The organism is Actinoplanes sp. NPDC021490 (assembly GCF_055562135.1).
In genome coordinates this window covers 115344-226380 of sequence record NZ_JBVHFW010000009.1, presented here as the reverse complement: position 1 = coordinate 226380, position 111037 = coordinate 115344, and the positions used below count along the sequence as shown (strand labels likewise).

The window sequence follows — 111037 nt, the reverse complement described above, 5'->3', positions numbered from 1 at the left end:
TACGGGTGCGGTCGAAGACCTCGCGGAAGGGTGCGGGCAGCTCGAAGCGGGAGACCAGGTGGGCGACGTAGGCGGCCAGCAGCGTCGCCGTCAGCAGGGCGACCGGCGGGAGGACCGCATCGCCCAGGCTGGTCAGCCCGGTGAGTCCGGCGATCGCGGCCGCCATCGTGGACAGGAATGCCGCGGCGACGGCGAGGAGAAGCCGGCGTTTCGCCCGGGCGCCGGCGCGCGCGAGCCAGGGCGTCAAGGCGTAGTGAAGAGCCAGCGCGGTCAGGGCGACCAGCAGCGCGACGGCCAACGGTCCGAAGGCGACCCGCGCGCTGCCGACGACGTAGCCCGTACGGGTAATGCCGGCGCTGGTCAGGTCGACGCCGAAGTGGGCGAAGAACTCCTGGTAGCGGACGTAGCCGAAGTAGTAGAGTGCCCCGGTCACGACGGTGACCGGGGCCAGCACCTGGAATCCGAGCTCGGCGATCCGGGCGACCGCCGGGCCTTCGCCCTCAGGTGGCATCGGGGGCCGGGGTCTCGACCGGCTCCGTCGCGGGGGAGCCGTCCACTTCCGGTTTCGGCGACTCGGTGGGGCTGGGCGAGGGGGTTTCGGGCGGCTGGGCATCGGTGATCTCGTCGATGACCGGATCCGGCGCGGGCAGCCGCAGACGGACATCGCTCTCGGAATCGGAGTCGTCGACCAGCACGACCTCGTCGGCGGACCTACTGAGGATCATGCAGTAGTCGAAATCGCCGCATGTCTCCTCGTCCGGGGCGACCGATTCCGCGGGCGGAGCGTCCTGGGGAAAGCCCTCGTGGCATTTGTCGTCGGGGGTGATCTCCTGGGCCTGGGAGCAGGTTTCCAGGATCCGGTCCCGCTGCTTCTTGGTCAGGCCGACCCGTACGGTGTCTTTGATCTCGGGCTGCTGGTCGCCACCCATCGGCGGCGCCACGACCGGCCCGGCCCCGGTGGTGCCCGGCGCCGGATCGTCCGGGCCGCATCCGGCTGTCGGCGCGGCCAGAACCAGCGCCGCCATCAGCAGTATCGATGCACGTCGCACGCCGTCCTCCTGGTCATCGGGGTGGCCTTCACGAGCCGGCTTTGATCCCTTCGCACAGCGCGTAGGCAGCCTCGGCGCGGATCGCCTCGCCGGACGACTCGGCCTGGTCGAGGTCGTTGAGGAGGCCGTAGACCGCGGCCGGGCGGACGCCGGCGTAGCCGCCGCCCTGCAGGATCAGGCTTTCGACGTCGTCGGCCGTGAGGGCCGAATAGGCGTCGTGGAGGTAGCAGGCGACCTCGATCGTCTTGCGCGTGTGGGAGCCGGCCAGCTCGCGCATCTCCTGAACCCGGGCCGCGCGTTCCGCCGCCTGCCCGGCCACCTCACCGCCCTCGCGGACCGGCGCCGGCGCCGGGACGTGGACGCGGGGCGGTGGAACGTCGACAGGTGGTGGCTTATGGCAACCCGCCAGGAGCAGGGTCACGGCGGTCGCGAGAACCAGGACACGGGTGGCGGGCGAGACAGTCATGCTTTCAGCATCGGATCGTTCGCGGCCGCCGTCGCCGGTGCTGCCGCCAACCCGACCCCGTACGCGGTGGCAGATCTAGGACGACACCCGCGGATACGATGCGGGTGTGGTGATTCTGCTCGTTCCCCAGGATGTGCTCCGGCCGCGCCGGGTCGATGAGCACTTCGCGGCCGAGGCGGCGGCCGCCCGCACCGTCGGGCTGGTCGACCACGACGCGCTGATGGCCGGGGAGGCCGACCGCGCCGTGGCCCGGGTGCGGGCGGACGGTGAGCCGGCGGTCTATCGCGGGTGGATGCTCAGCGCCGCCGCTTACGACGGGTTCGCCGAGGCGCTGACCCGCCGGGGGATCACGTTGCGGACCGGCGCCGATCAGTATCGGCGCGGGCATGAGCTGCCGGGCTGGTACGCGGCGCTCGCGCCGTTCACCCCCGAGTCGGCGTGGACGGCCGGCGACGATCGGGACGCCTTCGAGCAGGCGTGCGCGGCGCTGGGAACCGGGGCCGCGGTGCTGCGCGACTACACCAAGTCGATGAAGCACCACTGGGACGAGGCCGCCTTCATTCCCGAGCTCGGTGACCCCGACGCCGCCTGGAAGGTCGCCCGGCGGATGCGGGAACTACGCGACGACGACTTCGCCGGTGGCTTCGTGCTGCGGCGCTTCGAGCATTTCGACGGCGCCGAGGCCCGTACGTGGTGGGTCGGCGGAACCTGCCGGATGGTCACCGCCCACCCGGACACCCCGGATCGGCTGCCCCCAGTCGAGATGCCGCCGGGGCTGGCGGACGCCGTGGCCGGGCTGGGCCTGCCGTTCGTCACCGTCGACCTGGCCCGGCGCACGGACGGGGTGTGGCGGGTGATCGAGCTCGGCGACGGGCAGGTCAGCGACCGGCCCGCCACCACGCCGGCCGCGGATTTCGTGACGACGATTGCCGGTTCGCCGGGGACGCGCCCTACCCTGTCCGGATGAGTCTTCTCCAGGACGTGGCGGAACGTGACGGCTGGCGCTGCTGGGTGTGCGACGAGCCGGTGGACGCCGGCATGTCGGTGAACGACCCGCGGGGCCCGAGCGTGGACAGCCGCACCGCCGACAAGAAGGCCAAACTCGCCGAGCGGCTCGCGCACCGGTCCTGCAACACCCGCAAGGGCGCGGTGAAGGTGGTCATCGCCTGGCCCGACCGCCTGCACGTGGTGGAGCCGGCGCCGCTGATCGCCGTCGCCGACCGGCTCGAACGCAAGGGCGGCCGCGAACTCGTCGGCCGGTGCCCGAGCCGGAAGGACGCCCAGGAGGCGGCCGACTGGCTGGTCGACCGGTTCTCCCGGCTGGCGCCCGGCCTGCCGGTCACCGCAAGCGTCGAACCGGGCGGCGGCCAGTTCCTCGTCGCCCTGGCCGCCGGCCGCCGCCGCTGACTATGCGGTGAGCTCAGGGACCGCCTAGCCTCCTGCCCGCACCCGCCCGGGGACGCTCACGACCGGTTCGAGGGGCACGTCGTCGAGCTGCCGGCGCAGTTTCTCGCCTTCGACGTCGACGTCGGGCAGGAGCCGGTCCAGCCATGAGGGTAGCCACCAGGCGGCCTGGCCGAGCAGGGTCATCACGGCCGGCACGATGGTCATCCGGACGACGAACGCGTCGAAGAGCACGGCCGCGGAGAGCGCGAAGCCGATCGATTTGATGAGCGCGTCGGGGGCGATGATGAATCCGGCGAAGACGCTGATCATGATCAGCGCGGCGGCCGTTACCACTCGTGCGCCGTGGCCGAAGCCGGTGATCACGGCCTCGCGGGGTGCGGCGCCGTGTACGTGGTCCTCGCGCATCCGGGTTACCAGGAAGACCTGATAGTCCATGGCCAGGCCGAACACGATGCCGATCACGACGATGGGCAGGGAGCTGACGATCGGCCCGGTCTGCTCGATCCCGAGCAGGGCGGCGCCCCAGCCCCATTGGAAGAGTGCCACCAGGGCGCCGAAGGTGGCGGCGAGGCTGAGCAGGAAGCCCAGGGTGGCCTTGATCGGCACCAGCACCGACCGGAAGACCAACATGAGCAGCAGGAACGCCAGACCCACGACCACTGCCAGGTAGGGCAGGAGGGCGTCGGCGAGTTTGGTCGAGATGTCGATGTTGATGGCGGTCAGGCCGACGACGCCGATGCCCGCGCCGGTGATGGTGCCGTCGAGGCTGCGGATGGCTTGTACGAGGTCTTTGGTCGCGGTGTCGCCGGGTCCGCTGGTGGGAATGACGGTGAGCAGGGCGGTGTCCCCGGCGGGGTTGACGGCGGTGGTGGCGGCCGTGGTGACGCCGGGCAGGGCGGTGATTTGCTGTACGACCTGTCCGGCGGTGCTCTTCGCGGCGCCGGCCGGGGTGTCGACCACGACGGTGAGTGGGCCGTTGAAACCGGCGCCGAAGCCGGTGGCCAGCAGATCGTAGGCCTTGCGCTGGGTGGTGCCGGTTGCGGCGTTTCCGTCGTCCGGCATGCCCAGTCGCAGGTCCAGGGCCGGGATCGCGACGATGCCGAGGGCGGCCACGGCGATCAGCAGTGCGGCGACCGGCCGGCGGGCGATCGCGCGGGCCCAGCGGGTGCCGAAGGTGTCGCGGGTGCGCTCGGTGCGGGCGCGTTTGCCGAGGATCCGGCGTCCGGCGAAGCCGAGCATGGCGGGCAGCAGGGTCAGCGCGATGACCACGGCGATGGCCACGGTGAACGCGGCGGCCAGGCCCATCTGGGTCAGGGACGGCACGCCGACCACGGAGAGCGCGGCCAGCGCGATCACGACGGTCAGCCCGGCGAACACGACCGCTGAGCCGGCGGTGCCGACCGCCCGGCCGGCAGATTCCTCGGGTTCGTGGCCGTCAGCGAGTTCGTACCGGTAGCGGGAGACGATGAACAGGGCGTAGTCGATCGAGACGGCGAGGCCGAGCATCAGAGCGAGGATCGGCGTGGTCGAGGACAGGTCGATGAAACCGGTAGCGGCGGTGATCAGGCTGATGCCGATACCGATGCCGAACAGCGCGGTCAGCAGCGGCAGGCCGGCGGCCACCAGCGAACCGAACGTGATCACCAGAACCACGGCGGCCACCGCGACACCGATCACCTCGCCCAGGCCCTGCTCGGCCTGCGGCTGCAGCACGTCTCCGCCGACCTCGACGTTCAGGCCCTTGGCCCGGGCCCGCTCGGCGATGCCGAGGAGCGCGTCGCGGTCGCCGTCGGTCAGCTCCGGGGCGGCCACGCGGTAGGTCGCCTGGGCGAAGCCGACAGTCCCGGCCTGGTTCACGGCGCCGGACCGGAACGGGTCGTTCACCGAGGCGACCTGCGGTGCCTGCCGCAATTCGGCGATGACCTTCTCGACGGCCGCCTTCGTGGCCGGGCTGGTGAGCTGCTGCCCGGCCGGCGCGGCGAACACCACCCGGGCGGTGGCGCCGTCGGCGGAGGCCTGCGGGAACCGTTCTTCCAGCAGGTCGATCACCTGCTGGGAGGGCGTGCCGGGAATCCGGAACTCGTCAGACGTCGAACCGGACAGTGTCGCGGCGCCGGTCACCGTGGCCGCGAGGATTGCCAGCCACAACCCGACGACCGGCCATCGCCGGCGGAACGCCAACCTGCCGAGCCGGTACAGAAACGATGCCATTTCGGGTCTCCTCCGGAGAATCCTGTGTTGCGAAGAACTGGCCGATCGTGCAGTAAGTTGCTGCACGATCGTAAAGCACAGTACTGCACGATCGTGCAGTCGTGTCTTGACGGACGTGCGGTAGTTGACTGCACGATCGGCCAGCTAAGCTGCTCCCAGACAGGGATCAGTCAGGAGTGCGCATGGTTGTGACAGCAGTCCGGTCGGCCGATAGCCGGCAGCGGTTCGTCGACGCCGCGATCCGCCTCTTCGCGCGGCACAGCTTCGCCGGCACGTCGCTGCAGATGATCGCCGACGAGGTGGGGGTCACGAAGTCGGCCGTGCACCACCATTTCCACACCCGCGAAGAACTGCTCACCGCGGTGGTCGAGCCGCTGGCCGGGGAGTTGCGGGCGGCCATCGTGGCGGCCGAGACGCCACGGACCCGGCGGACCCGCGCGGAGCGCATGCTCGCCGGCTTCATCGACGTCGTGATCCGCAACCGCGTCCTGGTCCCCGTGCTGGCCGGCGATCCCGGGGCGATCGAGATCCTGCGCTCGCACGCCGACTGGAACGACCTGGGCGAGCGTCTGCTCAAGCTGCTCGCCGACGTCGATCCCGGCCCCGGCGGCTGGATCAAGGCCGATCTCACCGTCTCCGGGATCGCCTGCGGGAGGGGCATGCGAGCGCTCGAACTCGACGACGACCTGCTGCGTGATCACCTGCTCGGAGCCGGGCGGCGCATCCTCGGCCTCCGCGCCCCGCGCTGCCTCCGCTGACCCGGCGGAAAGTCACCGGCGGCCGGAACAGGACTCACCACGATGCTCGGCAGGTTCGGACGATCGGGTGATCGAGGGCACGAAACGTCGAACTACAAGCCTGTTCTTCGATCAACGACCTTGCCCCTGAGCTGGGCAAACAGCATGGTGGAGGTAAGGCCCGGCCGGTGGCAGCAATGCGGCCGAACTGGATAGCCATCCGCACCCACCGCCGGGTCAGCACCTACAGACTGTAGGTTCGAGAAATGGCATCGGCGCTCGGCCCCTCGTTTCTCGAACCGGAACGGCTGATCTCGACGTTCGGGCTGATCGGCATCCTGGTCCTCGTGTTCGCCGAGTCCGGCCTGCTCGTCGGCTTCTTCCTGCCCGGGGACTCACTGCTGTTCACGGCCGGGCTGCTGGTCGCCGGCGGCACCTATCTGCATCAGCCGCTCTGGCTACTGTGCCTGCTGGTCTCGATCGCCGCGGTGGCCGGCGACCAGTTCGGCTACGTCTTCGGCCGCCGGTTCGGGCCCGCGCTGTTCCGGCGGCCCGACTCGCGGCTGTTCAAGCAGGAGAACCTGACCCGGGCCCGGGAGTTCTTCGCCCGGTACGGCGCCCGGTCGATCGTGCTCGCCCGTTTCGTGCCCATCGTGCGCGCGTTCACCCCGATCATCGCCGGGGCGAGCCACATGCGGTACCGCACGTTCCTCGTCTACAACGTGGCCGGCGGCTCCCTGTGGGCCTGCGGCGTGACGATCCTCGGCTATTTCCTGGGCCAGATTGCGTTCGTGAAGTCCAACATCGAGTTCATCCTCATCGGGATCGTTGCCGTCTCGGTCGTTCCGATCGGCATCGAACTGCTGCGCGCCCGTCGTCGCGCCCGCGCCGCACGCCCGGAGGCCGACGCCGCACGCCCGGAGGCCGACGCCGCACGCCCGGAGGCCGGCGCCGCACGCCCGGAGCCCGGACCGGGACGCTCACGGTCCTGACGGCCGCCGCGCCTCGATGCCGGCCAGCAGTTCGCGCAGCGTCTCGGCGTCCGACTCGTCGAGGGCCGCGGTGAAATGCCGCAGGACCGTGTGGCGATCCGGCTGCCCGGACAGCGCGGCCCGCATCTGCGTCGCGGCGGCGGTGGCGGCGTCCTCGGCCGGCCAGTACGCGTGCCCGCGACCGGCGCGCCGCCGCCGCGCGGTTCCCTTCGCGTGCAGCCGGATCAGGATCGTCTGCACCGTGTTGTAGGCCAGATCGCCGCCGAGCGCCGCCTGCACCTCGGTTGCGCTCCTCGGCCCGTCGGCGGCCCGGAGCACCCCCATGACCGCGGCCTCGAGACTGCCGGGCGCCCGCCGTCCGTCCTTCGTCGTCACCGTCGCCGACCTCCCGCGCCAGGATAGACACGGCGGCCGGCCCGGGACCAAAAAGGCCAGAACGACCATCGCGACCGCAAGAGTGACGCAGGCCACTAGCGGCGGCAGCATCGGCGCAACACCTGCCGTGCCGATGCTGAGGGGGCCGCCCGTGCGGACCAGACAGAGCCGAATCCTCGCCGCGACCGCGGTCGCCGTTCTGGTCACCGCGAGCGCCGCCGGCTGTCAGAAGGACACCGCGGGCGGTGGCACCGCGAGCGGCGCGAACGAGTATCCGACCAAGACGCTGCAGCTGATGGTGCCGGCCGCGCCCGGCGGGGGCTGGGATCTGACCGCCCGCACCATGCAGAAGACGATGACCGACGACAAGCTGCTCGACAAGCCGGTCGAGGTCTACAACGTCACCGGCGCGGCCGGCACGATCGGGCTGGCCCAGCTCGTGTCGAAGAACCGCGGCGACGCGCACCACCTGATGGTGATGGGCCTGGTCATGGTGGGCGGCGTGGTCGCCAACAAGTCGCCGGTCAAGCTCGACCAGATCACCCCGATCGCCACGCTGACCGCCGAGCAGGAAGTCGTGGTCGTCCCGGCCGGGTCCAAGTACACGACGCTCAAGCAGCTCATGGACGACGCCAAGGCCAAGCCGGCCTCGATCAACTGGGGTGGCGGCTCGGCCGGCGGCACCGATCAGATCCTGGTCGGCCTGCTGGCCAAGGCGGCCGGGGCCGACCCCAAGGCGATGAAGTACGTCGCCTACTCCGGCGGCGGCGAGGCCAAGGCGGCGCTGCTGGCCGGGGACCTGACCGCGGCGGTGTCGGGGCAGAGCGAGTTCAAGGATCTGGTGTCGGCGGGCAAGGTGCGGGCGCTGGCCGTCTCGGGGGCCACCGGGGTCGACGTCGGCGCGGGCCAACCGGCGCCGACCATCAAGGAGCAGGGCCTCGACGTCGAGCTGATGAACTGGCGCGGGATCGTGGCGCCGCCCGGCATCAGCGACGCCGACAAGGCCGCGGTTACCGCCTTCGTCGACAAGCTGCACGGCTCACCCGGCTGGACGGCCGCGATGAAGGCGCAGGGCTGGGAGGACTTCTACAAGAGTGGCGACGCGGCGGCGGCCTACTTCACTGCCGAGAACGAGCGCATCACCAGCGTCCTGACCGACATCGGGCTGGGCTAGATGTCGGCAGGGTCCGAGCCGGTGCGGCAGGCTTCCCAGGGCCGCCGCACCGGCGTGGTGCTCGCCGCAGTCCTGCTCGTGGTCGGAGTTCTGCTGCTCTGGTCGGCGGCGACGGCCGAAGGCGACTTCGGGCTGCGGGGGCCGCGGCTCGCCCCGGTCGTGGTGACCGCGGCCTGGGTGGTGGCGGCCGCCTGCTATCTGGTCCTGCAGCTGCGGGGGGAGAAGCCCGAGGAGCCGGACGAGGAGGAGCAGGAGCAGCCGCGGCCCGGGTGGCTCGCCCCGCTCGGTGTGCTGGCCGCCCTGGCCGGATTCGCCATTGCTCTGGAATACGCCGGATTCGTGGTGTCGGCCGCGCTGTTCACCGTTGTGACGGCACGGGTCCTGGGCAGCCGCAGCCTGCTGCGTGACGTCATCGTCGCCATCGTCCTGCCGATCGCGATCTACCTGGCCTTCACCCGGCTGCTCGACATCTTCCTGCCGGCGGGGGTGTTTCCGCTGTGAACGTCTTCGGCGACCTGCTCTCCGGCTTCGGCACGGTCCTCACGCCGGAATACCTGCTGTTCGCGGCGATCGGCGTCACCCTGGGCACGTTCGTCGGGGTGCTGCCCGGCATCGGCCCCGCCCTCACCATCGCGCTGCTGCTGCCGGTCACCTTCAGCCTGGACGACCCGATCGGCACGTTCATCATGTTCGCCGGCATCTACTACGGCGCCATGTACGGCGGATCCACCACCTCGATCCTGCTCAACACGCCGGGGGAGTCGGCGTCGGTGGCCACGGCCATCGAGGGCTATCAGATGGCCCGCCGGGGCCGGGCCAAGGCGGCGCTGGCCACGGCGGCGATCGGGTCCTTCGTGGCCGGCACGATCTCGACCCTGCTGCTCAGCGTGTTCGCGCAGCCGGTGGCCAAGCTGGCGACAACGTTCCGGGCCGCCGACTACTTCGCGCTGGCGTTGCTGGCCATGGTGGCCGTCACGGCGTTGGTCGGGCGTTCCCTCGTACGGGGCCTGCTGTCCCTGATCTTCGGTTTGTTCCTCGGTCTGGTCGGCATCGACGGGCTCACCGGGCAGGCGCGGTTCACCTTCGGCACGATGGAGCTGCTCGAGGGCATCGACGTCGTGGTCGTGATCGTCGGGCTGTTCGCGATCGGCGAGACGCTGTTCGTGGCCAGCCGGATGGGCAGCCTGCCCGAGCACGTGACCCCGCTGGAACCCGGTTCGAGCGGCCGGGGCTGGCTGACCCGCGAGGACTGGCGGCGGTCGTGGGGGCCGTGGCTGCGCGGCACGGCGGTCGGCTTCCCGTTCGGGGCGCTGCCGTCCGGGGGCGCCGACGTTCCCACGTTCCTTTCCTACACGTACGAGAAACGCCGCTCGAAGAACCGCGAACAGTTCGGCCAGGGCGCGATCGAGGGGGTCGCCGGACCCGAGGCGGCCAACAACGCGGCGTTCTCCGGCGTGCTGGTGCCCCTGCTGACCCTCGGCATCCCGACCTCGGCGACGGCCGCGGTGATGCTGGCCGCGTTCCAGATCTTCAACCTGCAGCCCGGCCCGCAGCTGTTCGAACGGTCGCCCGAGCTGGTCTGGGCGCTGATCGCCTCGCTCTACGTCGGCAACGTGCTGCTGCTCGCGCTGAACCTGCCGCTGATCCGGCTCTGGGTCAAGGTCCTGCAGATTCCCCGGCCCATCCTGTACGCGGGCATCCTGGTCTTCGCCACCCTCGGCGTCTACGCCTCGACCGGCAGCGTCAACCAGGTCTTCATCGCGTACGGGATCGGGGTGATCGGCTTCGGCATGCGCCACTTCGACTTCCCGATCGCGCCGGTGATCCTGGGCCTGATCCTCGGACCGATGATGGAGTTGCAGTTCCGCCGGGCGCTGCTGGTCTCCAACGGCGACCTGTCCGTCTTCGTCGCCCGCCCGCTCACCGCCATCCTGCTCGCGCTGGTCGTGGTGGCGGTGCTCGTTCCCTACCTGCCGCGGATCGTCGCGCGGCTGCGCGGGCGGCCCGCCGACAGCAAACGGCTGACCTTCGCGGAGGAGGATTGAGCTCAGGTGACGCCCAGCCGGTTGAGGACCCGGGCCACCCGCCGGCTCTCGTCCTCGATGAACCGGCGGAAGTCGTCACCGGACAGGTACGCCCCCGTCCACCCGAACCGGTCGCGGGCCGCGGCCCAGTCCGCCGAGGCCTCCACCTCGGCGAACATCGACCGGATCCCTTCGGCGGCGGACGCCGGCAGCCCGGGCGGGGCGACCAGCCCACGCCAGTTGCCGACGACGACGTCGAAGCCGGCCGAGCGTACGGTCGGCACCGCCACCCGGCCGACCGTACGCTCGCTGGTCACCGCCAGCGCCCGCAGCTGACCCGACTCGATCTGGTCGGTGTACTCGCTCAGGCCCGACATCGCGAACGCCACCTCGCGGCTGAGGATCGCGGCGAGCAGGTCGCCGCCGCCGTCGTGCCGGGTGTAGGCCACGCGGGCCGGGGACAGACCGGCCGCCTCGGCGAACAGCATGGCGGCGAGATGGTCGGGGCCGCCCACCGCCGAGCCGCCGCCCACCCGCAGGCCCGGATCGGCGCGCCAGGCCTCGACCAGTTCGTCCAGGGACCCGTACGGGGAATCGCGGGTCACCACGACGATCGCCGGCTCCTGCAGCAGGCGGCACACCGGCGTGGTCGCGGCCAGCACGGGCGGGCGGCCGGAGGCGAGCTCGGCCCCGACCAGGCCGAGGCCCATCAGCATCACCAGGTGGCCGTTGCCGTGCTCGTAGTCCAGGCGGCGCAGCCCGACCACGCCGCTCGCGCCGGGCAGGTTGAACACCTCGACGCCGCGCTCCACCCCCGACGACTCGAGCGCGCGGGCCAGCACCCGGGCCGTGATGTCGTAGCCGCTGCCCGGCGGATTGGGGACCATCAGGCGCAGGTTCCCGCCGGATCGCGCGCAGCCACCGAGGGCGCCGGCCAGCGCCGCCCCCAGCACGGTTCGCCGCCGCATGCCCGGCCCCCTTGCGTTTACGCTCTGGAAACACTTCGCTGTGGACGATCCCACAAAGGAGGACCCCGTGCGGCATCGATTGTCGTTCGCCGGTCAGCTGCTGCTCCTGCAACTCGCGATCGTCCTGCTGGTCGTGGGCGCGGTCGCCGCGGTGTCGATCGCCGAGGCCGACGCCTCGTTCCGGCGCGTCGAGGGGGAGCGGCTGCGGTCGGTCGGCGAGAACACCGCGATCAACCGGACCGTACGGCTGGGGCTGGACAACCCGCTCGGCCGCGAGGCGCTGGAGACGGTGGCCGAGAGCGCCCGGGCCGTCTCCGGAGCCTCGTACGTGGTGGTGGCCGACGCCGCCGGAATCGTCGTGACCGGACCCGACGCCGGCCGGCCCGCACCGATGGGTGACAGCACCGGCCTGACCGGACGGTCGTGGGTCGGCGTGATCACCGACGGCGGCCGGTCGCTGGCCGCGCACGTGCCGGTGCTCGACGAGCGCACCGGCGCGTTCATCGGGCTGATCATTGTCGGGCGCACCTATCCGACGGCGGCCGAGCAGTTCGGCACGGCGGTCACCAACCTGCTGACGTACCTGGTGCTGGGCATCGCCCTGGGCGTTGGAGGTTCGCTGCTGCTGGCCCGCCGGGTCAAACGCCAGACCCTCGGCCTGGAACCGCGCGAGATCGCCGGGCTGGTCGAGCACCGCGAGGCGATGCTGCACGGCATCAAGGAGGGCGTGATCGGCACCGACCCGGCGCACCGCGTGACGCTGGCCAACGACGAGGCGATCCGGCTGCTCGGCATGCCGTCCGACCTGGTCGGCCGTTCGCTCGAGGACCAGCGGCTGGAACCGGCCCTGCTCGACGTGCTGACCGGGCGGTCCGAGGGCGTCGACCAGGTGGTGCTCAGCGACGACCGGGTGGTCGTGCTCAACCGGCAGCCGGTGGTCATGCGCGACCGCACGGTCGGCTCGGTGACCACGCTGCGCGACCGCACCGAGCTGACCGCGCTGCGGCGCGAACTCGACGTCAGCCGGCACACCACCGACACGCTGCGGGCGCAGGCCCACGAGTTCGTGAACCGGCTGCACACCATCGCCGGGCTGGTCGAGCTGGGCGAGCACGACGAGGTGGTCCGCTACATCACCAGCACCAGCGAGCTGCACGAGAGCCTCGACCGCGAGGTGACCGAGGTCATCCGGGACACCGCCCTGGCCGCGCTGCTGATCGCCAAGGCCAGCCTGGCCGGCGAGCAGGGCGTGACGCTGTCGATCGGCGAGGGCACCGACCTGCCCCCGGTCGGCGACCGGCTCTCGGCCGACCTGGTCACGGTGGTCGGCAACCTGGTCGACAACGCCTTCGACGCGCTGGAACCCGGCGGCGCCATCGCGGTGACCGTACGCGAGGACGGCGGCGAGGTGGTGGTCACGGTGACCGACAGCGGGCCCGGCGTCGCCCCCGAGCTGGCCGAACGGGTCTTCCAGCAGGGCTACAGCACCAAGGACGAGAAGCAGGGCCACCACGGGCTCGGCCTCGCCATGATCCGGCTGATCTGCGGGCGCCGCGGCGGGAGCGTACGGGTGTCGGGGTCGACTTTCACGGCCCGGCTGGGGCTCTCGTGATCCGGGTGCTGGTGGTCGACGACGACTTCATGGTGGCCCGCATCCACCGCGGCTACGTCGACCGGGTCGCCGGTTACACCACGGTCGGCGCCGTCCACACCGGCGCCGAGGCGCTGACCCAGGTGGCTTCCCTACGGCCGGATCTGGTGCTGCTCGACATCTATCTGCCCGACCTGAGCGGGCTCGAGGTGCTCAAACGGCTGCGCGCGGGCGGCGACGGCCCCGACGTGCTGGCGGTGACCGCGGCCCGCGACGTGCAGACCGTCCGGACCGCCCTGCACGGCGGGGTCGTGCACTACCTGCTGAAACCGTTCACCTTCGACGTGCTGCGCGACCGGCTGGAACGCTACGCGGCCGCGTACGGGCGGCTGGCCGACACGACCGCCGTGGACCAGGCCGACGTCGACGACCTGTTCGTGGCCCTGCGCACCACGGCCGCGCCGCTGCCCAAGGGCCTGACCGCCGACACGTCGGTGCTGATCGCCGACGCCATGCGGGCCACCGAGGGCGACCTGTCCGCGGCTGAGTGCGCCGAACGCATCGGCCTCTCCCGGGTCAGCACGCGCCGCTACCTGGAACACTTCGTCGCGGCCGGAAAGGCCGAGGTCCGCCTGCGCTACGGCTCCGCGGGCCGCCCGCAGCGGCGCTACCGCTGGATCGGCTGATCAGCTCGGACATCAGAAGTCGGCGACGGCCCTGGCGGTCGGCGGCGGCGGGCCGATGTCCCCGACCGGGATGGTGGCGGACGGCTCGGTGGTCAGGCGGGCCGAGCTCATGCGGTCGAGGCGGAACCACCGGATCGACTCGCGGCTGCGGCAGTGTCCCACCAGAAACCACTGCCCGGCCGTACGGGCGAGGACCACCGGGTCGACGTGCCGGACGGTCGCCCGGCCGCGCCCGTCGCGGTAGTCCACCACGAGGACGCATTGCTCCTGCAACGATCGCTCGACGGTGCGGCGGATCCGGGTGCCGGCCGGTGGATCGGTGTGGTCGATCCAGACCCGGTCGTTCACCCCGGTGGCGCGTTTGCGGGCCGGCGCGTCCATCACGCTCAGGGCCTTGACGAGCGCCGCGCGCGCATAGTCGTCGAAGGGCTGCCCCCGGTGGGCGGCCACGGCGGCGGCCAGCCCCGAGATCTCGGCGTCGGTGAAGTTGACCGGCGGCAGCGTGGCCGCCTTGTCGACGACGTAGCCCCCGCCCGGCCCGGGCCGCGCCCACACCGGGAAGCCGCCGTGCTGCAGGGCCGAGATGTCGCGCTTGATGGTCCGGGTGCTGACCTCGAAGATCTCGGCCAGGCGCTCGGCGGTGCGCCCCGCCGGCCCGGCCCGGCGCAGCTCTTCCCTCAGCGCGTACAGCCGGTCGGTGCGGTTCATCGGTAAATAGTGACATGCTGGTGACATTGCCGTCCGAGACGGTGTCACCATGAGCACCCACCAAGCGATCCTGTTCCTCAGCGGTGCCGGCCTTCCAGCCTGGATCTGGGACGACGTCCGGCAAGACCTGGACGGCTCGCGGGTCGCGGCCCGCCCGGCTCACCTGGCCGGGGCAGGGTTGAGCGACTACGCGGAGGCCGCCCTCGCCTCCGCGCCCAGTGGCCGGTTCGCGATCGTCGCGCACTCGGCCGGCGGTGTCATCGGCGCCGAGGCCGCCCGGCTTGCCCCCGGCCGCGTCAGCGCGTTCCTGGCCGTGTCGGCCGTGATCCCCGCACCCGGCCGGTCGTTCCTGTCCGCGATGCCGGCCCCGAACCGCTGGGTGCTGCGCGCGGTGATGCGGCTGGCCGGAACCCGGCCTCCCGACGCGGCGTTGCGACGCGGTCTCGCGTACGGCCTCGGCCCCGAGGTCACCGATCGGCTCATCGCCGGCTTCGTCCCCGAGTCGCCCGGCCTCTACCACGGCCGGACCGGCCTTCATCCGTTCCGCGGCCCCCGCGGCTACGTCTTCACCGACCGCGACCGCGAGCTGCCCCTCGCCGTGCAACGCCGGTCGGCCCACCACCTCGGCGGCGACCGGCAGCACCTCGGCACCGGCCATCTGCCCATGCTCGAGGACCCGAAGGCCCTGTCGCACGCGATCACCCAGTTCCTCGACGCCTAAAGCACGCCGAGAGCGTACGGGTGTGTCCGGCCCGCTCGGCTACTCCAGGAAGCCGGTTGTGGTCACGAAGAAGTAGGCGCCGGCCGAGAAGGCCAGGAACACCAGGCCCACGACGACTCCCAGGAGGCCGCCGTTGCCGCTGTGGCCGACGGCCATGGCGTGCTTCGGGTCGGCCGGGTCGTAGACGATCTCCATCGGCACGTCGGTCAGGTAGGACTCGTAGCTGGAGGAGCCGTCGAGGGCCGTACGGATCTCGCTGCCCTCCCGGGTGTGGAAGCGCACCACGGGCCGGAACGTGTCGCGGCCCTCGCTCTGCGCCACCCGCTGGTTGTCCTCGACGACCGCGGTGATCCGCTGCCCGTCCCGGCTCAGCCGCTGGACCCGCTGCCGCCGGCGCAGGCCCAGCACGATCGCGAGCAGCCCGGCGATCGCCGGGACGCCGACCACGAAAGCGATCACGGCGTACTCGAAGCCCATCGATCCCATGCGCGGAACAGTAGGGGAACCGTTCCACCGTGACCCGGCCGCTGCGCTACGGCTCCGCGGCCGCCCGGAGCGACGCTACCGCTGGATCGGCTGATCAGCCCGAGCCGCGGTGGAGGTCACCGGGCCGGCCACGCTCGGCTCCGGCTCATTTGCATCGTCCCGCCGGGGAGATCCCGGTCGGTATGAAGGTCAGTTCCAGGCCGTCCTTGGAGCGGCGAACCGTACGCGACGTGCCCGGCAGGTAGTAGGCGGCCCAATCGCCTTTCTCGCCGAGATAGAGCGCATAGAAGACCGCATTCTTGTCGTCCCGGATGCATACCGGGTCGGCGTGCACGTCGAAGGTGAGGGTGCGCGCGGTGGCCGGGATGGGATTGCCGGCGATGACCTGTCCGGCCAGCCGCGCCATCCGCAGGTTGGCGAACTGCACGACCGCGTTGTACGAGAACGCCAGCATCGCGATCCACAACAACACGATCGCGCGCCGGCGGGCCGGGGTGCCGGCGTGGCGGTGCAGCAGGCTCGTGACGCAGGCGGTTACCACGACCCCCGCGGTCACGGCGAGGGTCGTGGGGATAAAGGGTCTGCTCAGCAGGATCGGCGCCCTGGTCAGGCCAAGCAGAATCGGGCCCACGGCCGCCACGACGGCGACGCTGATCCACAGCGTGATCACCGGCGTGGTGCGCGGGAGAAACCACGACAGGGCCGCATTGATCAACGCGAACACGGCGGCCAGCACGGACAGGAACAGCGCCAGGGCGACCGCAGCGTGCGCGATGATCCGGCGCTGGTCGATGCCGACGTCGCCGGGGGAGATGCCGAACGCCCGGTAGAACGCGTCGTACCCGAGCGCGACCAGGCTGTAGACAAGGCCGCCGACGACGCCGAACACGACCGCCACGTTGGTGAGAAAGACCTGCAGGGTCGGGCTGAGGCCGGATGGACCCGCCGCGTCCGAGTCGCCTGACATGCCGTCATTGTTCCCCGTACGGGGGTGCATCGTGACGCTGCGTCGGGCATCGGACGGACCGGCCGGCTCAGTTCGTAGAGTGAGGCGATGGGAATCGACTTCGCCCCATCGGAGAGATCGCGTCTAGGGATCGAGTGGGAGATCGCCTGTGTCGACCGGCGCAGCGGCGAACTGGCCCCCGCGGCGCCCGAACTGCTGGGGCGGCTGGGCGCCCCCGAGGGCTTTCCGCACGTGACCGGGGAGTTGCTGACCAACACGATCGAGATCGTCAGCGCGCCGCACCACCGGGTGCGCCACGCCGTGGACGACCTGACCCGGCTGGTCGAGCGGGTGTCCGCGTACGCGGAACCGATGGGTATTGATCTCGTCTCGTCGGGCACGCACCCGTTCAGCCAGTGGTTCCAGCAGCAGGTGACGCCGGGCCGCCCGCGCTACGACACGCTGATCGACCGCACCCGGTGGTGGGGCCGGCAGATGATGATCTGGGGAGTGCACGTGCACGTCGCGGTGGAGGACCGCCGCAAGGTGCTGCCGATCATCGACGGGTTGCTCACCTATCTGCCGCACTTCCAGGCGCTGAGCGCGTCGAGCCCGTTCTGGGCCGGGGAGAACACCGGGTACGCGTCCAACCGGGCCCTGATGTTCCAGCAGCTGCCGACGGCCGGGTTGCCGCCGCAGTTCACCGAGTGGTCGCAGTACGAGGCGATGGCCGCCGACCTGCTGCACACCGGCGTCATCGAGCAGCTCAACGAGTTGCGCTGGGACATCCGGCCGTCGCCCCGGTGGGGCACGATCGAGGTGCGGACGTTCGACGGCATCTCCACCGCCGGGGAGATCAGCGCCATCGCCGCCCTGACCCAGTGCCTGGTCGAGCACTTCTCCCGCGAACTCGACGCCGGCCGCGGCGTGCCGGCCATGCAGCCCTGGTTCGTCCGCGAGAACAAGTGGCGGGCGGCCCGCTACGGCATGGAAGCGATCATCATCCAGAACGCGGCCGGTGACGAACAGCTCGTGACCAAGGATCTCGAACAGCTGCTGCCGGCCCTGGCGCCGATCGCCGAGTCGCTGGGTTGCGCGACCGAGATCGAGAAGATCCGCGACATCATCGCGGGCGGCGCGAGCTACCAGCGGCAACTGCGGGTGGCCGCGGCCAACGACGGCAGCCTCAAGGCGGTGGTGTCGTCCCTGGTCCGCGAGCTGCGCGAGGGACGGCCGCTCTGAGAGTCTTCGATTGGTTGTGCTATTCCTAGTTCGGCTATAGGGTTTGTGGGTAGGACAAGCCTGGGGAGGGCTTCATGACCGAACATGCTCTGCCGCTGGCCACCAACCAGGACCTGGATCCGATCCGCCTGCGCAAGGCCTTCGGCATCTTTCCCAGCGGCGTGGTCGCGGTGGCCGCCCAGGTCGACGGCGTGCTGGCCGGCCTGGCCGCCAGCTCCTTCACCTCGGTCAGCCTCGACCCGCCGCTGGTGTCGTTCTCGATCGCCAACACCTCCAAGACCTGGCCCGACCTGCGCCGCGCGTCGCACCTGGGCATCACGATCCTGGCCGACCGGCACGGCGGGCTGGCCCGGCAGCTCGCGGGCCCGGTCGCCACCCGCTTCGACGGCGTCGAGGTGCAGCTCAGCCCGGACGGCGCGGTGACCCTGCCGGACGGTCTGGCCCAGTTCGACACCACCATCTATCGCGAGGTCGAGGCGGGCGACCACACGATCGTCCTGCTGCAGCTGCACGCCGTGCAGCACGCCGACCACTCGCTGCCGCTGGTCTTCCACCGGAGCGCCTTCGGGCTGCACGCCCGCGTGGACGGTTAGGCCGCTCGGACGGCAGGAAACACGGCTCCCGGAGTGAGCCGTCCGGGTGAGGTCATCCGGCACGACTTCTCTCTATGCTTGCCGTCTGTCGTCCACCGGAGGAATGTCTGTGCGGCGCGAGTCACCGATGACCTTCCGAGGGGCCCTGGCAATTCTGGGCAAGATCGATCGGCCGATCATCGACAAGCTTGACGTCCTGCTGGGCGGCGCGATTCTCGCCGCCGGTGCGGGCGCGGGTCTGGCGGCCATCGGGGGTGTGGCGCTCGCGCCGGCGGCTCTGCTCACTCTGATCTGGGGTTGGGTGGATCAGAAGAACGAAGCGATCGGCATCCTGCGCAAGATCGATTCCGGTCTACCGGACAAGATCGCGAAGACGGCGGGACTGGAGCGTCGTGAGCTCATCGTGGCGGCTCACACGATCATCGTGGTGGCCGCGTATTTCGAGGCACTCGAGGAGTACCTGGGCAAGGAGGTCATGTCCGGCCTTACTCTGACCGCGGAGGACCGCGCCTGGCTCGTGACCAGGTCCACCGCCGACGATCTGGCCGTACGCCTCTACCGCGCGGAAGTGCCCACACCGTCCGCGTCGTGTGGTTTCGAGGAAAATGTTGCGCAGGTCGCCGAGTGGATCGACCGGTTGTCCGCCCGGACCCTGGACTTCTTCGAGGGCCTGAGTGCCTGGGCGCCGGTGCGCCGGTCCCTCGAGCCGGCCGCGCAGGCTGCCGTCGAACGCTACCGGTCCCGCTTTCTGGAGCTGGCTGCCGCAGTCCCGGAGTTTCTGATCTGGGCGAGCCTTGGCGAGCACGCCGCCACGCGGGCCGAGATGGCTCGCATCGCCACGACCTCAGGGGCGGTGAACCAGACCTCGTTCGAGCGCATCGAGACGCTGCTCCGACGCATCTCCACTTCGGTCAGCGGGGATTCGGTTCTCGCCGTCGAGAGAGCGAACCGTGGACGGCTGTTCGACCCCGTCGTGTCCCCGGGCCTCGAGCGATCCGCTCCCACCGTCTGTTTCCCCACGGTGGAGGGGCAGTTCGTCTCCCCGGACTACCGCGTGGTCAAGTACACCAGCAAGGCCCGGCCGGCCGACGACCAATGGTGGACGTCGTTCCCCGCCGAAAGCGATCTTCCGATCAGGCTGGCCGCTCATCTGCTTTCCGAAGGGTCGACCGACGGTCCGTTGCTCTTGCTGGGGCATCCCGGCGCGGGCAAGTCGATGCTGACCAAGATTCTGGCCGCCCATCCGCCTTCGGCTGATTTTGTTACGGTCCGTGTGCCGCTGCGCGCGGTCGATGCGCGAGCCCCCATTCTCGACCAGATCGAGGAGGGCCTGCATGCAGCCACCAACGGGCGCGTCAGATGGTCCGAGTTGGCCGACGAGACCTCGCATCGCATGCGCATCGTCCTGCTGGACGGATTGGACGAGTTGCTCCAAGCATCGGAACTGGACCGTAGTGGATATCTGCGGGAGGTGAGCCGGTTCCAGAAGATCGAGGCAGAACAGGATCGGCCGGTTGCGGTCGTGATCACGTCGCGAACGGTGGTCGCGGACCGTCTCGACATCCCGGTCGGGACCACTCTGATCAAGCTCGAGCCCTTCGACTCGCGACAGATCGAAGAGTGGCTGTCGAAGTGGAACTCCGCGAACGAAGGGTCGGCCGAGTCGGACAACTTCCGGCCCATGACCGTGGCCATGGCGGCGGCCCAACCGCATCTGACCCAGCAGCCACTCCTGCTGATGATGCTCGCCCTCTATGTCGCCGACCCGGCGTCGCCGGGCCTGGACCGGCATCTGCCTATCACGACCCTCTATGCCCGGCTGTTCCGCGCCTTCGCCGGTCGCGAGGTCGCGCGGCTGCTCTCCGGAAGTCACGGCACGGACGAACAGGACGGCGCGGCGGCCGCATCGATCGACCGGCTCGGTCTGGCCGCCTTGGCGATGTTCAATCGGGGCAGGCAGTACGTCTCCGAGGCCGAGCTCGGAACGGATCTCGCCGTACTCGGTGGCGTGGCGACTGCGGACGTCCGGCGGGCCGGGCAGCGGCTGCTCGCCGAGTTCTTCTTCGTCCATGTGTCCGAGGCGACGCTGAGCTGGGACGACCGTCCGAAGGCCACGGTCCGGTCGTACGAGTTCCTGCACGCCACCTTCGCCGAGTATCTGGTCGCCCGGAAGATGGTCGATGTGCTGCGGGAGATGCTGGCCGAACCGGACGACGATCTCTTCTTCGCGCTGTTCAGCCACCAGGCACTGGCCGTCCAACGGCCGTACTTCCAGTTCGCCGCGGAAATCTTCCGCACCCTGTCCGCGGACGACCAGCGCGGCATCCTCCACGTTCTGGACGGTCTCATCGCTGGTTACCGTGCCCGCTCGGGCCGTGGCCGCTACGCGGCCTACGCCCCGCTGCCGGTCGACCACCTGCGCTCGATGGCCGCCTATTCGGCCAACCTGGTGCTGCTCCGGGCGGCCTTCGAGGCGTCTGGCGGCCTTGTGCCACTGAGCTCGATCCTGCCGGGCGCCTCGAAGTCGCAGTGGGCCGCGATGGTGACGCTGTGGCGATCGGGTCTCGACAAGGACTCCTGGCTCGCCATGCTGGGGGTTCTGGAGCTCGACTGGTCGGCGGCCGGGGTGCGTCTGGCGGGGAACGGCAGTTCGCTGAGCCTGGACGGCAAGATTCCCGAGTACGACTATCTGCGCATGATTGGTGACCGGAGGCCCGCGGCGCGCCTCCGGATGGGTGCGTCGATCATCGACGGCGCGGAGGGCCTGCACGACGATAGGGACTGGTTCACGTCGATGCAGAGCTGGATGATCCCCGCGACGCTCGGCGAGCAGCGAGAATGGGTCGTCCGTCAACCTCCGGAACGTACGCCGGTCCGGACCCTTGCTGCCTTCGCGGATTCCGCCGCCCTCCTCCTGCGCGCGCAGGCCGGCCGGGCGCCGATCGAGCCTCTTGCGGCATTCGTTCAGCTCACGTTGCGGGTGGGAGAGCGGGCGCCCAACGATCCCTACGCATTGGCGATTGTTGTCTGCCGCCGACCGGAACTCTTGGACCTTGTGCCCGGGCTGATGGACCCGCACCACTATCGCGGGGCGAACGCCATGCCGCTCATGATGCGCACGGTTTCCCTTCAGGGTCCGGCCTGGCGTGAGCTCTACGACGCCGTCGTCCGGCAGGCCGGGAACGCGGCTTTGGTCGAAGAGCTGCGGCCGGAGACCATGTTGCTGGTCGACATGTTGTTACAGGCGGCGAGTCTCCGCTGAGGCTCAGGCGCGTTTGACGGCGACCGTCACGCGGCGGGCGGTGGCGAAGATGGCGCCGGCCCAGCCGTCGGCGTCGCGGAAGGACAGGCTGGTCGTGCCGCCGGTGGCCTGGTCGGCGACGATCGTGAAGGGGCCCTGCGGCAGCTGGCGGCGATAGAAGGACAGCACGGCCTCGGGGTCGGGCGAGGTCAGCGTGAACGAGGCGCCGGACTCGCGGTCGGCCAGATCGGTCACGCGGCTTCCGGGTGGCAGCGGAAAGGCCGCGGGCACATTGCGCACGGCGGTGTCCGTGCGGACGACCGGGCGGACCTGGCGGGCGGCGGCGGCCCGGACCGCGGCCGCGGTGGCCGGGGCGGGCTCGCTGCGCCGGGCCTCGGTGGCCGGGGCGGCGCACGCGCCGAGACCGGGGACGGCCATGAGGGTGGCCAGGACGGTGACGATCCGCCGCGCAATCATGTCGGCCATTCTCCGCCATTCGGTCAAGCCGTGGGGCCGGACGTCTGTGTCAGTCACCACGTCTCCGTCGTCCGGGCTTCATTTTCCGTTTCCCGCCCGTAACGTTGGACGCTGCCCCGGGCGGCCTGCGACCGTGCGACTGGCCGTTGGAACCTAGTGGTAGGGATGTGCACGCCCGGTGACCGTAACGACGAACGATCTGCGTCTAATCGACCTTCCCGCGATCGACGTCGAGCCGGAGTCGCCGGCGCTGTTCCGCTCCTGCTCGGCCCCGGTGCGCCGCACCCTGGTCGACGTCCTGGACGCGACCGCGCAGGCCCAGCCGGGCGCCCGCGCGCTCGACGCCGGCGGCACCGCGCTGACCTATCGTGAGCTGGCCGACCAGGTCGACAAGGTGCGCGCCGAGCTGGCCGGGCACGGCATCGGCGTGGGCGACCGGGTCGGCGTCCGGGTCTCCTCGGGCACGGCCGAGCTCTATCTGGCCATTCTCGGGGTGCTCGCGGCCGGCGCCGCCTACGTGCCGGTCGACGCGGACGATCCCGCCGAACGAGCGGAGCTGGTCTTCGCCGAGGCCGACGTGTGCGCCGTCGTCGGGGACAACCTCCAGATCACCTTGCGCCGTACGCCCGGGGGCCGCCCCGGCCGTCCGGGCCCGGACGACGACGCCTGGATCATCTTCACCTCCGGCTCCACCGGCACCCCGAAGGGCGTGGCCGTCCCGCACGGCGCCGCGGCCGCCTTCGTCGACGCCGAGGCGCAGCTGTTCCTGGCCGACGACGACGCCGAGCCGGTCGGCCCGCACGACCGTGTCCTGGCCGGCCTGTCCGTCGCCTTCGACGCCTCCTGCGAGGAGATGTGGCTGGCCTGGCGGCACGGCGCCTGCCTGGTGCCCGCGGCCCGCTCGCTGGTCCGCAGCGGTGTCGACCTGGGCCCGTGGCTGGCCGAGCAGCGCATCACGGTCGTCTCCACCGTGCCCACGCTGGCCGCGCTCTGGCCGGTCGAGGCGCTCGACGACGTCCGCCTGCTGATCTTCGGCGGCGAGGCCTGCCCGCCCGAGCTGGCCGAGCGGCTGGCCGTCGAGGGCCGCGAGGTCTGGAACACGTACGGCCCGACCGAGGCCACCGTGGTCGCCTGCGCGGCCCGGATGACCGGCGAGGGTCCCGTACGCATCGGCCTGCCCCTGGCCGGCTGGGAACTCGCGGTGGTCGACGAGTCCGGCATGCCGGTGGCCATGGGCGGGACCGGTGAGCTGGTCATCGGCGGGGTCGGCCTGGCCCGCTACCTCGACCCGGTCAAGGACGCCGAGAAGTTCGCCCCGCTGCCCGCCCTGAACTGGGAGCGGGCCTACCGCAGCGGCGACATCGTGCGCGCCGAGCCGGCGGGCCTGCTGTTCCTGGGCCGCGGCGACGAGCAGGTCAAGCTGGGCGGCCGCCGGATCGAGCTGGGCGAGGTCGACGCCGCCCTGCAGGCGCTGCCCGGGGTGGCCGGCGCGGCCGCCGCGGTCAAGCGCACGGCGGCCGGCAACCAGCTGCTGGTCGGCTATCTGGTGCCGCGCGACGCCGATTTCGACACCGCGGCCGCCGCCGAGCGGATCCGCGAGCAGCTGCCGGCCGCCCTGGTCCCGCTGCTGGCCGTGATCGACGATCTGCCCACCCGCACGTCGGGCAAGGTCGACCGGGCCGCGCTGCCCTGGCCCCTGGCCACCGGGGGCGACGGGTCGGCCGAGCTGGGCGCGACCGAGTCGTGGCTGGCCGAGGGCTGGGAGGAGATCCTCGGCGTACGCCCGTCCGAGCCCGGCGCCGACTTCTTCTCCAGCGGCGGCAGCAGCCTCAACGCGGCGCAGCTGGTGGCCTGGATCCGGCGCACGCACCCGCAGGTGTCGGTGGCCGACGTCTACCAGCATCCCCGGCTCGCGCAGATGGCCGCCGTGCTCGACGCGCTCGACACCACCGCGCGGGTCCGCCGCGAGGTGCGGCCCACGCCGCGGCGCACCGGCCTGTTCCAGGCGCTGCTCGTGCTGCCGATGTTCGCCCTGGTCGGGCTGCGCTGGCTGACGATCCTGGCCGCGCTGGGCAACCTGCTTCCGGCGTCGTGGGCGCCCGAGGTCTCCTGGTGGTGGATCGGCGCGGCCTGGGTGCTGCTGTTCAGCCCGCCCGGCCGCATCGCCATGGCCGCCGGCGGCGCCCGTCTGCTGCTGCGCGGCGTACGCCCCGGCAAGTACCCGCGCGGCGGCGGCGTCCACGTGCGGCTCTGGGCGGCCGAGCGGCTGGCCGAGCTGACCGGCGCGACCGGCGTCGCCGGCGCGGGCTGGATGATCACGTACGCCAAGGCGCTGGGCGCGCAGATCGGCCCGGACGTCGACCTGCACTCCGCCCCGCCGGTGACCGGCCTGCTCAAGCTGGGCCGCGGCGCCGCCATCGAGCCCGAGGCCGACCTGTCCGGCTACTGGGTCGACGGCGACATCGTGCGCGTCGGCAAGGTCCGCGTCGGTGCGGGCGGCCGGGTCGGCTCGCGCAGCACGCTCATGCCCGGCGCCCGGGTCGGCAAGGGCGCGCAGATCGACGCCGGCTCGACCGTGACCGGCGCCGTCCCGGCCGGCAAGCGCTGGGCCGGCTCGCCCGCGGCCCCGACCACCGGCAAGGACGCGGCCTGGCCGGCCCAGCGGCCGGCCCACCGATCCCGGCTGTGGGTCGCCGCCTACAGTGTGACCGCCCAGCTGCTCGGCCTGCTGCCGGTCGTGGCCGTCCTGCCCGCCCTGGCCCTGCTGATCGGCCGGTCCACGCTCGCGGACGCGCTGCTGGTCGTGCCGGTGGCGGCCGTCGCCTACTTCGTCACGTACGCGCTGCTGGTCCTGGCGGGGGTGCGGCTGCTCAGCATCGGCCTGCGGGCGGGCTTCCACCCCGTACGGGGAAGGGTGGCCTGGCAGGTGTGGACGACCGAGCGCCTGATGGGGATGGCCCGCACCGCCCTGTTCCCGATGTACGCGAGCCTGTTCACGCCGGTCTGGCTGCGGCTGCTCGGTGCCCGGATCGGCCGCAACGCCGAGGTGTCGACCGTGCTCGCGCTGCCGAAGATGACGACCGTCGAGGACGGCGCGTTCCTGGCCGACGACACGATGGTCGCCACGTACGAGCTGAGCCACGGCTGGCTGCGTGTCGGCCCGGTCCGCATCGGCAAGCAGGCGTTCCTCGGCAACTCGGGGATGGCCGCGCCCGGTCGTTCGGTGCCCAAGCGCGGTCTGGTCGGCGTGCTCTCGTCGGCGCCGCGCAAGGCCAAGAAGGGCTCGTCCTGGCTCGGTGCGCCGCCGATGCCGTTGCGCCGCACGGTCGAGTCCGCCGACACCAGCCGGACCTACAATCCGCCCGTACGCCTGAAGCTGGCCCGCGCCGCCATCGAGCTGTGCCGCATCGTTCCGGTCATGCTGGCCGGCGCCCTGGCCGTGCTGGTGCTCGCCGCGCTGGCGTTGATCTGGTACGAGGCCGGAGCCTGGGCCGCCGCGCTCGCCGCCGGTCCCGTCGTGTTCGCGGCCACCATCGCCGCCGCGCTCACCGCCGCGGCCGCCAAATGGCTGCTCGTCGGCCGGTTCCAGGTCACCGACCACGCCCTGTGGACGTCGTTCGTCTGGCGCAACGAGCTCGCCGACACGTTCGTCGAGGTCCTGGCCGCGCCGTGGCTGTTCCGCTTCGCCACCGGCACCCCGCTGCTCAACCTGTGGCTGCGCACCCTCGGGGCCAAGATCGGCCGGGGCGCCTGGCTCGAGACCTTCTGGCTGCCCGAGTACGACCTCGTGCGGCTCGGCCCCGGCGCCACTGTCAACCGGGGGTGCGTCGTGCAGACCCACCTGTTCCATGATCGGATCATGAGCATGGACGAGGTCACTCTGGGCGCGGGCGCCACTCTGGGCCCGCATGGCATCGTGCTGCCTGGCGCGAGCATCGGGGCGCGGACCACCGTGGGACCGGGCTCGCTGGTCACCCGGGGCGACGCCGTGCCCGCCGACAGCAGATGGCTGGGCAACCCGATCGCGAACTGGGCATGACCCCACCGGGCGCCGACCACTCGACCGATTCGTACCTTCCCAGGAACGGAAACGGCGGGTACCGGGTGCTCCACTACGACCTGAATCTGGACTGCCGGATCGTCTCCAACCGGCTGGCCGGTAAGGCGACGATCACGGCGCAGGCCATGCAGTCGCTGTCCCGGTTCAGCCTCGACCTGGGCCCGTTGCGGGTCGAGGATGTGCGCGTCGAGGGCCGGCGGGTCGCCTTCACCCATCGCGCCGGCAAGCTGCGGGTCAAGCCGGAAAAGGCCATCGGCTACGGCGCCACTTTCAAGATCGAGGTCCGGTACGCCGGGAAGCCCGTGCCCGTCTCCGGCCGGTGGGGCGACCTCGGCTGGGACGAGCTGACCGACGGCGTGCTGGTGGCCAGCCAGCCCAACGGGTCGCCGTCGTGGTTTCCGTGCAACGACCGGCTCGAGAAGGCCACCTTCCTGGTCAGCCTCACGACCGCGACGCCGTATACCGTGCTGGTCACCGGCGATCTGGTCTCACGGCGGCGCGGGGCCGGCACCACCACGTGGGTCTACGAGCGCACCGAACCGACCGCGCCCTACCTGATGAGCGTGCAGATCGGCCGGTACGAGCTGGTCGAGCTGGCGGCGGGCGCGGTCAGCCAGAAGGCCGCGATCCCACCCAGCCTGCGAACCCTGTTTAGGCACGACTTCGGCCGGCACGGCGAGATCATGGCGACCTTCGAGCGGCTGTTCGGGCCCTACCCGTTCCGCGAGTACGCCGTGGTGGTGGCCGACGACGACCTCGACGACCCGATCGAGGCGCAGGGCATGGCCGTGTTCGGCCGCAACCACGTCGACGGGCGGCGCACCCACGAGCGGCTGGTCGCCCACGAGCTCGCCCACCAGTGGTTCGGCAACAGCCTCACGGTCGCCGACTGGCGCCACATCTGGCTCAACGAGGGCTTCGCCACGTACGCGGAATGGCTCTGGTCGGCCGCCTCCGGGGGTGCGTCGGCCGACAGCCATGCGACCCGCTGGCACATCTGGCTGTCGAGCCGGCCGCAGGACATCGCCGTCGCGAATCCCGGGGTGGCCCGCATGTTCGACCCGCTGGTCTACAAGCGGGGCGCGGTGGCGCTGCACGCCCTGCGGACCCGGCTCGGCGACGGCACGTTCTTCCCGATGCTGCGTTCGTGGGTGGGGGAGAACCGGCACGGGATGGTGACGACCGAGAAGTTCCGGCAGCACGCCGAACGGTTCGCCACCGGGTCGTTGAGCGAGCTGTTCACCGACTGGCTCGACCGGCCGGCGCTGCCTCCGTTGCCCGCCCGCTAAGGCGTGTTTCATTACTGGGGTACGCCTGCGGCGAGGTCCAGATTTCGTCTGCGTGTGGCCCGCGGAAGGCAGGCTACCGGTGTTGTAACCGGCCTTTCGCGGGACGCGCGCAGACGAAATCTGGGCCCCGGCGCAGGCCTGGTCCAGTTATGAAACACGCCTTAGTCGCTGACCCTCCCGGCGGTCAGCTCACGGTGCTCGCCAGCTGGTCGGTGACCGTTCCCCAGCCGTCGGCGAAGCCCAGCTCCTCGTGCCGTTTGCGGGCGGCCGGATCCCCATGGCGTACGAGAACGCGGTAGTCGGTGCCGTCCGGGTGCTCGCCGAACGTGATCTCGGCGGTCATCGCCACCGGCTGCGGGTCCGCGGGCCGCCAGCCGCTGTCGATCGCGTTGGTGAACACGAGGCGTTGCTGATCCTCGACGACCACGAAGATCGCGTCCAGGTGCGGCTGAAAGTCGTGGCCGTCGTCGCTCATCCGGGTCACCAGCCCGCCGCCGGCCCGCGCCTCCAGGCGGTCGACGCGGCACACGGCCGGGGCCGGGATCCACCACTGCGCGAACTTGGCCGGGTCGGTCCAGGCTTGCCAGACCTTGGCCCGCGGGGCCCGGATGACGCGCTGCAGGGTCAGGTCGAGGTCGGGGTTCATGGTTCCTCCGTGACGAATCGTTCGAGGCGGTCGGTGCGCTGCTGCCAGATCGTGTGCTGCTCGGCCAGCCAGTCCTCGACCACGGCCAGGCGCTCACGGTTGAGCACGCAGGTGCGGACGCGGCCCGCCTTGGTGGTGCGGATCAGGCCCGCCGACTCGAGCGTGCGGACGTGCTTCATGAACGAGGGCAGGGTCATCGGGAAGGCGCCGGCCAGCTCGCCCACGCTGGCCGGACCCCGGCCGAGCCGCCGCACGACGCCGCGCCGGGTCGGATCGGCCAGGGCGACGAACACGGTGTCGATCTGCTCGGAATACTGTGCCACACGGCTAAGTATTGGCCGCCACGATAGTTAGCGCAAGGGCTAAGCGTTTAATGCGTTGCCGCCCGCCGCCGGGTTCCCTACCGTAGGGATCACCACTTACCCGGGAGGCAGAGATGTTGCGGCAGGCCACGATTGATCAGCAGCGACAGACGTCGCGCGGTCGGGCGGCCCAGCGTCGAATCAGTCGCTCGGGGCGGGAACGGTGGCGGAGCTAGTCTCACGCCAGCCACCTCTCGCCGCCGCCCCCGACATCGGTCCGGCGGCTTTTTTGTGCTCGTTTTGTGCTCGTTTTTGTGCTCGTTTTTTGTCCTCGTAGCTCAGCGGATAGAGCGTCGGATTACGGATCCGAGGGCCGGGAGTTCGAATCTCTCCGAGGACGCGGGTAGCGCCGCGGTAGCCCAACCGGAAGAGGCAGCCGTCTCAAACGCGGCGTAGTGCGGGTTCGAATCCCGCCCGCGGTACCCACCCTTGCGGGCTGGTGCAACTGGCAGCACGTCCGGCTCTGAACCGGGAGGTTGGAGGTTCGAATCCTCCGCCCGCAGCTTGGTAAGGAAATGCCCCGTTGGCTCAATGGAAGAGCGCCCGCCTGTCGAGCGGGAGGCCGCCGGTTCGATCCCGGCACGGGGCGCGCGTGGAGAGCTGGCCGAGTCCGGTTGAAGGCGGCGGATTGCTGATCCGCAGCAGGGGCGCACACCCTTGCCGGGGTTCGAATCCCTCGCTCTCCGCTCACGTCGTCGTAGCTCAGCAGGTCAGAGCGTCGCCCTGATAAGGCGGAGGCCGGTGGTTCGAGCCCACCCGGCGACACGCACGTCCCGGAGGAGCCGGCCTGGCTGCGGGAGCGCCGCTGGAATCGGCGCAGGCCCCCGAAAGGGGGGCCTCGTGGGTTCGAATCCCACCTCCTCCGCCGCCGCCACCTCTTCCTTCGCCACCTTCTCTGCCGCTGAGCCCGGACGGGTGACGGCAGCTCATCGGGCTGCCGCCGGACTCCGGGGTCCGTACGGTCCGGGAATGATCAATCCGGGGACCGAGCCGGTCGAGAACGCCCGTGAGGATCTCGCCGCAGCCAATCTGGAGGCCTTTCTCGCCGCGGTGCGCCGGCGGGCTTCGGAGATGGACGGCGTGCCGATCCGGCAGCGCGTGGCCGAGCTGGCCGGTGACCCCGTACGCGATCCCCGGGCCGACCGCGACGGACGCTTCGGGTGGGATCTGCCGCTGTCCGACGGCCGGGCGGTGCGGCTGCTCATGCCCGGAACCGACCTTGCGCTGCTCCGGGACGACATCACCTCGCAGGCGCCGTGTCTCTATGTCAACGGCAACGCCTGGTGGTGGAACGGCGCCGTCGATTCCGTGGCCGGCGAGGGCCTCGAGCTGCGTAGCGCGAACTGAGCCGAGGCTTGATCGGCATAGCATGTCGGCGTGGGATCGGACTGGATCTGGGAACTGCAAGTGCCGATGGCTGGGGAGCCGGCCCTTCGTGAGTTGTTCGCGCTGGCCGCCGAACGGGACCTCCGCCCGCAACGCCCGGACGGGCTGATCAACCTGTTCAGCAACCCGGACGCGGACCTCCGCACCGTCACGGACCCGGAGGTCGCCATCGCCGCCCTCGCCACGGGGGAGGAACACGGCCAGTTCTGGACCAACGGCGACGTCGACGTCTTCCTCAGCCTGCAGGACGGCACGCTCGTCTGGGCGCTGGACGCCGTCTTCAGCTACCGCGATCCGGTGCCCGAAGCCGACCGCTTCCGCGAGTTGCACGCACGCCTGACCAGTCTGTGGCTCGCGGCCGCCGAGCGTCTCCACGCCGACATCGGCCGGGTGTGCGACGAATGGTCCAGCGAACAGGCGTGGCAGGCCGGCATCGACGCCGCCGCCGAGGACACCGGTGGCTGGCCGGCCGAACTGGGCTGGTGGACCTATCTCGGTCCCGGCCGCAATGCCGCCGAACCACCGCTGGCCGAGGTGGCCGCCCGGGCGCGCCGCCTGCCGGCCGGTGGCCGGCTGCTCACGCTGCTCGACGACCCCGCCGCCGTCGGCCCGGTTCGCTACGCGGACCTCCACACCAGGTGGGCCGGGGCCACCGGCCACTGACTCACGCCGGCCCGGACAGGCGGTCGGCGAAACTGTCCGTGCTGCTGATCAGGTGATGGGTGATGCCGGGCTCGAGCGACGAGTGTCCCGCGTCCGCGACCATGTGCAGGGTGGCTTCGGGCCAGCGGCGCGCCAGGTCGTAGGCGGTCACCGCCGGGCAGCACAGGTCGTAGCGGCCCTGAACGATCGTGGCGGGCAGATGCCGGATCCGGTCCACACCGTCCAGAAGCTGGGTTTCCGACTCGAAGAAACCACCGTTCATGACGTAGTGGGCCAGGATCTGGGCGGCGGGCAGCACGGTGTCGTCGGCGGTCAGGGTGGCGATCAACCCGGGGTCGGGCGTCAAGGACGAGTTCACCGCTTCCCAGCGCATCCACGAATCGGCGCACCGCCGGGCGACGTCACCGTCGTCTCCGGTGAGCCGGCGGTAATAGGCCGCGAGGATGTCGTCGCGCTCGGCCACGGGGATCGGTGCGATGAACCGTTCCCATTCCTCGGGTTGCAGGTTGTGCAGGCCGTTCTCATAGATCCAGTCACGCTCACTGCGACGGACCAGATAGATGCCGCGCAGAATCAAGCCGGTCACCCGCAAGGGATGGGCCTGGGCATAGGCGAGGCCGAGCGTCGATCCCCACGAGCCGCCGAACACCAGCCAGGCCTCCACGCCCAGCCGATCGCGGATGATTTCCAGGTCGTCCACGAGATGCCAGGTGGTGTTGTCGCGCAGTTCCCCGCGCGGGGTGCTGCGGCCGGCTCCCCTCTGCTCGGGCAGGATGATCCGATACCGGTCGGGGTCGAAGAAGCGCCGCATGACCGGGGTCAGCCCGCTCCCGGGGCCGCCGTGCACGAAGAGCACCGGAATGCCGGCGGGATTTCCGGCCTCCTCCACATAGAGCCGGTGGCCGCCGTCCACGTCGATGCGGTGAGTCGCATAGGGCTCGATCTCCGGATACAGCTTCCGCGGAGGCTTCGGGGCAGTGATCACCGGTCGACTGTAACGACCGGGCACGAGCTGGACCGGCGTCGTTATCTTGGGCTGGTGCGAACAGTGGAGGTCACCGCGCCGGGCGGGGAGCGGTGGGGCGTACGGGTGGTGTGGGAGCCGCGCTGGCGGGTGATGGCCCGGCGCTTCGGCGGGTGGAAGGCCAAGCGCCGCGACGTCGGCCCCGGTGACGTGCTGGGCGGCGGAGCCGACGTGAGCTCCCAGCTCGGCAGCAGCGGCGGTGGCAGCAGCATCGGCGACGAGCTCGCGATCCTCGCTGTCGTGCTGTTCGCGCTGGTGGCGGTCGGCGTGCTGTTCTGGTGGGTGCTGCTCCCGCTGCTGCTGATCATCCTGGACGGCCTGATCGTGCTGGCCCTGCTGGTCGCCTCGGTGGTGGCCCGCGTGCTGTTCCGCCGGCCGTGGATCGTGCGGGCGACCTCCACCACCGGCGAAACCACCGAGGCCGAGGTGATCGGCTGGCGGGCCGCCCTGCGCCACCGCGACGCGATGGCCGAATCTCTGAAGCATGGCCTGAGCCCCGTGCCTTGCGCCTGACGCCGTTCCGCATCGGGGCCTCGGCCTGGTCGATGACCCGGCGGCGTGCTGCTGCTCCAGGCTGGTGTCGTGCTCTTCAGAACCGACCGGCGACAGTCGTGGCGGTCACGACCGGTGGCGACCGAGCCACACCGTCGCGAAGTCGACCAGTTCGCGTTGCGGCATCAGACGGGCTTCGGCGTTGCCGACCGTACCGAGACGCACGGCTCCTCGTGCTTCGTAGTCGGAGCCGATCGCCGCGAAGTCCGACGCGTCGGCCTCCGGCGCCGTCCACGTGACCCAGCGGCTGCCCCCCGAGGACTCCCGGACGGCGGCGCCATAGCCGGACATCACTGGTCGCGGCTGACGGCACTCGGCCAGATGCAATGAGGTGTTGCGGTCGTGCCCGCAGCCCAGCAGCAAGACGTGGCCGCGCGCGCGATAGACGGCCCCGAGCGGGGAGCGGTCACCCAATCCGTCCTCGAGCGGATGATCGCCGGTGACGGATGCGGCCCCGGCGCCCAGCGCGGCGAACGACACATGCGGATGAGAGCTGCGCATCGCGCCCGGCCAGGTGCGTACGAGCTCGGGCAGCGCACCCATCCACCGGCTGGGCGTGCGGGCCGGATCGAAGCCGGGGCTCTGCTCGCGGAGCACCGGCCACCACGCCGGCGGAACGGGCGGGTTGCTCCAGTCCGCCGGGTCCGAGTTCGACGGCGTGTGGGTCGGCACCACCAGGGTGCCGGCCGGAGTGAGCACATCGAGCAGCGCCTGGACGACGGCTTGCACGCCACCGGCAACCGAACCAACGGCCCGCATCGAGGAATGCACCAGAACCGTGTCACCGGCGGACAGACCAAGCCCTCGGAGATCCCCGGCCAGGGAGCCGGCAGTGTGCGGAAGCGCCTGCGTCACCACATCATTGTGCGGGCGGCAGCCCGATCGTCAACGCATCCCGCTTGTCGCCTATCGGCTGCGTCCCGGTCCGGTTGTCCAGGCTTCCGCCGGCCTCGGATGGGGCAAGGTCGGGCGTGCGGCCCGGCTCTGTCGATTCGGCCGCTCACTGGCGAGGAGGAAGGCTCTGAGAAAACTCCCGGCGCCCGGTGAGTTGGGGCGCCTTCACGGATCCGTACGGGGGAAGGGGGTTTGCCTTGACTCTGGAAGTTAGTGGATCGCTGCGCCGGGAGGTTGTGGCGCACTGTTATCGGATGCTGGGGTCGGCGGCCGACGCCGAGGATGCCGCGCAGGAGACGCTGCTGCGGGCGTGGCGTGGGTTCGACCGGTTCGAGGGGCGTTCGTCGGTGCGGACGTGGCTGCATCAGATTGCCACCAACGTCTGCTTGCGGGCGATGGAACGACGGGTTCTGCCGGCCGCGCTCGGCGACCCGGAGACGAACTGGGAACGCCCGGCCCGGGCGGCCGAGGCGGGCACCCGCTGGGTCGGGCCGTTGCCGGTCGACCCGGCCGACGAGGCGGCGACCCGGCAGCAGGTGCGGCTGGCCTTCGTGGCCGCGCTGCAGCACCTCCCGGCCAAGCAGCGTGCCGTGCTGTTGCTGCGCGACGTGGCCGACCTGCCCGCTGACGAGACGGGGGCCGCGCTCGGCATGACGACGGTCGCGGTCAACGGCGCCCTGCTGCGGGCCCGCAAGCGCATCGCCCGGGAGGCGCCCGATCCGGAGACGATGATCGAGCCGGACAGCGGGGAGACGCGGGCCCGGCTGCACCGGTACGTCGAGGCGTTCGAGCGGGCCGACGTCGGGGCGCTGCAGGCGGTGCTGCGCGAGGACGTCACGCTGGAGATGCCGCCGCACGCCAGCTGGTTCGCCGGCCGTGAATCGGTGCTCGGCTTCCTCGGCGCCCACGTGCTGCGCGAGCCGGGGCGGTTCACGGTGCGGTCCGTGTCACCGAGAGCCAACGGGCAACCCACGCTGGCCCTGTACGCCGGCGAGCAGCCCCACGCGCTGCAGGTGCTGGAGTTTGACACCGGTGGCATCCGGCGGATCCACATCTTTCTGCAGCCCTCGCTGTTCACGATGTTCGGGCAGCCGGTGAGTCCGGGCGCCGGGCCGGATCTCCCTAGCTGACAACCGATGCTGGGGAGGAACGATGAACGGCAAATCAGTGGTAGTGGTGGGCGGCAGCCGCGGGCTCGGGCTGGGCGTGGTGCGGGCCGCACGCGATGCGGGAGCCGAGGTCCGGACGGTGTCGCGCGGTCCGTCCGATGTCAACGGTGTCATCAGCGAGCAGGGCGACGCCGCCGACGAGGCCTTCGCCGAGAAAATCCTCAGCGACGCGAGCCCCGACCTGCTCGTCATCACGGCCGGGGCCGTTCCGCCGATGCACCCGCTGACCGGGCACACCTGGGAGTCATTCTCGGCCAACTGGCACGCCGACGTGCGGATCGCCTTCAGCTGGCTGCGGGCGGCGCTCCTCGTGCCGATGCGCCGTGACACCCGTGTCATCGTGTTCGGCAGTGCCGCCGAACTCCACGGATCCCCGCTCAGCGGCGGCTACGCGGGCGCGAAGGCCACCGTGCGGCTGATGACCCGGTACGCGGCGGCCGAGGCCAAGGACCTGGGCATCACGATGACGACCGTGCTGCCCGTGGTCACGCCCGGCACCACCATCGGCGAGACCGCGATTGCCGCGTACGGGCCCCGCCCGGGCCCGACGCCGGAGTTCATCGGCGCCGGGATCATCGGGCTGGCGCTGGAGGACGCCGTCGGTGACGCCTATGTGGTCGACGCCGAGGGGCTACGGCCGCTGGTCCGCTGACCGCTCCCGGCGAAACACCGTCAGCACCGCCGGCCCCACCGGCTCGGCCAGCGTGAACCGGAACTCGGCAGCCGCCCGGGCGGCGGGTTGCCGGTCGCCCGCCGCGGCAACGGGCTTCGGGTCGCCAGCCGTGGCGGGTGGCCGGTCGCTGGTCCCGGAACCGGGTTGCCGGTCGCCCGCTCCGGCAACGGGCTTCGGGTCGCCAGCCGTGGCGGGTGGCCGGTCGCTGGTCCCGGAACCGGGTTGCCGGTCCTCCGCCCCGGCAGCGGAGTTCCGGTCGGCCGCCGTGGCGGGTTGCCGGCCGGCCGCTCCGGTGGCGGTCTGCCGGTCGCCCACCGCGGCCTCGAACAGTCGGTCGCCCACCGCGGCCTCGAACAGCCGGTCGCCCGCGCCGTCCACGATGGGGAACGTGAGCACCCGGTACTCGTCGACCAGATCGGCCGCGGCCAGCGCGTGCACCAGGCTCGTGCTTCCGATCACCACCACGTCCCGGGGCTCCGCGGCCGCCCACGCCAGGGGATCGCCGTCGATGGCGGCCGAGTTCTCCCACAGCGACGCGTCGATTCCCGTACGGGTGGCCACCCGCTTGGGCACGGTGTTCATCAGCTTGGCGTAGTCGCTGTCGCGGCTGGGCCACAGCCGGGCGAACTGCTCCCACGTCCGCCGCCCGTACAGCTGAACGCCGTTCTCCATTCGCGCGCCGAGCCGGAACTTGTCGTCGGCCACCGGACCGTGGCGTTGCGGATCGGACACCACGCCGTCGAGCGTGGCGAACTGGATGACGATGATGTCGCCCATGGTGGGCTCCTCTCTGTTCGTTCACCCCCACTTACCGGCGTCCGCGGCGAAACTCATCGGCTGAAGGCGTGCTTCATAACTGGACCTCGCCGCAGGCCGGCCCCAGTTATGAACACGCCTTAAGCTCGCCGACATGGAAGCGTGGCACCAGCTCTACCGGGCCGACGTGCTCGCCCACTGCTATCGCCTGCTCGGGTCGGTCGAGGAGGCCGAGGACCTGACCCAGGAGACGTTCCTGCGGGCGTGGCGGGCGGCCGACCGCTACGACCCGGAGCGCGCGTCGGTGCGCACGTGGCTGCACCGCATCGCGACCAACGTCTGCCTGACCGCGCTCGAGGGCCGCGCCCGGCGGCCGCTGCCGAGCGGTCTGGGCGGCGAAGGCGATCCGCACGCCCCGCTGACGCCGAGCCTCGACATCCCTTGGCTGCAGCCGTTCCCGGATTCCCGTCTGGGTGATCCGGCCGAGGCCGTCGAACAGCGCGCGAGCCTGCGGCTGGCCTTCGTCGCCGCCCTGCAACTGCTGCCCGCCCGGCAGCGGGCCGCCCTGGTGCTGCGCGAGGTGCTGCAACTGCCGGCGGCCGAGGTGGCCTCGATCCTGGAGACGACCGTCGTCTCGGTGAACAGCAGCCTGCAGCGGGCCCGGAGCACGTTGCGGGCAAGCGGTCCGGCGTTGTCCTCGCTGCGTGAGCCGGACGACCCGCAGGAGCGGGCTGTCGTCGAGCGCTATCTGAAGGCGTTCGAGGCGGCCGACGTGCCCGGGCTGACCCGGCTGCTGGCCGAGGACGTCGTGCTGGAGATGCCGCCGGTCGCGCTGTGGCTGTCCGGAAAGGATCATTACCGGGCATTCCTGGAGCGGGTGTTCGCGATGCGAGGCACCGGCTGGCGGATGCGCACGGTGGCCGCCAACGGAACGACGGCCCTGGCCGCCTACGTCCCCGACGCGCACTCGCTCCAGATCTTCGACGTCTCCGGCGGCCTGATCAAGCGTTGTGTGACGTTCGTCGACCCGTCCCTGTTCGAGCTGTTCGGGTTGCCCGCGCGGGCCGGATGATCGAATTCGCGGCGGCGCGGGCCGGGTGATCAAGGTTCGCGGCGGCGCGGGCCGGGCGATCACTATGGGCGGCGCAGGCCGTCGAGGAGCAGGGTGACGGCGCCCTCCGCGTCGGCCCGGGCGTCCGGCTGGTCGTAGGCCGCGCAGATGCCCTGCACGACCATCATGACGGCGCCGACACCCACGTCGTCGCGGAGGGTGCCGTCCTCGACGCCCGCGGCCAGGAGCCCGGCTATGGCCCCGCTCAGTTCGCGGCCGCCGTCGGCCAGGGCGTCCGAGCGCGTCACCATCAGGGTGGCGAGGGTGCGGGCCAGGCCCTGCTGGGTGTGCAGATGGTCCACGAAGCCGCGCAGGAAGACGGCCAGCGCCTCCGCGGCGGGCCGGGTGGCCCGCAACTCGCGGGCGCGGGCGCAGATCTCCGTGAGCTCTTCCCGATAGACCGCCTCGGCCAGCGCCTCGCGGGTGGGGAAATGCCGGTAGAGCGTGCCCGTGCCCACCCCGGCCAGCTTGGCGAAGTCGTCGAAACGCAGGTCGAAGCAGCCGCCGGCGAACAGTTCCCGGGCCTTGGCCAGCAGGGCCTCACGGTTGCGCCGGGCGTCGGCGCGCAGCGGCTTGGCGGTGGTCAACGGACGCCTCCTTTGACAAACGGAAACTGTCTCCATATCTTGAAAGTGGAGACAATCTCCGATTCTAGGCGACCGGTCACGAGGTGCGGTATGAAGATCTTGATGTTCGGCCGGGGCGTCATTGCCGTGGCGTACGGGTGGGCCTTGGAGCGGGCGGGGCACGAGGTCGAGTTCTACGTCCGTCCCGGCCGGGCCGCGGCGTACGGGCCGATCAAGCTGGAGCTGCTCGACGCGCGGCGCCGGATGCGGGGGCAGCGCGTCACCGGGACGTGGCCGGTGCGGTACCGCGAATCGCTGGAGCCGGATCACGACTTCGACCTGATCGTGGTCAGCGTGCAGCACTACGGCTTCGACGAGGTCATGTCGTTCCTGGCGCCACGCGTGCACAAGGCGACGGTGCTCGTCTTCAACAACCTGTGGGTCGAGCCGCTGGAGGCGGTCGGCGCCCTGCCCGCCGACCAGGTGGCCTGGGGTTTCCCCGGCGCCGGTGGTGGCTTCGGCGACGACGGCGTGCTGCGGGCCGCCCTGCTGCCCATGGTCTTCTTCGGCACCCTGGGCCGGCCGCCGACCGAGCGCGAGCAGGCCGTGCGCGAGGTCTTCACCCGGGCCGGGTTCCGGATCCGCGAGAACGCCGACTTCCGGGGCTGGCTGTTCCTGCACTTCATCCAGAACGCGGGCCTGCACACGCAGAGCCTGAAACTGGGCTCGCTCGGCGCGCTGGCCCGCAGTCCCGGCGACGTCCGGGAGGCGATTCTGGCCACCCGCGAGCTGCTGCCCCTGGCCGAGGCCCGCGGCGTCGACCTGAGCCGGCATCGCGGCGAGCTGCTGCCGTTCACCGCGCCGGCCCGGCTGACCGCGCCCGTGCTGGCCCGGCTCTTCCGTCACTTCCCGCCGATGCGGACGGTGATGGAGGCGCACGCCAACCCCGAGGAGCTGCGGGCGGTCTGCCGCGACACCCTGGCCGAGGCGCGCCGGCTGGGCGTGCCGGTGCCGCGGCTGGAGGCGGCCGAGCCGTTCTTCGCCGTCGAGAAGACCGCCTGAGGGCTCGGCGCCGGTCTCACTTCGTGGAGTGGGCCCGGCGCCGGCGCAGGAAGTCGATCAGCACGACACCGGCCGCGCACAACACCGCCGCGCCGACCCAGCGCGAGGTGACCACGAACGGGATCAGCAGGGCGCAGGTCGCGAAAGCCACTACCATTCCCGGCGTACGGGGGGAGAGGCCTCGCGGCACGTCCCGGACGAGCTCGGCGAACGGGTCGGGATCCGCGCCGGTGGCCACGATGCCGTTCGCGACGTCCCGCACTCCCGGGACGCCGCGGGCGATCTCCGCGGCCGCTTGACGCACGCCCGGCCGGTCCGTCCAGCCGGCCAGGATCACCACCCCGGCCTGGACCTCGACGTCAAGAGCCGTTTCCCCCGTACGCCCGTCGGCCCGCAGACGCCGCTCGACCTCGGCCCGCAGCCGCCCGCCGGGGTCGTCGCGCCCGACGTTGCCGAAATCGGGCATCGGCCACATGGTCATGGTGCCGCCCTCGTTTTCCGACGGTTCGATGTCGCGGCCACTCTGGCGCACCGATTTTGCGACGACGCCCCGGAAATATGACAGTTTCGGCTCAGATCATCCGGGCCAGCCATCGGGTCCGTGTGGTGCGGGCGGCCACCGACAGTTCCGCGGCCGGGAAGAGCGCGTCGAAGCCGTGGAAGCCACCGGACCACACGTGCAGCTCGGCCCGTCCGCCCGCGGCCCAGATCCGGGCGGCGTAGCCGGCGTCCTCGTCGCGGAACACCTCGTCCGAGCCGGCGTCGATGTAGGCCGGGGGCAGCCCGGACAGGTCGGCGGCGAGGGCGGGGGAGACGTACGGGGAGATGTCGCCCTCGAGGCCGCCCAGCAGGCAACGCCAGCCGAACTCGTTCATCTCGCGGGTCCACACGCCGGGCTCGCCGGTGAACTGGCGGCTCGACGCCGTGCTGTTGCGATGGTCGAGCATCGGGCCGATCAGCACCTGGGCGGCGATCGAGGGGGTGCCGCGATCGCGGGCCAGCAGCGTGACCCCGGCGGCCAGGCCACCGCCCGCGCTGGCGCCGGCCACGACGATGCGGTCCGGGTCGATGCCCAGCTCGGCCGCGTTCTTCGCGGTCCAGATCAGTCCGGCGTAGCAGTCCTCGACCGGCGTGGCGCCCCGGGCCTCGGGGGCCAGCCGGTAGTCGACCGAGACCACGACCGCGCCGAACTCGGCCAGCCAGTCCAGCGGGATGTCGATCTGCGAGAACCGGTTGCCCATGATCATGCCGCCGCCGTGGATCCAGTAGACGCACGGCGCGCCGGAGGGGAGCGGGCCCGCCGGGCGCACGACGGTCAGCGGGATCTCGGCGCCGTCGGGTGCGGGGACGGTCACCTCGCGCCGCGCGGTCGTGCTGCCGGTGATCGGCGGCGGGGCGGCGTACGGGCGGATCTGCTCGAGGGTGTCGGCGCCGAGCCGGGGCATCGGCGGCATGCCGGCGAGCAGCGTGCGGAGTTCGGGGTCCAGCATCAGAACGCCGCCTTTCCGCCGACCGGCACCTCGTCGGTGTACTGCGAGTCGCCCTCGAGCAGCGGCTGCAGCCCGGCCACCAGGGCCTGCGCCGGCTCGGTGGCGAAGAACGCGGCGTGCGCCTCCGCAGTGGTCCAGCCCTCGGTGATGTGCACGACGTCGGGGTTCCCGGCCGAGCGTCCAACGAGGAACACCACGCAGTCGGGGTGGGTGAGCGAGGGCGCGTCCAGCAGCAGCCCCACCACCTTGTCGCCCAGGCCGGCCCGGGCGGTCATCGTGGCGTGAAAGCCATGCATCTGATTCTCCCATCCGTTGTTTCGGTGCTGGAACCAGCGTCGCAGGATGAGCAGCTCAAACGTTATGGTGATCCTCGCCGCCTCTTGCACGATTCTGCCGGGCCTAGGATTCGCCGGGGAATCGACCGGGGCCTGGCCGACCGCCACCTCGACGCGGGAGAGTGACGCTCGCGTCCTGAGGGGCGGAAAGCGGTCCCCGGGCGTTCCGACCCGAAGATCATCAAAATAGTCTGCTCATGAGTTCGACCCGCCCGTGCCGCCGCAGCCACGGTGGACGGCCGGCGGCTGCCGCACCCGACCAGAAGGGCAACTCATGACCGAGCTCGAGGACCTCACCCGGGCGGTGATCGGCAACATGGTCCCCGGCGGGAGCATGTTCGGCCGCACGGCCGCCCGCATCATCGAGCTCACTCTCGAGCCGCTGTCCGCCGCCGAGCCCGCCGTGGTGCGGGCCGAGCTGACCCGGGTGTGCGACTGGGCCAACCGGACCAAGCCGACGATGGCCACCGTCCGCAACGCCGTGGCCCTCGCCCTGGACACCGCGGCCGCCACCGACGGGTCGTCCCGCTCGATCGTGACGGCCGTGTCCGCCGCCATGCGCGCCTTCGTCACCCGTTCGGAACGGGCGGTCGAGGCGCTGGCCGACGGCATCACCGAGATCGTGAAGCCCGGCGCCCGGGTGCTCGCCCACTCCAACTCGGCCTCGCTGAGCAGCGTCCTGCGCCGGGTCGTGGCCACCGTCCCCGACGTGTCGATCAGCGTGACCGAGTCCCGCCCGTACCGCGAGTCGCGCCGCCTGATCGAGGGCATCGCCGGGTCGGGCGTACCGGTGACGTTGTTCTCCGACGCCTCGATGGCGATCGCGGTGGGCCGGTCGGACGTCGTGCTGGTCGGGGCGGACGCGGTCTTCGCCGACGGCACGCTGGTCAACAAGACCGGGACGATGCCGCTGGCCCTGTCCTGCCGGCACCACGGCGTGCCGCTCTTCGGCGTCACCGAGCTGGCCAAGGTCTTCGACGGCGACGCGTCCGAGGTCGGCATGGAGGTGCGGCCCGGCGCGGAGCTCAGCGACGGCTGGGAGCTGGCCGAGAGCGGCCGGGTCGAGGTCTGGAACCAGTTCTTCGAGCCCGTCCCGCCCGAGCTGATCGCCTCGTATCTCACTGAATCGGGCCTGGTAGCGCCGGACGGAATGCTGGCGGCCTACCGCCACAGCCTGAACTGAGCGGCCTCTTCAGCTCGCGTTCAGGGTCGAGGGAGGAAGATGCACCGATGCGGGTTCTTGTCGTGGATGACGAACAGCGGCTGGCCCGGTCGTTGCGGCTCGGGCTCGAGGCCGAGGGTTTCGCCGTCGACGTGGCCCACAACGGCGTCGACGGGTTGTGGCTGGCCCGCGAGAACACGTACGACGCGATCGTGCTCGACCTCATGCTGCCCGGCCTCAACGGCTACCAGGTCTGCGCGACCCTGCGCCGCGAAGAGGACTGGACGCCGATCCTCATGCTCACGGCCAAGGACGGCGAGTGGGATCAGATCGAGGGGCTCGATACCGGCGCCGACGACTACCTGACCAAGCCGTGCTCGTTCCCCGTGCTGGTGGCCCGGCTGCGCGCGGTGAGCCGGCGCGGCGCGCGTGAACGCCCGACCGAGCTGGTCGTCGGTGACCTGCGGCTCGACCCGGCGGCGCGGCGGGTCTGGCGTGACGGCGCCGAGGTGGAGCTGACCGCCCGCGAGTTCTCGATGCTGTTCTTCCTGGCCCGGCACCCGGGTGACGTCGTCTCCAAGCGGCAGATCCTGGACGGGGTGTGGGACGGCGACTTCGAGGGCGACCCCAACATCGTCGAGGTCTACATCGGGCACCTGCGCAACAAGATCGGCCGCACGGCCATCCAGACGTTGCGCGGCGCGGGCTACCGGCTGGCGAGCGGCGGTGGCTGACGTCCGGCTGCGCACGACCGCGGCGGCCGTGCTCGTCGTGGCGGCTGCGCTGATCGTGGGCGCGGTCGCTCTGGTCGTGCTGATGCGCGGATCGCTGCGCGACGGGCTGGAGGCCACCGCCGAGCAACGGGCCTCCGCCCTGCTGAGCCAGGCCCGCAGCGGCACGCTGCCGGCGCCGGAGGCGGGCGACGACCCGGAGGACCTCGACGACCTGATCTGGCAGGTGACCGCCCCCGGCGGCGAGGTCGTCCGGTCCGCGGTGGCGTTGCCCACCACGGCCATCGGCGAGGTGACCCTGGCCGGCGGCGACGATCCCTATCTGGTGGCCACCGATGAGGATGGCGGCTATCGGGTGTCGGTCGCCGTCTCGCTGGAGGACGTCGACGAGTCGACGTCGGCGCTGATGACCCCGCTGCTGGTCGGGGTGCCGCTGCTCGTCCTGCTGGTCGGCGGCGTGACCTGGGTGGTGGCCTCGCGGGCGCTGGCCCCGGTCGAGCGCATCCGCCGCGAGGTCGAGGCGATCACCGGCGACCGGCTCGACCGGCGGGTGCCCGAGCCGGCGTCCCGCGACGAGATCGGCCGGCTGGCCCGCACGATGAACCGGATGCTGGGCCGGCTGCAGGACTCCCGCGACCGCCAGCGCGCGTTCGTGGCCGACGCCTCGCACGAGCTGCGCTCCCCGGTGGCCAGCATCCGCCAGGTGGCCGAGGTCGCTCAGGCCCACCCGGCCGCCCTGCCCGACGGCGAACTGGCCGGCACGGTGCTCGAGGAATCGGCCCGCCTGCAGCGTCTGGTCGACCAGTTGCTGCTGCTCACCCGGGCCGACGACGGCGGGGCGCGGCGCGCCGACCACGACGTCGACCTCGATGACCTGGTCCTTTCCGAGGCACGACGAGTTTCCCGTACGGGCGTGAAGGTCGACACCAGCGGCGTCGGCGCGGGCCGGATCCGGGGCGACGAGGCCGCCCTCGCCCAGGTGATCCGCAACCTGGCCGACAACGCCGCCCGGCACGCCAAGGGGGCGGTGGCGGTCGGTGTCCGCGAGATCTCCGGTGCGGTCGAGCTCACGGTCGACGACGACGGGCCCGGGATCCCGGCCGGCCAGCGTGACCGGGTCTTCGACCGGTTCGTGCGTCTCGACGAGGCCCGTGCGCGCGACGACGGTGGCAGCGGGCTGGGGCTGGCCATCGTCAAGGAGATCGTGACCGCGCACGGGGGAACCGTCGCCGTCACGCCCTCGGTGCTGGGCGGCGCCTGTTTCACCGTACGGTTTCAGGCTGGGTTCAGGGACGGTCCCGCACAGTAGGCGAGTACCTGATCCCCGAGCTCGAAAGGCACCAACTCATGAACACCGCCAAGCTCCGCAGCAAGCGCGTCATCGTCACCACGGCCGCCGTGGCCGCCCTGGCCGTGGGCGGCGGCGTCTGGGCCACCGCAGCGAACGCCGACTCCGAGGTGAGCAACGGCGACCGGGACCGGGTCGGCAACGCCGCCGTCCAGGCCGTCGGGGGCGGCACCGTGCTCGACGTCGAGAGCAGCGACGACCCGGGTGAGGCGTACGAGGTCGAGGTCCGCAAGACCGACGGCACCGAGGTCGACGTGGTGCTCGACAAGGACCTGAAGGTTCTGAACCAGCAGGCCGACACCCCGGACAGCGACACGCCGGACGCCGCCGTGACCGACGCCCAGCGGGCCTCGGCCGAGAAGGCCGCCCTGGACGCGGTCGGCGGCGGCACGGTCCTGGACGTCGAGGCGAGCGACGGCCAGGCGGCCGGCTACGAGGTCGAGGTCCGCGACTCCGGCAACAAGGAGTGGGACGTCGAGCTCGACTCGGCCTTCAAGGTGCTGACCAAGAACGAGGACAACTGAGTCAGGCGAACACCCGGGCGGCGAAGCGCCGGCCGATCAGGTGGTGGGTGGCCGCGTCCGGATGCAGCCCGTCCGGCAGCGGCCGCTCCGCGTGGTCGGCCTCGCCGTACAGGTCCAGCCCGTTCAGGTAGGACAGGTGCGGGTCGGTCCGGGACCGTTCGGCGACGATGCGGGCCAGCTCGTCCCGGATGACCGTGAGCGTGAGCTTGCCCGCGGCCCGCTCGGCCGGATCGCCGGTGGCCACGAAGCCGAGCCGGCCCTCGCGCAGGGCGGCCATGTCGAAGGCGCCGGGGCCGGGCGTGTCCTCGTGGATCGGGCAGTAGATCGGCGAGACGACGACCAGCGGTGTCTCCGGGTGGCCCTCGCGGATGGTGTCGAGGAAGCCGTGCACGGCTGGGCCGAACGCCCGCAGCCGCATCAGGTCGGCGTTGACGATGTTGATGCCGAGCTTGACGCTGATGAGGTCGGCCGGGAGGTCGCGCATCGTGCGGGCGGTGAAGGGGTCGAGCAGGGCGCTGCCGCCGAGGCCCAGGTTGGTCAGCTCGGCCCCGCCTTGCGCGGCGGCGATGGCGGGCCACGTGGTGCTCGGGCCGGCCGCGTCCGAACCGTGGCTGATCGAGCTGCCGTGATGCAGCCACTGCGGTCGCCCGGAGGGCGCGGCGGGTTCGATCGGCGCGTCGGTGCGCAGCTCGATCAGCTCGGTCCTCTCGTTGTGGGGCAGCCAGATCTCGACGGTCTTCGGCTCGTCCGGCAGGCCGGCGAAGATGGCCCGGCCGGGCTCGCCGGGAACGGCCGTGGTGGCCCCGGTGGCCAGATCGATCGTCACGGTGGTGCCGCCCCCGACGGTCTGCTGCCCGCTCAGGACCCCGTCGGCGTACAGGTCGTAGACGCCCTGCGGCCGGGGCGGCGCGCCGCGGTAGACCAGCTTGGTGGGCATGGTGACGAGCTCGACGCGGGTGGCCCGGGTGCGGAACACCACCCGTACGCCGGAAGGTTGTGCCTCGGCCGTCGCGAGCTGAGGGTCGGCGCACTGGGCCCGGGCCCAGGCCGGAAGCCGGTTCGGCAGCAGCCCGTGGGCCGTGCGCTCGAGCTCGGCGGCGCCGCGGATCAGCTCGGCGGACAGGGGTGTGGTGTGGTCGGTCAACGGACTCATCCTTCGTGGGGCCAGTGGCGCAGCAGGGAGTCGAGCGCGTCGAGGATGCGCTCCCACGACTCCTGCGGGCCGGGCTTGCTGTGGTCGAACCCACCGCCGAGCTCCTGGGCGATGTAGCCGTGGAAAACACTGCCGATCAGCCGTACGGCGTGGGTCTGCTCGGTCTCGCCGAGGTGGTAGCCGCGCAGGATCGCGCGGGTCATCGCCGAGTGGCGGGGACCGGCGCTGCTCAGGGCGGTCTCGTGGTCGAGACGCAGCTGCGCCGCCGCGTAACGGCCGGGATGCTCGCGGGCGTAATCCCGATAGGTGTTGCCCAGCGCGGCCAGCGCGTCCTTGCCCGAGCGGCCGGCCAGCGCGGCGGCGCCCCGGTCGGCCATCTCGGCCAGCGCGAGCAGAGTGATCCGGGTGCGCAGGTCGCCGGCGTTGCGGACGTGCGCGTAAAGGCTCGCGACCTGCACCCCGACCCGCCTCGCGACCGCCGACGGGGTCACCTGCTCGAAGCCCGCCTCGTCGGCCAGCTCGGCGCCGGCCAGGGTCACCCGCTCGGCCGTCAGGCCCATCCGCACCATGATCGTCCCTCCCTAACGAATTAAGGCTATCACCTAAAACTTTTAGGAAGACTTCCCCGTACGGGTTACTTGCAGTGCGGCAAACGGCATGGGCCATACTTCCCGTCTCATGCCTACCCACGGGACGGTCTTCACCTTGGACACCCTGCACGTCCGGTCCTGGACGATGCGCCGCCGCGTGCTCATGCTGTTCGCCGTGGCCGGCGTGCTGCTGGCCGGCATCGGAGCGATCGCCGCGATGACCGCCGTCGACAGCAACAAGCACCTCGACGTGCTGCTCGACAAGACCGGTCCGATGCGCGTCGCCGGTCAGGAGCTGAATTCGGCCTACCTCGATCAGGAGACCGGCGTACGGGGCTTCGCGCTGAGCCGATCGGCCAAGAACCTGCAGCCGTACGAGCAGGGGGTGGCCGCCGAGAAGCAGCTGCTGGCGCAGATCGGCGAGCTCAACGGGCCCGGGGGACGCGCCAATATCCGCGCCGACCTCGACCGGGTGCGGCAGCTGGCCGAGCAGTGGCGGGCCGACGTGGCCGCCCCGGTGATCGCGGCCGGCACCGCGGGAACGGGCGCGAGCATCGACGAGGCCGCCAACGACACCCGCTTCAACGCGCTGCGGGCCGCGGTGGACACCCTGCAGGCCGACATCCTGGCCCTGCGCGACGAGGCGGCCGGAGCGGCCCGGCGGACCGGCTCGGTGCTGGTCACGCTGGAGATCGCCGCCGCCGTGATCCTGATCGTGGTCGGCGGGCTCATGCTCCTGCTGCTGGACCGGCTGGTCAGCCGCCCGATCGCCCGCCTGGCCGGCGAGGTGCGCCGGGTGGCCGACGGCGACTACGACCGCCGGATCGTCTCGGCGGGCTCGCCCGAGCTGGCCAGCCTGGCCGGCGACGTCGACGGCATGCGGCAGCGCATCGCCTCCGAGCTGACCGAGGTGCGCGAGGCCCGCACCCAGGTCGAGTCGGCCAACCAGCAGCTCGAGCTCAAGGCCGACGAGCTGAGCCGGTCCAACCGCGACCTCGAGCAGTTCGCGTACGTCGCCTCGCACGACCTGCAGGAGCCGCTGCGCAAGGTGGCCAGCTTTTGTCAGCTGCTGCAACGCCGGTACGCGGGCCGGCTCGACGACCGTGCCGACCAGTACATCGCCTTCGCGGTCGACGGCGCCCAGCGGATGCAGCGCCTGATCAACGACCTGCTCGCCTTCTCCCGCGTCGGCCGGCTCACCACCGGGTTCACGCCGGTGCCGCTGTCGCGGGTGCTGACCGAGGTCGCGTCGCAGTTCGAGTCGCGCGAGGGCGAGATCACCTGGTCCGATCTGCCGACCGTCGACGGCGAGGAACCGCTGCTGACGAACCTGTTCGCCAACCTGATCGGCAACTCCCTGAAGTTCCGCCGCCCCGGCGTGTCCCCGGTCGTGCGGGTGAGCGCCACGCGCGAGGACGGCGAGTGGCACCTCAACGTCCGGGACAACGGCATCGGCATCGAACGCGAGTTCGCCGACAAGGTCTTCGTCATCTTTCAGCGCCTGCACCCGCGCGAGGCCTACGACGGAACCGGCATCGGCCTGGCCATCGGCAAGAAGATCGTCGAATACCACGGCGGCCGGATCTGGCTCGACCTCGACGTCGAGGAGGGCACCTCGCTCTGGTTCTCGATGCCCGTCCCGGAGGAAGCGGTGGCCGATCAGCCGTCCAACGCCCCGGAGCCGGTCCAGCAGCTGAGTTCCATGCCGTCCTCGACCGGGAAGTCCACGCTCACGTAGCCGTTGGCGGGATCACGGACGTAGGCCAGATAGTCGCCCATCGAGGCGAACGTCGAGTCGTCGGCGACCACCAGCGCCCCGGGGGACAGGCGCGGTTCGAGCAGGCGCAGCACCGGCAGGCACAGGTCCTTCCAGCCGTCGAGCAGCAGCAGGGAGATCGGGCCGCCGCCGCCGGCCAGGGTGGTCAGCGCGTCGCCGGGGAGCACCGTGACCAGGTCGGCGAGCCCGGCCGCGGCCAGGTTCGCGCGGGCCGCGCCCACCTTGGTCGCGCTCAGCTCGGTGGTCACGACGTGCCCGGCGCCGTTGTCGCGCACCCCGGCGGCCAGGAAGAGCGTCGAGATCCCGTACGAGGTTCCGAACTCGACGACCGTGGCCGGGCGGGTGGCCCGGACGAGCGAATAGAGCAGGTCGCCGCCGCGCTCGGAGATCGGCATGTAGACGCCGGCGAGCAGGTCGGCCCGGTCGGCCGCCGGCATCGACGGGCTGGGCCGGCCGGGGGAGCGTTCGTCGTCCCGGTCCGCCTCGGCGAACAGCCGGTCGAGCACATCGCGGACGGTGGAGTCGTGCAGAGTCGTGGTCATGGGGGCTAGGCTAGACGCAACGTCGCGTCTAAGGAAGGCTGCGTTGAGGAAAGAGGGCTTGATGCATCGCGGAAACCGGCACGGGCGCAGCGAGGCGGCGCGGGAGGCGGTTCTTGAGGCGGCCGACGACCTGGTGGCCGAGGTCGGGTTCGCGCGGGTCACCATCGAGGGGATCGCCGCGCGGGCCGGCGTCGCCAAGCAGACGATCTATCGGTGGTGGCGCTCCAAGACCGACATCCTGGTCGACGCGCTGGTCGCCGACGCCGGCGAGGAGCTGACCCTGCGCGACACCGGCGCGCTCGCCACCGACCTGGAGGCGCACCTGGCCGAGCTGGCCCGTTTCCTCGGCGAGTCCGACGCGGGGGCCGTCCTGCGGGCGCTCATCGGCGAGGCGCAGCACGACGCGGCCGTGGCCGACCGGCTGCGCGCGGAGATCCTGCCCCGGCTCCGCGCCCGCGACCGGGTGCCGTTCGAGCGGGCGGTGGCCCGCGGCGAGCTGCCGGCCGGCGCGGACATCGACGCGCTGGTCGAGCAGGCGGTCGGGCCGATCTATTACCGGGTGCTGGTCACCGGCGGCAGCCGGGCACGCGCTTGACCATGTGGTCGAGGCCAATCGCGGCCCGGCGGCGAACTGCCAGGTCAGCGACCGCGTCCGGGCTGCTGGTTGGATCTGTCGTCGCTCCGTGATCTCATCGCGCCACCCCCGTGTGCGTCTTCAATGGACTGCTCCCGAGTATTTGGGCGGCGGCCCGGCCGAACCAGGAAACTGAACCGGAAATAGCGCTGCGACAATGGGCCGCATGCAGGAGCCTGAGGACTTCGCGGCGGCGCTGAGGAACCACCGGATCGTCGCCGGGCTGTCGCAGGAGGCGCTGGCCGAACGGGCCGGCATCACCGAGCGCTCGGTGCGCAACCTCGAACGCCGCTCGGTCCGCAACCCGCGGCCCGAGACGGTGGCCCTGCTGGGGACGGCCCTCGGCCTGACCGGCGACGAACTCGACGGCTTCGTGGCGTTCGCTCGCGAGGACTACTGGGCGCAGCGCGGCGCGGACCGGCCCACCTGGCGCATCCCGGCCCAGCTGCCGCTGCACCTGCGCGGCTTCACCGGCCGCGACGACGAGATCGCCCAGCTCGACGCCGCCCGCGACGCCGGCCTCGTGGTCGTCACCGGCTCGCCCGGCGTCGGCAAGACCGCGCTGGCGGTGCACTGGGCCCAGCGGGTCGTGCGCCGGTTCCCGCACGGCCAGCTCTTCGTCAACCTGCGCGGCTTCGACCCGGCCGGGGCGGCGATGGACCCGGCCGAGGCGGTCCGCGGCTTCCTCGACGCGCTCGACGTGCCGGTGCAGCGCATCCCGGCCGACGCCGCCGCCCAGATCGCGCTGTACCGCAGCCTGCTGGCCCGCAAGCAGATGCTGATCTTGCTGGACAACGCCCGCGACGCCGCGCAGATCCGCCCGCTGCTGCCGGGCGGCACCGGCTGCCTGGTGCTGGTGACCAGCCGGCACGAGCTGACCGGGTTGGTCGCCGCCGAAGCCGCCCGGCCGCTGATCCTGGGCCGGCTGCCCCGGGCCGAGGCGGCCGGGATGCTGCGCCTGCGGCTCGGAGCCCAGCGGCTCGACGACGAGCCCGGCGCCACCGAGGCGATCCTGGCGGCCTGCGCCGGCCTGCCCCTGGCGCTGGCCATCGTGGCCGCCCGGGCCGCCGTCCGCCCCGGCTCCCGCCTGGCCGAGCTGGCCGGGGAGCTGCACGAGGCCCGCGCCCGGCTGGACGCGCTGGCCAGCGGCGACGGCGTGACCGACGTACGGGCGGTGTTCTCCTGGTCCTATCAGGCCCTCGAACCGGGCGCGGCGCAGCTGTTCCGCCTGCTCGGCCTGCACCCGGGCCCCGACGTCGCCCCGGCCGCCGTGGTCAGTCTGGCCGCCCGGCCCGCCGCGCATGTGCAGGCGCTGCTGGACGAACTGGCCGGCGCGCACCTCCTCGAGCAGTGGACCCCCGGCCGGTACGCGCTGCACGACCTGCTCCGCGCGTACGCCGGCGAGCTGGCCCGCACCCACGACGGCGCCGCCGACCGGCACGCGGCGACGCTCCGGCTGGTCGACCACCACCTGCATACCGCGTACGCCGCCGACCGCCTGCTCAACCCGGTCCGCGACCCGATCACCCTGGCCCCGCCGGCCCCCGGGGTCGTCCCCGAACCGCACGCCGGCCACGCCGGCGCCCTGGCCTGGTTCACCGCCGAACACCAGTCGCTGCTGGCCACGGCCGACCTGGCCGCCGGTTCCGAGCGGGCCTGGCAGCTGGCCTGGGCCCTCACGACGTATCTGGACCGGCAGGGGCACTGGCGGCACTGGGCCGCCACCCAGCACGCGGCCGTGACCGAGGCCCGGCGGTCCGGCGACCGGGCGGCGCAGGCCCGCGCGCACCGCCTGGCCGCGCTCGCGCTGGGCCGGCTGGGCGACTTCACCGCGTCCCACGCCGACCTGGAAGAGGCCCTGCGGCTGTACGACGAGATCGGCGACCACATCGGGCAGGCCCACACGCACCACAACCTGGCCCACGTGTGGGAGCGTCAGGGCCGCTACGACCAGGCGCTGCACCACGACCGGCGATCGCTGGAGCTGTCGGTGACCGCGGGCCACCGTGTCGGCCAGGCCGACGCGCTCAACGGCATCGGCTGGGCCCAGGCGATGCTCGGCCGGCCCGAGCAGGCCCTCGAGTCCTGCCGGGAAGCCCTGGAGCTGCTGCAGCAGCTCGGCAACCGCTACGGGCAGGCCCACACCTGGGACAGCCTCGGCTACGCCCACCACCAGCTGGGCGATCACGCGGCCGCCCAGCAGTGCTACGAGCAGGCCGGCGCGCTGTTCCGCGACCTCGGCGACCGCTACTTCGAGGCGTCGGTGCTGGTCAGCCTGGGCGACGTCCACCTCGCGGCCGGTTGCGCGGATGAGGCCCGCGACTCCTGGCGGCAGGCCCTGGCCATCCTGGAGGACCTCGACCACCCCGACGCCGAGGGCGTACGCGTAAAGCTTTCTGTGTAATCCGGGGACAACGGCCGTCGCGGCCACGGGAACTCACAGAGTTCTCCCAGAGGCTCTGCGGAACCGGCCAGCCGCGACCGCCAGCATCGTGCCCATGAGCATGATCGACGTACGGGGACTGACCAAACGCTACGGATCCGAGACGGTGGTCGACGACCTGTCGTTCACCGTCGAGGCCGGGCAGGTGACCGGATTCCTGGGGCCCAACGGCGCCGGCAAATCCACCACCATGCGCATGATCATCGGGCTGGTCGCACCCGATCGGGGCTCGGTCACGGTCGGCGGGCGCCGCTATCAGGATCTGCCGACGCCGCTGGTCGAGGTGGGCGCGCTGCTCGACGCGGGCGCGGTGCACGGCGGGCGCACGGCCGCGAACCATCTGCTGGCCCTGGCGGTCAGCAACGGCCTGCCCCGCACGAGGGTGGGGGAGGTTCTGGCCCGTACGGGTCTGGAGAGTGTCGCCGCCAAACGGGCCGGCAGCTTCTCCCTCGGCATGCGGCAGCGGCTCGGCATCGCCGCCGCCCTGCTCGGCGACCCGCGGGTGCTGATCTTCGACGAGCCGGTGAACGGGCTCGACCCCGAGGGCATCCGCTGGGTGCGCGACCTGATGCGCTCGCTCGCCGCCGAGGGCCGCGCGGTGCTGGTCTCCAGCCACCTGATGAGCGAGATGGCGCAGACCGCCGACCACCTGATCGTCATCGGCCGGGGCCGCCTCATCGCAGACACCACCATGAGCGAACTGACCCGTACGAGCGGGTCCGGCACGGTGCTGGTCCGGGCGGACGACCCGGGCGCGCTGAGCCTCAAACTGACCGCGGCCGGCGCCACCGTCCACGAGGGACTCGAGTCGTCGCTGGTCGTGTCGGAGATGAGCGCCCGCGACATCGGCAAACTGGCCGCCTATCACGGGATCGTGCTCAGCGAGCTGGCGCCGCAGCGGGCCTCGCTCGAGGACGCCTTCATGGAGCTCACCCGCGACAGCGTCCAGTTCCAGGCGGTGGCGGCATGAGAACCCTCGCCTCGGAGTGGATCAAGCTGCGCAGCCTGCGCTCGACCTGGCTCACGCTGGCCTGCCTGTTCGTCGTCGGGCTGGGCATCACCGCCCTGGCCGCCAACGCGGCCGGCGCCATCTGGGACGAGGCGACCCCGGCCGACCGGCTGGCCTGGGACCCGACCGGGCGCAGCCTGGCCTCGTACATCGTCGCCCAACTCGTGATCGGGGTGCTCGGCATCCTCGTGGTCACGTCCGAGTTCGGGACCGGCCTGATGAGCACGACCCTGAGCGCGACCCCTCGGCGGGCGCGGGTGCTGGCGGCCAAGGTGGCGCTGACGGCGGCGGTGGCCGTGGTCGCGGGCGAGGTGCTGATGTTCGCCGCCTTCCTCGTCGGGCAGCCGCTGATGGCCCGGCAGGACGTGCCGAGTGCCAAGCTGGGCGATCCCGGGGTGCTGCCGGCCGTGTTCGCGGGCGGGCTCTATCTCGCGGTGATCGGGCTGCTCGCCGTCGGTCTCGGCGCGATCGTGCGGGCCACCGCGGGCGCGCTGGCCACCCTGGTCGGCATCGTCTTCCTGGTGCCCGCCGTGGCCGGGCTGTTCCCGTCGTGGATGCAGGCCGTGTTCGACTACTGGCCCACGATCGGCGGGTCGGCCGCCCTCGGCACGGTGGCCAACCCGGACTACCCGCACCCGTGGCTCAACCTGGGCGGCATGGCGCTGGCCGTGGCCGGGGTGCTGGCCGCCGCCTTCGTCGTGTTCCGCCGGCGCGACGTCGTCTGATGAGCCTGCGACGCCGAGCCTTTCGAGACGCGTCCGTGGGTGCGGGCGCGGCCGCCGCGGGGCTGCTCGCCATGGGCGGCACCGCGGCGGCCGGTCTCCTGCTCCTGGACGCCGGGCAGGTGGGCCGTCCGGAGCGGCTCACGGCGGCTGTGATGGCCATGGCCGTGGGTGCCCCGGTCCAGGTCGGGGCGGCGTCGGCGGGCGGGCTGCCGGTGGCCGCGCACGGCCGCATCGACCTGATGCCGCTGGGGGTGACCTTGGCGGGGACGCTCGTGCTGGGCCTGCTCCTGATGCGCGGCGGCCGCGGCGGTCTGCTCGTGCGAGGCGTGTCGGCGGCAGTCGTCTTCACCGCCGGGGCCGGGCTGGTGGCGTGGGCTGGGCGCGGGGCCCTGACGTGGCCGGCCATCGGCGGACGGACGGACGCGGGGCTGGCGGGCTGCCTGCCGGACGGGTCGGGATTACCGGGCCTGCCTCGGGGCGCCGGCCTTCCGGGCCTCCCCGGTGGCGCCGCCTTATCCGGCCTCCCCGGTGGGGCGGGTCTGTGGGGCGGCGCGAGTTTGCCGGGCGGGACCGGCCTGCTTGATCGGGCGGGCCTGCGCGGGGCGGCGGGCCTGCCGGGCGGAGGCGGCCAGTTCGACGGCGGATTTGCGGTGGCGATCGGCCCGGCGGTGGCCGGCGCGGGGGCGCTGGTGCTCACGGTCGTCGCGCTGTGCTGGCTCGCGTTCCGGTTCCCCGCGGTGGCGGGCGGGCTGCGGGCCCTGCGGTGGCCGGCCCTGGGTCTCATGGTCCTGGGTCTGAGCGCCGCCACGGTGCTGGGCGGCCCCGCGGCCGCCGGCGGTCTTCTACTGGCGGTGCCGCTCGGGCTGGCCCTGCCGGCCACCCTTCACACCGGCGGCGTGCTCGCGTGCGCGCTGAACGGCGGCCCGACCCGGACGCCGGACGGCGGCCCGATCAGTGGGCTGGACGGCGGCCCGCTGAGCGGATTCAATGGCGGCCCGCTCAGCGGATTCAATGGCGGCTCGAACACGGCGCTGGAGGGCGGCCGAACCCTGGCCACCGGCGGCTGGCTGACCACGCTGTCGATCGCGGTGCTGCTGGCGTGCTGCGTCATCGTTGCCGCGGCTGCCCGCCGGATTCAGCCCGGCGGACCCCTCAAGCGAGCCCTCGGCGTGGCGCTCGCGGTCGGGCTGGCCCTGCTCGCGCTCGCCGTCGTGTCGCGGGGATCGGCCTTCATCGGCGTACGGGCGCTGATCTTCTCGTTGCCCCTGCTCGACGTGCGTCTGGTGCCGAATCCGTGGACCGCGCTGCCGGTGGGGGTGGTCGTGGGTGCGGTGGGCAGTCTGCTCGTCGACGCTTTCGTAGGCTGGCGGCCATGGAGACGTCATGACGCCGCGCGATGACGCCGAGCGCCTGCTCGTCGTGGACGACGAGGCCACCGTACGGGAACTGCTGTCGGCGACTTTGCGGTTCGCCGGTTTCCGGGTGACGTCGGCGGGCACCGCGGCCGAGGCGATCACCGCGGCCACCGAGGAGCCGCCCGACCTGGTGCTGCTCGACGTGATGCTGCCCGACATGGACGGCTTCGAGGTGGTGCGGCGACTGCGCGAACAGCGTACGGGCGGCCGCGGCGGACCGGTGCCGGTGCTGTTCCTGACCGCCCGCGACCGGCAGGCCGACAAGGTGACCGGGTTGTCGCTGGGCGCCGACGACTACGTGACCAAGCCGTTTGACCTGGAGGAGCTGATCGCCCGGATCCGCGCGATCCTGCGGCGGACGAGCGGCCCGCATTCCGCCGTGCTGACCGTGGGGGCGCTGGCCATGGACACCGAGGGCCACCAGGTGACGCGGCACGGCCGGCCCGTACGGGTCTCGCCGACCGAGTTCCGGCTGCTGCGCTATCTGATGGAGAACGCGGGCCGGGTGGTGACCAAGGCGCAGATCCTGGAACGGGTCTGGCACTACGACTTCGGCGGCGACGCCAGCATCGTCGACACGTACATCTCCTACCTGCGACGCAAGGTCGACGCCGCCGAACCGCGGTTGATCCAGACCGTGCACGGCGTGGGCTACGTGATGCGGGAGCCACGACCATGAGCTTGCGCGTACGCCTCCTGCTGATCACGACCGCCCTGCTGCTGGCCGGTCTGGGGCTGGTCGGCACGGTCGTCTCCGATCGCCTGCAGCACTACCAGGTCGGCCGGATCGACACCCAGTTGTCCTCGCTCACCGGGCTGCTCTCGCACCTGCCGGCCAGCGGCCCGCGTCCCACCCCCGACCCCGGCGTTCTCGATCCCGCGCTCGACCTGATCGGCGCCCCGTACCTGGTCTATGTGGGCGACGACGGCACAGTGACCCAAGGGGCGCTGTCGTCGCGGCTGGATCGGGCCAGCCTGCCGCCGGGCGACCAGTTGCGCACGTTGCCGACCGACGGAACGGGCCGGTTCCTCGACGCGGCCGACGACTCGGAACGCTGGCGGGCGGTCGCCGCCCGCATCGCCGGCTGGAACGGCACGGTCGTCGCGGCGGCGCCGATGACCGAGGCCGACGCCACCGTCGCCCGGCTCCGCACGATCAGCCTGGTCAGCGGGGCCGTGCTGCTGGTCCTGCTGACCGCGCTGGGCTGGTTCGCCCTGGGCCGGGGGCTGCGGCCGCTGCGCCGGATCGAGCACACGGCGGCGGCGATCGCCGGTGGCGACCTGACCCGGCGCGTGCCCGACCTTGCGCCGCCGGGCACCGAGATCGGGCACCTGGCCGGTTCGCTCAACACCATGCTGGGCCAGCTCGAACGGGCCTTCGCCGACCGGGCCGCCTCGGAGGCGCGGATGCGGGCGTTCGTCTCGGACGTCAGCCACGAACTGCGTACGCCGTTGTTCGTCATCAAGGGCTCGACCGACCTGCACCGGATGGGCGCGCTGGCCGGACCGTCCGACGTGGACGAGGCGATGCGCCGGATCGGGCTCGAGGCGACCCGGCTGACCGCGCTCACCGAGGACCTGCTGCTGCTGGCCCAGCTCGACGACGCGCCCGAGGGCCAGCTCGAGCGGGCCCCGATGGACCTGCGCACCCTGGCCACCGACGCCCGGCACGACCTGCGCGCGCTCGACCCGGCGCGACCCGTCTCGCTGACCGGCCCCGGTGGAGACGGCCCGCCCGGACCGGCGGCGGTCGACGCCGACGAGGCCCGGCTCCGGCAAGTGGTGGCCAACCTCGTCGGCAACGCGGTTGCGCACACCCCACCGGGCACGGCGGTGCGCATCGGCGTCGGCACAGTCGGCGGGCGGGCCGTGCTGGAGATCGCCGACAACGGGCCGGGCATGACGGCCGAGCAGGCCGGGCGGGTGTTCGACCGGTTCTATCGCACCGACCGGTCGCGGAGCCGTACGGGCGGGGCCAGCGCGGGGCTCGGACTGGCCATCGCCCGATCTCTGGCCCGGGCGCACGGCGGCGACGTCGAACTGTCGACATCGGCCGGGGCGGGCGCCTGCTTCCGTCTGGTGCTGCCGCCGCTATAGCTTGGTTGACGATATATCTTCGCGGCCATACTATTCCGGCCGTGCAGGAACCAACTTTTCTCATCCTGACCGCGCTGGCGGCACAGCCGTTGCACGGTTACGGGATCGTCCAGTCCGTCACCGAGTTGTCCGCCGGGGAGGTGAAACTGCGTCCCGGCACGCTCTACGGGGCGCTCGACCGGCTCGACCAGCAGGGCCTGATCGCCGTCGACCGCGAGGAACAGGTCGACGGCCGGCTGCGCCGCTACTACCGGCTCAGCGACCACGGCGCCGCCGTCCTGGCCGGGCAGGCCGAGCGGCTGCGCAGCCGGGCCGCCCTGGCCGAACGCCAGCTCGGGCTGCGGCCCGGTCACGCCGGAGGTGCCGCGTGAACCCGTACGTCTCCCTGCTGGCCGCCTATCCGGCCCGGCTCCGCCGCAAACACGGCGACGAACTGATCGCGACGCTGGTCGAGATGGCCGGCCCCGGTGGCGGTCCGACCCGCGCGGAGAAGGCTCGTCTGGTCCTCGACGGCCTGCGCGAGCGGTTCCGCCCGCCGGTCCGCCGCCGGCCGTTCGCCCTGGCCGCCGCCGTGCTGGCTCTGCTCGTCGGCGGGGCTCTCGGCGCCGCCGTGGGTTCCTGGGCCGGCACGCTCGGCTATGCCGCCCTGCCCGCCACTGTGCCCTTCGGCGACCGGATGGAGCACGTCAACGCCGAGGACCATTACCTGTGGTCCGAGGGCCGCTTCCCACCCGGGACGAACGCCTTGACGGCCACGGAGCAGGCACATCGGGCGATGGCGGCCGAGGGCTGGCAGCCGAGCCCGATCGCCTCCCGCGAAAAACCGCTGACCATCGTCTACTTCGTTGCCGAGAAGGACGGAGTGCGGCTCGACGTCTACGCGTACCCCAGCCTCGGCTCTCTCAGCATCACCGGCTGGCCCACCCGCTCCGCGTCGTACGTGCCCCTGACCATCGCCGGCACGCTGCTCGGGCTGCTGCTCGGCTGGCTGGCGGCGGTGGCGCTGGCCCACCGGATCCAGGACGCCCGCCGTCCCCTCCGGAGCGCGATCCTGGCCGGCATCGGCCTGGCGCTGATCCTTCCGTCGGCCGCCGGCTTCGTCGCCTCGCTGTGGAGCTATCTGACCGTGACCGATCTGCTCGGCATGGGCGGGATGGTCCACGTGTACGGGTTCTCCTTCGGTCCCACGCTCGACTTCATGCGTGAGTACGGGCTGGGGGAGGGCTGGTATCTCACGCCGGGCGACTTCCAGCAGTTGCCGTTGTTCGGTTTCGCGCTGATCGCCGTGGCCGGGGTGCTCGCCCGTCCACGCCGGGAGTACGAGGCTGTCGCTTGATCCCCGATGCGGAGGCCGTCCGGGCGCGGGACGGTGTGGCCGCGATTCCGTGGGCCCGCCAGCTGGCTTATGCCGCAGATCGACCTGGGCGGCCACCGTCGGCTGCCGAGCGGGGCCTTGCTTCGCCGGTTCCTCTTCCGGCCGAGCCTTCCCAGCGTTGTGGGCCTGGTCTTGCGGTTCGGTCCTGCAGTGCGGGCCTTGCAGCGTTCGGGCCTTGGAGCGTCTGGACCCGGGAGCGCGGTCCTCGGGCGCGTCCAAGTCCTCCCCGCACACTCATCGGTCTGTCATGGCCCTCTCCCCGCGAAGACGACAGCGCGGGAAGAGGGCCATGACGGGTCCTCTAGGACGCGGTGCAGGCGGTGCCGTTCAGGGTGAACGAGGACGGCCGGGGGTTGCTGCCGGTGTGGGTGGCGTTGAAGCCGAACGTGACCGTCGCGCCCGGGGCCAGGCTGCCGTTCCAGGACGTGTTGGTGGCGGTGACCTGAGTGCCGGACTGGGTCACCGTCGCCGACCACGCCTGCGTGATTCGCTGGCCATTGGCGTACGGGAAGACGAGGCTCCATGCGGTGATCGCCGTGGGGCCGTTGGTGATCGTGACCGATCCGCTGAAACCGCTGCCCCAGTCGTTCGTGGAGTAGGCGACCCGGCAACCGGCAGGCTGTGTCGGTGTCGGTGTCGGTGTCGGTGTCGGTGTCGGTGTCGGTGTCGGCTCGGTGGGCGTGGGCGTGGGTGTCGGCTGCGTCGGGGTGGGGGTCGGCGTCGTGGGGGTCGTTGTTCCGTCCGGCTCGGAGCCCCACACCAGCGTGCTGCCGTCGTACAGGGGAACTCCGGGGTTGGGGCCGGCCGCGGCCTGGTAGGAGGGGTCGTTGGTCGGGTCCCACGTGCCGCCCTCGACGACGCCGATCTTGAGCTGAACCTCCATGCGGTGCGCGGACTGGCCGGCCGGCGCGATCGTGTAGCCGGTGCAGTCGACCTCGACGTACCAGACGTTGCCCGAGAACTGCTTCGCGCTCGTCGGGCCCGGGCAGCCCTGCGTGTACGGCGAGCTGACGCTGAGCGCGGCGTCGCTGTCGCGGGTGAAGTAGTAGCGGAACTTACCCGCCGTCAGCGCGCGGGCCGGGAAGGCCGACTTGTTGTAGACCACGACCTTGACGCCGGTCGACCGGGTCTCGTTCTGCGTGATCGTGGTCTCGACCGACAGCTCGGGCATGTCCGGCTTCTCGGCCTGCGGGAACCCGGCCGCCGGCGCCCCGCCGTACTCCCCGTACAGCCGGGCCAGCGCGGACGTGAACCCGGCGTTGTAGTCGGTGGCGACCTCGTTCATCACGTAGTCGCCGCGGCTGTCGGTGTATTTGTCGTCCGGCGCCGACGGACCGCCGACCAGGGCGCCGTACAGGACGTGGCGGGTCTGCTCAGGCACCTGCTGGCTGTCCCACCAAGATCCATGAGCCGTACGGTGGTGGGGGTTCTTGGGCGCGTTGGCTCCGAACCCGATCACGTAGCTCGAGTTGCGCGGGTTGGAGCCCAGCGCATAGTCGATCTGGCGTACGGCGAAGTCGTGGTACCGCTGTTTGCGCGCCGCATCGGTTGTCGAATCGCTGTAGATGAGCGCGACGAACGCGGTATTCGCCGCATACCGCAAGGCGCCCCACGTGTCGACGACGACCATGCCGCCCGGGGAGGTGCGCACCTTGTCACCGTTGACACCGACCGTGAACCAGTCGAGCCAGCGGTTCGCGTCATCGATGTACTTCTGCTTGCCGGTCAGCCCGGCGAGCAGCACGTAGTTGCCGTACTGCTTGTTGTCCCACGAGATCGTCCACTTGTACATCTTGGTGCTGGTCTGGTTCTCATTGCCCTGCGCGTCGTAGCCGGCCTCGGCCTTGGCCAGATAAGCCGTGTCACCGGTGGCACGATGCAGCCAGATGGCGCCCCACACCAGCTCGTCGGAGTAACCGCTCCACGACCGGTAGAACGACGTCGCATCGGTAATGCACTCGTGATAGCTCTTCCGCACCGTGTCGGCAAACGTATAGAGCTGCTTGGCATGAGTCAGAAGCGTTTGCGCGTACGAGGGATCGGTCGCCTTGAACACCATCGAGCTGGCCGCCATGGCCGCCGCCGTCTCCGCCGCCAGCTCCGTGCCGCCACAACTCGCATCAATCTTGTACGCGGGCCGCGCCATCGGCATGACCTCGGCCGGCCCCCACCACTTGTGGTCGTCGTCGCCCTTGCCCACTTGCCCGTAGAGCACATTGGCCGACGGGTGCGCCTTGATGAAGTAGTCATTGGGCACGCGCAGGTTGTTGAGCAGAGTCGTCAGCTGCCCCGAGTTCGCGTACGCCGTCCGGTTCTCGATCGCACCCCACGCCAGCATCGTCGTCGTGAACGCCATCGGAAGCCCGAACTTGACGTGATCACCCGCATCGAACCACCCACCGGTCAGGTCGAGCCCCACATCGGACCCGTCCCGCATGGCCGAGTCGCCACGCCACGACACCCGGTTCCAGCTCGGCTTCTTCCCCGAAACTTGAGCCTCGTAGAAGAAGAGCGACTTCTGCAGAGCCTCCCCATAGCTGTACGCCGGCGCCGCAGCCGCCACGTTCACCCCCGCCGTGGCCGATTCGCTGGCGGCCGCCGCCCCGTTCGGCACGGCAAACGACACGAGACCCAGGACAAGGCTGGCCAAGAGGGCGCGGGCTTTCATAAGCATCTCCTCGGGGATTGACCGTCATCGTTACATGGGAGCGCTCCCAATTCAATGGTGTAACAACCAGGTTTCCTGCCAAGCTCCGCTGGTGTCCCACCTGCACCCGGCGCCCACTTCCTCAGGTCGGCGCTGACGGTCTCCCGCCCGGAACGTCCCCTGCTCCCCGGTGCTCATTTCCTCAGCCGGCGCTGGAGATCCTCCACCGGGAGCGCAGCGTGAACGCCCTGCACCCGGGTGCCCATTTCCTCAGACCGGCGCTGGAGATCTTCTACCGGGAACGTCGCCGCCTGAACGCCCTGCTTCCATGCCCCCACGACCTGATGTTGGTCGGCGGTAGCTCCTTGCCGACCACCCTGACCAAGGGCGATGTCGACCTGCACTTGCGCGTGCCCGAACGCTCATTTGCGCTGGCAGTGATCAGATTGAGCGACGTCTACATTCAGGTTCACCCCGAAATCTGGCAGCCGACCTTGGCGACGTTCGCCCTTCCCGATCTCCCTCGGCCAACTGCCTGCCTCCGGGCGCCCACCCTGCCAGGCGTCCCTACCCTCGCGGTCCCTCTGCCCACAGGCATCGCCGTGACGCCGGCAGATTCCCCGCACGACCAGCGCTTCACCCGCACTTGGCAGCGCCTGGCGGCGGACCCGGCGCTGGTCACCGTCTACAACAGCCTCAAGCGCCAGCACCGTGACAACCCGGCCGACTACGAGCACCAGAAGTCGACCTTCTTCGACTCGCTCGCAGCGTGAGCCTCGAAGCACCCGTAGCCGCCTGAATTGGCTACTCCGAGGCGCCAGGCGTGGTCGGGCGAGGCACGGCCGGTTCCTCCGGAACCGCTTCCATCCCGGTCGCCCGTCGCTGAGTCGCCATGTTCCTGTGCAGCTTTGCCTGTGCGCTGAACGTTTGCGCGTTCGCTCATCGGTTGCGCGTTCGTCTGGAGAGTGCGCGTTCGCTCATTGGTTGCGCGGTCGTTCAGCAGATGCGCGTTCGCTGAGCAGTGGCGCGTTCGCTCAACACGATGGCAAAACGGTCGCGCGTAGTCGGCCACAGATCGGTGCGTACGATCTATATGCGTTCAATACATTAGAACTAGTCGATAAAGGGACCGTTCTGCCGCCGTGCTGCGTCGCTCAGGACAGGTAGGTCTGGTCCGAAAAGGGGCGCGGGGAGCTGGTCGAGTGCGAACCAGCCGAGCTCGGTGGCCTCGCCGTCCGGTGCGCCGGTCTGGGCGCTTGGTGAAGCGAGAAAGACTGCGCCGACGCAGTGCACGACTCGCCCGCTCGGGTAGCGGTGAGTCTGGGTGGCAGGATCGCTGTACAGGCCCAGCAGTCCGTGCAGATTGATGTCCCAGCCGGTCTCTTCCAGGCATTCCCGCTGAGCGGCCTGCTGCCACGTCTCTCCGACCTCGATGCCGCCGCCTGGTACTCCCCAGGTGCCCTCCCCGCTGCGACGCATGAGCAGGACACGGTCGCGATCGTCGATGACTACCACGCCGCAACAGGCCCGGAGCTCAGTCTCGTTGTCCATTGATCGATGTTGTCAGACACGCAGGACTCCAGTTGCCCGGGCGACGACACAGTCGTGATCGCGTCGCACGGATCGGGACGTCGACTGTCGCCAACGGGCGGTAGCGTGAAGTGCCGGGTCGTCGTGGCCCGGCGGCCGCCTTTGACGGTGCAGCGGAGGTCGTTTCGTGCCCTTTCCAGCTGACAGACGCGTGCACAGCCAGTGGTTATGGAATTCGCCGACAGGCGACAGCGAACAATCGTGCGTTGAAGCCTCGGCGAGCAACCTGAACCTTCGGGGGCGCGTCGGTTGAGCGACCATTCTCCATTCACCGAGATTGTGCTGGTCCGCCACGCCAGGTCCGTGCCGCCGGCCGCCGACGGTCCGGACGAGTTCACTCGCCCGCTGACACCGGACGGACTACGGCAAGCGGACGAGCTCGTGGCCGCTCTGACCGAACTGCGTCCAACGGTCGTGTGGTCCAGTCCGTACCGGCGCGCGATCCAAACAGTCCAGCCCACCGCCGCGGCACTTGACCTGCCCGTGCGCATCCATGCGGACCTGCGTGAATGGAACGACGGCCTTGCCTACACCGACGACTGGGAACCCCACGAAGCCCGCAGCTGGGCGATCCCGTCCTACGCACTGCCGGGTGGCGAAAGCCTCGAGCAGCTCCGCACACGCGCGGTCGGCACTCTGCGGACACTCGCTCACCAGCACCACGGCCGGGTGGTTCTTGTCGCCGGTCACGGCACCTTCATCGCCCAAGCTCTGATCGGATTCGGCCGGCCCATTGACCGAAGCGGCGCCCACCGCATGTCGATGCCGGCGATCTACCGACTTCGCTTCACCGGCTTGACCGACAACTCCGAGATTCCCGACCTCCTCTGACCGGGCGCTGCCCCTCATCGAGTTGGCGCACTCGGCGGCGAGACTCGATGCAAATCCCGTCGCGCGGCAGCCGTTGTCGTGTGATCGTCGTTGAGTGCCACAGCCCATTTTGCGTACTGATCGTCTCGTCTTGATTCCGCTGGCCGACCGGCATCTCGAACTCGAGGTCCAACTCGACTCCGATCCTGAGGTGCTGCGATACCTCTACGGGCGAGCCCGGACCCGCCAGGAGGTCATTGCGACCCATGCGGAGAGGATGGCCCTAGCGGGAGGAGTCGACGGCCTCGGCTATTGGATGGCCTTCGCTAACGGTCGCGGCGAACCTGGCTCCACAACACCCGAGTCCGAGGAGACCTTCGTCGGACTCATGATGCTTCCGCCGGCCAACGGCCCCGACCAGCCGGACGACCCGTCCCAGGCCGAGCTCGGCTACCGCCTTGTCCAAAGTTTCTGGCGCCAGGGCCTGGCCAGCGAGGCGTCCCGCGCTCTCCTACGCCACGCCTTCGAAACCGTCGGGCAGAGTCGTGTGATCGCGCAGACAATGGCCGTGAATGCCGGATCGAGGGGCGTCATGGAGGCCATCGGCATGCGGTACGTGCGAACCTTCCACACAACCTGGGACGACCCTTTACCCGGTACGGAACTGGGCGAGGTCGAATACGAGATGACCCGCGAGATGTGGCTGCACCAACCCCATAGGGGCGACGAGTAAAGCCGTCGAATTCCTGCACACCGACGCTCGGAATCGGTCAGCACGGTTTTCATAGCCATGTGTTCGGCCGCTGGGCTGCCGTTCGACCGGGCGTGCTTGGCCCGCTCAATTGCGGTTCGCTCGGCCGGTACGTGCCTGTTTGCTCGGTGAGCGCTCGGCCGGTAGGTGCGTGTTTGATCGGTGAGTGCGTTCGGCCGGTGGGTGCGTGTTTGCTCGTTGGGTGTGCTCGGCCGGTAGGTGCGTGTTTGGTCGGTGAGTGTGCTCGGCCGGTACGTGCCTGTCTGATAGGTGAGTGCGCTGGGCCAGTACGTACCTGTTCGGTCGGTCAGCACGCTGCCGGTGCGCACCTGTTTGCTCGGTGAGTGCGCGCTCGGCCCGGCGGGCGCGGATCTCTCGAAAATCTCGGTAAGCCCTTACTCTGCTGGTGGGGGCGGTCGGACACCGACCTTCTGAAACCTTCCAAGGCCACCGGCGGTGTTCACACGCTGGACGCAACGTTGTAATGGGAGCGCTCCCATGTCACGATGCACATCAATATGTGGACCGCGTGAGGACTCCCCAATGCCTGTGCGCTTATCTGGAATGACGTTGCTCGTCGCTGCTCTTGTGTCGGTGGCGGTGCCTGGCCAAGCGGCGGAAGCGGCTGCTGCCGTGCTGCCTTACCAAGATCCGTCCCTGCCCGTTGCCACCCGCGTGGATGACCTGCTCAGCCGCATGAGTGTGGACGACAAAGTTGGCCAGATGACGCAGTCCGAGCGCGGCACGACCAGCGCTGCGGACGTCACCGCGTACCGGGTCGGCTCGATTCTGTCGGGGGGTGGCTCGGCGCCGGCCAACAACACGGCGGCGGGCTGGGCCGACATGTACGACGAGTATCAGCGGGCGGCGCTGGCCACGCCGTTGAAGATTCCGATGCTGTACGGGATCGACGCCGTGCACGGGAACAACAACGTGCCGGGCTCGACGATCTTCCCGCACAACATCGGACTCGGGGCGACCCGCAATCCCGCGCTGGTCGAGAGGATCGGGCGCGCCACAGCGGAGGAGGTCGCCGGCGCGGGGCAGGACTGGACGTTCGCGCCCTGCCTCTGTGTTGCCCGCAACGACCGGTGGGGGCGCACGTACGAGTCGTTCGGCGAGAAGCCCGAGCTGGCGACGGCCATGACCACCATCGTGGACGGGCTGCAAGGCGCGAACGTGCTCGCGACGGCCAAGCACTACATCGGCGACGGCGGCACCACCGGCGGCGTCGACCAGGGCAACACGCAGATCAGCGAGGCCGAGCTCCGGGCCGTACACCTGCCGCCCTTCAAGGCCGCGATCGAGCGCGGCGTCGGCTCGGTCATGATCTCGTTCAGCAGCTTCAACGGGTCCAAGCTGCACGGGCACAAGTATCTGGTGACGGATGTACTCAAGGGCGAACTGGGCTTCACCGGGTTCGTCGTCTCGGACTGGGCCGGCATCGACCAGCTCGACGGGCAGCGCGGATTCACGCAGGCCGAGATCGTCACCGCGTTCAACGCCGGGCTCGACATGGCGATGGTGCCGACCGACTGGAAGACGTTCGTCGGCTACCTGCGCGCCGCGGTTCAGGCCGGGCAGATCCCGATGTCACGCGTCGACGATGCCAACCGGCGCATCCTGACCAAGAAGTTCGAGCTCGGACTCTTCGAGAAGCCGTACGCGGACCGCAGCCTGGCCTCGACGATCGGCAGCGCCGAACATCGGGCGCTGGCGCGGCAGGCCGTACGGGAATCGCAGGTTCTGCTCAAGCGGGGGATCCTGCCGCTGGCCAAGACCGGTGGCAAGATCTTCGTGGCCGGCAAGAGCGCGGACGACCTGGGCAATCAGAGCGGCGGCTGGACCGTCAGCTGGCAGGGCGCGAGCGGCAACACGATCCCGGGCACGTCGATTCTGTCCGGCATCCGCGCCGCGGTCGGCAGCGCGACATCGGTGACATACAACCGCGACGGCACCGGCATCGACAGCAGCTACCGCGCGGCCATCGCGGTGGTCGGCGAGACCCCGTACGCCGAGGGGGAGGGCGACCGCACCGGTTCGATGAGCCTCGACTCGACCGACCTGGCCACTTTGTCCCGGCTGCGCGCGGCCGGGGTGCCCGTCATCGTCGTGCTCGTCTCGGGCCGCCCGCTCGACATCGCCTCCGAGATCGGCAACTGGAACGCGCTGCTCGCCGCCTGGCTCCCCGGCAGCGAGGGCGCGGGCGTAGCCGACGTGCTCTTCGGCGACTACGCGCCCACCGGCAAGTTACCGGTGACATGGATGCAATCGGTCTCCCAACAGCCGATCAACGACGGCGACGGCAAGACACCCCTTTTCCCGTACGGCTTCGGCCTGACCTACAGCAGCCAGCCGGACCCGGATCCCGACCCCGAGCCCGAACCGACCTCCTCGTGCCGGGTGAAGTACACGACCAACGACTGGAACTCGGGTTTCACCGGCACGGTCGCGTTGACCAACACCGGCCCGACACCGGTGACACCGTGGTCGTTGACCTGGACGTTCACCGGCGGCCAGACCATCACCCAGGCCTGGTCGGCGCGGGTCACGCAGAGCGGCTCGGCCGTCACCGCGGCGGGGGAGTCGTGGAGCCCCACGCTCGCTCCGGGCGCGACCGTCAGCTTCGGCTTCAACGGTTCACACCCAGGCACCAACCCAAGGCCGCCGGCCTTCGCTCTGAACGGCGCGACATGCAGCACCGAATCCTGACCCCGCCCACCCACCGCCGAGCCGCGAACGGCACTCGTGCCACCGGTGTCATCTGTGCCGTTCGTGTCACCGATGTCATCCGGGGCGCTCATGTCACCCGGAGCAGGCACAGCGTCCATGTCACCGGTGGCGCTCCCGCTGATGAGATCACGCGAAGTGCTGCTCGAATTTTGCGGGTGGGTGTCACCGGTGTCGTGCAGAGCGCTCGTCCTGCTCCAGCCTCGCAGGCAGGTGCCACCGGGGTCATGGACGACGGCCGACGTCGCCAGGGCCTTGTGCAGCGACCACTCGTCGGGAGTTCTGCGTAACAACTAACGGCACCGCATTTGACCGTGTCCAGTGCCACCGAGTGATTGAGGAGTCGGTACGTGACAAGAAGGACGATCGTCGCCGTTGTGGCGACCCTGATCGGCATGCTGATGGCTGCGCCCTCGGCGGCCAACGCGGCGCCGCCGGCGGCTACGACCGTGGCCACCGGATACGCGCACAGCTGCGTCATCGACAAGGGCAGCCTGCTCTGCTGGGGCGGTAACTACAGTGGCCAGCTCGGCGACGGCACCATCACCAGCCGGCCCGCGCCCGCGCGCGTCGGCACCGAAACCTGGACCAGCGTCGACGGGGGGACGAGCTTCAACTGCGGAATCCGTACGGGGGGAACGCTCTGGTGCTGGGGCAGCAACACGCGAGGGCAGCTCGGCAACGGAACGACCACGAGGCAGACTTCGCCGGTGCAGGTCGGCACGTCAGCCGGCTGGGCCAGTGTGAGCGCGGGCGACAGTCACACGTGTGCGGTTCGTACGGAGGGAACGCTCTGGTGCTGGGGCTTCAACCGCTTCGGGCAGTTGGGTGACGGCGCGGCCGTTTACACCGCGAACTCGCCGCTGCAGGTCGGCACCGTCAGTAACTGGGCGAGCGTCACGGCGGGTTACGCCCACACTTGTGCCTCACGTACCGACGGCACGCTGTGGTGCTGGGGCGACAGCTCGACCGGGCAACTCGGCGTTGGCGTGCTGGGCTATCGCACGACCCCGGCGCAGGTCGGCACCGCGACGAACTGGGCCGGCGTGACGGCCGGATACCTGTTCACCTGCGGGGTTCGTACGGATGGCTCGCTGTGGTGCTGGGGCGAGAACGGCTACGGGCAGCTGGGCGTCAGCGGCATCTATCAGGCCGCGCCGGTGCGAGTCGGCACTGACAGCACATGGACGAGCGTCGCCGCGAGCTTCGACACGGCCTGTGCGACTCGCGCCGATGGCAGCCTGTGGTGCTGGGGTAACAACGGGTCCGGGCAGCTGGCCGACGGCAGCAACACCCACCGTTACGCTCCGACCCGCATCGGCACGGCGACGACGTGGACGGCCAACGCCTCGGCCGGTTACCACAACTGTGCCCTGCAGACGAACGCGAGCCTGTGGTGCTGGGGCAACAACGACAACGCGCAGCTGGGCGACGGCACCACGACCCAGCGGCGCGCGCCCGTGCAGGTACCTCTGCCGAGCTAGTACTGCTACGGCGGGTCGTAGCTTCCGAGGCGTTCGAGTCGTTTGCGGTAGTGGGCGGCTCGGGCGCGTTCGCGGCTGAGTTCCCTGAAGGCGGACCAGGCCAGGACGTGCGTGACGCAGTGCTGTGTGGCCAGGATCAGGGTTGCGAACAGGCGCCTGATCTCGTTGACGGTCAGCCGGATCAGGCTGCCCGGCTGTTCGCCGCCGGTGGTGCCCCTTTTGCGTTCTCGGCGGCGCGGATGATGGTCAGGAAGGCCGCGGCGGCCATAGACAGGGTGATGTGGGCGTACCAGGCGTCGTAGCGGCGGACCTGGTACTGGTCCAGGCCGGCCTCATTCTTCGCGATCTGGAAGGACTCCTCGACCGCCCACCTCGCGCCGGCCGTGGCGACGAGAGTGCGTAGCCGGGTGCCGCGCGGCCCGAAACACACGTAGTAGGCCAGTTCACCGGTGGTGATGTTGCGGCGGGCCAGCACCCAGCCGCGCCGCGCGTGCGGGAACTCGGCGCGGATCGGGACGCTGACCCAGTCGTAGACGCGGGGACCGTGGGCGCCGTCGCCGCACGACATCCGCCGCCACGCCCCGGCCCGGACCTTGCCGATCAGCGTTTCGACGCGGGTGGTGGTATGCAGCCCGGAGGGCACCTCGTGGTCCTTGCGGGTGGCCAGCACGTAGTGGATGTCGCGCTGCTCGCACCACTCGCGTAGTTCCCGGTGCTGGCCGTAGGCCTCGTCGCCGGTGAACCACGCGAACGGCACTCCGGCCTCGACCGCGCGTTCCAGCATGGACCTGGCTTGCTCCGGTTTGGTGGCGAACTCCACCTCGCCGGGCACATGCGCCTTGGCGCAGCGGCCGGGATCGTCGAGCCACGACTTCGGCATGTACAACTCCCGGTCGATCAACGCCCGCCCGCACCGGGTGTGGTAGGCCAGAAACACCCCGATCTGACAGTTGTCGATCTTCCCGGTGGTGCCGGTGTACTGCCGTTGGACCCCGGCGGAGGCTGTGCCCTTCTTGACGAATCCGGTCTCGTCGGCGATCAGCACCCCGGCCGCATCCCCAATCGCCGCCACCACCGCCGCGCGTAACTCGTCGCGGACCGCGTTGCGGTCGAAACACCGGCTGACCAGCAAACCCTGCATCGCGTCCGGAGTTCCATCACCGGCATGCTCGGCCAGACTCCAGCCACTGCGACGCTCGATCGGTGCCAGCAACCCCCGCAAATACTTCCACGCCTGCCATCGGACATCCGCCCTGCTGAACCGATGCGAGACCCCCAGGAAGAACTCCCGAAAATCATCGTCCCAGCCCTGTACCTGTTCAGCCGTCACCACACCCAGCAAACGACCCAGAACCACACAAAGTGGCGACTCGCCGTAGCAGTACTAGCCGACACCCGGGGCCGGTTCTGCCGAGCCGGCCCCGGATCGCGGCTTTTCAACGATGGCGATCCGCCGCAACCCGAGACGGCGGCCGTGCGTTCACGCGAAGCACCTTCGTGCTGCCGAGGCTGTCGAAAGTGCGGCCCGGGCTCGCCGAGGCACTGGGTCGACCCGAGGCAAGGCGTCCGGTTCGTCGGCACGGCAGGTCGATTGCCCGTGCGCGTCCGTAACGGTCGGACCTGCCCGTCGCCGGCCGGCACGAGTTCTGGCCGGCCCGAGCTGGGTCTCTCAGCCGGCTGTGATCGGCACGACAATGCAGGGCGGATCGGCGGCCGCGGTTGACCGCCCGGCCTTGCTGACCGCGTGGCCACCCGGCGCGATGCCTTGACGCCCGTGGCCGACGCCTACGGCGCCGCAACCGCCGCGGACCGGCCACCTTCCTAACCGGGCCCCGACCAGCAAAGCTTCCGTACACCGTCAGCTCCCGCTCAGGTGCTTTCGTGCCCACTCCTCGAACGACGTGAGTGGAATGCCGAGCGCCCGCGCGAACTCGGGCCGGGCCGGCTGGCCCGTCAAGTTCATCAACTCCATGGGAAGGCCCGCGTACGGCGGCATGCCGGCCTCCAGCGCCTCGGCCTCGGTCATGTCGGGGGCAGTGAGCGGGGCGTTCAAGGTGCGGGCCAGCGTCTCGGCGATTGCCGTCATCGGCTGGTAGTCGCCGGCCAGCTCGAGCTCGACCTCATGGAACTGTTCCGGCTGCGCGAACGCCGCGGCGGCCGTGACACCGATGTCGTGCACCGCCACCAGCGAGAGCTTCGTCGACGGCTTGAGAACGGTCACGATGCCGCCCTCGACTCCGCGCGGCAGCAGGTAAGCCGCGGAGAGGAGGAAGTTCTCCATGAAGAAGCCGGGCTTGATCACGGTCCAGAGTGGAAAACCGGCTTGCCGTACGCGCTTCTCGATGCCCGCCTTGGTGGAGTAATACGGTTCGAGGGGCTTCCATCGACCCGTCTCGTGGCCCGGCGCGGTGGCCAGCCGTCCTGATCCGGACACCGAGGTGTGCACGAACTGCGGGACGCCGGCGGTGCGGGCGGCCTCGATCAGGTTCTCGGCTTGGCGCAGTTCGCCTTCGAAGTCGTACGCGCCGTCGACCACCTCGGCCATCTGCACCGAGAACACGGCTCGGGCGCCCTGCGCGGCCTCGATCAACGACTGCTTGACCTTGAGGTCACCGGTGACAAGCTCGGCTCCGAGGGCGGCGACGGCCCGGGCTCGCGCTGATTTCCGGTCGCGGACCAGGGCCCGTACGGGAATGCCCGCCTCCAGCAACGTGCGCGCGGTGGCCCCGCCCTGCTGACCGGTGGACCCGACGACGAGAACGGGCGCAGGCATGATTTCCTCCCGGAGCGGAAGCGGCGACCCCCGCCGTTTCCATGCCGTTAAGATACGGCGGACCCCGCCGATTAGCAACCGCGATGTGAGGAGACCCCATGGCTGGACAGCGCGCCGACGCCCGCCGCAATTACGCGCTGCTGCTGGCCGTGGCCGAGGAAGCGATCGCCACTCAGGGCGCTGACGCCTCCCTGGAGCAGATCGCGCGCACGGCGGGCGTGGGGTCGGGCACCGTACGCCGGCACTTCCCGACGCGCCACGCCCTGCTCGAAGCGGTGTTCCGCAAGCAGATCGACATGCTGACCGACCAGGCGCGCGAGCTGTCCGCCCGCCCCGACGCCCGCGCCGCGCTGCTGGAGTGGCTGACCGCCATCCTGAGGTTCGCCGCCACGACGCGCGGCCTCGCCGAGGCCCTCAACCGCGACCGCACCGCCGCTCCGGGTGAACCGCACGAGCATTGCGCCACGGCTCGGCTGACCGAGGCCGGTGCCCCCTTGGTCGACCGGGCGGCTCCGGTGCTGACCCCCGGCGTGACGATTACCGACCTGCTCAACCTGGTCACCGGCATAGCCCTGGCCACCGAGCACCACCCGGACGCCGCCGCCGAGGCCGACCGCATGCTCCGCCTGACGGTCGAGGGCGTCAGCCCCGTGACCTGACCCCGTCTCCGCTACCGGGACGGCCCGACCTCAACTGGTCGACGGCTGCAGGGACGACCCGACCTCAACGGGTCGACGGCTACCGGGACGGCCCGACCTCAACGGGGTCGACGGCTGCAGCGACGGCCCGACCTCGACTGTTCGCCGGCTGCCGGGACGGCCTCGCGTCGGCAACAGGACAGCTCGGCGTCAGCTATCGGGACGGCCCGGCATTGGCCGGGGTGGTGCCGTCGGCGCACGCTTCGGCGAGCATGCTTCCGAGCAGCGGAGCGAATTTGAACAGATTTTCCCCGTACGTCGCCAGGACCGCCCCCCGGCGCAGGAAGTGCAAGCCGTCGCTCAGCTCGGGGTGGTGCGTGCAGTAGAGCCGGCCCACGACCTGCGGCTCGATCGCCGGCAGTTCCCGGGTCACGTAGTCGATGACCGCCTCGCGGGAGTTCCGTTCCGCCGCCTCCGCCCCGAGTTCCCAGGCCACCGCGGCGTGGTCGATGTCGGCTCCGATCGCCCACGTTCCGGGCGCGGCCATGTGCTGGTAGCTGGTCCCGTTGATCCAGCACGGCATCGCCTCGGGCGCTCCGGGCCGCACCGGAAAGCTGAACCGCACGTGATGCTCGAGCTCGGCCGGAACGTCCAGGCCCAGCCCCGCGGTCAGGGCCGCCGATCCGGCTCCCGCGCAGATCACGGCCGCGTCGTACGAGTCCGCCTCCGCCGCCCCGGACCAGACCCGCACCCGGCCGGAGGATTCTTCGATGCCGTCGACGGCGGCCCGGCGGAGGCGTTCGCCCACCGAGTCCACCAGGAAGTCCCGGACTTGGTCGACCCGGATCGCGCCGCCCGCCGGGTCCACCAGCGCCGGTCCGTCGAGCCGGCCGACCGGCAGCCGCAGCCGCTCCGGACGCTCGTCGACCACGTCGTGCGGAACGCCGGCCGCGGCCATGGCGGCGGACCACCCCTCGACCGCCTCGCCGGTGATCACGGTGCCCTCGTCGCCGATCAGTGGCCCGCCCGCCCGTTCGCTCCACCCCGCGAACAGCCGGCGCGACCCGGCGGCCAGCTCGACCATGTCGGGGTAGGCGTGCGCGTACCGGAAGATCCGCGTCTCACCGGCCGACCGCTCGGCCATCGGCTCGCCCCGCTCGTAACACGTCACGTCGATCCCGCGTTCGGCCAGCGCCAGCGTCGCCGACAGCCCGACGACCCCACCTCCCACCACAGCCACCCTCATGGCCGCACGCTAACGACCCCGCCCGCCGGCCGCAACGCGAAGACGCCCGCCCGCCGCGACGCAAAGGACGCCCCGCGCTGTCCAATCCACCCCACCGCTAAGACGACCGCCACACCCCGAAGGGCGCCGCCCCGCCGCCGGCCATGTCAGGATCGAGCGTGGTGACCATGATCGAAGAAGGAAGGCCCGTCTTGCTTACCGACCTCTCCCGGGACCAGCTCGCCACCTACCGCAGCAGCCAGACCGCGCCCGACGGATTCGACGACTTCTGGGCCGGGACCCTCGCCGAGGCGGCCAAGCATGACATCGACGTGCGCCTGCGCGAGGTGACGACCAACCTCAAGACCGTTTCCACGTACGACGTCACGTTCCGGGGCTTCGCGGGCCAGGATGTCCGGGCCTGGCTGCGGGTGCCCGCCGGCGCCACCGGTCCGCTGCCCGCGGTGGTGCAGTATGTCGGGTACGGCGGCGGCCGCGGGCATGCGCTGGAGAACCTGCTGTGGGCCTCGGCCGGGTTCGCACACCTGCAGATGGACACGCGCGGGCAGGGTTCCGGCTGGAGTCTCGGCGTCACACCCGACGAGGCGCCCTCGCAACCGCAGGTGCCGGGCGTGATGACCCGCGGCATCCTCGACCCGGCCACCTACTACTACCGGCGCATGTTCACCGACGCCGTACGCGCCGTCGACGCCGCCCGCAGCCTCGACGTGGTCGACAACGCCCGGGTCGCGGTGCTCGGCGGCAGCCAGGGCGGGGGCAACGCGCTCGCGGTCGCGGGGCTGCGCTCCGACCTGGCCGCGGTGGTCGCCTTCGTGCCGTTCCTGTCCGACTTCCCGCGCGCGCTGCAGGTCACCGAGTCGTACCCGTACCGGGAAATCATCGATTATCTGGTCGTGCACCGCACCGAGGTCGAGGAGGTGCGCCGCACGCTGGCGTTCTTCGACGGCGTGAACTTCGCCTCCCGCGCGACGGCCCCGGCCCTGTTCTCGGCCGCGCTGCGCGACACCGTCTGCCCGCCGTCCACCGTTTTCGGGGCCTTCCACGAGTACGGGGGTGACAAGGAGATCGAGGTCTGGGAGTTCAACGGCCACGAGGGCGGCGCGATCCTCGACGAGGAGCGCGCCCTGCAGTTCCTGCGCGACCGGCTCGGCGCCGTCTGATGGGTGAGCCGATCCTGCCGGGCTTCCACCCCGATCCCAGCGTCTGCCGGGTGGGGGAGGACTACTACCTGGTCTGCTCCAGTTTCGAATACTTCCCGGGCCTGCCCCTGTTCCACAGCCGCGACCTGGTGCACTGGCGGCAGATCGGCAACGTCCTCGACCGCCCGCCCCAGCTGCCGCTGCCCGCGGACACCGAGGCGTCCGGCGGCATCTACGCCCCGGCCATCCGCCACCACGACGGCCGCTTCTGGATCATCACGACCAACACGTCCGGCGGCGGCAACTTCATCGTCTCGGCCGAGCGGCCCGAGGGCCCGTGGAGCGACCCGGTCTGGGTCGACCTGCCTGGCATCGACCCCGACCTGGCCTGGGACGACGACGGCAACTGCTGGTGCGCGGTCTCCGGCACCCGGATCGCGCGCATCGACCCGGTCACCGGCCAGGTGCTCGAGGGTCCCTTCCCGGCGTGGGCGGGCACCGGCCTGCAATATCCGGAGGCGCCGCATCTCTACCGCATCGGCGAGTGGTGGTACCTGATGATCGCCGAGGGTGGCACCGAGCGCGGGCACACCGTGGCCATCGCCCGGGCGCGCTCGCCCCGGGGCCCGTTCGAGCCGGCCCCCGGCAACCCGATCGTGACGCACCGCAGCACCGATCGGCCCATCCAGAGCACCGGACATGCCGATCTCGTACGGGATCCCGCCGGCGACTGGTGGATGGTGCTGCTGGCCACGCGTCCCCGCGGCAAGACGCCCGCCTTTCACGTGCTCGGCCGCGAGTCGTTCCTGGCCCGGGTGGACTGGGTCGACGGCTGGCCCCGGGTCGGCGAGGTCGGGACGCCCGGTGGCCCGGCCCCGGCCGCCGTGCGCGACGACTTCGACACCGAGGTCCTGGCCCCGCAGTGGATCTCGCCGCGGTGGCGGCCGGACGACTCGTGGTCGCTCACCGACCGGCCGGGCTGGCTGACCCTGCACGCCACCGGTGACACGCTCGACCGGCCCGGCTGCACGTTCGTGGGCCGGCGGCAGCAGCACCATGACATGCGTGTCACGGCCCGGCTCGACCCCGGTACGGCGTGCGCCGGTCTCTCCGTACGCCTGGACGAGGCCCACCACTACGACCTGGAAGTCACCGGTGGACAGGCCCGGGTGATCGCCCGCATCGGCCCGTTGCGCCAGGTCGTGGCCGAGCAGCCGGTGCCGCCCGGCCCGATCGACCTGGTCGTCGAGACCCGCACCGCCGAGACGCTGCAGGCGCCGGACATGATCGCCTTCCGGGTCGCCGGCGGACCACCGATGGCCGAACTGGACGGCCGCTATCTGTCGACCGAGGTGGCCACCGGGTTCACCGGCCGGGTGATCGGCCTCTATGTCACCCGTGACACGGCCGCCTTCGACTGGTACGCCGTCGAACCGCTCAGTCCGGCACGGCCTCGATGACCCCCGACGGCGGGGGCAGGGCGGTGAGGCCGGTGAAACGCCAGCCGGTGTCACCCAGCCAGCCGCCACCTCGTCCACCTGATAGAGGTCGCCGCCGCTGATGACCAGGAACTCCCCGGCGCCGAACCGGGCCGACGGATGCGGCGCCAGCTCGGCCCGCCACCAGTCGACCAGCAGCAGGGTGGCGTCCGGCGGGGCGACCGCGCGCAACCGCCGGAACAGTTCGGTGATCCGGTCCGGCGGCAGCAGGTGCACGAGGTTGGCCACCAGAATGACGTCGTGTCCTTCGGGCAGCGCCGACTCGAACACGTCGGCCCCCACCGTGGTCAGCCGCTCGTGGCCCTCGACGGCGCCGGCCACCTCGGGCAGGTCGACCAGCGTCGCCTGCAGATTCCCGTACGTGGCCAGGATCGGCTTGACGAAGGTGCCGTAGCCGCCGCCGACGTCGAGCAGCCTCCGGTGCCGGGAGAAGTCGTACGTGCGGGCCAGGTCGGCCGCCGTCTCGGCGGTGACCAGGGCAACCGTCGACTCGTACGCCTCGGTCTGGTCCTTGTCGAGCACCGGCCAAACCCCTTCCCGGGTCCGGAACGCCCGCACCGCATCGGTCCAGGCCGGATAGCTCACCGTTTCCCAGTAGCGGGCCATGGTCCGCAGATCGGCCGGCCCGCGCCCGCTCAGGAATGCCTCGGCGTCCAGAGCGTTGCGGAACCCGCCGCCGTCCCGGACGAGCAGCCCCGAGTCGGCCAGCAGATCGGCGATGGCCCGCGCGCTGCGTTCCGGGATCCCGCACCGGTCGGCCAGCTGCGCCGGGGTCGCCGGTTCCGGCCCGGCCGCCTCGAAGATCCCGAACTCCACGGCCGCGAACACCGTCTTGGAAAGCATGAAACCGCAGTACAGGTCGATGATCCGGGCCGGGCCGGGCGGCCCTCCGGGCGCCTCGAACACTCGTGACATCGCCAACTCCTCCCCGTGGCCAACGTCCACAGTGTTCTCTCCCGTGGGCCCGGTGGATGTGCCAAAGTCCGTTGCCAGGGATGGATCACGGTGGCAATCTGCTGGGGTTCACGCAGTCCGCGTGGCGCTCTGCATGAGGGAATGACGCCTGTGTTCTCAGTGCGCCCATTGGCCGCCTGAGAGATCCGCACTGCCACCGGTCGACCGGAGGCCGGATCGTCCGTTGCGCGGCCCGACGTCTCTTCGTCCGCGAACGTCTCTTCTCATGCTCAGAGGTTTCCTCGTGAACTTGGATGCTCGTATCCAGCTGTCCGTCGTCGCCAACCTGTCCGCCCGGCCCGCCGCGGCCGAGTCCGGGCCGTTCGTCCTCGGCCTCGATCCCGGCACGGACAGCCCGCACATCAACTACGCCACGCCGCGTCCCGGCGCCTCCGTGACCGAAGCCGACGTCACCGCCCTGGTGGCGGCGTTCCGGGACGCCGGTCGCCGGCCGCGCCTGGAATACGTCGTCAACTGCGCACCCGGTCTCGAAGCCCTGCTCACGGCGGCCGGCTTCCACGTCGAAGAACGGCACGGCTACCTGGTCAGCACGACCGCGACGCTCGCGATGCCACCCACCCCGGACGGCTTTCACCTGCAGGAGCCGGTGTCGGACCAGCAACGCGCGGCCATGGTGGCCGCGCAGAACGAGGCCTTCGGCGGCCAGCCGACGGCCTCCGAGGCGGACGTCGACCGGCTCCGGCGCCTGCAGACCCGCGGCGGGGTGGCGGTCATGGCCGTCTCCGGCGAAGGCAACGGCGAAAGCGACTGCGACGGCAAAGGCGACGGCAAAGTTGACGGCGACGGCGACGGCGACGGCACCTGCGCCGGAGGTGGCACGGCCGTGACCCCGTACGAGGGAGTCAGCGAGGTGGCGGGCATCGCCGTTCGCCCGGCCCACCGCCGCCGGGGCCTCGCCGGAGCGATCACCGCGGCCGTCACCGGCCGTCTGTTCGCCGCGGGCGCGGACGTCGCCTGGCTGGAAGCGTCCGGGGACGACTCCTGGCGGGTCTACGAACGGATCGGCTACCGCCCGGCCGGCCGCCGCCTCTACATGGCGATGGACTGAGCCGAGGCCCGGGCGCCGACCACGGTCGACGCCCGGGCCGGGCCGGTCGACACGGGATGGGATACTCGAGGCCGCCGTCGAGGGGGATCGATGTCGTTCCGGTACTTCGTGTACATCAGCGATGCCAAGGTCGAGATGCTGCTGCAGCAGATCGAGCCGGGCGCCCTGCGCAAGCACACGACCGAGGTCGGTCTCGGGCTCCAGTTCCTGACGGCCAAGCGCGGCGGCGAGACGCTGGCGGGCGCCGAACGCACGGCCCGGCTCGAGCGGGTCGTGCGTTATCTCGAAGACTTCGGCGACCTCGGCACGGTCGAGGCGCCGGGCCAGTTCTTCTGGGGGCTGATGCCGCTGCGCTGGGGGCCGACCGTGGGCGCCGACGGCTTCCCGATGGTCTACTTCGGCGGTCGCATCGGCCGCACCGTGCTCGGCCTCGGCGGGTCCCGCGCCCACGTCTTCGGGGCGCCGCCCGGCCCCGAGCAGCAGGTGCTCCCGGTCGGCCGGTCGATGCTGCCGTCGCTGCTCGAGGGGATCAGCCACGTCGACGCGACGGAGGCGCCCGAGGCCGTACGCGCGGCGACCGGGGCCCTGCGCGGGCCGGCGCAGAACATGGAGTTCATCGCCAAACGCCTGATGGACGAGCCGGGCCCGGAAGGCGAGCGGGTGCTGCTCGGCTCGCCGCTCTATGTAGCGCTTGTGGACTGACCGGCCCGCCCGGGTTGGTTCCGGTCACGCGGGGTACCCGACTGGTAGCCAGCAGAAGGGGAGAACCATCATGACCACCGCTCGCGAGATCATGACACCGGATGCGACCTGCGTCGGCGAGAACGAGTCCCTGGCCGACGCCGCGCGCAAGATGAACGACCTGAATGTCGGGTCCCTGCCGATCTGCGGGGCCGACGACCGGCTCAAGGGCATGCTCACCGACCGCGACATCGTCACGCGCGCGATCGCTCAGGGCCGCGACCCGCGGGAGGTCACCGCGGGCGAACTGGCCCAGGGCAAGCCGGTGACCATCGGCGCCGACGACGACACCACCGAGATCCTGCGGACCATGGCCGAGCACAAGGTCCGCCGCCTGCCGGTGATCGACGGGCACAAGCTCGTCGGCATCGTTGCGGTCGCGGATGTGGCCCGGGCCCTGCCCGACCGCCCCGTCGGCGACCTGATCGACGCGATCAGCTCCTGACCGACCGCCGACCGATGAGCAGGCGACCTGCTCATCGGTCGCTGGCCGCCGGAAGAAAGCTACGGTCCCACGTGGACGAACTGGGCCCACGTGGTGGGATGATCCGGATGGCGCTGCCGTGTCTTGATCACCGCCTCGTGCAGCGCCCGCGCCGAGCCCTCGGCGGCGTCCGGCGGCAGGCCGTCGTAGAAGTCGCGGACCAGCCGTAACACCACTCGGTCACGCACCGTCCACAGCGTGGCGATCACATGCCGATACCCGGCCGCTTGGAAGGCGCCGGCCAGGGTCAGCGACTCGTCGGCGAGCCCGGGATCGCCCACCGCGGTCTCGCACGCCGACAGGAACACGAGCTCGCCGCCGGTCGCGCCGGCCCGGGCCACGTCTCCTACCCCCAGTAACGAACCCTCGCCCAGCACCAATGTCCATTCCGGCATCACCCCCGGCTGCGGGGCGGCGTGACAGGCCAGATGCAACCAGCTGGATGTCCGTACGAGCCGCAACGCCTCGGCCGGTTCCGGATAGCGGCTGACGCCCGCGCCCGGGAAGTGCTCGGCGACCACGGTGGCTTCGTCGTCCGCGGCGGGCAACCGGGGCAGGCCGGGAACGTCCGGCGCGACCACCACGTTCGTCACCGGCTGGGCACCCGGCTTGGTCTCCGCGGCCAGCAGGCGCAGGCTGGGAACGTACGAGCTGACGAACCGGGCCATCACCGACGACCGCCCGTCCTCCGACATCGCCGCGTGCAGCGGCAGCGCGCTCAGCGGACCGGTCGGCATCCACCACAGACGATCCGACACGTTCCCGGGCAGCGCCTTCAGAACCGGGTCGGCCACCGTACGCCACAGCCACGGCAGCAGCTCGCGCAGATGTTCGTCGCGAGGTTCCCGTACGGCCTCGGCATGCTCCTCGGCCTCGTCGGAGTCGAGGCCGGGCAGCGGCACGGCGGTGATCCGATCCCCGTTGACCAGCAGAGCGTCGCACCGGAACCGGCTGACGTTGACCACCACGACGGTTCCGGCCGGCGCCGCCGCACGCAGTTCCTCCTGGTCGGGTGGCAGCATGAACCGCCGGAAGCCGCGCCGGCGGCGGATCTCTCCCAGCAGCGCCTCCCACCGCGCGGCCGCCCCCACATCCGGGGCGTTCCCGTTCAGCGCCGCCCGGGCCTCCTCGAGCTGGGCGAACAGACGCGGGTGCCGCTCCCGCAGGCGCGCGGCGCCCTGGTGGTACGACAGATCGCGGCTGAGCAGCAGGGTCCGTCCCTGCTCCAGCGCGGCGAGGGCATCCGCCGTGGTGTCCGTGCGGCTGCGCTCGCCGTGCTCGAGCAGCACCGCCGCCGTGTCCGAGGCGATCGTCCCCATCTTGAGCAGCGCGTTCTTCTGCGCCGACCGGTCCAGCGACAGCGGGATGGTCGCCGGCAGCAGGTCCAGCGCCGCCCGGAATCCGGCCACCGCCCCGCCCCAGTCGTCATCGAGCGCGCTGTAGGTTCCCCAGGCTGCCGCCGCCTCCACCCGCTTGCCGGCCGGGATGGTCGTGGCCGCGGCGCCCTCCTGGAAGAGCCGCACCGCCGGCAAGAGCCGCCCCGATGTCCTGGCCTGCGCCGCGAGCGACCGGCCCAGATCGATGCCGATCAGCGCGCGGCGCGGGTCGCCGGCCGGCGCCAGCCGGTGCGCCTGCCGCAGCAGAGCCACGGACCGGGCCAGATCGTCAGCGCCACCATCGCGCAAGTGCCGCAGCCGCAGCACGTTGCCGAGGGTCTGCAGCCGGGTCGGCCGGGCCTGATCATCCCCGGACGTCAGCTCGACCGCCTCGGTGGCGTAGCGGACGGCGAGGTCGACCGCCCCCGGGGTGTGGCCGGCGAGCATGGCCAGGTTGGTCAGCAGGTTGGCTCGCAGCGGCGACTCCCGCGGCACCCGGGACAGCAGGTCGTCGAGGACCTCCCGGGCGCGGGCCAGGGACTCCCGGTCCCCAGCGGCGAAGAACTGCTCCGCCCGCGCATAGGCCGCCGCCGCGGCGGCCGGCAGGTGCTGGAAGTGGCCCTCGGCGAGCTGGCCGGCCGCCTCCCGTACCAGCTTCTGCGCCTCCAGCAAGGCAGCCGTGTCGCCGTGCAGCCGGTTCCGCGTCTGCAGCGCTCCGGCCAGGTTGGTAGCCACGTGGGGACGCCCGGGATGGCCGGGGGCAAGCACGGCCAGCGCGCGCCGGCCCCAATCGATCGCCTCGTCGAGGCTTGTCCCGGTCGGACGGAGGTCATGCCGCCGGCGCAGAACCTCGATCAGGTTGCCCACGGCGGGCGGCCAGTCGATGGAGTCCGGCTCGACGGCCGCCAGCATGGTCCGCAGCGCGCCGGCCGCCTCGTCCAGCAGCTCCGGCCGCCCGTCGTGCAGCGCGACGAGGGCGAGGTTCACCGCGAAACCATCGGCCGGCCGGCTGGCGGCGACAGCGATCCGGGCGGCGTCGACGGCGTCCGCCAGAAGGGCCGGCGTACTCCGTTCGTAGTGCCGCAGCGCCAGCACCTCGGCGTGCAGGGCGTGCACCGAGGCGTAGTGGAAATGGTCCGGGGCAAGCTCGGAGCGCAGGCCGGCGAGCAACTCGGACGCCTGCCCCAGCGCCTCGAGGTCCCTGACCGCCTGGTAGGTGGCCAGCAGGATCCGTGCGTAGGTGAGGCGTAGTTCGGCCGGAGGCGACCCCAGCGCGATCGCGGCCTCCGTAAGCTCGCGTGCCCGCAGCAGCGCGGCCGGGTCGTTGTCCACGCGGTGCCGCATGAGCCGGCCCACGGCCCGCGACTCCAGGACGAGCTGCCGCCGTGCGACATCCTCGTCGTCGAGCATGTCGAGCGCTTTCCCGTACGCCGTGTCGGCGTCCTCGAGGTCACCGGCGGACCAGACGAGCATGAAGCGCTGAACCCGCAGATCCGCCCCGAACAGCACGTTCGCCGGGCTGGGGTCCCGCACCCGGCCGACCGCGGCAATCGCCCCGTCGAGGTCCGCCCGCGCGCGTCCCGCCTCGAACCGCAGGGACATGATCTGGGCGAACTGCATCAGCAGCTGATCCTGAAGCGGCCCGCTCGCCAGTTCCGCCGCCATGAGAACCTGAGCCGCCTGGGCCCGCGCGGGCGGCGTCCCGGTGCGTTCCGCCTCCCTGATCGCGTCCGCGCCCAGCCGCGCCGCCGATTCGACGGCCCGTTCATCGAGGCGCTGCAGCAGCCGCCCGAACGGCCCCTTTCCGCTCATTCCTCGGCCTGATGGCTGACGGTTTTCTCGTCGCGCAAATGCGAATCGGTCTTGGTTCGCTTCGACCGCTGCCGAACAACGGTGTCATTGGAATGCCGGCCGTCGGACTGATCGGGTACGCGCTCGGTGAAGACATACTGCTTGCTATAGATCTTGTCGCCCACGCGATAACCGGGCCCGGCCACCATAGTCACCACGCCGGTCTTGTCGGCGCCGTACCAGAGCTGCTGATACACCTCGTCGGCGGGCTTGCCGGTCTCGCATTCGAGCATCCAGTCGTGGCCGTGCCGAGTGGCCGCCGCATGCCCCTTGAGGTTGGCCGCCTCGGTGCGTAGGCGCCCGAAATCGGCGGGGTTGATCGGAACATGAGCCTTTCGCAACTCACTCACCAGTTGCTCGTCTGTATGGACTTCGAAGACCCGGTCGAAAAGGACGCGGGTCAGGTGACACATGACCTCTGCCTGCTCGCGGTCGGTGCGCCCCAGGTCCGTGGCTACCAGGTACATCCGCTGCTGGATGAAGTCGTCCAGCCAGGGCACGATCTCTTGATGCTTCAAGTGGTCGGCGGACACCAGGTCGGTGCGCTGCCGGGTCATTTGCTTGCCCAAGTTGTCGAGACGCTGTTCGTGCCGGGCGAGCAGATGCTCCAGACCGGTCCGCCGGCGCGTCGTTTCGGACAGAGCCGGATCGGTGAGCACTTCGAGCACATGGTCCCGGAATGCCCGGTACTCCTTGGTCGCCGCATCGAGTTGACTACGGAGATCGTCAATGTCCGACCTCAGTTGATCGATCTCGTTCTTTGCGTCTTTGGCGCCAGGCGCCAGCAAAATGAGGGCGTCCCAGAATTTCATTTCCTGTTCCGTCACTTTCGATCCGTTCGCGAGGTTGATCAATAGGAGGAGTCGAATCGCAGCGCACAGTTCATCTGTTCACCGGTGTGCTCGTTGACGGCTTCGACCTCGATCTCGGCGTTGCCGAAGCGGAACATGACCCGGACGCTGCGCTGCTCGACGGGCAGCCTCATGGCGTCGCCGAGCTCGATGGTGAGGCTGCCGATCGACTCGACCCCAGAATCATCGATGTAGACCGGATCCCGAGGTTCCGTCCGATAGAAGACGAAGCTGACACTGGTTTGATCCGGCTCGAACGGGGCGAACGAATGGTTGACCGTGTCGTGCAGCTCGGCCGAATCGCCGTTACGGATGAAGACGTGGAACCGGCCGCGGCAATAGGCGGTCCCCTTGTGGTCGAGGATTCGTTTCGACTGTGAATCCACACCGGGACGGAAAGGCAACGCCACGTTGCAGCCATACGTGTACCGGGCGAGTCGTGACCGGATCACCGACGGGTCGTAGCAGTAGTGGGTCGCCCCGAGAAGTACGGCGCCCGCGGTATCGCCCGGGACCATCAGCGTCGCACCGGCACCGAAATGCTTCTGTAGCCGGAGCTGAAGGTACGGTGACCCGGACAGCCCGCCCACCAGTAGCAGCCGCTCCGGCGTCGCAGCCGGGCCGTCCGTGCGCCGGACTTCCTGAATCTGGTCCTCGACCAGCTCGATGATGCTGATCACCACGGAGTCGAACAGGCGTCGGCACTCTTCGGGCTGCACGGCGACCTTGTGTGAACCGCCGGGCATGCCGGCCAGTCGCTGCTTGACTTCGTCGCTGAGCAGATCCTTGATCTCGCCGGGAATCGTCACCACGACGGGCCGCTCGAACACCGGCTCTCCGTCAGGTCCGATGCTGGACCCGGCTCTGACCTTGTAGTTCTCCCAGGCGTCGACCATCTCGCCGAGCGCATGAGGAAATTCTTCGCGGATTCGATCAATGACTTCCTGCCCGCCGAATCGATCGGCCAGCACCTCGTCGATGAAAAACTGATTGATGTATTCGGAGCCGAGCTTCCCGCCGGCGGCACGGGCGATCTGGGCCAGCCGTGGCCGGTTGTCGGCGCCGGCCCGGTTGACGCGGTAAGACGTGATGTCGACGGTGCCGCCGCCGCAGTCCACCACCGTGAATCGCTGGTTGTCGGCGGTGATGTCGACGTCGTTCTGCGTGCCCAGCACCCGGGTCAGATGAATCAGGCAGTGCAGCGCGGCCGCCTCGGGCTCGATCGCCAGCAGGAGGCGGTCCGGGTCCTTGGGCAGACCGGCTTCCTCGGCCGCGTCGCGCATCAGCTGCTTTTCCTGCTCGTCCCAGATGGCCGGAACCGTGATACACCAGCGCACCTGGTCATCGAGGTAGCCGCTGCCACCGATCGACTCCATCGCGATGCCGTACATGTACCGCAGGTAGGCGACGACCAGCGGGTAGGCCTCCCGTGGCGATCCGATCGCGCGGGCGCCGAGGCCGGGCGGTGTCATGCCCTGATAGGAGTCGGGCTTGAGCGCCATCTTGAAGCCGCTGACGTACGTGTACTCGTCGTGCGCTCCGTCCTGCGACAGCTCCAGCCAACGCTGCCGGGCGAGATGCCCGTACTCGACGACCTCGCCGTCCACGTCGATCAACAAGGCGGTGAGATTCTTCGGGTAGAACTGCGACGTGCCCGGCCATCGGTCCTTGATGGACATGCTTCGTCGGCTGGGCTCCTTGTTGGCCTCGGTGACCTCGCACCAGGCGTATCCGGTGCCGTGGGTGCCGAAGTCGATCGCCGCGACCACCGGCCAAGTCGATTCCATCGGTGTTCCTTTCTGAGTGGTCAGGACGACTCTGCGTGGTCAGGACGACGCGGGTCGCACGGTGGCCAGGCGGGCGCCCGGCTCGACGAGGACGTCGTAGGCGCGGCCGCGGCCGTCCCGGTCGATCGCGGCGGCCAGCGGCTCCAGGACCACCCGGTCGAGCGCGGGGCGGATCATGCGGCCGCCGAGTTGCAGGGAGCGGGGGTCGGCCATCTCGGTGCGGATCACCTCGAGCACCGAGTCGGTGTCGATGCGCACGGTGGTGCCGACCCGGTCGGCCGAGGCCACGAGCTGGCCGAGGAACTTGGTGGCGATCGCGTCGACGTATTCGGGCCGCAGCACGTCGAACGGGACGATGCCGTTGCCGATGCGGCCGAGCAGCTCGGGCCGGCGCAGCACGTTGTTGAAGTGGTTCCGCACGGCCGTCATGAAGTGGTCGCTGACCTGCTCGTAGGTGGGCAGTTCCTGGCCCGGCCCGAGCCAGTCGCCGACCCGCTCGGCGCCGATGTTCGAGGTCAGGATGATCAGGGTCTGCGAGAAGTACGTGGTCTGCCCGAGCCCGTCGGTCAGGCGGCCGTCCTCGAAGATCTGCAGGAACTTGTCCAGCACCCGCGCGTCGGCCTTCTCGATCTCGTCGAACAGCAGCACGCTGAACGGCCGCGCGTTGACCGCGTTGGTCAGTTCGCCACCGTTCTCGTGGCCGACGAAACCGGGTGGCGCGCCGGTGAGCCGCTCGGCCGAATGCTTCTCGGCGAAGGTCGACATGTCGAACCGGATCAGCGCGCTCTCGTCCTCGAAGATGAGTTCGGACAGCGCCTTGGCCAGTTCGGTCTTGCCGGTGCCGGTCGGGCCGGTGAAGAAGAAGATGCCCTTGGGCCGGGCCTCCAGGCTGAACGGGTCGGCGACGAAGCCCAGCCCGCTGGTGGCGGTGGTCAGCGCCCGGCTCACCTGCTGCACCGCGGCGTCCTGGCCGATCACCCGCCGGCCCAGTCGCTCGGGGGCGTCGGTGGTGCCGCCGGCCAGCCGGGCCCACGGATCCTCCCGCGCCCCGAACAGCGTCCGGTTGACCAGTTCCCGCGGCTCGGTCAGCGACACCCGTTCCAGGACGCTGGTGCGGCGCAGCCCGCCGAGGTCGGTGATGCTCATGCCCTCGGTGAGGTTGGCCAGCGTCCGGACGGACTGCTGGACCTGCTCGGCGGTGGGGGCCGGGGTGGCCCGGAAGAAGTCGCCGGCGTCGCGGGACAGGAAGACCTGCCGCTCGCGGAACGTCGGCCGGGTCACCTCCAGCGGCACCACGAACGGCTCGTTGCGGTAGAGCCAGGACGGCACGGCCGACAGCTCGGGGGTGATCAGCACGAGCTGGTTGCGGGCCAGCCCGTTCTCCGCCTCGGCCGCCTCCAGCATCGCCTTCTTGACCAGCACCAGCAGGTCACGGTTGGGCCGGTCGGCGTGCTCGGCGTCGGTCAGCAGCAGCTCGGCGAAGTCGACCAGGAACGCGGCCGGCTCCCGGTTCTGGGCCAGCGCGCCCCGGATGGCGGCCAGCGCCTGTTCGGGGGTCGCGTACGTCACCGGGGTCTGGGACGCGGCGTTCATGCTGGCCCGCATGGCCTCCCGGCGGCTGCGCGCGGCCTCCGCCGCACCCTCGCCGGCCGGTTCCGCCGGGCCGTCGGGCGCCACCGGTGGCGTGCCCCCGCCGAGCAGCGTGTGCATCCGCGCGGCCCCGTCCGGCGAGGCGAAGGTCAGCCCGTCCACCTGGTCGTAGGAGCCGATCAGGCGGTACCGCAGCGAGCGCAGCATCTCCGGCAGCGCCTCGCGCAGCGGCACGAACCGGTTGTTCCACAGCACCGAGTCGTGCACGTTGCCGTGCAGGATGATGTGCCGGCCGCGCACGGCGTCGGCGAAGAACCGCCGCACCCACACCGCCGAGCGGCCGATCCGCTGGGTGCTGTCGGCCTGCCCGCGGCCGTTGGTGACCGCGCTCACCGGCCACCACCCTGGTTCTTGCCCCGCCCGTGCGGCAGCGGCACCTCACCCTTGCGGATCTGCCGCGGCTTCTTGCCCTCCCACATCAGCTCACCGGTGCCGACGTCGTTCTTCTCCAGCTCGGAGTGGAACTTCTCCAGCATCGCCGAGGTGAGATCGCAGACCGGGACGTCACCGTCGGCGGTGTGCTCGACGGTGAAGTCGTGGCCGTCGGCGTGATAGACGATCTGGGGCCCGTCCGCGCCGTGGGTGACGGCGATCCGGACCGGGTGCCGCCCGGCGTCGCGCGCGGTGAACCGGCCGCCCGACCCGACGAACTCCAGCGATCCGGCCTCGACGGTGAGCCCGGCCGCGGGCAGCGCCGCCTGCATGGCCTTCACGATCTCGGTGGTGCGGTCCTGCTCGACCTGCCAGCGGTCGAACGCCACGGCGATCGCCGAGCCGGCCCGGCCGGTGTCCGCGGTCAACCGGCGCGCGGCCGGCACGTCGCCCGCGTCCGCGGCCTCGCCCAGCCGCCGCAGGGTCTGCTCGGCCGGGGCGAAGTCGTCCAGATCGGAGGCGGCCTCGGCCTTGGTGATCTCGTCGAGCAGCCGGCGCAGGGTGCCGCTCGCCGCGGCCGCCGCCTCGCGCATCTCGGCCAGCTCGATCCGGCGGTTCCGGGCCCGGGTCAGGTGCTCGTCGACCGCCCGGGCCAGCCCCGGATAGAGCCGGTCGAACGCGGCCGTGTCACCGGCCGCCGCCGTGGCCTGATCCACCAGGGTGTCCACCCGGCCCCGGTCGGCCGGGTCGAGCTCGCGGCGGTCGGGCTCGGTGGCCAGACTCGCCCGCAAGGCGGCCAGCGCCTGGTCGCGCCGGCGCCGGGCCAGCACGTCGTTGACCTGACCGGTGAGCTGCTGCAGGGCCGCCTCGGCGGCGGCCACCCGCTGCGCCGCCTGCGCCCCCAGCGACTCGTCGGCCGCCCCGGAGCTGACCTCGCGGGCGACGCCCAGCTCGCGGACCACCTCGTCGTGCCGGGCGGCCAGGCCCGTGTCGGCGGCGTCGGAACGGGACTTGCGGGCCCGGGCGAGGAGCGCGTCGACCCGGCCGAGCAGGTCCTCCCGCATCGCCGCCAACCGGCGCATCCGGGCCTCGTGCTCCTGCTGAGCGCGGACGCGTTCGCGCTCCAGCCGGCGCTGCTCGATCTCGGCCTCCCGGGCCGCCGCCAGATAGGCGGCGGTGTACTTGGGGCTACGGGACATCGGGCTCTCCCTCCACGGTGAACTGCACGCCCTGCGTCCGCATGGCGCTTTCGAAGCTCGAGCGGAAACCGGCGACCGGTGGCACACCGATCCAGCTGATCCGGCCGTCGTCGACGGCGAACTCCAGCCCGGCGAACTCGTCCGGCTCGTCCGGCCGGTGCCGGCCGGTCAGGTAGTGCAGGCGCTGGTTGCGTGAGCCGCGCCAGCGCAGCGGGGCGTGCTGCGCCTGCACGTACGGGCCGTCGACCAGCAGATCGAGGCGGGACAGCAACGCCCGCTGGTCGTCGGTGCCGTGCCGGCGCAGATGCGCGAGCGTGAACCCGGAGTAGGCCATCACCGACCAGTCCCGTTCGGCCCGGATCCGGTCGGCCAGCTCGGCCAGTCCCGCGGCCTGGGCCATCGGCTCCCCGCCGGAGAAGGTGATCCCGGTGACGTCGCCGGGCAGCGCGAGGAACCGGGCCGCCAGGTCGTGCACGGTCCTGGTGGTGCCGCCTTCGAACGGGATGTCCTCGGCCGAGATGCAGCCCGTGCAGTTCAGCGGGCAGCCGCGCACCCACAGCGCGGCGCGGATTCCGGGACCGAGCACCTCGGTGCGGTCGGCGACCCGGCTGATCGATAGGTTCATGCGGCGGCCTCACTGAGTGTGTACGCCCAGGCCGACGCGGTCGGCCGGTGGCGGGGATCGGTGCGGCCGGGACCGAAACAGGCCTCGAACAGCCGCTGGACGGAGGCGGGGGCCGGCATCGGCGGCCGGGGGCCCGGCAGCGTCATCGGATGGCCGAGCAGCCAGCACCGTCCCGCCTCGACGTTGCTGACCTCGTCGTACGGGGGCGGGGCACCGGGCCGGACACCGGCGAACGGGTGCATCCCGAGCAGCATCTCGCCGACCATCACGGCCAGCGCCCAGCGGTCGCTGAAGTCGGTGCGGGCGACGCCGGGCGGACGGCCCAGCAGTTCCGGCGCCTTGTATTCGTCCCGCGAGAACGGGCACGGCAGCGGCGGCCGCCCGGGCCGGCCCGGCACCTGCCAGCCGTCGACGTCGATCAGCGTGACCCGGGCCTGCCGGGTGGTGAAAACGTTGGCCGGGGCCAGGTCGCCGACGACCACCCCGGCCCGGTGCAGCCGGGCCAGCGTGCCGGCCAGGTCGGCCGCGGCCGCGACCAGTGCGCCGCCGGGTCCCTTGGCCCGGCCGCGCAGCACGTCGGTCAGGGGACGGTAGGTGGCCGGCGACAGATACGGCATCACCAGCCCGGCCGGCATCCGGTCGCGCTCGTCGAGGAGCCGCCCGACCGGCCACGCGGCCCCGTCGGGGGCGGCCCGGCGCAGGCCGGGCGAGGCCAGCGCGTCGAGACGCTCGTCCAGGCGGCGCCGGTGCGACGGCCGGAGGATCTTGGCGACCAGCCCGGGCTCGTCGTCGATCCGCCACACCTCGCCCTGCGCGCCCACGGTTCCGACCCGGGCCCCGAGCGTCACCACCCGGCGCCGGGCGCCGTCGTCGAGGACGAACCGGCTCACTGCGTCACCGCCACGACCAGGGTCTTGTCGTCGGTGGTGAGCCGGCTGATCCGGTCCGAGGCGAGCAGCCGCACGAGCAGCGTCTCGTCCTCGCCGCCGGCCGCCCGGGTGAAGACCGGCTCGAAGAACGGCTCATGCGGGCGCTGAGCGACCGAGGCCTCGTAGGTCAGGCCGACCTGACTCAGCCCGTCCGTGCTGACCGCGAGGCCGTCGAGGCCGGGCAGCCGGGCCACCAGCAGCCGGGCCCGCCCGCGCGCGTTGCCGCTGGTGACGAAGACCGTGCGGCCCGGGTCCACGCCGGGGGCCGGAGCGTGCGGCTCGTCGGGCGCCAGCAGCAGGTCGAGCTGGTCGCCGCGGCGGGCCACCGCGAAGCCGTCGCCGACCGCGATCGCGGCCACCCACGGCTCGGCCAGCACGACCAGGGTCAGCGTGGTGCCCAGGGCGCCCGGCTCGGGCCGGCCGAGGATTGCCCGGGAGGTGTCGCGGGCCAGATCGGCGAAGGTGCCGAGCACGGTGCCGAGAACGTCGTCCAGCCAGGCCGTCCAGGCCGCGCCGCCGGTCGGTGACGGGTCGAGCCGGGCCCAGGCGGTCTCGGCCGCGAGCGCGGCCGCCGCGTGCGCCCCGACGGCGGCCAGCGGCGCGCTGCTGCCCCCGTCGGCCACCGCGATGACCAGGTGGGAGTCGTCCGAGCGTACGGCGAAAGCGTCTTGGCAGTCGACCGTCGACCGCACGTGCTGCAGCCCGGGAACGGCGGCCGCGGTCACCCGCCAGCGCTGACCCATCAGTCCTGCTCACCGTCGAACAGTTCGCGCAGCGGCCCGTACGGGTCATCGGCCGAGGAGGCGATGGTGATCAGTTCGAGCAGCTGGCCGAAGTCGAACCCGGCCAGCGGGAAGTAGCCGCGGTCGCCGGCCAGCGCGCGCAGCACCCGGTCGTCGCTCTCCGGCACGCCGAAGGCCAGCAACTGGGTACGGCGTTGCTCGCGCCGCTCGGCCAGGTCGGCGGCGACGGCCCGCCAGGCGTCCCGGGGCAGGTTCTTGTCGTTCGGGCTGCCGTCGGTGAACATCATCAGCCGGACCGGCCCGGTGGTCAGCCCGCTCTCGGACAGCACCCGGACCCGCTCGTCGCCCACCCGCAGCGCGACCTTGAGCGCCGAGACCATCGGCGTGGTTCCCCCCGCGGTGAACCGGTCGACCCGCAGCCGCGCGGCCGGCATGAAGCCACCGTCCTCCGGCGTCCGGCCCTCGACCGGCGTGCCGTCCTCGCCGAACTCGACCCGGCCGTCCGGACCGTGCAGCCGGACGACCCGGCTGCCGAAGGTCAGCACCGCGAACTCGACGTCACGCAGCTCGCCGGCGCCGCGCTCGTGCACCTGCGGCAGCCACTGCTCGATGTGCGTGTTGAGCGAGTCCACCGGCCGCACCCCGCCGCGGGTGACGCCCATCGAGCCCGACAGGTCGAACAGCAGCAGGACGAGCCGGCGGCGGTGGCTGTCCTCGTTGGGTTCGAAGTCGCCCAGGGAATCGTCGTCGTCGACGAACTCGAAGCCGACGTCGAGAGCCATCAGCGCACTTCCTCTCGGGCACGGGGCGAGGCGGTCCACACGTCGCCCTCCTGGTCATAGGTGACGGACACGCGGCCGCCGCGGCCCGGTGGATCGCCCGGCCCGGCCCAGATCGCCGGCTCGACCACGCCGCCGACCTCGACCAGACCGGCCGGGGTGAGGACGGCGTGCACCGTGCCGGTGGCCGGGCCCGGCGGCTGGTCCGGTCCGGCCGGGGATCGCCCGAGAATCCGTCGCAGCCAGTCCCGAATCGCCATGCCGATACCTGACGGACAGGGCGCAGGTGCCAGGTGGTGCCACGTGTGTGCCACTTCGGTTGTGTCTGGTGCCAAGCATGTGCCATAGTGGTGCCATGGACTTGACCTCGTATGTGAGCAACCTCGGCCGCGAGTTCGCGACTCTGGCCGAAGCCGGTGGTGAGGAGTCGCGTGCGCTGGTCGAGCGCCTGACCGGGTCGCTGGAATCGGCCATCCGGATGACCCTGCTGGACGCGCTGTCGGCCGCCGCCGACGAGATCACCCGCGATCTGGCGCCGGGCTCGGTCGAGTTGCGGCTGCGCGGCCGCGACCCCGAGTTCGTGGTGACCACGCCGCCGGCCGAGACGACGGCGCCGGTCGCCGCCGAGCCGATGGCGCCGTCCGACGAACTGCCCTTCGCCGAGGACGGACCGGCCGCCCGCATCAACGTCCGCATGCCCGAGCAGCTCAAGACGGCCATCGAGGAGGCCGCGGCCAAGGAGGGCCGCTCGGTCAACGCCTGGCTCGTGCGGGCCGCCACCACCGGCCTCCTGCGCCCCGGGCCGAAAGCCGAGCCGCGCCCCGCCGCCAAGCGGGCGGTGCAGGGCTTCACCGGCTGGGTGCGCTGACCCTCCCTTCCTCCTCTTTCACCCTTCCGCGTCCCTGACCTGCGGGGACGAACCACCTACCTCCGAAGTGGGGACCACCATGCCTGAATTCGACACCCCCGAATCGATCTCCGTCACCGTCGAGCTCGCCGTGGGCGACGTCCGGTTCGCCGCGAGCGACCGTGCCAGCACGGTCGTCGAGGTCCGCCCGACCGACGAGACCGCCGAATCCGACGTCGAGGCGGCCCGGCAGGTCCGGGTCGACTACACCGGCGGCACGCTGCGGGTGATCGGCCCGAAGCGGTACTTCGACTTCTCCCGCAAGACCAAGTCGGTCGACGTGACCATCGAGCTGCCCCGGGACTCGCGGGTGAACGTCGAGCTGTCCGCGGGCGGCGTCCGCTGCACCGGGTCGCTGGGCGAATGCCGGTTCAAGACCTCGGCCGGCGACGTGCGGGCCGAGCGGACCGGCCCGCTGCGGCTGACCACCTCGGCCGGGCACGTCAGCGTCGAGGAGATCGCCGGTCACGCCGACATCGTCACCGGCTCCGGCAAGGTCCAGATCGGTGAGATCGCCGGCCCGGCCGTGATTAAGAACTCGAACGGAGACACGACCATCGACACGGTCACCGGGGACGTGCGGGTGCGCGCGGCCAACGGGGACGTCGCGATCGAACGGGCCGACGCCGGGGTCGACGCGAAGTCGGCCAACGGCAACATCCGGCTCGGCCAGGTGATCCGCGGCTCGGTCGTGCTGGCCACGGCCATGGGCAACCTCGACGTCGGCATCGCGCCCGGAACCGCCGCCTGGCTCGAGGTCAACACCGCGTTCGGGCACGTACGCAACCAGATGGACCACGCCACCGGGCCCGACGAGGCGAGCCAGACCGTCGAGGTGCGCGGCCGCACCTCGTACGGGGACATCACCATCCACCACTCCTGAGACCGATCCCCTCCCGGAAACGGAGCACCACCATGGACACGCAGCCAGCCATCAGCGTCAACGGATTGCGCAAGTCGTACGGGAAACTCGAAGTGCTCAAGGGTGTGGATTTCCAAGTGGCCCGGGGCAGCATCTTCGCCCTGCTCGGGTCGAACGGCGCGGGTAAGACCACCGTCGTGCGGATTCTCAGCACGCTGCTGAAACCCGATGCCGGCACGGCCATGGTGGCCGGGCACGACGTGGTCTCGCAGCCGGTGCAGGTCCGTGAATCGATCAGTTTGACCGGTCAGTTCGCGGCGGTCGACGAAATCCTCACCGGCCGGGAAAACCTCATCATGGTCGGGCGGCTGCGACGCGTGAAGAACGCCCAGCAGGTCGCCGACAGTTTGCTGGCTCGGTTCAGCCTGACCGAGGCGGGTGGGCGGCGGGTCGGCACCTACTCCGGGGGAATGCGCCGCCGCCTGGACATTGCGATGAGCCTGATCGGTGACCCGCCGGTCATCTTCCTCGACGAACCCACCACCGGGCTGGACCCGGAAGCGCGGATCGAGGTGTGGAACGAAATCCAGAAACTCGCCGGGGGCGGGACGACGGTGCTTCTGACCACCCAATATCTGGAAGAGGCCGAAAAGCTGGCCGATCGGATCGCGATCCTGCATGAGGGCACGATCATCGTGTCCGGCACCCTGGCCGACCTGCGGGCCTTGTTGCCGCCGGCGCAGGTGGAGTACGTCGAACGTCAGCCCACCCTGGAAGAAGTGTTCCTCTCCGTCGTCGGAAAGCAGGCCTGAGCCATGAGCACCCACGTTCTCGGCGACACCAATGTCATGCTCGGCCGGTCCATCAAACACGTCAGCCGCAGCCTCGACACCATCATCACCGTCACGATCATGCCGATCGCGTTCCTGCTGCTGTTTAGGTATGTGTTCGGCGGGGCCATCCAGACCGGCACCGACAACTACGTCAACTACCTGATGCCCGGTGTGCTGCTGATCGCGATCGCCAGTGGGATCTCCTACACCGGGTTCCGGTTGTTCAACGACATGAAAAGCGGCATCTTCGAACGGTTCCACTCGATGCCGATCGCCCGATCCTCGGTGTTGTGGGGCCATGTGCTGACCTCGATGGTGTCCAACGCCATCTCGGTGGTGGTGATTGTGCTGGTCGGTCTGGGTATCGGCTTCCGCACGTCGGCGAATGTGTTCGCCTGGCTGGCGGTGGCGGGGATCCTGGCGGTGTTCACCCTGGCGTTGACGTGGCTGGCCATCGTGGCCGGGTTGAGCGCGTCCACCCCGGACGGGGCGTCGGCGTTCTCCTACCCGCTGATCTTCCTGCCGTTCATCAGCTCGGCGTTCGTACCGACCGAGACGATGCCCGGCCCGGTCCGTGCGTTCGCCGAGAACCAGCCGGTCACCGCGATCGTCAACTCCATCCGCGCCCTGTTCGACCAGCAACCCGTCGGCACCGACATCTGGACCGCGCTGGCCTGGTGCGCCGGCATCCTCGTGGTCGCGTACGGCTTCGCCATGATGGCCTACAAGAAGAAGATCGCCTGACCTGCCGATTCACCGAGGGGCCGGACTCGCATCGAGTCCGGCTCTGCCCGCGGTCAGCGACCGAAGTGGACGACTCCGGCCCAATGGGAGAGCGGATGGTCGAGAAATGCCAGTTGGGCCGTGCGTAAGGCGTCGGCCGGACGTTCGGTCCAGCTCGTGCTCCGACATGGCCGCCCCCTAACGGAGGAACTGACGGACGGGACGCGGCGCTGTCCGGGGGACCCGGGCTTTCCCGAGCGGCGGGAGCAAGTGCCTGGCCGAACCGGGCCGTCAGCGGGGAGGTTGCGTCCGGGCCGCGAGAAAGTTGAGCAGCTTGGACCAGGCGTCCAGGCGGCCGAGGGCGTCCGCCTGCTGGGTGCCGCCGAGGTCGTCGTCGGGCGTGTTGGCCCCTCCCGCCACCGGGATTCCGACGTTGTGGCCGGCGTCCGGCACCTGCAGCTCGGCGTAGGGCCGCGTGGGCAGCCGGTCGCCGATCGCCCGGGTGAACGGGCAGCTCGCCATGACCGCGTCGTCTTGGCCGCAGAGCAGGAACACCGGGCCGCGTATGCGTTCCACCGGGATTCTCGCCCGGTCATCGGCCGGTCGCGGGTCGTTCTTCTCGGTGTTGTCGACGTACGGGATCGGGCGCCCGCGCAAGGTCCAGGCCGGTCCGATCCCGGTGGGATAGCTGGCGTGCACGACCGAGCTGGGGGAGCCGGCGATGACCCCGTCGACCAGTCCGGGAAAGTTGACGGCGAGCAGGAGCGCGGCCTCCGAGCCGCGGGAGAAGCCGTAGACCTCGATCCGGTGCGGGTCCACTCCGGGTTGGCGGGCCAGCCACTGTGCGGCGGTGGCGAAGTATTCCAGCGGGATGTTGTTCAGAGTTTCCGGCTGCCCGGGAACGTGGAAGTAGCCGATACCCAGCGCCGGATAGCCCTTCGCAGCCAGGGCCCGGGCGACGAGGGCTCCGTTGGCCGTCCCGCCGTCGGAGCCGCCATGTCACCCCCATGACGAATCAGCGATCAGTCAACCAAACCCGATAGCGGCTTCGCCACCCGTACCCGAACGCGTTTTCGCCTGTCTCGGAACCCGTCGGGCTCGCCTCCGCCGATCGATCCGGGGCTCGCGCGGCCGCACTTCGTCTGGCGCGGGGCTCCTGCCCGGGGCGGGCCGGATGCGCATATGTCGAAATCACGATGCGCTTATGAATGCGGCACGGAAACATGCACGGATGGTCATCTTGCCATTAGACCGTTGTTATGGAAACGATTATCGTTTTGCTCCTGAACGACGGGAGCGGAATGATGAAGAACCGGAAAAGCCGGCTGGGAATCGCGGTTGTGGCGGCGGCCGTGGTGGCGGGTTGCGGGTCCGGCGGGGGCGGGGCTGAACCGGCGGCCGGCGGGAGCGCTGCGAAGCTCGCGGTTGTCGCCACGACGCCCGAGGTGGCGGACTTCGTGCGGAACGTCGGTGGCGACGCGGTCTCGGTCACGCAGATCATCAAACCCAACGTCGACCCGCACGACTTCGAGCCCACACCGGCCGACATCAAGGCCATTGCCGAGGCGAAGGTCGTCGTCAAGAACGGGGTGGGGCTGGAGGAATGGCTCGATCGCACCGTGGCGGCGTCGGGATTCTCGGGGGACGTGGTCGACTCCAGCCAGGGAGTGAAGTTGCGCGAGGGCGGGCACGACCACGAAGAAGGCGAAGAGCACGATCCGCACATCTGGCATGACCCGCGGAACGCCAAAACCATGGTCGGCAACATCGAGAAGGGTCTGGCCGGGGCCGACCCGTCGCGGGCCGGGGAATTCGCGAGCAATTCGGCGGCGTACGGGAAAGTACTGGACAAGCTGGACGCGGAGAACGAGGCCGCTTTGGCCAAACTGCCCGCCGGCGATCGCAAACTCGTCACCAATCATGACGCCCTCGGCTATTACGTCGATCGCTACAAGCTGCAATTCGTCGGGTCGGTCATTCCCAGCCTGGACACCTCGGCCGAATTGTCGGCCAAGCAGCTGAGCGATCTGGTGGCGAAGATCAAGGCGACCGGCACCAAGGCGATCTTCACCGAGAGCTCACTGCCGCCCAAGGCCGTGGAAGCCATCGCGCAGCAGGCCGGGGTCGAGGTGATCGGCGGGGAGAACGCGCTCTACGGCGACAGCCTGGACGAGCCGGGCACGCCGGAAGGCACCTATCTGGGCGCCGAACGGCACAACACCGAGGTGATCGTTTCCGGTCTGGGCGGCTGAGGTGGGCTCCGCGGCACTCGAATACCGGCGGGCCGGTCTGGGCTATCACGGGAAAATCGTGCTGAGCGGGGTCGACTTCACCCTGCGGGCGGGGCAGAGGCTGGCGCTGGCCGGGCCGAACGGCGCCGGGAAGTCGACGCTCATCAAGTCGATGCTCGGGCTGGTCGACGTCCTCGAGGGGAGGGCCACCGTTTTCGGCCGCGACCCCCGCGAGGCTCGCGGGCAAGCCGGCTACGTGCCGCAGACCGGCAGCCTCGACGCCGACTTTCCGGTCAGCGCCCGGCAGGTGGTGATGATGGGCCGCTACCGGCGGATCGGCTGGTGGAGGCCGGCCCGGGCCGGGGACCGCCGGGCCGTCGCCGAGGCGCTGGACCGGGTCGGGCTGGCCGGGCAGGCGGGACACCGGTTCGGCACGCTCTCCGGTGGGCAGCGGCAACGGGTGCTGCTGGCCCGGGCCCTCGCGGCCGAACCCCGGCTGCTGCTGCTGGACGAGCCGTTCAACGGGGTCGACGTGATCAGCCAGGAAGCCATTGTGCGGGTGCTGCGCGAATTGAGCGCGGCCGGCGCCGCGCTGGTGATCAGCACTCACGACCTGACCGTGGCGCGGGATCTGGCCGACCTGGTGTGCCTGGTCAACGGGCGGCAGTGGGCGGTCGGTCCGCCGTCCGCGACGTTGACGGCCGGGCCGCTGCGGCAGACGTACGGGGGAAACGTCGTTGATCTCGACCGGACGATGATGCTGGTCGAGCCGTGATCGAGCCGTTCACGCTGCCGTTCATGGGCCGGGCGCTGGCCGAGATCGTGCTGCTGGCCCTGATCTGCGGTCCGATCAGCGTTTTCGTGTACTTGCGCCGCCTCTCCTTCGTCTCCGACGCGCTCACCCACACCGTCTTCCCGGGTGTCGTCATCGGGTTCGTCGCCGGTGGCCTTTCCGGTGTGTTCGCCGGGGCGCTGGTCGCCGCGCTGCTCACCGCCGTGGTGCTGACCGTGCTGACCCGCGGTGCCCGGGTGTCCGACGACACGGCCACGGCTGTCGTGCTGACCGCGATGTTCTCGATCGGCGTGGTGCTGGTCTCGCGCCGGTCCTCGTACACCTCCGACCTGACGTCGTTCCTGTTTGGACGGCTGCTGACCGTGACACCGCAACAGATTGCCGAGACCGCCGTGCTGGCCGCCGTGGTTCTCGTCGCCCTGCTCGTCGGGGCCAGAGCGATGTTCTTCCGTACGTTCGACCCGGCGGGCGCGGCCGCGGCCGGTTACCGGATCGCCGGGATCGACCTGTGGCTCAACGTGCTGGTGGCGCTCGTCGTCGTGGCCGCCGTCCGCGCGGTCGGCACGATTCTCGTGGTCGCGCTGCTCATCGTCCCGGCCGCCGCCGCCCGCATGGTGACCGACCGGCCGGCGGTCATGGCCGTCATCGGCACGGTGCTGATCGCCGGGGCCGGGTATGCGGGCCTGCTGCTCAGCTGGACCGCGTCGCTCGAGTACGGGGTCTCGCTGACCTCCGCCTCGGCCGTGGTGCTGCTGCTGGTCGCCGCCTATCTGGTGCTGATCCCCGTACGGCTTGTCCGTGCCCGCCACCCGGTGGGGCGGACATGAACTGGTGGGACGACGCGCTGCACCGGGCGGTCGCCGAGGTCGTGCTGGCGGGGGCGCTCGCCGGGCTGGCCGGGGTGCACATCGTGCTGCGCCGGCTGTCGTTCTTCACGATGGCGCTGACCCACGCGACGTTCCCGGGCGTGGTCGCCGCCTCCATCATCGGCGTCAACATCATGCTGGGCGGCGCGGTGACCGGCGCGGTCGTCGCCCTGGGCGTGGCCGCCCTGACCCGCCGCCGCGGCCAGGACGCGGCCGCCGCCACCGGCGTGCTGTTGTCGGCCGGGTTCGCGCTCGGCGCGGCGCTGGTCGCCACCCAGAGCGGGTTCAGCCGTGACCTGTCCTCGTTCCTGGTCGGCTCGATCCTCACCGTGAGCGGGGCGGACCTGGTGACCACCGCGGTCGTGCTGGCCGTGGTGGCGGTGGTGCTGCTGGCCGGCGCCCGTCCGCTGCTGCAGATCGCCTTCGACCGGAACGGCGCGCAGGCGGCCGGGCTGTCGCTCGGCGCCTGGGACGTCGTGCTGCTGCTGACCATCGAGGTCGTCGTGGTCACGCTGGTGCCCGCGGTCGGCACGATCCTGGCCCTGTCGCTGATCGTCGCGCCCGCCGCCGCGGCCCGCCTCTGGTCCGAGCGGCTGCCGCTGATCACGGCGCTGGCCGTTCTTTTCGGCATGGGCAGCGGGCTCGCCGGGCTCTGGCTGTCGGCCCGATGGAACGTCGCCGCGGGCGCGAGCATCTCGCTGACGGCGACCGGTGTCCTGCTGCTGTCGTGGGCCGGCTCCCGGCTGCGCGCCGCGGTGGCCGCCGGGTCGCCGCTCAGCGCGCCTGGGGCAGCCCGGCCGCGGTTGCGGTGATCATGCGTTGCAGGGTGGGCCGGAAGGGCGGGAAGGTCTGCGCGATCCGCGGTTCGAGGTCGTACAGCTCCCGCAGCGCGGCCGAGGGCCGGGTCAAGGGGAACAGCTTGGTGACGAAGGCGCTGGCCGCCATGACCAGCGCGGCGCCGTCCAGCTCGGTCAGCTCGGGGGCGGCGGTGGCGATCTGCCGGCCGATCCGCATGTAGGTGCCGATCGCCCACTGCTTGTGGGTGCGCAGCGCGTCGACGGAGACGTTGTGTTCCAGCATCGTCTCGACGTGGGTGGTCAGGTCGCAGTACAGGGGGCGGTCCGCGTACGCCTCGGCCAGCACGGCCGCCACCCCGGCGAAACCACTCGCCCCGGGCAGCCCGGTGCTCACCGCCCCGGCCCAGTCCGTGCCCTCGCGCATGGTCAGCTGCAGATAGATCTCCTCGCGCGTCCCGAAATAGCGCAGCACGTTGGACTTGACCAGCCCGACCGCCTTGGCGATGTCACCGAGGCTGACCCGCGCGACCCCGGACCGCTCGGCGAGCTCACGAGCGGCGGCCAGGATCGCCTCGCGGCGCTGGTCCTTCTGCTCGGGGCGCCTGGCCCGCTGGAACGACGCTTCCATAACGGTCAGCATCGTAGACCAGCCTCTCAAGAGAACACCATTCTCTTGTTAAGAGTACGGTGTTCACCTACGCTCTCCCGTCATGACCGGCATCAGCACCGACCTCGATCGGACCATCGACTCCTTCGTGGCCGCCTTCAACGAGCCGCGGCCCGACCTCGACCGGGTCATGGCCTACTTCGCCGACGACGCCCGATACCTGCCCGGACACGGCCCCGAGCTGCGGGGCGCCGCTGCGATCCGCGCGGAGTTCAAGCCCCAGTTCGACGGGCGGTACGGCGCCATGACCTTCGACGTCTACGACAAGGTGATCGACGAGGAGCGCCGCCGGGCGACGATCCGCTGGGCCTGCCGGCTCGACCTCACCGGAGGCCACGGCCGGCGCGCGGCCCCGATGATGCGGTGGTTCGCGCGGCTGCGCTACGGCGGGCGGATGCAGTGGCACGGCCTGGACGTCTTCCACTTCGACACCGACGGCCGCATCACCGGCAAGTTCACGTACGCGACGTTCCGCCTGCCCCTCATGGAACGCGCCGGCTGAGGTAATTGCGTTGTGGCCCCCGGCCGGGGCTGTCACCCTGATCTTGGCCCCGGCGGCTTCAGAAGTACGCGCTTCCGCAACGGATGCATTGGCGATCAAACCACGCTGATCCGTTGTCCTCCTGGCGACCGATCCTTCACATCGGATCCGCTCCGGGGCCACCCCAAGACTTTTTGCAGAGGTGAAACATGTCCACGACTCCCGAGGTGATCGTCCACAGCGGATTCCGCGGCCTGCGCTACAGCGACGGCCGGTTCGACCAGGTGCTCGAGCCGGGCCGGTACGAGCTGCCCCGCCGTCCCCGGCTTCTGCGCAAGCTCGGTGGCGTCCGGCGCGTGCCGGCGGTCACGATCGTGCCGATCGATGTGCGCGAGCGCGAGCTCAACATCAAGGGCCAGGAGATTCTCACAGCCGACAAGGTCGCCGTACGCGTCAACATCGTCACCCACTTCCGGGTGGTCGATCCGCGGGCGGCCGTCGAGCAGGTGGCCGACTACACCGACCGCATCTACAGCGATGTGCAGCTGGCCGCGCGGCGCTCGCTCGCGTCCATGACGCTCGAGGCCATCCTGACCAACCGCAACCAGCTCAGCGAGGACATCCTGCGCGATGTCGAGGGCGTCTCGGCCGGCTACGGCGTGCAGATCATCCGGGCCGACGTGAAGGACCTGGTGTTCCCGGGCAACCTGCAGGAGATCATGAACCGGGTGCTCACGGCCCAGCGCATGGCCGAGGCGCAGATGGTCGAGGCCCGCACCCGGGCCGAGCGCGAGACCCTGGAGGCGGACTCGAAGGCGAATGCCGAGCGGGTCGCGGCCGAGGCCGACGCGGAGGCCAAGCGCATCCGGGCCGACGCCGAGGTGGACGTGCTGCGCCGGCTGGCCGCGGCGGCCGAGGCGTACGCTCAGCACCCGGCCCTGCTGCGGCTGCGGGAGCTCGAGACGCTCGGCTCGCTGGGCGCCAACGCGGCCGCGCGCCTGTACATCGGCTTCGACAAGCACAGCGACCTCGGAGCGGAGTGACCACGACGAGGAGTCCGATGCCCCAACCCGTGATCATCGACTGCGACCCGGGGCACGACGACGCCCTCGCCCTGCTGCTGGCCGCCGGCGATCCCCGGATCCGGCTGCTCGGCGTGACCACCGTCGCCGGAAATCAGACCCTCGACAAGACCACCCGCAACGCGCAGCGGATTCTGGCCCTGGCCGGCGCGACCGGTGTCCCGCTGGCCGCCGGTTGTGACCGGCCGCTGACCGGCGAGCTGACCGTGGCCGACTACATCCACGGCGCGTCCGGGCTCGACGGTCCCGACCTGGACGTGCCGGTCGCGGCGACGGCCGGGGTGCACGCGGTCGAGCTGATGCGCCGGCTGATCGCCGGGTCGGCCGAGCCGGTCACCCTGATCGCGCTCGGCCCGCTGACCAACGTGGCGCTGCTGCTGCGCACCCATCCGGAAGCCCTTTCCCGTGTACGCCGCATCGTGTTCATGGGCGGCTCGACCGAGCGGGGCAACACGACCCCGTACGGGGAATTCAACATCGTCACCGACCCGGAGGCGGCCGACATCGTGGTGCGCTCGGGGCGGCCGGTCACGATGGTCGGTCTCAACGTGACGCACCAGGCGCGGGCCACGCCCGAGATCATCGCCGAGTTCCAGGCCCTGGGCACCCGGACGGGCCGGGTCTGCGCCGAGCTGATGACGTTCTTCGCGGGGGCGTACCTGCGCAACTTCGGCCTCGCCGACCCGCCCGTGCACGACCCGGTCGCCGTGGCCTGGGTGCTCGACCCCGAACTGGTCCGGACCGTCCCGGCGCCGCTGGCGATCGAGCTGACCGGCGCACACACCCGCGGCGCCACCGTGGTCGACCTGCACCACCGCACGGGCCGGCCGGCCAACGCCGAGGTCGCCGTCGGACTGGACACCGAAGCCTTCTGGCGTACGCTCATGGCCGCAGTCTCTAAGTATGCTTAGAAGCGCTCTGACCAGCGGAAATAGGTAGGCGCTTCCGATGTGGCGACCTGCCTTCCCGGCCGAGGATGGAGACATCACCAGCCGAGAAGGAGCAAGTCATGTTGATGCACCCCGACCTGATGCTGACCCTGGCCAACGAGCGGCACCGCGAGCTGATCGCCGAGTTCGACCGGGCGCGCCTGCTCACCAGCGCCCGCGAGGCCCGCAAGGCGCGCAGGGCGGCCAAGACCCGGGCGATCCGCGGACGCCCCACCGGTAACCTGGCGTCGTGCGAACCCTCCGCGGCGGCGCCGGCCCGGTGATGATCGGCCGGGAACGCGAGCTGCGCCGTCTGGCGCAGCTCGCTTCCGCGCGTGAGCCCGCCGTCGCGATCATCGCGGGCGAGCCCGGCATCGGCAAGACCCGCCTGGTCCACGAGCTGCTGACCACGTTGCCGGCCTCCACGGTGGTGCTGGTCGGCCAGGCCGAACCCGGCTCGCTGTCCCGGCCGTACGAGGTGCTGCTCGACGCCCTCGACGGCCGTCCCGAGGTCGACGAGGCCCGGCTGGCCGCGCTGACCGACGCCCGGCGCAGCCCGGTCGAGCGCCTGCACGCCGGTCTGGCCATGCTGGACGATCTGATCGGCGACGCGCCCGCGGTCGTCGTGTTCGAGGATCTGCACTGGGCCGACTCCGAGAGCGCGGCCCTGTTCGAGCGGATCGCCGACCAGCACGGCCCGCGGCTGCTCATCGGCACCTACCGGCCCGACGAGGTGACCCGCCGCCAGCCGGTGGCCGGCCTGCTCGCCCGCACCGAACGCCGGCACGCCGTCACCCACGTACGGCTGGACCGCCTGACCCCGGCGCAGACCGCGGCGATGGTCGCGGCGGCCACCGGAGCCCCCTTGCCGCTGCGGGCCGCCACCGCGCTGCACACCCGTACGGGAGGCAATCCGTTCTTTCTCGAGGAGCTACTGCGCGCGCTGCCCGGCCACGACGTCGAGGCGCTGGTCGAGCAGCCGCTGCCGTGGAGCCTGGCCGACGTGCTGCGCCGCCAGGTCGACGACCTCGAACCGGTCAGCCACCGCATCGTCGAGGCGGCCACCGTGCTCGGCCACCGCATCCCGTTCGACCTGCTGGCCGAGGTGACCGGCACCGGCGAGGACGAGCTGATCGCCGTGCTGCGCGACCTGGTCACCCGGGGCGTGCTGGTCGAAGCGGGCGAGGACGAGTTCACCTTCCGGCACGCGCTGGTGCGCGAGGCGATCGGCGACCAGATGCTCGGCCGCCAGCGGCGCCGGCTGCACGAGGCCGCCCTCGACGTGCTGCTCGCCGCGGGCAGCTCCGACCCGGCCATGGTCGCGCACCACGCCCGCGGGGCCGGCCGGTACGACGACCTGGTCGCCGCCGCCCGCCGCGGCACCGCCCTCTACCTGTCCATCGGCTCGGCCTACCAGGCTCTCCAGCTGGCCGAGATGGGCCTCGACGAGGTGCCGGACGACAGCGAGCTGCTGGCCGGGGCGGCCCGCGCGGCCTGGCTGGCCGGTCTGCTCGACGACGCGCTGCGCTACGGCCGCCGCTGGCGAGACCTCGCCCCGACGAGCAGCGACCGGGCCGAGTCGCTGTACCTGCTGATCCGCATCGCCTGGGAGTCCCGCGAGTTCGGCGAGATGCGCGCGCTCACCGACGACATCGAGACGCTGATCGCGCGGCTGCCCCGCGGCGCCGACCAGGCCCGTGCGATGACCGCGATCGCCCAGTCGGAATATCTGCGCGACGAACTCGACGCCGCGGTGCTGTGGTCCGACCGCGCGCTCGCGCTGGCCGACGAGTTCGACCTGCCCGCCGTCCGGCTGGCCGCGCTGCTCGAGAAGGGATCCGCGCTCTCCGAGCGCCCGCAAGGGTCCACCGAGGGGCGTGCGATCCTGTCCGGCCTGGTCGACGAGGCGGAGAAGGCGGGGGAGTGGGTGCTGGCCGCCCGCGCCCTCAACGCCCTGTTCTACGGCGAGCAGCCGTCCTCGCCGGAGGAGCACGCCGAGACCCTGGAACGGATGCGGATCGACGCCGAGCGGGCCGGGTTCGAGTCGCTGTCGGTCGCCACCTACTTCCAGGGCCGGGCCCGCCTGGCCATGCGCGCGGGCGACCTGCGCGCGGCCATCGTCGCCCTGGAAGAGGGCCGCGAACAGGACCGCAACTACCGCCGCCGCGGCCGCTGGGCCGACTACCACGGCGTGTTCCTGGCCGGGCTCTACCTGGAGGCGGGCGAGCTGGACCGGGTCGAGCAGGTCATGGCCGACCTGGCCACGCTGCCCAACAACCCGCCCGCCGTCCTCGCCGGCCTCGAGTTCAACGTCGCCTGCCGCCGCTCCGACCTGCCGCGCGCCGAAGCCGCCCTCGGCCATTTCGTCACCGAGTTGGCCGAGCAGGCCTGGCGCAGCGGCGAACAGGCCCACGACCTGGTCTCGGCCGCCCTCGAATTGGGTCTGCCGCTGCCCCGCCTCGACGCGCTGGCGGCCGCGCTGCTCGACGCCGAGGTGTGGAACGCGTACCGGACTCTGGTCGACGCCCAGCTCGCCGAGGCCCACGGCCGGCCCGGCGAGGCACTGGACGGCTACCTGTCCGTGGCCGGCGCCCACATCCTCGGCCCGCACACCCGCGGCACCGTACGCGTCGGGGCCGCCCGCTGCCTGCTCGCCACCGACCGGCCGGCCGAAGCAGCCGAGCAGGCCGCCCTGGCCACGCCGCTCCTGGACGGCTGGCTCGGCTGGCGCGTCACCCAGCTCGAGCAGGTGCGCGCCCGGCTGGGGCTGACCGAGGTGCTGACCGGCCCGGAGTCGCTGACCCCGCGCGAGCGCGAGGTGGCGGTGCTGATCAGCGAGGGCCTGACCAACGCGGAACTGGCCCGCCGCCTCTACATCTCGCCGAAGACCGCGGCCGTGCACGTCTCCAACATCCTGCGCAAACTCGGCGTCTCGTCCCGCACCGAGGTCGGCGGCATGCTCGTCGGCTGAGAGCCGCTGTCCGTCAGAATCGAACATGGATGACGACTGGCTCGACGGCCTCGACGATCTGGGGATCGACACACCGCCCGCGGTGATCGACTCGGCCATCGCCAGGATGACCCCGCTGCCCGCCGACGCGGAGGAGGGCATGCTGTATTTCTGGGCGATGCTCCACCTGCTGCGGGCGATGCAGGCGGCGATGCTGGGGCGGCCGCCCGGGCCGGGGGATCTCGAGCAGGCGGTCGAGGCCGCTGAGAAGGCTTTGGAGATGCTCCGGGAGTACGAGGACGGGCCGCTGGAACTTCAGGCGGCCGTGCTCCAGATCGTGGCCGAGGCGCTGACGTTGCGGGACGCGCCCGGTGACCTCGACCGGGCGATAGACGTCATGGCCGAGGCGGCCCGGCAGTTCCGGCCCGGGTCGCCCGAGTGGACGACGGCGGTGAACGAGCTCGGCCACCGGCACGTCGCGCGGTACCTCAAGGAGCATCGGACCGGGGACTTCGAGGCGGCCGAGCGGGCCCTGACGACGCTCCTCGAAGAGGACGGGCCGGATCGGCCGTCGCTGTGGCAGCGGCACGGATCGCTGTACGAGGAGCGGTTCCGGCACGGGGGCGACCCCGGCGACCACCGGCGGGCGCTGGACCTTCTGAAGGCGGGGTGGGCCGAAGGGGCACGGTATCCGCTGCTGGCGCTGTCGTTCGCCGACGCGGTGGTGAACTCGGGGGCCGAGCCGGCGGCGGACGATCTCGACACGGCAGCCGGGATCCTCGCCACGGCCGACCTGAGCGAACTTCCCGGGCCGATGCTGCCGCAGTTCCACTATCTGGTGATGGTGGTCCAGTTCCGTCGTCTCGAGACCGAAGCGGCCGTACGCGCGGCCGACGCGCTGATCGAGCATCCGGCCACGGAACCGGCGCTCCGGGCCGAGGCGCATTGGACCCGGGCGTCGGCCCGTCTGGACCACGCCTCGAGGAACAACGTCCGGATGGTGGGCGTCGACCCGATCATCGCCGACCTCGAGGCCGCCCTGCCGCTTCTGGAGCCGGGGCCGCGCCGGATCGCCGAGGCCCAGCTCACCCGCGCGCTGGCCGAGCGGGCCCGCCGTACGGGAAACCGGGGTGACGCCGACGCGGCCGAGGCCTTCGCCACGCGGGCGCTCGAGAACTCGGACCCGGGCACGGGCCAGCGGGCCGAGATCCGCTACCACCTCGCGTTCCTGCTTCTGAACCGGGCCGAGGCCGGACGGGCCGAACCCGGCGCCGCCGAGCGGGCGACCGACATGTTCCGTGAGGTCGCGGAGGATCCGGCGGTTGCCCCCAAGGTGCGAGTGGCGGCGATCGGCCAGTTCGCCGTCGCCACCTCCTCGCAGGATCACTATCTCGGGAGTGACCCGTCGGTTCTCGACAAGGCGATCACGCTCATGGAGGGCGCGCTGGGCGAGACGAGCACCGACGACATGAACCGGGTCGCGCTGGCCGCCTCGCTGGCCGGCGTCCTGCTGCAGCGTTTCGAGAGCCGTGGTGACCTCGCGGATCTGCGCTGGGGCCTCGACCTGCTGCGGGACGCTCGCGACGAGGCGCCGGGCGATCCCAACCGCGACGAGTTGCTGCTCGTCCTGGCCCAGGCCCAGCTCATGTGGGCCGAGATCACCGGGACGGCGCTGCCCGGGGACACCACGGCGATCCTGACCGACGCGCTCGGCCTGGCCCCGCCGGGCGACCCGAGGCGCACCCGGGTGCTGCGCAGTCTCGCCGCCGCCTGGGCGTTGCGCGCCCAGCACGGACACGGCCACGGCCACGAGGCATGGGAACGGGCGGCCCGCTACGCCCGCGAGATGATCGGCGGGCTGCCGGCCGGCGCGCCGTTCACGGCGATGATGCGGATGAGCGCCGGCAGCACGCTGCTGCTCGCGGGGCGCGGCCTCGACGACATGGCCATGGTGCGCGAGGGCGTCGACTTGATCGCGGCGGCGCAGCGGGATCCGGCCGGGGAGCTGCTGCGCGGACGACATCTCGCCGGGTACGGGACGGGTCTGCTCGCCCTGCACCAGCGGGCGCCGCGGCCGGGGGACCTCGGCCGGGCGATCGCCGCCCTGCGCGAGGCCTGGGACCTCGCCGCGGCCCGCCCCGGACAGCGGGGTGCGGCCGAGATCGGGATGGCGCTGGCCGTGGCGCTGGTGGCCGACGGCGATGCGGCGGCCGGGGCCGCGATCGGCCGGGACGCGTTGCGGGAGCGGGCCTGGCAGGTGCTGCTCCAGTCCGGTACGCACGACGCGATGACGACCGCCCGGCGCAGCGCGACCGACGCGCTGCACGTCGCGCGGGCCGCGTTGGACGCCGGCGATCCGGCCGGTGCCTGGCTGGCGCTGGAGACCGGGCGGGGGCTGGTGCTGCACGCCGCGACCGTGTCCTCCACTGTGCCCGAGCTGCTGCGAGCCGCGAGCGCGGGTGATCTCGCCGATCGGTGGGGCGCCGATCCGTCGGTCACCGACGGAGCCGCCTGGCGTACGGGAACCCCGGTCATGCCCAGTGATGTGCGCTTCCGGGCCCTGCAGGTGCTGGCCCGCGAGGCCCGGTTGTTCGACCCGCCGCCGGTCGAACGGGTGGGTGAGGCGCTGCGCTCGGTCGGCGCGGACGCGCTGGTCTACCTGTTTCCGGGCACCCCCGGTTTCGCGCTGCTCGTCGAGCCGGGCGGCCGGATCGGCACCCTCGACCTGCCCGAGCTGACCGGCGACTGGGCCGTGCCGGCAGCCGTCCAGGCGGCCGTCGCGACGCGGGAGCTGGGGCCGCCGCCGGATGTGCCGGAGGTCGGCCGGAGCCTGGCCGAGGTCTGCCTGGCGGCCTGGAAGGTCGCGGTCCGGCCGCTGCTCGACCATTGGCGCGAGCGGCACACCGGCGAGCCGCACTTCGTGCTCGTGCCGGACGGCGCCCTGGCCACGGTGCCGTGGCATGCGGCGCACGGTGACGGGCGGTGGGCCATCGACGAGGCGGCGTTCTCCTACATCGCCTCGGGCCGTCTGCTCGTCGATGTGGCCCGCCGGCCGGCCCCCGCGCGCAGCGACACCGGCCTGGTCATCGGCAACCCCGACACCGGTGACGCGGCGCAGGCGTTGCCCCATGCCGGAGCCGAGGCGAGCACGATCTTCCGGAAGCACTACGCGTCCGGCCGGTTCTGCGGACGACCCGGCGACCCGGCCGTGGTCGCCGCCGGTCCCGGCCTGCCCGCCGACGTGCTGGACTGGCTGGCCGGCCCCGCGACCGTGCTGCATCTGGCCTGCCACGGCGTCATCCGCGCCGACGGGCCGGCCTCGTCCTATCTGCTGCTGGCCGGCGGCAAAGAGGTCTCGGCCGAGGAACTGCTGCGGGCCGCCGCCGGCCGCTCGTCCGGGCTGGTGTCGCTCGCGGCGTGCACCACGCACCGCGCCGGGCGGGCCTACGACGAGGCGGTCACCCTCTCCACCGGGTTCCTGGTGGCCGGGGCGGCCACCGCGATCGGCTCGCTGTGGCCGGTGCCGGACCGCGAGACGGCCCGGCTGATGGTCGCCTTCCACGACAACCTGGCCGGGGCCGGCCTGCCGCCGCACGTGGCCCTGCGCGAGGCCCAGCGCTCGGTCCGCGACCCGGCCGACGACACGACGCTCACCCACTGGGCCGGCTTCGTCCACCTGGGCCGGTGACGGTTGCTCTAGAGTGCGCCGATGATCCGGAGGCATTGGCAACTTGCGATTCATGCGGTCTCGGTGCTCGCGTTCACCGTGCTCTACGCCGTGCTGTGGGCCGTTTACATGTCCGGGCCGGACGGCGACCCGCTCTCCGGTCTCGGGCTGTTCCCGGCCTACCTGCCGCTGGTGGCGCTGGGCCTGCCGTGGTCGTGCCTGTACTGGTCGAACGCTTACGCCTTCGACGACGCCGGCGCGGTCCTCCGCCAGCTGGCCATCGTGGGCCCGGCCTGGATCAACCTCGCCGTCCATACCCTCTTCGTGTGGGGCCGCAAGGGATTCGGGGAGCGCTGACGAGTCCGGCGGCCGGTTCCCGGCTCACGTAACCTTCCGCCGGTGAGGGAGACCGTTTCTTACCTGGAGATGACGAATCCTGACCAGCTGGCTCCGGCCGGCCCGGTGCCCGGGCTGACGCTGGACCGGCTCGACCGTGCCTCGCCGCTCGTCGTGGAGCTGCAGGTGCGGATCGGGGCGCCGTTCGGCTGGAAGTGCGCGAGCCGCACCGAGCAGGAGTGGAACGATTGGCAGGCCGAATACCCGGACCGGGACTTCTGGCTGCTGTCCTTCGACGGCGAACCGGCGGGCCTGGTCGCCTACGACCTGCACCCGGGTCCCGTGGCCGAGATCGAGACCTTCGGGCTGACACCGGAGTTCACCGGGCGGCGGCTGGGCGGGTTCGCGCTGACGCTGGCCGTCCGGCGGGCCTGGCAGCTGGCGCCGCGGGTCCAGCGGGTCTGGTTGCACACGTCGTCGGCCGACCACCCCAGCGCGCTGCCCAACTATCACCGCCGGGGCTTCCGTACGTTCGACACCGTCGAACGCGAACGCGACTGACCGGGCTGGAGGGAGAACGATGCGGATCGAACTGGCGGCCGGTGACATCACCGCCGAGCACGCCGACGTCATCGTCAACGCCGCCAATTCCTCGCTGCTGGGTGGGGGCGGGGTCGACGGGGCGATCCACCGCAAGGGCGGCCCGGCGATTCTCGAGGAGTGCCGCGCGCTGCGGGCCGGCCACTACGGCCGGGGCCTCGCGGTCGGGCAGGCGGTGGCCACGACGGCGGGACGACTGCCGGCTCGATGGGTGGTGCACACCGTCGGGCCGGTGTTCAGCGCGGACGAGGACCGCTCGTCGCTGCTGCGCGCCTGCTACGCGAACTCGCTGGCGGTCGCGGTCGGTCTGGGCGCCCGCTCGGTCGCCTTTCCGCTGATCTCGTCGGGCGTCTACCGGTGGCCCAAGGACGACGCCGTCGCTCAGGCGCTGGCCGGCCTGCACGCCGGGCCGGCCACCGTGGAGGTGGTCCGCCTGGTGCTCTTCGACGAGGCGACCCGCCTGACCGCGGAACGCGTGTTTCGGGCGTCCGGCCCCGGCCGGTGAACGGACGGCGCCGCCCGTGCTGGGCACGGGCGGCGCTGGGGAGAACGTACGGACTACTTGCCGGTGATCATCGAGCCGGCGGTGACGAAGGTGTAGCCCTGGGCCTTGACTCCGGTGACGGCCTGCTTGAGGTAGTCGGTGCCCAGGTACGGGTGGTAGAAGAAGCTGGCCACTCCATCGCGGACCACCAGGTTGCGCTGGGCCGAGGCGATCAGGTCGCTGGGCAGGCGGGCCGGGTGGTTGTTGAACGAGTCGGGCTCGACGTTGCCGATGTTCTCGGGCACCACGACCGAACCGTAGACGTCCCGGACCGCGTACGGGAAGAACTGGCCGAACTGGCGCTTGTAGTCGGGCTTGGCCCCGCTGAGCACGCCGGGGAAGTAGAGGCCACGGTCGTAACGCTTGCCGAACAGGGCGTTGACGGCCTGGTAGTCGACGGCGCTGCCGGCATAGTGCGGGAACTCGAACATGGTGGGGGTGCCGAGGCCGGCCGCGGTGAAGATGAGGCCGGCGGCGACCATCCGGCCGGTGGCCCAGGCGGCCGAGTCGCCGGGGACCGGGCCGTCGTAGATGACGCTGTCGTTGGCGTCGACGTGTGCGGCGTAGAACTCGAAGTCGTTGGCGCTGACCCCGTCGTACGGGTTGGCAATGGTGCCGTACTGGTGGGTGTAGCCGTGCATCAGCAGCGTGCCGCCCTTGCTCTGCATGTACTTGAGCGCGGACACCACCTTGGGCTTGCTCAGCAGCGTGTAGTCCTGCGCCTTGCCGCCGTTGTTGACGCCCTTGGGGTCGCGGTAGCGCGTGTAGACGGCCACCGTGAACGGCACCTTCTCGGCCGACAGGTAGTCGGCGACGGCCTTCAGCTCGGCCGGGTCGGAGTCGGGGCCGACGTCCTCGATGCGGACCAGGCCGCGGTGCCGGTCGGCACCGGTGTCACCGAGCGAGTCGAACAGCAGGTCGGCGAAAGCCAGGTACCGGTCGTCGTGGGTGACGTACGCGAAGGGGATCTCGCTGACGTACGTGAAGTTGCCGGACTCGACCGCCCACGGGAAGGTGGTGCCGTCCGGGCGTACGGCGGAAGCGACGGTCTTGACCTTGGCGGCGTCGGTGATCGACAGGTTCATGATGCCGGACTTGTTGCGGATGTCGCGGGTCAGCTTCTGCGACTTGTAGGTCACCTCGGCCACGTCGGCGTAGTCGAACCCGCCGCTGGTGAAACCGTGGTCGGCAGCGAACGAGCCGGTCGCGGTCAGCTGCCAGATGTTGTCGTAGAGCCAGGTGACCGGCTTGGTCGTGGCGGTCACGTCGGTCAGGAACGCGGCCGGGATCGGCTCGTCGTAGGTGGAGCCGACGTAGATGACGGCGGTGTACGCGTTGAGGTCGCCGGCCTTGTACGAGCCGACCGGCGCGGCCGTCCACGAACCGAAGTGCGAG

Annotated in this window: 104 protein-coding genes, 6 tRNA genes and 1 pseudogene (2 of these 111 only partly in view); 70 read left to right on the top strand and 41 right to left on the bottom strand. The window is 71.3% G+C overall.

Features of this window, described 5'->3' with window-relative positions; genetic code table 11:
• The 3 genes in view from ACZ3I4_RS24300 to ACZ3I4_RS24290 are tightly spaced (at most 28 nt apart) and all read right to left on the bottom strand, a layout consistent with a single transcriptional unit that may run on beyond the window.
• Window positions 1–511, bottom strand: the 5' portion of a protein-coding gene (locus tag ACZ3I4_RS24300; protein WP_465384290.1) for a hypothetical protein. Its footprint begins 356 nt before the window's first position; only the first 511 of its 867 coding nucleotides appear in the window; its start codon is at window positions 509–511; the stop codon falls past the left edge of the window.
• Window positions 501–1049, bottom strand: a complete 549-nt coding sequence (locus ACZ3I4_RS24295) for a hypothetical protein (protein ID WP_465384289.1) — start codon at window positions 1047–1049, stop codon at window positions 501–503. The genes ACZ3I4_RS24300 and ACZ3I4_RS24295 overlap by 11 nt, the downstream gene beginning before the upstream one ends.
• 28 nt (window positions 1050–1077) lie before the next feature.
• Complete coding sequence (locus ACZ3I4_RS24290) at window positions 1078–1515, bottom strand: hypothetical protein (protein WP_465384288.1); 438 nt, start codon at window positions 1513–1515, stop codon at window positions 1078–1080.
• 106 nt (window positions 1516–1621) lie between these two features.
• Here ACZ3I4_RS24290 and ACZ3I4_RS24285 point away from each other — a divergent pair, with 106 nt between their 5' ends.
• Both ACZ3I4_RS24285 and ACZ3I4_RS24280 read left to right on the top strand, forming a co-directional pair.
• Window positions 1622–2482 (top strand): ATP-grasp domain-containing protein, encoded by an 861-nt coding sequence (locus ACZ3I4_RS24285; protein ID WP_465384287.1) that lies wholly within the window; start codon window positions 1622–1624, stop codon window positions 2480–2482.
• The gene (locus tag ACZ3I4_RS24280; protein ID WP_465384286.1) at window positions 2479–2922 is read left to right on the top strand and encodes a hypothetical protein; all 444 of its coding nucleotides are present in this window, start codon (window positions 2479–2481) and stop codon (window positions 2920–2922) included. Before ACZ3I4_RS24285 ends, ACZ3I4_RS24280 begins: the two co-directional genes overlap by 4 nt.
• A 24-nt stretch (window positions 2923–2946) precedes the next feature.
• On the opposite strand, the gene ACZ3I4_RS24275 is transcribed toward ACZ3I4_RS24280, so the two are convergent.
• A complete protein-coding gene (locus ACZ3I4_RS24275; RefSeq protein ID WP_465384285.1) occupies window positions 2947–5133 on the bottom strand; it encodes an MMPL family transporter in 2187 nt (728 codons plus the stop codon).
• Window positions 5134–5315: 182 nt separating this feature from the next.
• Between ACZ3I4_RS24275 and ACZ3I4_RS24270 the strand changes: the two genes are divergently transcribed.
• Together ACZ3I4_RS24270 and ACZ3I4_RS24265 are read left to right on the top strand one after the other, a co-directional pair.
• Window positions 5316–5891, top strand: coding sequence for a TetR/AcrR family transcriptional regulator (locus ACZ3I4_RS24270; protein WP_465384284.1), 576 nt, complete (start codon window positions 5316–5318; stop codon window positions 5889–5891).
• A 245-nt stretch (window positions 5892–6136) separates the two neighbouring features.
• The gene (locus ACZ3I4_RS24265) at window positions 6137–6862 is read left to right on the top strand and encodes a DedA family protein (RefSeq protein ID WP_465384283.1); all 726 of its coding nucleotides are present in this window, start codon (window positions 6137–6139) and stop codon (window positions 6860–6862) included.
• Here the strand turns inward: ACZ3I4_RS24265 and ACZ3I4_RS24260 are convergent.
• Window positions 6851–7237 carry a BlaI/MecI/CopY family transcriptional regulator gene (locus tag ACZ3I4_RS24260; protein WP_465384282.1) on the bottom strand — a complete coding sequence of 129 codons (387 nt, stop codon included), beginning with the start codon at window positions 7235–7237 and terminating at the stop codon, window positions 6851–6853. The two genes, ACZ3I4_RS24265 and ACZ3I4_RS24260, sit on opposite strands and share 12 nt — an antisense overlap.
• 151 nt (window positions 7238–7388) lie before the next feature.
• Here ACZ3I4_RS24260 and ACZ3I4_RS24255 point away from each other — a divergent pair, with 151 nt between their 5' ends.
• From ACZ3I4_RS24255 to ACZ3I4_RS24245, 3 genes are read left to right on the top strand one after another with little or no spacing between them, the layout of a single operon-like run.
• Window positions 7389–8411, top strand: a complete 1023-nt coding sequence (locus ACZ3I4_RS24255; protein WP_465384281.1) for a Bug family tripartite tricarboxylate transporter substrate binding protein — start codon at window positions 7389–7391, stop codon at window positions 8409–8411.
• Window positions 8412–8912 carry a tripartite tricarboxylate transporter TctB family protein gene (locus tag ACZ3I4_RS24250; RefSeq protein ID WP_465384280.1) on the top strand — a complete coding sequence of 167 codons (501 nt, stop codon included), beginning with the start codon at window positions 8412–8414 and terminating at the stop codon, window positions 8910–8912.
• The gene (locus tag ACZ3I4_RS24245; RefSeq protein ID WP_465384279.1) at window positions 8909–10456 is read left to right on the top strand and encodes a tripartite tricarboxylate transporter permease; all 1548 of its coding nucleotides are present in this window, start codon (window positions 8909–8911) and stop codon (window positions 10454–10456) included. The genes ACZ3I4_RS24250 and ACZ3I4_RS24245 overlap by 4 nt, the downstream gene beginning before the upstream one ends.
• A gap of 2 nt (window positions 10457–10458) precedes the next feature.
• Here the strand turns inward: ACZ3I4_RS24245 and ACZ3I4_RS24240 are convergent, their stop codons facing one another.
• Window positions 10459–11403 (bottom strand): Bug family tripartite tricarboxylate transporter substrate binding protein, encoded by a 945-nt coding sequence (locus ACZ3I4_RS24240; protein WP_465384278.1) that lies wholly within the window; start codon window positions 11401–11403, stop codon window positions 10459–10461.
• A 67-nt stretch (window positions 11404–11470) separates the two neighbouring features.
• Between ACZ3I4_RS24240 and ACZ3I4_RS24235 the strand changes: the two genes are divergently transcribed.
• Together ACZ3I4_RS24235 and ACZ3I4_RS24230 are read left to right on the top strand one after the other, a co-directional pair.
• Entirely contained in the window at window positions 11471–13015 is a 1545-nt protein-coding gene (locus ACZ3I4_RS24235) for a sensor histidine kinase (protein WP_465384277.1), read from the top strand.
• Window positions 13012–13680, top strand: coding sequence for a response regulator (locus ACZ3I4_RS24230; protein ID WP_465384276.1), 669 nt, complete (start codon window positions 13012–13014; stop codon window positions 13678–13680). Before ACZ3I4_RS24235 ends, ACZ3I4_RS24230 begins: the two co-directional genes overlap by 4 nt.
• A gap of 12 nt (window positions 13681–13692) precedes the next feature.
• Here the strand turns inward: ACZ3I4_RS24230 and ACZ3I4_RS24225 are convergent, their stop codons facing one another.
• Window positions 13693–14388: a helix-turn-helix transcriptional regulator gene (locus tag ACZ3I4_RS24225; RefSeq protein WP_465384275.1), complete on the bottom strand. Its 696-nt coding sequence runs from the start codon at window positions 14386–14388 to the stop codon at window positions 13693–13695.
• Between the two features lie 49 nt (window positions 14389–14437).
• On the opposite strand from ACZ3I4_RS24225, the gene ACZ3I4_RS24220 reads away from it, so the two are divergent.
• Window positions 14438–15109 (top strand): alpha/beta fold hydrolase, encoded by a 672-nt coding sequence (locus ACZ3I4_RS24220; protein WP_465384274.1) that lies wholly within the window; start codon window positions 14438–14440, stop codon window positions 15107–15109.
• Window positions 15110–15148: 39 nt separating this feature from the next.
• Here ACZ3I4_RS24220 and ACZ3I4_RS24215 read toward each other — a convergent pair whose 3' ends face one another.
• Both ACZ3I4_RS24215 and ACZ3I4_RS24210 read right to left on the bottom strand, forming a co-directional pair.
• Window positions 15149–15595 carry a DUF3592 domain-containing protein gene (locus ACZ3I4_RS24215; protein ID WP_465384273.1) on the bottom strand — a complete coding sequence of 149 codons (447 nt, stop codon included), beginning with the start codon at window positions 15593–15595 and terminating at the stop codon, window positions 15149–15151.
• Window positions 15596–15740: 145 nt separating this feature from the next.
• Entirely contained in the window at window positions 15741–16562 is an 822-nt protein-coding gene (locus tag ACZ3I4_RS24210; RefSeq protein WP_465384272.1) for a hypothetical protein, read from the bottom strand.
• 87 nt (window positions 16563–16649) lie between these two features.
• Here ACZ3I4_RS24210 and ACZ3I4_RS24205 point away from each other — a divergent pair, with 87 nt between their 5' ends.
• The 3 genes from ACZ3I4_RS24205 (at window position 16650) to ACZ3I4_RS24195 (ending at window position 21638) form a co-directional block, all read left to right on the top strand.
• Window positions 16650–17783, top strand: a complete 1134-nt coding sequence (locus ACZ3I4_RS24205) for a glutamate--cysteine ligase (RefSeq protein WP_465384271.1) — start codon at window positions 16650–16652, stop codon at window positions 17781–17783.
• Window positions 17784–17857: 74 nt separating this feature from the next.
• Window positions 17858–18376 carry a flavin reductase family protein gene (locus ACZ3I4_RS24200; RefSeq protein ID WP_465384270.1) on the top strand — a complete coding sequence of 173 codons (519 nt, stop codon included), beginning with the start codon at window positions 17858–17860 and terminating at the stop codon, window positions 18374–18376.
• A gap of 109 nt (window positions 18377–18485) precedes the next feature.
• A complete protein-coding gene (locus ACZ3I4_RS24195; protein ID WP_465384269.1) occupies window positions 18486–21638 on the top strand; it encodes an NACHT domain-containing protein in 3153 nt (1050 codons plus the stop codon).
• Between the two features lie 3 nt (window positions 21639–21641).
• Here the strand turns inward: ACZ3I4_RS24195 and ACZ3I4_RS24190 are convergent, their stop codons facing one another.
• The gene (locus ACZ3I4_RS24190) at window positions 21642–22094 is read right to left on the bottom strand and encodes a hypothetical protein (RefSeq protein WP_465384268.1); all 453 of its coding nucleotides are present in this window, start codon (window positions 22092–22094) and stop codon (window positions 21642–21644) included.
• Between the two features lie 178 nt (window positions 22095–22272).
• Between ACZ3I4_RS24190 and ACZ3I4_RS24185 the strand changes: the two genes are divergently transcribed.
• Together ACZ3I4_RS24185 and ACZ3I4_RS24180 are read left to right on the top strand one after the other, a co-directional pair.
• Window positions 22273–26133 carry a Pls/PosA family non-ribosomal peptide synthetase gene (locus ACZ3I4_RS24185; RefSeq protein WP_465384267.1) on the top strand — a complete coding sequence of 1287 codons (3861 nt, stop codon included), beginning with the start codon at window positions 22273–22275 and terminating at the stop codon, window positions 26131–26133.
• Window positions 26130–27443, top strand: a complete 1314-nt coding sequence (locus tag ACZ3I4_RS24180; protein ID WP_465384266.1) for a M1 family metallopeptidase — start codon at window positions 26130–26132, stop codon at window positions 27441–27443. Before ACZ3I4_RS24185 ends, ACZ3I4_RS24180 begins: the two co-directional genes overlap by 4 nt.
• A 184-nt stretch (window positions 27444–27627) precedes the next feature.
• Here the strand turns inward: ACZ3I4_RS24180 and ACZ3I4_RS24175 are convergent, their stop codons facing one another.
• Together ACZ3I4_RS24175 and ACZ3I4_RS24170 are read right to left on the bottom strand one after the other, a co-directional pair.
• A complete protein-coding gene (locus ACZ3I4_RS24175) occupies window positions 27628–28089 on the bottom strand; it encodes an SRPBCC domain-containing protein (RefSeq protein ID WP_465384265.1) in 462 nt (153 codons plus the stop codon).
• Window positions 28086–28412 carry an ArsR/SmtB family transcription factor gene (locus ACZ3I4_RS24170; RefSeq protein ID WP_465384264.1) on the bottom strand — a complete coding sequence of 109 codons (327 nt, stop codon included), beginning with the start codon at window positions 28410–28412 and terminating at the stop codon, window positions 28086–28088. The genes ACZ3I4_RS24175 and ACZ3I4_RS24170 overlap by 4 nt, the downstream gene beginning before the upstream one ends.
• A gap of 306 nt (window positions 28413–28718) precedes the next feature.
• Between ACZ3I4_RS24170 and ACZ3I4_RS24165 the strand changes: the two genes are divergently transcribed.
• The 8 genes from ACZ3I4_RS24165 (at window position 28719) to ACZ3I4_RS24130 (ending at window position 30500) form a co-directional block, all read left to right on the top strand.
• A tRNA-Arg gene (locus ACZ3I4_RS24165) sits at window positions 28719–28791 on the top strand.
• Window positions 28792–28799: 8 nt separating this feature from the next.
• Window positions 28800–28873 (top strand) — tRNA-Leu (locus tag ACZ3I4_RS24160).
• An 8-nt stretch (window positions 28874–28881) separates the two neighbouring features.
• Window positions 28882–28954: transfer RNA gene (locus ACZ3I4_RS24155), tRNA-Gln, on the top strand.
• Window positions 28955–28968: 14 nt separating this feature from the next.
• Window positions 28969–29040: transfer RNA gene (locus tag ACZ3I4_RS24150), tRNA-Asp, on the top strand.
• Window positions 29041–29045: 5 nt separating this feature from the next.
• Window positions 29046–29137, top strand: a tRNA-Ser gene (locus ACZ3I4_RS24145).
• A 5-nt stretch (window positions 29138–29142) separates the two neighbouring features.
• Window positions 29143–29216: transfer RNA gene (locus tag ACZ3I4_RS24140), tRNA-Ile, on the top strand.
• 204 nt (window positions 29217–29420) lie between these two features.
• The gene (locus tag ACZ3I4_RS24135; RefSeq protein WP_465384263.1) at window positions 29421–29798 is read left to right on the top strand and encodes a hypothetical protein; all 378 of its coding nucleotides are present in this window, start codon (window positions 29421–29423) and stop codon (window positions 29796–29798) included.
• Window positions 29799–29828: 30 nt separating this feature from the next.
• Window positions 29829–30500 (top strand): hypothetical protein, encoded by a 672-nt coding sequence (locus ACZ3I4_RS24130; RefSeq protein ID WP_465384262.1) that lies wholly within the window; start codon window positions 29829–29831, stop codon window positions 30498–30500.
• A 1-nt stretch (window position 30501) separates the two neighbouring features.
• Here the strand turns inward: ACZ3I4_RS24130 and pip are convergent, their stop codons facing one another.
• Window positions 30502–31485, bottom strand: coding sequence for a prolyl aminopeptidase (pip, locus tag ACZ3I4_RS24125; protein WP_465384261.1), 984 nt, complete (start codon window positions 31483–31485; stop codon window positions 30502–30504).
• Between the two features lie 54 nt (window positions 31486–31539).
• Here pip and ACZ3I4_RS24120 point away from each other — a divergent pair, with 54 nt between their 5' ends.
• Window positions 31540–32037, top strand: a complete 498-nt coding sequence (locus ACZ3I4_RS24120) for a hypothetical protein (RefSeq protein ID WP_465384260.1) — start codon at window positions 31540–31542, stop codon at window positions 32035–32037.
• 105 nt (window positions 32038–32142) lie between these two features.
• Here the strand turns inward: ACZ3I4_RS24120 and ACZ3I4_RS24115 are convergent, their stop codons facing one another.
• Window positions 32143–32931 carry an AAC(3) family N-acetyltransferase gene (locus ACZ3I4_RS24115; RefSeq protein WP_465384259.1) on the bottom strand — a complete coding sequence of 263 codons (789 nt, stop codon included), beginning with the start codon at window positions 32929–32931 and terminating at the stop codon, window positions 32143–32145.
• 236 nt (window positions 32932–33167) lie between these two features.
• Between ACZ3I4_RS24115 and ACZ3I4_RS24110 the strand changes: the two genes are divergently transcribed.
• Together ACZ3I4_RS24110 and ACZ3I4_RS24105 are read left to right on the top strand one after the other, a co-directional pair.
• On the top strand, window positions 33168–34100 hold the full coding sequence (locus ACZ3I4_RS24110; RefSeq protein ID WP_465384258.1) for an RNA polymerase subunit sigma-70: 933 nt from the start codon (window positions 33168–33170) through the stop codon (window positions 34098–34100).
• Between the two features lie 22 nt (window positions 34101–34122).
• A complete protein-coding gene (locus ACZ3I4_RS24105; protein WP_465384257.1) occupies window positions 34123–34791 on the top strand; it encodes an SDR family NAD(P)-dependent oxidoreductase in 669 nt (222 codons plus the stop codon).
• Here the strand turns inward: ACZ3I4_RS24105 and ACZ3I4_RS24100 are convergent.
• Window positions 34771–35589 carry a dihydrofolate reductase family protein gene (locus tag ACZ3I4_RS24100; protein WP_465384256.1) on the bottom strand — a complete coding sequence of 273 codons (819 nt, stop codon included), beginning with the start codon at window positions 35587–35589 and terminating at the stop codon, window positions 34771–34773. The genes ACZ3I4_RS24105 and ACZ3I4_RS24100 overlap by 21 nt on opposite strands.
• Before the next feature lie 133 nt (window positions 35590–35722).
• Between ACZ3I4_RS24100 and ACZ3I4_RS24095 the strand changes: the two genes are divergently transcribed.
• Entirely contained in the window at window positions 35723–36640 is a 918-nt protein-coding gene (locus ACZ3I4_RS24095) for an RNA polymerase subunit sigma-70 (protein ID WP_465384255.1), read from the top strand.
• Window positions 36641–36702: 62 nt separating this feature from the next.
• Here ACZ3I4_RS24095 and ACZ3I4_RS24090 read toward each other — a convergent pair whose 3' ends face one another.
• A complete protein-coding gene (locus tag ACZ3I4_RS24090) occupies window positions 36703–37266 on the bottom strand; it encodes a TetR/AcrR family transcriptional regulator (protein WP_465384254.1) in 564 nt (187 codons plus the stop codon).
• A 90-nt stretch (window positions 37267–37356) separates the two neighbouring features.
• Here ACZ3I4_RS24090 and ACZ3I4_RS24085 point away from each other — a divergent pair, with 90 nt between their 5' ends.
• Complete coding sequence (locus ACZ3I4_RS24085; RefSeq protein WP_465384253.1) at window positions 37357–38307, top strand: ketopantoate reductase family protein; 951 nt, start codon at window positions 37357–37359, stop codon at window positions 38305–38307.
• Between the two features lie 16 nt (window positions 38308–38323).
• Here the strand turns inward: ACZ3I4_RS24085 and ACZ3I4_RS24080 are convergent, their stop codons facing one another.
• From ACZ3I4_RS24080 to ACZ3I4_RS24070, 3 genes are all read right to left on the bottom strand, one after another.
• Entirely contained in the window at window positions 38324–38788 is a 465-nt protein-coding gene (locus ACZ3I4_RS24080; protein ID WP_465384252.1) for a BON domain-containing protein, read from the bottom strand.
• A 91-nt stretch (window positions 38789–38879) separates the two neighbouring features.
• Window positions 38880–39797 carry an alpha/beta hydrolase gene (locus ACZ3I4_RS24075; protein ID WP_465384251.1) on the bottom strand — a complete coding sequence of 306 codons (918 nt, stop codon included), beginning with the start codon at window positions 39795–39797 and terminating at the stop codon, window positions 38880–38882.
• The gene (locus ACZ3I4_RS24070) at window positions 39797–40093 is read right to left on the bottom strand and encodes a putative quinol monooxygenase (protein ID WP_465384250.1); all 297 of its coding nucleotides are present in this window, start codon (window positions 40091–40093) and stop codon (window positions 39797–39799) included. Before ACZ3I4_RS24070 ends, ACZ3I4_RS24075 begins: the two co-directional genes overlap by 1 nt.
• A gap of 313 nt (window positions 40094–40406) precedes the next feature.
• Here ACZ3I4_RS24070 and ACZ3I4_RS24065 point away from each other — a divergent pair, with 313 nt between their 5' ends.
• From ACZ3I4_RS24065 to ACZ3I4_RS24050, 4 genes are read left to right on the top strand one after another with little or no spacing between them, the layout of a single operon-like run.
• Window positions 40407–41315 carry an eIF2B alpha/beta/delta subunit family protein gene (locus tag ACZ3I4_RS24065; protein WP_465384249.1) on the top strand — a complete coding sequence of 303 codons (909 nt, stop codon included), beginning with the start codon at window positions 40407–40409 and terminating at the stop codon, window positions 41313–41315.
• A 47-nt stretch (window positions 41316–41362) separates the two neighbouring features.
• Window positions 41363–42028 carry a response regulator transcription factor gene (locus ACZ3I4_RS24060; protein ID WP_465384248.1) on the top strand — a complete coding sequence of 222 codons (666 nt, stop codon included), beginning with the start codon at window positions 41363–41365 and terminating at the stop codon, window positions 42026–42028.
• Window positions 42021–43334 (top strand): sensor histidine kinase, encoded by a 1314-nt coding sequence (locus tag ACZ3I4_RS24055; protein ID WP_465384247.1) that lies wholly within the window; start codon window positions 42021–42023, stop codon window positions 43332–43334. The genes ACZ3I4_RS24060 and ACZ3I4_RS24055 overlap by 8 nt, the downstream gene beginning before the upstream one ends.
• Before the next feature lie 38 nt (window positions 43335–43372).
• Window positions 43373–43897, top strand: a complete 525-nt coding sequence (locus ACZ3I4_RS24050; RefSeq protein ID WP_465384246.1) for a PepSY domain-containing protein — start codon at window positions 43373–43375, stop codon at window positions 43895–43897.
• Window position 43898: 1 nt separating this feature from the next.
• On the opposite strand, the gene ACZ3I4_RS24045 is transcribed toward ACZ3I4_RS24050, so the two are convergent.
• Both ACZ3I4_RS24045 and ACZ3I4_RS24040 read right to left on the bottom strand, forming a co-directional pair.
• The gene (locus ACZ3I4_RS24045) at window positions 43899–45041 is read right to left on the bottom strand and encodes a GDSL-type esterase/lipase family protein (RefSeq protein ID WP_465384245.1); all 1143 of its coding nucleotides are present in this window, start codon (window positions 45039–45041) and stop codon (window positions 43899–43901) included.
• Between the two features lie 5 nt (window positions 45042–45046).
• A complete protein-coding gene (locus tag ACZ3I4_RS24040) occupies window positions 45047–45619 on the bottom strand; it encodes a TetR/AcrR family transcriptional regulator (protein ID WP_465384244.1) in 573 nt (190 codons plus the stop codon).
• 109 nt (window positions 45620–45728) lie between these two features.
• Between ACZ3I4_RS24040 and ACZ3I4_RS24035 the strand changes: the two genes are divergently transcribed.
• Complete coding sequence (locus ACZ3I4_RS24035; protein WP_465384243.1) at window positions 45729–47378, top strand: sensor histidine kinase; 1650 nt, start codon at window positions 45729–45731, stop codon at window positions 47376–47378.
• Here the strand turns inward: ACZ3I4_RS24035 and ACZ3I4_RS24030 are convergent.
• Window positions 47300–47959 (bottom strand): O-methyltransferase, encoded by a 660-nt coding sequence (locus ACZ3I4_RS24030; RefSeq protein ID WP_465384242.1) that lies wholly within the window; start codon window positions 47957–47959, stop codon window positions 47300–47302. The genes ACZ3I4_RS24035 and ACZ3I4_RS24030 overlap by 79 nt on opposite strands.
• Before the next feature lie 61 nt (window positions 47960–48020).
• Here ACZ3I4_RS24030 and ACZ3I4_RS24025 point away from each other — a divergent pair, with 61 nt between their 5' ends.
• The 9 genes from ACZ3I4_RS24025 (at window position 48021) to ACZ3I4_RS23985 (ending at window position 57618) form a co-directional block, all read left to right on the top strand.
• Entirely contained in the window at window positions 48021–48554 is a 534-nt protein-coding gene (locus ACZ3I4_RS24025; RefSeq protein WP_465384241.1) for a TetR/AcrR family transcriptional regulator, read from the top strand.
• A 205-nt stretch (window positions 48555–48759) separates the two neighbouring features.
• On the top strand, window positions 48760–50997 hold the full coding sequence (locus tag ACZ3I4_RS24020; RefSeq protein ID WP_465384240.1) for an ATP-binding protein: 2238 nt from the start codon (window positions 48760–48762) through the stop codon (window positions 50995–50997).
• 100 nt (window positions 50998–51097) lie between these two features.
• Window positions 51098–52006 (top strand): ABC transporter ATP-binding protein, encoded by a 909-nt coding sequence (locus tag ACZ3I4_RS24015; RefSeq protein ID WP_465384421.1) that lies wholly within the window; start codon window positions 51098–51100, stop codon window positions 52004–52006.
• Window positions 52003–52770 carry a hypothetical protein gene (locus ACZ3I4_RS24010; RefSeq protein WP_465384239.1) on the top strand — a complete coding sequence of 256 codons (768 nt, stop codon included), beginning with the start codon at window positions 52003–52005 and terminating at the stop codon, window positions 52768–52770. The genes ACZ3I4_RS24015 and ACZ3I4_RS24010 overlap by 4 nt, the downstream gene beginning before the upstream one ends.
• Window positions 52770–54170 (top strand): hypothetical protein, encoded by a 1401-nt coding sequence (locus tag ACZ3I4_RS24005; protein WP_465384238.1) that lies wholly within the window; start codon window positions 52770–52772, stop codon window positions 54168–54170. Before ACZ3I4_RS24010 ends, ACZ3I4_RS24005 begins: the two co-directional genes overlap by 1 nt.
• Window positions 54154–54864 (top strand): response regulator transcription factor, encoded by a 711-nt coding sequence (locus ACZ3I4_RS24000; protein ID WP_465384237.1) that lies wholly within the window; start codon window positions 54154–54156, stop codon window positions 54862–54864. The genes ACZ3I4_RS24005 and ACZ3I4_RS24000 overlap by 17 nt, the downstream gene beginning before the upstream one ends.
• A complete protein-coding gene (locus tag ACZ3I4_RS23995; RefSeq protein WP_465384236.1) occupies window positions 54861–56282 on the top strand; it encodes a sensor histidine kinase in 1422 nt (473 codons plus the stop codon). Before ACZ3I4_RS24000 ends, ACZ3I4_RS23995 begins: the two co-directional genes overlap by 4 nt.
• A gap of 41 nt (window positions 56283–56323) precedes the next feature.
• On the top strand, window positions 56324–56653 hold the full coding sequence (locus ACZ3I4_RS23990) for a PadR family transcriptional regulator (protein WP_465384235.1): 330 nt from the start codon (window positions 56324–56326) through the stop codon (window positions 56651–56653).
• Entirely contained in the window at window positions 56650–57618 is a 969-nt protein-coding gene (locus ACZ3I4_RS23985; RefSeq protein ID WP_465384234.1) for a hypothetical protein, read from the top strand. Before ACZ3I4_RS23990 ends, ACZ3I4_RS23985 begins: the two co-directional genes overlap by 4 nt.
• 340 nt (window positions 57619–57958) lie before the next feature.
• On the opposite strand, the gene ACZ3I4_RS23980 is transcribed toward ACZ3I4_RS23985, so the two are convergent.
• Window positions 57959–60325 (bottom strand): glycoside hydrolase family 9 protein, encoded by a 2367-nt coding sequence (locus tag ACZ3I4_RS23980; RefSeq protein WP_465384233.1) that lies wholly within the window; start codon window positions 60323–60325, stop codon window positions 57959–57961.
• A gap of 218 nt (window positions 60326–60543) precedes the next feature.
• Here ACZ3I4_RS23980 and ACZ3I4_RS23975 point away from each other — a divergent pair, with 218 nt between their 5' ends.
• Window positions 60544–61077, top strand: coding sequence for a GrpB family protein (locus tag ACZ3I4_RS23975; protein WP_465384232.1), 534 nt, complete (start codon window positions 60544–60546; stop codon window positions 61075–61077).
• Window positions 61078–61417: 340 nt separating this feature from the next.
• Here ACZ3I4_RS23975 and ACZ3I4_RS23970 read toward each other — a convergent pair whose 3' ends face one another.
• On the bottom strand, window positions 61418–61855 hold the full coding sequence (locus ACZ3I4_RS23970) for an NUDIX domain-containing protein (protein WP_465384231.1): 438 nt from the start codon (window positions 61853–61855) through the stop codon (window positions 61418–61420).
• Between the two features lie 288 nt (window positions 61856–62143).
• On the opposite strand from ACZ3I4_RS23970, the gene ACZ3I4_RS23965 reads away from it, so the two are divergent.
• From ACZ3I4_RS23965 to ACZ3I4_RS23950, 4 genes are all read left to right on the top strand, one after another.
• A complete protein-coding gene (locus tag ACZ3I4_RS23965; RefSeq protein ID WP_465384230.1) occupies window positions 62144–62725 on the top strand; it encodes a histidine phosphatase family protein in 582 nt (193 codons plus the stop codon).
• Between the two features lie 94 nt (window positions 62726–62819).
• Window positions 62820–63437, top strand: a complete 618-nt coding sequence (locus tag ACZ3I4_RS23960) for a GNAT family N-acetyltransferase (RefSeq protein ID WP_465384229.1) — start codon at window positions 62820–62822, stop codon at window positions 63435–63437.
• A 741-nt stretch (window positions 63438–64178) separates the two neighbouring features.
• Window positions 64179–66167, top strand: a complete 1989-nt coding sequence (locus ACZ3I4_RS23955) for a glycoside hydrolase family 3 N-terminal domain-containing protein (RefSeq protein WP_465384228.1) — start codon at window positions 64179–64181, stop codon at window positions 66165–66167.
• Between the two features lie 368 nt (window positions 66168–66535).
• Entirely contained in the window at window positions 66536–67669 is a 1134-nt protein-coding gene (locus ACZ3I4_RS23950) for an RCC1 domain-containing protein (RefSeq protein ID WP_465384227.1), read from the top strand.
• A 181-nt stretch (window positions 67670–67850) separates the two neighbouring features.
• Here the strand turns inward: ACZ3I4_RS23950 and ACZ3I4_RS23945 are convergent, their stop codons facing one another.
• A complete protein-coding gene (locus tag ACZ3I4_RS23945; RefSeq protein ID WP_465384226.1) occupies window positions 67851–68999 on the bottom strand; it encodes an IS701 family transposase in 1149 nt (382 codons plus the stop codon).
• 528 nt (window positions 69000–69527) lie between these two features.
• Window positions 69528–70442, bottom strand: coding sequence for an NmrA family NAD(P)-binding protein (locus tag ACZ3I4_RS23940; RefSeq protein WP_465384225.1), 915 nt, complete (start codon window positions 70440–70442; stop codon window positions 69528–69530).
• A gap of 98 nt (window positions 70443–70540) precedes the next feature.
• Here ACZ3I4_RS23940 and ACZ3I4_RS23935 point away from each other — a divergent pair, with 98 nt between their 5' ends.
• Entirely contained in the window at window positions 70541–71101 is a 561-nt protein-coding gene (locus tag ACZ3I4_RS23935) for a TetR/AcrR family transcriptional regulator (protein ID WP_465384224.1), read from the top strand.
• Between the two features lie 193 nt (window positions 71102–71294).
• On the opposite strand, the gene ACZ3I4_RS23930 is transcribed toward ACZ3I4_RS23935, so the two are convergent.
• Window positions 71295–72326 (bottom strand): NAD(P)/FAD-dependent oxidoreductase, encoded by a 1032-nt coding sequence (locus ACZ3I4_RS23930; protein WP_465384223.1) that lies wholly within the window; start codon window positions 72324–72326, stop codon window positions 71295–71297.
• A 191-nt stretch (window positions 72327–72517) separates the two neighbouring features.
• Between ACZ3I4_RS23930 and ACZ3I4_RS23925 the strand changes: the two genes are divergently transcribed.
• Window positions 72518–73486 carry an acetylxylan esterase gene (locus ACZ3I4_RS23925; RefSeq protein ID WP_465384222.1) on the top strand — a complete coding sequence of 323 codons (969 nt, stop codon included), beginning with the start codon at window positions 72518–72520 and terminating at the stop codon, window positions 73484–73486.
• Window positions 73486–74925: a glycoside hydrolase family 43 protein gene (locus tag ACZ3I4_RS23920; protein ID WP_465384221.1), complete on the top strand. Its 1440-nt coding sequence runs from the start codon at window positions 73486–73488 to the stop codon at window positions 74923–74925. Before ACZ3I4_RS23925 ends, ACZ3I4_RS23920 begins: the two co-directional genes overlap by 1 nt.
• Before the next feature lie 174 nt (window positions 74926–75099).
• Here the strand turns inward: ACZ3I4_RS23920 and ACZ3I4_RS23915 are convergent.
• A pseudogene (locus tag ACZ3I4_RS23915) lies at window positions 75100–75879 on the bottom strand (methyltransferase); the annotation flags it as partial.
• A 283-nt stretch (window positions 75880–76162) separates the two neighbouring features.
• On the opposite strand from ACZ3I4_RS23915, the gene ACZ3I4_RS23910 reads away from it, so the two are divergent.
• The 3 genes from ACZ3I4_RS23910 (at window position 76163) to ACZ3I4_RS23900 (ending at window position 78173) form a co-directional block, all read left to right on the top strand.
• A complete protein-coding gene (locus tag ACZ3I4_RS23910; RefSeq protein WP_465384220.1) occupies window positions 76163–76987 on the top strand; it encodes a GNAT family N-acetyltransferase in 825 nt (274 codons plus the stop codon).
• A 90-nt stretch (window positions 76988–77077) separates the two neighbouring features.
• A complete protein-coding gene (locus tag ACZ3I4_RS23905; RefSeq protein ID WP_465384219.1) occupies window positions 77078–77689 on the top strand; it encodes a DUF7019 family protein in 612 nt (203 codons plus the stop codon).
• A gap of 70 nt (window positions 77690–77759) precedes the next feature.
• The gene (locus ACZ3I4_RS23900) at window positions 77760–78173 is read left to right on the top strand and encodes a CBS domain-containing protein (protein WP_465384218.1); all 414 of its coding nucleotides are present in this window, start codon (window positions 77760–77762) and stop codon (window positions 78171–78173) included.
• A gap of 59 nt (window positions 78174–78232) precedes the next feature.
• Here ACZ3I4_RS23900 and ACZ3I4_RS23895 read toward each other — a convergent pair whose 3' ends face one another.
• The 10 genes from ACZ3I4_RS23895 to ACZ3I4_RS23850 form a co-directional block, all read right to left on the bottom strand.
• Window positions 78233–81400 carry a CHAT domain-containing protein gene (locus ACZ3I4_RS23895; RefSeq protein WP_465384217.1) on the bottom strand — a complete coding sequence of 1056 codons (3168 nt, stop codon included), beginning with the start codon at window positions 81398–81400 and terminating at the stop codon, window positions 78233–78235.
• Entirely contained in the window at window positions 81397–82266 is an 870-nt protein-coding gene (locus tag ACZ3I4_RS23890; protein WP_465384216.1) for a hypothetical protein, read from the bottom strand. The genes ACZ3I4_RS23895 and ACZ3I4_RS23890 overlap by 4 nt, the downstream gene beginning before the upstream one ends.
• 23 nt (window positions 82267–82289) lie before the next feature.
• Complete coding sequence (locus tag ACZ3I4_RS23885) at window positions 82290–83792, bottom strand: Hsp70 family protein (protein ID WP_465384215.1); 1503 nt, start codon at window positions 83790–83792, stop codon at window positions 82290–82292.
• A gap of 324 nt (window positions 83793–84116) precedes the next feature.
• Window positions 84117–86060, bottom strand: coding sequence for an AAA family ATPase (locus ACZ3I4_RS23880; RefSeq protein WP_465384214.1), 1944 nt, complete (start codon window positions 86058–86060; stop codon window positions 84117–84119).
• The gene (locus tag ACZ3I4_RS23875) at window positions 86057–87298 is read right to left on the bottom strand and encodes a hypothetical protein (protein ID WP_465384213.1); all 1242 of its coding nucleotides are present in this window, start codon (window positions 87296–87298) and stop codon (window positions 86057–86059) included. The genes ACZ3I4_RS23880 and ACZ3I4_RS23875 overlap by 4 nt, the downstream gene beginning before the upstream one ends.
• On the bottom strand, window positions 87288–87923 hold the full coding sequence (locus ACZ3I4_RS23870; protein ID WP_465384212.1) for a 4Fe-4S single cluster domain-containing protein: 636 nt from the start codon (window positions 87921–87923) through the stop codon (window positions 87288–87290). Before ACZ3I4_RS23870 ends, ACZ3I4_RS23875 begins: the two co-directional genes overlap by 11 nt.
• Window positions 87920–88813, bottom strand: coding sequence for a protein kinase domain-containing protein (locus ACZ3I4_RS23865; protein WP_465384211.1), 894 nt, complete (start codon window positions 88811–88813; stop codon window positions 87920–87922). The genes ACZ3I4_RS23870 and ACZ3I4_RS23865 overlap by 4 nt, the downstream gene beginning before the upstream one ends.
• Complete coding sequence (locus ACZ3I4_RS23860) at window positions 88810–89595, bottom strand: protein phosphatase 2C domain-containing protein (RefSeq protein WP_465384210.1); 786 nt, start codon at window positions 89593–89595, stop codon at window positions 88810–88812. The genes ACZ3I4_RS23865 and ACZ3I4_RS23860 overlap by 4 nt, the downstream gene beginning before the upstream one ends.
• Window positions 89595–90377: a vWA domain-containing protein gene (locus ACZ3I4_RS23855; RefSeq protein WP_465384209.1), complete on the bottom strand. Its 783-nt coding sequence runs from the start codon at window positions 90375–90377 to the stop codon at window positions 89595–89597. The genes ACZ3I4_RS23860 and ACZ3I4_RS23855 overlap by 1 nt, the downstream gene beginning before the upstream one ends.
• The gene (locus ACZ3I4_RS23850) at window positions 90377–90634 is read right to left on the bottom strand and encodes a hypothetical protein (RefSeq protein ID WP_465384208.1); all 258 of its coding nucleotides are present in this window, start codon (window positions 90632–90634) and stop codon (window positions 90377–90379) included. The genes ACZ3I4_RS23855 and ACZ3I4_RS23850 overlap by 1 nt, the downstream gene beginning before the upstream one ends.
• A 95-nt stretch (window positions 90635–90729) precedes the next feature.
• On the opposite strand from ACZ3I4_RS23850, the gene ACZ3I4_RS23845 reads away from it, so the two are divergent.
• The 4 genes from ACZ3I4_RS23845 (at window position 90730) to ACZ3I4_RS23830 (ending at window position 93720) form a co-directional block, all read left to right on the top strand.
• Window positions 90730–91242, top strand: a complete 513-nt coding sequence (locus tag ACZ3I4_RS23845; protein WP_465384207.1) for an Arc family DNA-binding protein — start codon at window positions 90730–90732, stop codon at window positions 91240–91242.
• Window positions 91243–91321: 79 nt separating this feature from the next.
• Window positions 91322–92164: a DUF4097 family beta strand repeat-containing protein gene (locus ACZ3I4_RS23840; RefSeq protein WP_465384206.1), complete on the top strand. Its 843-nt coding sequence runs from the start codon at window positions 91322–91324 to the stop codon at window positions 92162–92164.
• A 32-nt stretch (window positions 92165–92196) separates the two neighbouring features.
• Window positions 92197–92955, top strand: a complete 759-nt coding sequence (locus tag ACZ3I4_RS23835) for an ABC transporter ATP-binding protein (protein WP_465384205.1) — start codon at window positions 92197–92199, stop codon at window positions 92953–92955.
• A gap of 3 nt (window positions 92956–92958) precedes the next feature.
• Window positions 92959–93720, top strand: a complete 762-nt coding sequence (locus ACZ3I4_RS23830) for an ABC transporter permease (RefSeq protein ID WP_465384204.1) — start codon at window positions 92959–92961, stop codon at window positions 93718–93720.
• 270 nt (window positions 93721–93990) lie between these two features.
• On the opposite strand, the gene ACZ3I4_RS23825 is transcribed toward ACZ3I4_RS23830, so the two are convergent.
• On the bottom strand, window positions 93991–94566 hold the full coding sequence (locus ACZ3I4_RS23825; protein WP_465384420.1) for an acyl-CoA thioester hydrolase/BAAT C-terminal domain-containing protein: 576 nt from the start codon (window positions 94564–94566) through the stop codon (window positions 93991–93993).
• Window positions 94567–94958: 392 nt separating this feature from the next.
• On the opposite strand from ACZ3I4_RS23825, the gene ACZ3I4_RS23820 reads away from it, so the two are divergent.
• From ACZ3I4_RS23820 to ACZ3I4_RS23805, 4 genes are read left to right on the top strand one after another with little or no spacing between them, the layout of a single operon-like run.
• The gene (locus tag ACZ3I4_RS23820) at window positions 94959–95951 is read left to right on the top strand and encodes a metal ABC transporter substrate-binding protein (RefSeq protein WP_465384203.1); all 993 of its coding nucleotides are present in this window, start codon (window positions 94959–94961) and stop codon (window positions 95949–95951) included.
• A gap of 1 nt (window position 95952) precedes the next feature.
• Window positions 95953–96705: a metal ABC transporter ATP-binding protein gene (locus ACZ3I4_RS23815; RefSeq protein ID WP_465384202.1), complete on the top strand. Its 753-nt coding sequence runs from the start codon at window positions 95953–95955 to the stop codon at window positions 96703–96705.
• Window positions 96702–97550, top strand: coding sequence for a metal ABC transporter permease (locus ACZ3I4_RS23810; protein ID WP_465384201.1), 849 nt, complete (start codon window positions 96702–96704; stop codon window positions 97548–97550). Before ACZ3I4_RS23815 ends, ACZ3I4_RS23810 begins: the two co-directional genes overlap by 4 nt.
• Complete coding sequence (locus tag ACZ3I4_RS23805; protein ID WP_465384200.1) at window positions 97547–98401, top strand: metal ABC transporter permease; 855 nt, start codon at window positions 97547–97549, stop codon at window positions 98399–98401. The genes ACZ3I4_RS23810 and ACZ3I4_RS23805 overlap by 4 nt, the downstream gene beginning before the upstream one ends.
• Here the strand turns inward: ACZ3I4_RS23805 and ACZ3I4_RS23800 are convergent.
• Window positions 98364–99026: a TetR/AcrR family transcriptional regulator gene (locus tag ACZ3I4_RS23800; protein WP_465384199.1), complete on the bottom strand. Its 663-nt coding sequence runs from the start codon at window positions 99024–99026 to the stop codon at window positions 98364–98366. The genes ACZ3I4_RS23805 and ACZ3I4_RS23800 overlap by 38 nt on opposite strands.
• Before the next feature lie 70 nt (window positions 99027–99096).
• Here ACZ3I4_RS23800 and ACZ3I4_RS23795 point away from each other — a divergent pair, with 70 nt between their 5' ends.
• The 9 genes from ACZ3I4_RS23795 (at window position 99097) to ACZ3I4_RS23755 (ending at window position 109603) form a co-directional block, all read left to right on the top strand.
• Window positions 99097–99555 carry a YybH family protein gene (locus ACZ3I4_RS23795; RefSeq protein WP_465384198.1) on the top strand — a complete coding sequence of 153 codons (459 nt, stop codon included), beginning with the start codon at window positions 99097–99099 and terminating at the stop codon, window positions 99553–99555.
• Between the two features lie 188 nt (window positions 99556–99743).
• Window positions 99744–100577, top strand: coding sequence for a slipin family protein (locus ACZ3I4_RS23790; protein ID WP_465384197.1), 834 nt, complete (start codon window positions 99744–99746; stop codon window positions 100575–100577).
• 17 nt (window positions 100578–100594) lie between these two features.
• Window positions 100595–101527, top strand: a complete 933-nt coding sequence (locus tag ACZ3I4_RS23785; RefSeq protein ID WP_465384196.1) for a nucleoside hydrolase — start codon at window positions 100595–100597, stop codon at window positions 101525–101527.
• A gap of 98 nt (window positions 101528–101625) precedes the next feature.
• Window positions 101626–101829 carry a hypothetical protein gene (locus ACZ3I4_RS23780; protein WP_465384195.1) on the top strand — a complete coding sequence of 68 codons (204 nt, stop codon included), beginning with the start codon at window positions 101626–101628 and terminating at the stop codon, window positions 101827–101829.
• Entirely contained in the window at window positions 101796–104516 is a 2721-nt protein-coding gene (locus ACZ3I4_RS23775; RefSeq protein ID WP_465384194.1) for an AAA family ATPase, read from the top strand. The genes ACZ3I4_RS23780 and ACZ3I4_RS23775 overlap by 34 nt, the downstream gene beginning before the upstream one ends.
• 25 nt (window positions 104517–104541) lie before the next feature.
• Window positions 104542–108183 (top strand): CHAT domain-containing protein, encoded by a 3642-nt coding sequence (locus ACZ3I4_RS23770; RefSeq protein ID WP_465384193.1) that lies wholly within the window; start codon window positions 104542–104544, stop codon window positions 108181–108183.
• A gap of 21 nt (window positions 108184–108204) precedes the next feature.
• A complete protein-coding gene (locus ACZ3I4_RS23765) occupies window positions 108205–108519 on the top strand; it encodes a hypothetical protein (RefSeq protein ID WP_465384192.1) in 315 nt (104 codons plus the stop codon).
• A 42-nt stretch (window positions 108520–108561) separates the two neighbouring features.
• The gene (locus ACZ3I4_RS23760) at window positions 108562–109059 is read left to right on the top strand and encodes a GNAT family N-acetyltransferase (protein WP_465384191.1); all 498 of its coding nucleotides are present in this window, start codon (window positions 108562–108564) and stop codon (window positions 109057–109059) included.
• A gap of 19 nt (window positions 109060–109078) precedes the next feature.
• Window positions 109079–109603, top strand: coding sequence for an O-acetyl-ADP-ribose deacetylase (locus ACZ3I4_RS23755; RefSeq protein WP_465384190.1), 525 nt, complete (start codon window positions 109079–109081; stop codon window positions 109601–109603).
• Window positions 109604–109656: 53 nt separating this feature from the next.
• Here the strand turns inward: ACZ3I4_RS23755 and ACZ3I4_RS23750 are convergent, their stop codons facing one another.
• Window positions 109657–111037, bottom strand: the 3' portion of a protein-coding gene (locus tag ACZ3I4_RS23750) for a DUF2334 domain-containing protein (RefSeq protein WP_465384189.1). Its footprint extends 248 nt past the window's final position; 1381 of the gene's 1629 nt are visible here — the last part of the coding sequence; its start codon lies beyond the right edge, outside the window — the gene reads right to left on this strand; its stop codon occupies window positions 109657–109659.

What these genes read in the sequence shown, in the direction of transcription:
- ACZ3I4_RS23780 (WP_465384195.1), top strand. Translation starts at nt 101,626, where the DNA reads ATGTTGATGCACCCCGACCTGATGCTGACCCTGGCCAACGAGCGGCAC.
- ACZ3I4_RS23840 (WP_465384206.1), top strand. Translation starts at nt 91,322, where the DNA reads ATGCCTGAATTCGACACCCCCGAATCGATCTCCGTCACCGTCGAGCTC.
- ACZ3I4_RS23795 (WP_465384198.1), top strand. Translation starts at nt 99,097, where the DNA reads ATGACCGGCATCAGCACCGACCTCGATCGGACCATCGACTCCTTCGTG.
- ACZ3I4_RS23835 (WP_465384205.1), top strand. Translation starts at nt 92,197, where the DNA reads ATGGACACGCAGCCAGCCATCAGCGTCAACGGATTGCGCAAGTCGTAC.
- ACZ3I4_RS23830 (WP_465384204.1), top strand. Translation starts at nt 92,959, where the DNA reads ATGAGCACCCACGTTCTCGGCGACACCAATGTCATGCTCGGCCGGTCC.
- ACZ3I4_RS23805 (WP_465384200.1), top strand. Translation starts at nt 97,547, where the DNA reads ATGAACTGGTGGGACGACGCGCTGCACCGGGCGGTCGCCGAGGTCGTG.
- ACZ3I4_RS23850 (WP_465384208.1), bottom strand. Translation starts at nt 90,634, where the DNA reads ATGGCGATTCGGGACTGGCTGCGACGGATTCTCGGGCGATCCCCGGCC.
- ACZ3I4_RS23785 (WP_465384196.1), top strand. Translation starts at nt 100,595, where the DNA reads ATGCCCCAACCCGTGATCATCGACTGCGACCCGGGGCACGACGACGCC.
- ACZ3I4_RS24205 (WP_465384271.1), top strand. Translation starts at nt 16,650, where the DNA reads ATGGGAATCGACTTCGCCCCATCGGAGAGATCGCGTCTAGGGATCGAG.
- ACZ3I4_RS24135 (WP_465384263.1), top strand. Translation starts at nt 29,421, where the DNA reads ATGATCAATCCGGGGACCGAGCCGGTCGAGAACGCCCGTGAGGATCTC.
- ACZ3I4_RS24275 (WP_465384285.1), bottom strand. Translation starts at nt 5,133, where the DNA reads ATGGCATCGTTTCTGTACCGGCTCGGCAGGTTGGCGTTCCGCCGGCGA.
- ACZ3I4_RS24200 (WP_465384270.1), top strand. Translation starts at nt 17,858, where the DNA reads ATGACCGAACATGCTCTGCCGCTGGCCACCAACCAGGACCTGGATCCG.
- ACZ3I4_RS24225 (WP_465384275.1), bottom strand. Translation starts at nt 14,388, where the DNA reads ATGAACCGCACCGACCGGCTGTACGCGCTGAGGGAAGAGCTGCGCCGG.
- ACZ3I4_RS24075 (WP_465384251.1), bottom strand. Translation starts at nt 39,797, where the DNA reads ATGCTGGACCCCGAACTCCGCACGCTGCTCGCCGGCATGCCGCCGATG.
- ACZ3I4_RS23765 (WP_465384192.1), top strand. Translation starts at nt 108,205, where the DNA reads ATGATCCGGAGGCATTGGCAACTTGCGATTCATGCGGTCTCGGTGCTC.
- ACZ3I4_RS24100 (WP_465384256.1), bottom strand. Translation starts at nt 35,589, where the DNA reads ATGGGCGACATCATCGTCATCCAGTTCGCCACGCTCGACGGCGTGGTG.
- ACZ3I4_RS23855 (WP_465384209.1), bottom strand. Translation starts at nt 90,377, where the DNA reads ATGGCTCTCGACGTCGGCTTCGAGTTCGTCGACGACGACGATTCCCTG.
- ACZ3I4_RS23790 (WP_465384197.1), top strand. Translation starts at nt 99,744, where the DNA reads ATGTCCACGACTCCCGAGGTGATCGTCCACAGCGGATTCCGCGGCCTG.
- ACZ3I4_RS23900 (WP_465384218.1), top strand. Translation starts at nt 77,760, where the DNA reads ATGACCACCGCTCGCGAGATCATGACACCGGATGCGACCTGCGTCGGC.
- ACZ3I4_RS24085 (WP_465384253.1), top strand. Translation starts at nt 37,357, where the DNA reads ATGAAGATCTTGATGTTCGGCCGGGGCGTCATTGCCGTGGCGTACGGG.
- ACZ3I4_RS23845 (WP_465384207.1), top strand. Translation starts at nt 90,730, where the DNA reads ATGGACTTGACCTCGTATGTGAGCAACCTCGGCCGCGAGTTCGCGACT.
- ACZ3I4_RS24105 (WP_465384257.1), top strand. Translation starts at nt 34,123, where the DNA reads ATGAACGGCAAATCAGTGGTAGTGGTGGGCGGCAGCCGCGGGCTCGGG.
- ACZ3I4_RS23930 (WP_465384223.1), bottom strand. Translation starts at nt 72,326, where the DNA reads ATGAGGGTGGCTGTGGTGGGAGGTGGGGTCGTCGGGCTGTCGGCGACG.
- ACZ3I4_RS24240 (WP_465384278.1), bottom strand. Translation starts at nt 11,403, where the DNA reads ATGCGGCGGCGAACCGTGCTGGGGGCGGCGCTGGCCGGCGCCCTCGGT.
- ACZ3I4_RS23820 (WP_465384203.1), top strand. Translation starts at nt 94,959, where the DNA reads ATGGAAACGATTATCGTTTTGCTCCTGAACGACGGGAGCGGAATGATG.
- ACZ3I4_RS23860 (WP_465384210.1), bottom strand. Translation starts at nt 89,595, where the DNA reads ATGGGTCAGCGCTGGCGGGTGACCGCGGCCGCCGTTCCCGGGCTGCAG.
- ACZ3I4_RS24280 (WP_465384286.1), top strand. Translation starts at nt 2,479, where the DNA reads ATGAGTCTTCTCCAGGACGTGGCGGAACGTGACGGCTGGCGCTGCTGG.
- ACZ3I4_RS23940 (WP_465384225.1), bottom strand. Translation starts at nt 70,442, where the DNA reads ATGCCTGCGCCCGTTCTCGTCGTCGGGTCCACCGGTCAGCAGGGCGGG.
- ACZ3I4_RS23905 (WP_465384219.1), top strand. Translation starts at nt 77,078, where the DNA reads ATGTCGTTCCGGTACTTCGTGTACATCAGCGATGCCAAGGTCGAGATG.
- ACZ3I4_RS24250 (WP_465384280.1), top strand. Translation starts at nt 8,412, where the DNA reads ATGTCGGCAGGGTCCGAGCCGGTGCGGCAGGCTTCCCAGGGCCGCCGC.
- ACZ3I4_RS24175 (WP_465384265.1), bottom strand. Translation starts at nt 28,089, where the DNA reads ATGAACCCCGACCTCGACCTGACCCTGCAGCGCGTCATCCGGGCCCCG.
- ACZ3I4_RS24210 (WP_465384272.1), bottom strand. Translation starts at nt 16,562, where the DNA reads ATGTCAGGCGACTCGGACGCGGCGGGTCCATCCGGCCTCAGCCCGACC.
- ACZ3I4_RS24220 (WP_465384274.1), top strand. Translation starts at nt 14,438, where the DNA reads ATGAGCACCCACCAAGCGATCCTGTTCCTCAGCGGTGCCGGCCTTCCA.
- ACZ3I4_RS24030 (WP_465384242.1), bottom strand. Translation starts at nt 47,959, where the DNA reads ATGACCACGACTCTGCACGACTCCACCGTCCGCGATGTGCTCGACCGG.
- ACZ3I4_RS23870 (WP_465384212.1), bottom strand. Translation starts at nt 87,923, where the DNA reads ATGAACCTATCGATCAGCCGGGTCGCCGACCGCACCGAGGTGCTCGGT.
- ACZ3I4_RS23895 (WP_465384217.1), bottom strand. Translation starts at nt 81,400, where the DNA reads ATGAGCGGAAAGGGGCCGTTCGGGCGGCTGCTGCAGCGCCTCGATGAA.
- ACZ3I4_RS24070 (WP_465384250.1), bottom strand. Translation starts at nt 40,093, where the DNA reads ATGCATGGCTTTCACGCCACGATGACCGCCCGGGCCGGCCTGGGCGAC.
- ACZ3I4_RS24270 (WP_465384284.1), top strand. Translation starts at nt 5,316, where the DNA reads ATGGTTGTGACAGCAGTCCGGTCGGCCGATAGCCGGCAGCGGTTCGTC.
- ACZ3I4_RS23980 (WP_465384233.1), bottom strand. Translation starts at nt 60,325, where the DNA reads ATGAAAGCCCGCGCCCTCTTGGCCAGCCTTGTCCTGGGTCTCGTGTCG.
- ACZ3I4_RS24080 (WP_465384252.1), bottom strand. Translation starts at nt 38,788, where the DNA reads ATGACCATGTGGCCGATGCCCGATTTCGGCAACGTCGGGCGCGACGAC.
- ACZ3I4_RS23770 (WP_465384193.1), top strand. Translation starts at nt 104,542, where the DNA reads ATGGATGACGACTGGCTCGACGGCCTCGACGATCTGGGGATCGACACA.
- ACZ3I4_RS24025 (WP_465384241.1), top strand. Translation starts at nt 48,021, where the DNA reads ATGCATCGCGGAAACCGGCACGGGCGCAGCGAGGCGGCGCGGGAGGCG.
- ACZ3I4_RS24035 (WP_465384243.1), top strand. Translation starts at nt 45,729, where the DNA reads ATGCCTACCCACGGGACGGTCTTCACCTTGGACACCCTGCACGTCCGG.
- ACZ3I4_RS23955 (WP_465384228.1), top strand. Translation starts at nt 64,179, where the DNA reads ATGACGCAGTCCGAGCGCGGCACGACCAGCGCTGCGGACGTCACCGCG.
- ACZ3I4_RS24040 (WP_465384244.1), bottom strand. Translation starts at nt 45,619, where the DNA reads ATGGTGCGGATGGGCCTGACGGCCGAGCGGGTGACCCTGGCCGGCGCC.
- ACZ3I4_RS24010 (WP_465384239.1), top strand. Translation starts at nt 52,003, where the DNA reads ATGAGAACCCTCGCCTCGGAGTGGATCAAGCTGCGCAGCCTGCGCTCG.
- ACZ3I4_RS23935 (WP_465384224.1), top strand. Translation starts at nt 70,541, where the DNA reads ATGGCTGGACAGCGCGCCGACGCCCGCCGCAATTACGCGCTGCTGCTG.
- ACZ3I4_RS24005 (WP_465384238.1), top strand. Translation starts at nt 52,770, where the DNA reads ATGAGCCTGCGACGCCGAGCCTTTCGAGACGCGTCCGTGGGTGCGGGC.
- ACZ3I4_RS23875 (WP_465384213.1), bottom strand. Translation starts at nt 87,298, where the DNA reads ATGTCCCGTAGCCCCAAGTACACCGCCGCCTATCTGGCGGCGGCCCGG.
- ACZ3I4_RS24065 (WP_465384249.1), top strand. Translation starts at nt 40,407, where the DNA reads ATGACCGAGCTCGAGGACCTCACCCGGGCGGTGATCGGCAACATGGTC.
- ACZ3I4_RS23755 (WP_465384190.1), top strand. Translation starts at nt 109,079, where the DNA reads ATGCGGATCGAACTGGCGGCCGGTGACATCACCGCCGAGCACGCCGAC.
- ACZ3I4_RS24180 (WP_465384266.1), top strand. Translation starts at nt 26,130, where the DNA reads ATGACCCCACCGGGCGCCGACCACTCGACCGATTCGTACCTTCCCAGG.
- ACZ3I4_RS23995 (WP_465384236.1), top strand. Translation starts at nt 54,861, where the DNA reads ATGAGCTTGCGCGTACGCCTCCTGCTGATCACGACCGCCCTGCTGCTG.
- ACZ3I4_RS23800 (WP_465384199.1), bottom strand. Translation starts at nt 99,026, where the DNA reads ATGCTGACCGTTATGGAAGCGTCGTTCCAGCGGGCCAGGCGCCCCGAG.
- ACZ3I4_RS24095 (WP_465384255.1), top strand. Translation starts at nt 35,723, where the DNA reads ATGGAAGCGTGGCACCAGCTCTACCGGGCCGACGTGCTCGCCCACTGC.
- ACZ3I4_RS23970 (WP_465384231.1), bottom strand. Translation starts at nt 61,855, where the DNA reads ATGGACAACGAGACTGAGCTCCGGGCCTGTTGCGGCGTGGTAGTCATC.
- ACZ3I4_RS24290 (WP_465384288.1), bottom strand. Translation starts at nt 1,515, where the DNA reads ATGACTGTCTCGCCCGCCACCCGTGTCCTGGTTCTCGCGACCGCCGTG.
- ACZ3I4_RS23920 (WP_465384221.1), top strand. Translation starts at nt 73,486, where the DNA reads ATGGGTGAGCCGATCCTGCCGGGCTTCCACCCCGATCCCAGCGTCTGC.
- ACZ3I4_RS24215 (WP_465384273.1), bottom strand. Translation starts at nt 15,595, where the DNA reads ATGGGATCGATGGGCTTCGAGTACGCCGTGATCGCTTTCGTGGTCGGC.
- ACZ3I4_RS23885 (WP_465384215.1), bottom strand. Translation starts at nt 83,792, where the DNA reads ATGGCGCTCAAGCCCGACTCCTATCAGGGCATGACACCGCCCGGCCTC.
- ACZ3I4_RS24020 (WP_465384240.1), top strand. Translation starts at nt 48,760, where the DNA reads ATGCAGGAGCCTGAGGACTTCGCGGCGGCGCTGAGGAACCACCGGATC.
- ACZ3I4_RS24190 (WP_465384268.1), bottom strand. Translation starts at nt 22,094, where the DNA reads ATGATTGCGCGGCGGATCGTCACCGTCCTGGCCACCCTCATGGCCGTC.
- ACZ3I4_RS24015 (WP_465384421.1), top strand. Translation starts at nt 51,098, where the DNA reads ATGATCGACGTACGGGGACTGACCAAACGCTACGGATCCGAGACGGTG.
- ACZ3I4_RS24060 (WP_465384248.1), top strand. Translation starts at nt 41,363, where the DNA reads ATGCGGGTTCTTGTCGTGGATGACGAACAGCGGCTGGCCCGGTCGTTG.
- ACZ3I4_RS24050 (WP_465384246.1), top strand. Translation starts at nt 43,373, where the DNA reads ATGAACACCGCCAAGCTCCGCAGCAAGCGCGTCATCGTCACCACGGCC.
- ACZ3I4_RS24265 (WP_465384283.1), top strand. Translation starts at nt 6,137, where the DNA reads ATGGCATCGGCGCTCGGCCCCTCGTTTCTCGAACCGGAACGGCTGATC.
- ACZ3I4_RS24000 (WP_465384237.1), top strand. Translation starts at nt 54,154, where the DNA reads ATGACGCCGCGCGATGACGCCGAGCGCCTGCTCGTCGTGGACGACGAG.